The sequence below is a fragment of the Acetobacteraceae bacterium genome, assembly GCA_004843345.1.
Lineage (GTDB): Bacteria > Pseudomonadota > Alphaproteobacteria > Acetobacterales > Acetobacteraceae.
Genome location: CP039460.1, coordinates 1 through 115,343 on the forward strand (window position 1 = coordinate 1; position 115,343 = coordinate 115,343).

The 115,343-nt window shown below is 38.8% G+C and carries 104 protein-coding genes and 4 tRNA genes (1 of these 108 running past the window's edge); 39 read left to right on the forward strand and 69 right to left on the reverse strand.

Annotated features, from left to right (window positions below; translation table 11 throughout):
- Positions 1-93 precede the first annotated feature (93 nt).
- The 7 genes from dnaA to FAI40_00035 all read left to right on the forward strand — a co-directional run bounded on the left by dnaA (position 94) and on the right by FAI40_00035 (position 12,099).
- Positions 94-1,527, forward strand: a complete 1,434-nt coding sequence (gene dnaA / locus FAI40_00005) for a chromosomal replication initiator protein DnaA (GenBank protein QCE33852.1) — start codon at positions 94-96, stop codon at positions 1,525-1,527.
- Between the two features lie 73 nt (positions 1,528-1,600).
- Positions 1,601-2,710: a DNA polymerase III subunit beta gene (gene dnaN / locus FAI40_00010; GenBank protein ID QCE33853.1), complete on the forward strand. Its 1,110-nt coding sequence runs from the start codon at positions 1,601-1,603 to the stop codon at positions 2,708-2,710.
- 6 nt (positions 2,711-2,716) lie between these two features.
- On the forward strand, positions 2,717-3,817 hold the full coding sequence (recF, locus tag FAI40_00015; protein ID QCE33854.1) for a DNA replication/repair protein RecF: 1,101 nt from the start codon (positions 2,717-2,719) through the stop codon (positions 3,815-3,817).
- Positions 3,818-3,917: 100 nt separating this feature from the next.
- Positions 3,918-6,347 carry a DNA topoisomerase (ATP-hydrolyzing) subunit B gene (gene gyrB, locus FAI40_00020; GenBank protein QCE33855.1) on the forward strand — a complete coding sequence of 810 codons (2,430 nt, stop codon included), beginning with the start codon at positions 3,918-3,920 and terminating at the stop codon, positions 6,345-6,347.
- A 17-nt stretch (positions 6,348-6,364) separates the two neighbouring features.
- On the forward strand, positions 6,365-7,708 hold the full coding sequence (glmU, locus tag FAI40_00025) for a UDP-N-acetylglucosamine diphosphorylase/glucosamine-1-phosphate N-acetyltransferase (protein QCE33856.1): 1,344 nt from the start codon (positions 6,365-6,367) through the stop codon (positions 7,706-7,708).
- Position 7,709: 1 nt separating this feature from the next.
- Positions 7,710-9,533 carry a glutamine--fructose-6-phosphate transaminase (isomerizing) gene (gene glmS, locus FAI40_00030; protein ID QCE33857.1) on the forward strand — a complete coding sequence of 608 codons (1,824 nt, stop codon included), beginning with the start codon at positions 7,710-7,712 and terminating at the stop codon, positions 9,531-9,533.
- 70 nt (positions 9,534-9,603) lie between these two features.
- Entirely contained in the window at positions 9,604-12,099 is a 2,496-nt protein-coding gene (locus FAI40_00035; protein QCE33858.1) for a sodium:proton antiporter, read from the forward strand.
- Positions 12,100-12,138: 39 nt separating this feature from the next.
- Here FAI40_00035 and FAI40_00040 read toward each other — a convergent pair whose 3' ends face one another.
- Together FAI40_00040 and alr are read right to left on the reverse strand one after the other, a co-directional pair.
- Positions 12,139-13,557, reverse strand: coding sequence for a peptide MFS transporter (locus FAI40_00040; protein QCE33859.1), 1,419 nt, complete (start codon positions 13,555-13,557; stop codon positions 12,139-12,141).
- Between the two features lie 53 nt (positions 13,558-13,610).
- Positions 13,611-14,714 (reverse strand): alanine racemase, encoded by a 1,104-nt coding sequence (gene alr / locus FAI40_00045; GenBank protein QCE33860.1) that lies wholly within the window; start codon positions 14,712-14,714, stop codon positions 13,611-13,613.
- A 325-nt stretch (positions 14,715-15,039) separates the two neighbouring features.
- Between alr and FAI40_00050 the strand changes: the two genes are divergently transcribed.
- From FAI40_00050 to FAI40_00060, 3 genes are all read left to right on the forward strand, one after another.
- On the forward strand, positions 15,040-16,776 hold the full coding sequence (locus FAI40_00050) for a fatty acyl-AMP ligase (GenBank protein ID QCE35693.1): 1,737 nt from the start codon (positions 15,040-15,042) through the stop codon (positions 16,774-16,776).
- An 83-nt stretch (positions 16,777-16,859) separates the two neighbouring features.
- Positions 16,860-17,114 carry an acyl carrier protein gene (locus tag FAI40_00055; protein ID QCE33861.1) on the forward strand — a complete coding sequence of 85 codons (255 nt, stop codon included), beginning with the start codon at positions 16,860-16,862 and terminating at the stop codon, positions 17,112-17,114.
- Entirely contained in the window at positions 17,111-18,313 is a 1,203-nt protein-coding gene (locus FAI40_00060) for an aminotransferase class I/II-fold pyridoxal phosphate-dependent enzyme (protein QCE33862.1), read from the forward strand. The genes FAI40_00055 and FAI40_00060 overlap by 4 nt, the downstream gene beginning before the upstream one ends.
- 6 nt (positions 18,314-18,319) lie before the next feature.
- On the opposite strand, the gene FAI40_00065 is transcribed toward FAI40_00060, so the two are convergent.
- Together FAI40_00065 and FAI40_00070 are read right to left on the reverse strand one after the other, a co-directional pair.
- Positions 18,320-19,252 carry a hypothetical protein gene (locus FAI40_00065; GenBank protein ID QCE33863.1) on the reverse strand — a complete coding sequence of 311 codons (933 nt, stop codon included), beginning with the start codon at positions 19,250-19,252 and terminating at the stop codon, positions 18,320-18,322.
- Positions 19,252-20,223, reverse strand: coding sequence for a hypothetical protein (locus FAI40_00070; protein ID QCE33864.1), 972 nt, complete (start codon positions 20,221-20,223; stop codon positions 19,252-19,254). The genes FAI40_00065 and FAI40_00070 overlap by 1 nt, the downstream gene beginning before the upstream one ends.
- Before the next feature lie 193 nt (positions 20,224-20,416).
- On the opposite strand from FAI40_00070, the gene FAI40_00075 reads away from it, so the two are divergent.
- The 3 genes from FAI40_00075 (at position 20,417) to FAI40_00085 (ending at position 22,716) form a co-directional block, all read left to right on the forward strand.
- A complete protein-coding gene (locus FAI40_00075) occupies positions 20,417-21,235 on the forward strand; it encodes a sterol desaturase family protein (GenBank protein ID QCE33865.1) in 819 nt (272 codons plus the stop codon).
- 8 nt (positions 21,236-21,243) lie between these two features.
- Positions 21,244-22,008: a hypothetical protein gene (locus FAI40_00080; GenBank protein ID QCE33866.1), complete on the forward strand. Its 765-nt coding sequence runs from the start codon at positions 21,244-21,246 to the stop codon at positions 22,006-22,008.
- A 69-nt stretch (positions 22,009-22,077) separates the two neighbouring features.
- Positions 22,078-22,716 carry a hypothetical protein gene (locus FAI40_00085; protein ID QCE33867.1) on the forward strand — a complete coding sequence of 213 codons (639 nt, stop codon included), beginning with the start codon at positions 22,078-22,080 and terminating at the stop codon, positions 22,714-22,716.
- Here FAI40_00085 and mltG read toward each other — a convergent pair.
- The 6 genes from mltG to FAI40_00115 all read right to left on the reverse strand — a co-directional run bounded on the left by mltG (position 22,684) and on the right by FAI40_00115 (position 29,539).
- Positions 22,684-23,862, reverse strand: a complete 1,179-nt coding sequence (gene mltG / locus FAI40_00090; GenBank protein ID QCE33868.1) for an endolytic transglycosylase MltG — start codon at positions 23,860-23,862, stop codon at positions 22,684-22,686. The genes FAI40_00085 and mltG overlap by 33 nt on opposite strands.
- 47 nt (positions 23,863-23,909) lie before the next feature.
- Positions 23,910-25,184, reverse strand: a complete 1,275-nt coding sequence (gene fabF, locus FAI40_00095) for a beta-ketoacyl-[acyl-carrier-protein] synthase II (GenBank protein ID QCE33869.1) — start codon at positions 25,182-25,184, stop codon at positions 23,910-23,912.
- A 67-nt stretch (positions 25,185-25,251) separates the two neighbouring features.
- On the reverse strand, positions 25,252-25,494 hold the full coding sequence (locus FAI40_00100) for an acyl carrier protein (protein QCE33870.1): 243 nt from the start codon (positions 25,492-25,494) through the stop codon (positions 25,252-25,254).
- A gap of 137 nt (positions 25,495-25,631) precedes the next feature.
- Positions 25,632-26,381 (reverse strand): 3-oxoacyl-[acyl-carrier-protein] reductase, encoded by a 750-nt coding sequence (fabG, locus tag FAI40_00105; protein ID QCE33871.1) that lies wholly within the window; start codon positions 26,379-26,381, stop codon positions 25,632-25,634.
- A gap of 5 nt (positions 26,382-26,386) precedes the next feature.
- Positions 26,387-27,355, reverse strand: a complete 969-nt coding sequence (gene fabD / locus FAI40_00110) for an ACP S-malonyltransferase (protein ID QCE33872.1) — start codon at positions 27,353-27,355, stop codon at positions 26,387-26,389.
- Between the two features lie 222 nt (positions 27,356-27,577).
- A complete protein-coding gene (locus tag FAI40_00115; protein ID QCE33873.1) occupies positions 27,578-29,539 on the reverse strand; it encodes a M13 family metallopeptidase in 1,962 nt (653 codons plus the stop codon).
- A gap of 244 nt (positions 29,540-29,783) precedes the next feature.
- Between FAI40_00115 and bioB the strand changes: the two genes are divergently transcribed.
- The gene (gene bioB, locus FAI40_00120; protein QCE33874.1) at positions 29,784-30,767 is read left to right on the forward strand and encodes a biotin synthase BioB; all 984 of its coding nucleotides are present in this window, start codon (positions 29,784-29,786) and stop codon (positions 30,765-30,767) included.
- 90 nt (positions 30,768-30,857) lie between these two features.
- Here the strand turns inward: bioB and FAI40_00125 are convergent, their stop codons facing one another.
- From FAI40_00125 to FAI40_00145, 5 genes are read right to left on the reverse strand one after another with little or no spacing between them, the layout of a single operon-like run.
- Positions 30,858-31,652, reverse strand: a complete 795-nt coding sequence (locus tag FAI40_00125) for a hypothetical protein (GenBank protein QCE33875.1) — start codon at positions 31,650-31,652, stop codon at positions 30,858-30,860.
- Complete coding sequence (locus FAI40_00130; GenBank protein ID QCE33876.1) at positions 31,649-32,593, reverse strand: MCE family protein; 945 nt, start codon at positions 32,591-32,593, stop codon at positions 31,649-31,651. The genes FAI40_00125 and FAI40_00130 overlap by 4 nt, the downstream gene beginning before the upstream one ends.
- Entirely contained in the window at positions 32,593-33,336 is a 744-nt protein-coding gene (locus FAI40_00135; protein ID QCE33877.1) for an ABC transporter ATP-binding protein, read from the reverse strand. The genes FAI40_00130 and FAI40_00135 overlap by 1 nt, the downstream gene beginning before the upstream one ends.
- Positions 33,333-34,148 (reverse strand): ABC transporter permease, encoded by an 816-nt coding sequence (locus FAI40_00140; GenBank protein QCE33878.1) that lies wholly within the window; start codon positions 34,146-34,148, stop codon positions 33,333-33,335. The genes FAI40_00135 and FAI40_00140 overlap by 4 nt, the downstream gene beginning before the upstream one ends.
- Positions 34,142-36,511: an adenylate/guanylate cyclase domain-containing protein gene (locus FAI40_00145; protein QCE33879.1), complete on the reverse strand. Its 2,370-nt coding sequence runs from the start codon at positions 36,509-36,511 to the stop codon at positions 34,142-34,144. Before FAI40_00145 ends, FAI40_00140 begins: the two co-directional genes overlap by 7 nt.
- Positions 36,512-36,614: 103 nt before the next feature.
- Here FAI40_00145 and FAI40_00150 point away from each other — a divergent pair, with 103 nt between their 5' ends.
- The 12 genes from FAI40_00150 (at position 36,615) to murI (ending at position 47,195) form a co-directional block, all read left to right on the forward strand.
- Positions 36,615-37,475: a folate-binding protein YgfZ gene (locus FAI40_00150; GenBank protein QCE33880.1), complete on the forward strand. Its 861-nt coding sequence runs from the start codon at positions 36,615-36,617 to the stop codon at positions 37,473-37,475.
- Positions 37,476-37,581: 106 nt separating this feature from the next.
- Complete coding sequence (locus FAI40_00155; protein ID QCE35694.1) at positions 37,582-38,406, forward strand: hypothetical protein; 825 nt, start codon at positions 37,582-37,584, stop codon at positions 38,404-38,406.
- Between the two features lie 151 nt (positions 38,407-38,557).
- The gene (locus FAI40_00160) at positions 38,558-39,151 is read left to right on the forward strand and encodes a CarD family transcriptional regulator (protein ID QCE33881.1); all 594 of its coding nucleotides are present in this window, start codon (positions 38,558-38,560) and stop codon (positions 39,149-39,151) included.
- 39 nt (positions 39,152-39,190) lie between these two features.
- Positions 39,191-39,991: a glucose 1-dehydrogenase gene (locus FAI40_00165; GenBank protein QCE33882.1), complete on the forward strand. Its 801-nt coding sequence runs from the start codon at positions 39,191-39,193 to the stop codon at positions 39,989-39,991.
- 28 nt (positions 39,992-40,019) lie between these two features.
- A complete protein-coding gene (locus tag FAI40_00170) occupies positions 40,020-41,090 on the forward strand; it encodes a 1-acyl-sn-glycerol-3-phosphate acyltransferase (protein QCE33883.1) in 1,071 nt (356 codons plus the stop codon).
- Between the two features lie 50 nt (positions 41,091-41,140).
- Positions 41,141-42,538, forward strand: a complete 1,398-nt coding sequence (gene miaB, locus FAI40_00175) for a tRNA (N6-isopentenyl adenosine(37)-C2)-methylthiotransferase MiaB (GenBank protein ID QCE33884.1) — start codon at positions 41,141-41,143, stop codon at positions 42,536-42,538.
- Positions 42,539-42,795: 257 nt separating this feature from the next.
- Entirely contained in the window at positions 42,796-43,515 is a 720-nt protein-coding gene (phoH, locus tag FAI40_00180; protein ID QCE35695.1) for a phosphate starvation-inducible protein PhoH, read from the forward strand.
- On the forward strand, positions 43,487-44,017 hold the full coding sequence (ybeY, locus tag FAI40_00185) for an rRNA maturation RNase YbeY (protein ID QCE33885.1): 531 nt from the start codon (positions 43,487-43,489) through the stop codon (positions 44,015-44,017). Before phoH ends, ybeY begins: the two co-directional genes overlap by 29 nt.
- Positions 44,002-44,916 (forward strand): HlyC/CorC family transporter, encoded by a 915-nt coding sequence (locus FAI40_00190; protein QCE33886.1) that lies wholly within the window; start codon positions 44,002-44,004, stop codon positions 44,914-44,916. Before ybeY ends, FAI40_00190 begins: the two co-directional genes overlap by 16 nt.
- Complete coding sequence (locus FAI40_00195) at positions 44,916-45,587, forward strand: thiol:disulfide interchange protein (protein QCE33887.1); 672 nt, start codon at positions 44,916-44,918, stop codon at positions 45,585-45,587. The genes FAI40_00190 and FAI40_00195 overlap by 1 nt, the downstream gene beginning before the upstream one ends.
- Before the next feature lie 23 nt (positions 45,588-45,610).
- Positions 45,611-46,321, forward strand: a complete 711-nt coding sequence (locus FAI40_00200) for an orotate phosphoribosyltransferase (GenBank protein QCE33888.1) — start codon at positions 45,611-45,613, stop codon at positions 46,319-46,321.
- Positions 46,263-47,195, forward strand: coding sequence for a glutamate racemase (murI, locus tag FAI40_00205; protein QCE33889.1), 933 nt, complete (start codon positions 46,263-46,265; stop codon positions 47,193-47,195). Before FAI40_00200 ends, murI begins: the two co-directional genes overlap by 59 nt.
- Here murI and FAI40_00210 read toward each other — a convergent pair.
- The 4 genes from FAI40_00210 to FAI40_00225 form a co-directional block, all read right to left on the reverse strand.
- Positions 47,192-48,136 carry a polyprenyl synthetase family protein gene (locus FAI40_00210; GenBank protein ID QCE35696.1) on the reverse strand — a complete coding sequence of 315 codons (945 nt, stop codon included), beginning with the start codon at positions 48,134-48,136 and terminating at the stop codon, positions 47,192-47,194. The two genes, murI and FAI40_00210, sit on opposite strands and share 4 nt — an antisense overlap.
- Before the next feature lie 173 nt (positions 48,137-48,309).
- Positions 48,310-49,341: a ribonucleotide-diphosphate reductase subunit beta gene (locus tag FAI40_00215; protein QCE35697.1), complete on the reverse strand. Its 1,032-nt coding sequence runs from the start codon at positions 49,339-49,341 to the stop codon at positions 48,310-48,312.
- A 16-nt stretch (positions 49,342-49,357) separates the two neighbouring features.
- Positions 49,358-51,268 (reverse strand): ribonucleoside-diphosphate reductase subunit alpha, encoded by a 1,911-nt coding sequence (locus FAI40_00220; protein QCE33890.1) that lies wholly within the window; start codon positions 51,266-51,268, stop codon positions 49,358-49,360.
- A 50-nt stretch (positions 51,269-51,318) separates the two neighbouring features.
- On the reverse strand, positions 51,319-52,167 hold the full coding sequence (locus FAI40_00225; GenBank protein QCE33891.1) for an SDR family oxidoreductase: 849 nt from the start codon (positions 52,165-52,167) through the stop codon (positions 51,319-51,321).
- A 210-nt stretch (positions 52,168-52,377) separates the two neighbouring features.
- Here FAI40_00225 and pdxH point away from each other — a divergent pair, with 210 nt between their 5' ends.
- From pdxH to FAI40_00245, 4 genes are read left to right on the forward strand one after another with little or no spacing between them, the layout of a single operon-like run.
- The gene (gene pdxH / locus FAI40_00230; protein ID QCE33892.1) at positions 52,378-52,986 is read left to right on the forward strand and encodes a pyridoxamine 5'-phosphate oxidase; all 609 of its coding nucleotides are present in this window, start codon (positions 52,378-52,380) and stop codon (positions 52,984-52,986) included.
- The gene (locus tag FAI40_00235; protein QCE33893.1) at positions 52,959-54,269 is read left to right on the forward strand and encodes a hypothetical protein; all 1,311 of its coding nucleotides are present in this window, start codon (positions 52,959-52,961) and stop codon (positions 54,267-54,269) included. The genes pdxH and FAI40_00235 overlap by 28 nt, the downstream gene beginning before the upstream one ends.
- Complete coding sequence (gene lpxK, locus FAI40_00240; GenBank protein QCE33894.1) at positions 54,266-55,297, forward strand: tetraacyldisaccharide 4'-kinase; 1,032 nt, start codon at positions 54,266-54,268, stop codon at positions 55,295-55,297. Before FAI40_00235 ends, lpxK begins: the two co-directional genes overlap by 4 nt.
- Positions 55,290-56,177: a hypothetical protein gene (locus tag FAI40_00245; protein QCE33895.1), complete on the forward strand. Its 888-nt coding sequence runs from the start codon at positions 55,290-55,292 to the stop codon at positions 56,175-56,177. The genes lpxK and FAI40_00245 overlap by 8 nt, the downstream gene beginning before the upstream one ends.
- Positions 56,178-56,198: 21 nt before the next feature.
- Here the strand turns inward: FAI40_00245 and FAI40_00250 are convergent, their stop codons facing one another.
- On the reverse strand, positions 56,199-57,434 hold the full coding sequence (locus FAI40_00250; GenBank protein ID QCE33896.1) for a penicillin-binding protein activator: 1,236 nt from the start codon (positions 57,432-57,434) through the stop codon (positions 56,199-56,201).
- Here FAI40_00250 and rsmI point away from each other — a divergent pair.
- Positions 57,433-58,338: a 16S rRNA (cytidine(1402)-2'-O)-methyltransferase gene (rsmI, locus tag FAI40_00255; protein ID QCE33897.1), complete on the forward strand. Its 906-nt coding sequence runs from the start codon at positions 57,433-57,435 to the stop codon at positions 58,336-58,338. The two genes, FAI40_00250 and rsmI, sit on opposite strands and share 2 nt — an antisense overlap.
- Positions 58,339-58,341: 3 nt before the next feature.
- Here rsmI and FAI40_00260 read toward each other — a convergent pair whose 3' ends face one another.
- The 3 genes from FAI40_00260 to FAI40_00270 all read right to left on the reverse strand — a co-directional run bounded on the left by FAI40_00260 (position 58,342) and on the right by FAI40_00270 (position 61,260).
- Entirely contained in the window at positions 58,342-58,974 is a 633-nt protein-coding gene (locus FAI40_00260) for an outer membrane lipoprotein carrier protein LolA (GenBank protein ID QCE33898.1), read from the reverse strand.
- Between the two features lie 24 nt (positions 58,975-58,998).
- On the reverse strand, positions 58,999-60,378 hold the full coding sequence (locus FAI40_00265) for a glutamate--cysteine ligase (protein ID QCE33899.1): 1,380 nt from the start codon (positions 60,376-60,378) through the stop codon (positions 58,999-59,001).
- A gap of 141 nt (positions 60,379-60,519) precedes the next feature.
- Positions 60,520-61,260 (reverse strand): 16S rRNA (uracil(1498)-N(3))-methyltransferase, encoded by a 741-nt coding sequence (locus FAI40_00270; protein QCE33900.1) that lies wholly within the window; start codon positions 61,258-61,260, stop codon positions 60,520-60,522.
- Positions 61,261-61,341: 81 nt separating this feature from the next.
- Here FAI40_00270 and ubiA point away from each other — a divergent pair, with 81 nt between their 5' ends.
- A complete protein-coding gene (gene ubiA / locus FAI40_00275) occupies positions 61,342-62,265 on the forward strand; it encodes a 4-hydroxybenzoate polyprenyltransferase (GenBank protein QCE33901.1) in 924 nt (307 codons plus the stop codon).
- A 6-nt stretch (positions 62,266-62,271) separates the two neighbouring features.
- On the opposite strand, the gene der is transcribed toward ubiA, so the two are convergent.
- From der to FAI40_00350, 15 genes are all read right to left on the reverse strand, one after another.
- On the reverse strand, positions 62,272-63,675 hold the full coding sequence (gene der, locus FAI40_00280; protein ID QCE33902.1) for a ribosome biogenesis GTPase Der: 1,404 nt from the start codon (positions 63,673-63,675) through the stop codon (positions 62,272-62,274).
- A gap of 53 nt (positions 63,676-63,728) precedes the next feature.
- Positions 63,729-65,162, reverse strand: a complete 1,434-nt coding sequence (locus FAI40_00285) for a dehydrogenase (GenBank protein ID QCE33903.1) — start codon at positions 65,160-65,162, stop codon at positions 63,729-63,731.
- Between the two features lie 4 nt (positions 65,163-65,166).
- Positions 65,167-65,790 carry a hypothetical protein gene (locus FAI40_00290; protein ID QCE33904.1) on the reverse strand — a complete coding sequence of 208 codons (624 nt, stop codon included), beginning with the start codon at positions 65,788-65,790 and terminating at the stop codon, positions 65,167-65,169.
- A 57-nt stretch (positions 65,791-65,847) separates the two neighbouring features.
- Positions 65,848-67,173, reverse strand: a complete 1,326-nt coding sequence (locus tag FAI40_00295; protein ID QCE33905.1) for a dihydroorotase — start codon at positions 67,171-67,173, stop codon at positions 65,848-65,850.
- Positions 67,174-67,176: 3 nt separating this feature from the next.
- Positions 67,177-68,091 carry a glycosyltransferase family 9 protein gene (locus FAI40_00300; protein QCE33906.1) on the reverse strand — a complete coding sequence of 305 codons (915 nt, stop codon included), beginning with the start codon at positions 68,089-68,091 and terminating at the stop codon, positions 67,177-67,179.
- 1 nt (position 68,092) lies between these two features.
- Positions 68,093-68,785, reverse strand: coding sequence for a DNA polymerase III subunit epsilon (gene dnaQ / locus FAI40_00305; protein QCE33907.1), 693 nt, complete (start codon positions 68,783-68,785; stop codon positions 68,093-68,095).
- Positions 68,782-69,414 (reverse strand): dephospho-CoA kinase, encoded by a 633-nt coding sequence (gene coaE, locus FAI40_00310; GenBank protein ID QCE33908.1) that lies wholly within the window; start codon positions 69,412-69,414, stop codon positions 68,782-68,784. Before coaE ends, dnaQ begins: the two co-directional genes overlap by 4 nt.
- Positions 69,411-70,163 carry an N-formylglutamate amidohydrolase gene (locus tag FAI40_00315; protein ID QCE33909.1) on the reverse strand — a complete coding sequence of 251 codons (753 nt, stop codon included), beginning with the start codon at positions 70,161-70,163 and terminating at the stop codon, positions 69,411-69,413. Before FAI40_00315 ends, coaE begins: the two co-directional genes overlap by 4 nt.
- A gap of 259 nt (positions 70,164-70,422) precedes the next feature.
- Positions 70,423-71,232 carry an MBL fold metallo-hydrolase gene (locus FAI40_00320; GenBank protein ID QCE33910.1) on the reverse strand — a complete coding sequence of 270 codons (810 nt, stop codon included), beginning with the start codon at positions 71,230-71,232 and terminating at the stop codon, positions 70,423-70,425.
- A gap of 2 nt (positions 71,233-71,234) precedes the next feature.
- On the reverse strand, positions 71,235-72,020 hold the full coding sequence (locus FAI40_00325) for a TatD family deoxyribonuclease (GenBank protein QCE33911.1): 786 nt from the start codon (positions 72,018-72,020) through the stop codon (positions 71,235-71,237).
- Positions 72,017-73,549, reverse strand: coding sequence for a methionine--tRNA ligase (locus tag FAI40_00330; GenBank protein ID QCE33912.1), 1,533 nt, complete (start codon positions 73,547-73,549; stop codon positions 72,017-72,019). Before FAI40_00330 ends, FAI40_00325 begins: the two co-directional genes overlap by 4 nt.
- Before the next feature lie 37 nt (positions 73,550-73,586).
- Complete coding sequence (locus tag FAI40_00335; protein ID QCE33913.1) at positions 73,587-74,492, reverse strand: hypothetical protein; 906 nt, start codon at positions 74,490-74,492, stop codon at positions 73,587-73,589.
- A 12-nt stretch (positions 74,493-74,504) separates the two neighbouring features.
- Positions 74,505-75,167, reverse strand: coding sequence for a dTMP kinase (gene tmk, locus FAI40_00340; protein ID QCE33914.1), 663 nt, complete (start codon positions 75,165-75,167; stop codon positions 74,505-74,507).
- Positions 75,157-76,362 (reverse strand): D-alanyl-D-alanine carboxypeptidase, encoded by a 1,206-nt coding sequence (locus tag FAI40_00345; GenBank protein ID QCE33915.1) that lies wholly within the window; start codon positions 76,360-76,362, stop codon positions 75,157-75,159. Before FAI40_00345 ends, tmk begins: the two co-directional genes overlap by 11 nt.
- Positions 76,363-76,423: 61 nt before the next feature.
- A complete protein-coding gene (locus tag FAI40_00350; GenBank protein ID QCE33916.1) occupies positions 76,424-77,497 on the reverse strand; it encodes a lytic murein transglycosylase in 1,074 nt (357 codons plus the stop codon).
- Between the two features lie 658 nt (positions 77,498-78,155).
- Here FAI40_00350 and FAI40_00355 point away from each other — a divergent pair.
- Complete coding sequence (locus tag FAI40_00355; GenBank protein ID QCE33917.1) at positions 78,156-79,232, forward strand: ATP-grasp domain-containing protein; 1,077 nt, start codon at positions 78,156-78,158, stop codon at positions 79,230-79,232.
- Here the strand turns inward: FAI40_00355 and FAI40_00360 are convergent.
- Positions 79,229-79,678, reverse strand: a complete 450-nt coding sequence (locus tag FAI40_00360) for an MCE family protein (protein ID QCE33918.1) — start codon at positions 79,676-79,678, stop codon at positions 79,229-79,231. The two genes, FAI40_00355 and FAI40_00360, sit on opposite strands and share 4 nt — an antisense overlap.
- 97 nt (positions 79,679-79,775) lie before the next feature.
- Here FAI40_00360 and FAI40_00365 point away from each other — a divergent pair, with 97 nt between their 5' ends.
- Together FAI40_00365 and FAI40_00370 are read left to right on the forward strand one after the other, a co-directional pair.
- Complete coding sequence (locus tag FAI40_00365; protein QCE33919.1) at positions 79,776-80,642, forward strand: undecaprenyl-diphosphate phosphatase; 867 nt, start codon at positions 79,776-79,778, stop codon at positions 80,640-80,642.
- An 82-nt stretch (positions 80,643-80,724) separates the two neighbouring features.
- Positions 80,725-80,799, forward strand: a tRNA-Met gene (locus tag FAI40_00370).
- A gap of 15 nt (positions 80,800-80,814) precedes the next feature.
- On the opposite strand, the gene FAI40_00375 is transcribed toward FAI40_00370, so the two are convergent.
- From FAI40_00375 to FAI40_00410, 8 genes are all read right to left on the reverse strand, one after another.
- Positions 80,815-81,297 carry a DUF4167 domain-containing protein gene (locus FAI40_00375; protein QCE33920.1) on the reverse strand — a complete coding sequence of 161 codons (483 nt, stop codon included), beginning with the start codon at positions 81,295-81,297 and terminating at the stop codon, positions 80,815-80,817.
- A gap of 94 nt (positions 81,298-81,391) precedes the next feature.
- Entirely contained in the window at positions 81,392-82,252 is an 861-nt protein-coding gene (gene prmC, locus FAI40_00380) for a peptide chain release factor N(5)-glutamine methyltransferase (protein ID QCE33921.1), read from the reverse strand.
- Complete coding sequence (locus tag FAI40_00385; protein QCE33922.1) at positions 82,252-83,304, reverse strand: peptide chain release factor 1; 1,053 nt, start codon at positions 83,302-83,304, stop codon at positions 82,252-82,254. Before FAI40_00385 ends, prmC begins: the two co-directional genes overlap by 1 nt.
- A gap of 11 nt (positions 83,305-83,315) precedes the next feature.
- The gene (locus tag FAI40_00390; GenBank protein ID QCE33923.1) at positions 83,316-84,581 is read right to left on the reverse strand and encodes a histidine--tRNA ligase; all 1,266 of its coding nucleotides are present in this window, start codon (positions 84,579-84,581) and stop codon (positions 83,316-83,318) included.
- Positions 84,582-84,606: 25 nt separating this feature from the next.
- Positions 84,607-85,716, reverse strand: coding sequence for a flavodoxin-dependent (E)-4-hydroxy-3-methylbut-2-enyl-diphosphate synthase (gene ispG / locus FAI40_00395; GenBank protein QCE33924.1), 1,110 nt, complete (start codon positions 85,714-85,716; stop codon positions 84,607-84,609).
- Positions 85,717-85,762: 46 nt separating this feature from the next.
- Positions 85,763-86,668, reverse strand: a complete 906-nt coding sequence (locus FAI40_00400; protein ID QCE33925.1) for a hypothetical protein — start codon at positions 86,666-86,668, stop codon at positions 85,763-85,765.
- A gap of 38 nt (positions 86,669-86,706) precedes the next feature.
- A complete protein-coding gene (locus FAI40_00405; GenBank protein QCE33926.1) occupies positions 86,707-87,756 on the reverse strand; it encodes a 2-nitropropane dioxygenase in 1,050 nt (349 codons plus the stop codon).
- A gap of 53 nt (positions 87,757-87,809) precedes the next feature.
- Positions 87,810-89,090: an aspartate kinase gene (locus FAI40_00410; GenBank protein ID QCE33927.1), complete on the reverse strand. Its 1,281-nt coding sequence runs from the start codon at positions 89,088-89,090 to the stop codon at positions 87,810-87,812.
- 116 nt (positions 89,091-89,206) lie between these two features.
- On the opposite strand from FAI40_00410, the gene ubiG reads away from it, so the two are divergent.
- The gene (gene ubiG, locus FAI40_00415) at positions 89,207-89,932 is read left to right on the forward strand and encodes a bifunctional 2-polyprenyl-6-hydroxyphenol methylase/3-demethylubiquinol 3-O-methyltransferase UbiG (GenBank protein QCE33928.1); all 726 of its coding nucleotides are present in this window, start codon (positions 89,207-89,209) and stop codon (positions 89,930-89,932) included.
- A 32-nt stretch (positions 89,933-89,964) separates the two neighbouring features.
- Here ubiG and FAI40_00420 read toward each other — a convergent pair whose 3' ends face one another.
- From FAI40_00420 to FAI40_00445, 6 genes are all read right to left on the reverse strand, one after another.
- Positions 89,965-91,275, reverse strand: a complete 1,311-nt coding sequence (locus FAI40_00420) for a lactonase family protein (protein ID QCE33929.1) — start codon at positions 91,273-91,275, stop codon at positions 89,965-89,967.
- A 256-nt stretch (positions 91,276-91,531) separates the two neighbouring features.
- Positions 91,532-91,792, reverse strand: coding sequence for a glutaredoxin 3 (locus FAI40_00425; GenBank protein QCE33930.1), 261 nt, complete (start codon positions 91,790-91,792; stop codon positions 91,532-91,534).
- A gap of 44 nt (positions 91,793-91,836) precedes the next feature.
- Complete coding sequence (locus tag FAI40_00430) at positions 91,837-92,061, reverse strand: hypothetical protein (GenBank protein ID QCE33931.1); 225 nt, start codon at positions 92,059-92,061, stop codon at positions 91,837-91,839.
- A gap of 520 nt (positions 92,062-92,581) precedes the next feature.
- Positions 92,582-94,000 (reverse strand): phosphomannomutase/phosphoglucomutase, encoded by a 1,419-nt coding sequence (locus FAI40_00435; GenBank protein QCE33932.1) that lies wholly within the window; start codon positions 93,998-94,000, stop codon positions 92,582-92,584.
- Between the two features lie 40 nt (positions 94,001-94,040).
- On the reverse strand, positions 94,041-94,910 hold the full coding sequence (galU, locus tag FAI40_00440) for a UTP--glucose-1-phosphate uridylyltransferase GalU (GenBank protein QCE33933.1): 870 nt from the start codon (positions 94,908-94,910) through the stop codon (positions 94,041-94,043).
- Between the two features lie 98 nt (positions 94,911-95,008).
- Positions 95,009-95,094: transfer RNA gene (locus FAI40_00445), tRNA-Leu, on the reverse strand.
- A 96-nt stretch (positions 95,095-95,190) separates the two neighbouring features.
- Here FAI40_00445 and lipB point away from each other — a divergent pair.
- Positions 95,191-95,934, forward strand: a complete 744-nt coding sequence (lipB, locus tag FAI40_00450) for a lipoyl(octanoyl) transferase LipB (protein QCE33934.1) — start codon at positions 95,191-95,193, stop codon at positions 95,932-95,934.
- Here lipB and FAI40_00455 read toward each other — a convergent pair.
- Both FAI40_00455 and FAI40_00460 read right to left on the reverse strand, forming a co-directional pair.
- Entirely contained in the window at positions 95,846-96,421 is a 576-nt protein-coding gene (locus FAI40_00455; GenBank protein QCE33935.1) for a hypothetical protein, read from the reverse strand. The genes lipB and FAI40_00455 overlap by 89 nt on opposite strands.
- 74 nt (positions 96,422-96,495) lie before the next feature.
- Positions 96,496-96,804 (reverse strand): BolA family transcriptional regulator, encoded by a 309-nt coding sequence (locus FAI40_00460; GenBank protein ID QCE33936.1) that lies wholly within the window; start codon positions 96,802-96,804, stop codon positions 96,496-96,498.
- Between the two features lie 81 nt (positions 96,805-96,885).
- On the opposite strand from FAI40_00460, the gene FAI40_00465 reads away from it, so the two are divergent.
- Positions 96,886-97,425 carry a J domain-containing protein gene (locus FAI40_00465; GenBank protein QCE33937.1) on the forward strand — a complete coding sequence of 180 codons (540 nt, stop codon included), beginning with the start codon at positions 96,886-96,888 and terminating at the stop codon, positions 97,423-97,425.
- A gap of 32 nt (positions 97,426-97,457) precedes the next feature.
- On the forward strand, positions 97,458-98,366 hold the full coding sequence (locus tag FAI40_00470) for a hypothetical protein (protein ID QCE33938.1): 909 nt from the start codon (positions 97,458-97,460) through the stop codon (positions 98,364-98,366).
- A 22-nt stretch (positions 98,367-98,388) separates the two neighbouring features.
- On the opposite strand, the gene dnaE is transcribed toward FAI40_00470, so the two are convergent.
- The 14 genes from dnaE to FAI40_00540 all read right to left on the reverse strand — a co-directional run.
- A complete protein-coding gene (gene dnaE, locus FAI40_00475; protein QCE33939.1) occupies positions 98,389-101,817 on the reverse strand; it encodes a DNA polymerase III subunit alpha in 3,429 nt (1,142 codons plus the stop codon).
- A 51-nt stretch (positions 101,818-101,868) separates the two neighbouring features.
- On the reverse strand, positions 101,869-102,552 hold the full coding sequence (locus tag FAI40_00480; GenBank protein QCE33940.1) for an ABC transporter ATP-binding protein: 684 nt from the start codon (positions 102,550-102,552) through the stop codon (positions 101,869-101,871).
- Entirely contained in the window at positions 102,542-103,795 is a 1,254-nt protein-coding gene (locus tag FAI40_00485; GenBank protein ID QCE33941.1) for a lipoprotein-releasing ABC transporter permease subunit, read from the reverse strand. Before FAI40_00485 ends, FAI40_00480 begins: the two co-directional genes overlap by 11 nt.
- Complete coding sequence (locus FAI40_00490; protein QCE33942.1) at positions 103,795-105,132, reverse strand: proline--tRNA ligase; 1,338 nt, start codon at positions 105,130-105,132, stop codon at positions 103,795-103,797. The genes FAI40_00485 and FAI40_00490 overlap by 1 nt, the downstream gene beginning before the upstream one ends.
- A gap of 29 nt (positions 105,133-105,161) precedes the next feature.
- Positions 105,162-106,844 (reverse strand): ribonuclease J, encoded by a 1,683-nt coding sequence (locus tag FAI40_00495; protein ID QCE33943.1) that lies wholly within the window; start codon positions 106,842-106,844, stop codon positions 105,162-105,164.
- Positions 106,845-106,959: 115 nt separating this feature from the next.
- Entirely contained in the window at positions 106,960-107,763 is an 804-nt protein-coding gene (locus tag FAI40_00500; protein QCE33944.1) for a type III pantothenate kinase, read from the reverse strand.
- Between the two features lie 12 nt (positions 107,764-107,775).
- The gene (locus tag FAI40_00505; protein ID QCE33945.1) at positions 107,776-108,546 is read right to left on the reverse strand and encodes a biotin--[acetyl-CoA-carboxylase] ligase; all 771 of its coding nucleotides are present in this window, start codon (positions 108,544-108,546) and stop codon (positions 107,776-107,778) included.
- 9 nt (positions 108,547-108,555) lie between these two features.
- Positions 108,556-108,630: transfer RNA gene (locus FAI40_00510), tRNA-Val, on the reverse strand.
- An 80-nt stretch (positions 108,631-108,710) separates the two neighbouring features.
- Positions 108,711-108,995 (reverse strand): HU family DNA-binding protein, encoded by a 285-nt coding sequence (locus FAI40_00515; GenBank protein QCE33946.1) that lies wholly within the window; start codon positions 108,993-108,995, stop codon positions 108,711-108,713.
- Positions 108,996-109,116: 121 nt separating this feature from the next.
- On the reverse strand, positions 109,117-111,606 hold the full coding sequence (locus FAI40_00520) for an endopeptidase La (GenBank protein QCE33947.1): 2,490 nt from the start codon (positions 111,604-111,606) through the stop codon (positions 109,117-109,119).
- Between the two features lie 27 nt (positions 111,607-111,633).
- Entirely contained in the window at positions 111,634-112,899 is a 1,266-nt protein-coding gene (clpX, locus tag FAI40_00525; GenBank protein ID QCE33948.1) for an ATP-dependent Clp protease ATP-binding subunit ClpX, read from the reverse strand.
- An 85-nt stretch (positions 112,900-112,984) separates the two neighbouring features.
- Complete coding sequence (locus FAI40_00530) at positions 112,985-113,596, reverse strand: ATP-dependent Clp protease proteolytic subunit (protein ID QCE35698.1); 612 nt, start codon at positions 113,594-113,596, stop codon at positions 112,985-112,987.
- Positions 113,597-113,736: 140 nt separating this feature from the next.
- Complete coding sequence (locus FAI40_00535) at positions 113,737-115,116, reverse strand: trigger factor (GenBank protein QCE33949.1); 1,380 nt, start codon at positions 115,114-115,116, stop codon at positions 113,737-113,739.
- A 187-nt stretch (positions 115,117-115,303) separates the two neighbouring features.
- Positions 115,304-115,343, reverse strand: a tRNA-Leu gene (locus tag FAI40_00540); it runs 45 nt beyond the window's last position.

Consider the following 115,343-nt stretch of genomic DNA (forward strand, 5'->3'; position numbering starts at 1 on the left):
AATAAAGCGCGTTTTTTTATTCTATTAGGATTTGATTAAGATAATGTCATCTTTCTCTTATTCATAAATGCTTCTTTTGAGGGTAGAAAAAAGGTGACAGTTAGTGATGCCCCGATCTCAAAATCTCTAATTTTGGCTTGGGATCGGGTGAAGCTTCAGCTTCAACAATATCTGAAAAAGAGAGGGGTTGCCGGGGACGCTGAATTTCATAATTTTGTCCGCCCTATTTCTCTATTTTCTGTAAAAGATAATGAAGTTTCTTTAAGTCTTCCCAATGCTTTCATGCGTGATCGGGTGAAAGAGCGTTATGGTGATTTTCTGCTTCAACTTTGGAGGCAGGAGACAGAGCAGGAAATTGTGGAGATTGACTTCATTGTTGATGCTGAAAAAGAGGAATTAACTTCTCAGGCCAGCTCTCCAGGGAATGCTATTGTAGAAAAGGCAGGTCATTTTCTTTCTTCAAATTTATTAGAATCTCAAGAGAATTCTATCAAAGAAAGCTCTTTAAATTCTCATTTTTTATTTGAAAATTTTATTGTAGATAAACCGAATGAATTTGCGCATGCATGCGCAAAGCGTGTTGCAGAACATCCGAATTCAAATGGTCTTAATCCGCTCGTTCTGCATGGAGGGGTTGGTTTAGGAAAGACGCATCTCATGCAGGCTATTGGAAACGCTGTTTTTAGAGAAAGCACTAAAACTGTAAAATACATGACGGCCGATACCTTTATGTATCAATTTACGAATAGCACACGTTTTGGTCGTCAGAATGATTTTAAAGAAGAACTTATCTCTGTAGATCTTCTTATGATTGATGATGTTCAGTTTTTAATTGGAAAAGAAAGAACGCAAGAAGAGTTTTTTAATATTTTTAACGCATTAATTTCGGCAGGAAAACAAATTGTTTTAACAACGGACAAAAGCCCTCACAACTTAACAAATTTTGAGGATCGCGTGCGTAGTCGTTTGGCTTCAGGAATGATAGCTGCATTGTATGAAACGACTTATGAGTTACGATTATCTATTCTTCAAGCAAAGGAGGAAGAAGCAGAGATTGTTTTTTCAGAAAAAGTTTTGGAATTCCTTGCACACACAATTACAACAAATGTAAGAGAGCTTGAAGGGGCGTTTAACCGTCTTATGGCACATGCCACTTTGATGAATCGTCCAATAACATTGGAAGCAGCACAAGATATTTTAAAGGATATGTTGCGGGCTCATGAAAGAATTATTGGTGTTGACGAGATTAAGAAGATAGTCTGTGATGAGTGGAATGTTCGTCTTGCCCAAATGAACGGGAAGCAGAGATCTAATAAAATTGCACGTCCTAGGCAGGTTGCAATGTATTTATCTAAAATATTAACGCGTCATAGCTTGCCAGAAATTGGCAAGAAATTTGAAAGAGATCATACGACCGTTATGCATGCAATCACTCGGATAGAGCAAGAGATGGAAAAAGATCCTGATTTTGCAGAAAAAGTCGAGCAAGTACAGAAAATGTTAAAGTCGGGACCTTCTAAGATTTAAAACCTTTATCTCTTTAATGATAAGAGATTATTTGTTACTCATTACTAATAATAATTTTTTCAGGGATTTTCCTATGAAGTTTTCCGTTCAGTGTGATCCATTACAAAAAGCTTTGTCTCACATACAAGGTGTTGCAGAAAAGCGGAATACTATTCCTATCCTAGCGAATGTCTTGCTTGATTATAAGGATAATAAGCTTTCTCTCGCTGCTACGGATATGGAAATTGAGATGTTAGAATCCGTTCCAGCTACTGGCGAGGGAGAGGGTAAGGTTACGGTTCCTGCCGCTACATTATTTGAGATTATTAGAAAGCTTCCTGTTGATTCTGTTGAATTTATGCAAGCTCGGGAAGATGGCCCGCTAAAAATTTGTGCTGGGAGTTACGAAGCAACTTTAAATTCTTTGTCTGCTGAAGATTTTCCTTCGATACATACAGATAAGTTTCCTCACTATTTCGAGATATTAGGTAAAGATTTACGTGTTTTGTTAGACAGGACTCGTTTTGCAATGTCTACCGAAGAAACACGTTATTACTTGAATGGTATCTATCTACATCCTTTGAATGGAAAATTAAGAGCAGTTGCAACAGATGGACATCGTTTAGCATTGACCGAGATCCCTTTGCCAAAAGGGGCTGAAAAAATGGAGGGTATTATCGTCCCTAGAAAAACGGTTAATGAACTCAGAAAGCTTTTAGGCAATTCGGAAGATGTTGTAAAAGTTGGTGTTTCTGACAGTCGTATTGAATTTCTCGTGGATAATGCTGTTTTAGGCTCTAAATTAATTGATGGTTCTTTCCCCCCTTATGAGCGTGTTATCCCAAAGGGAAACACGCGCTTGCTATGTGTTGATAAGGTGAAATTAACAACGGGAGTTGCTCTTGTTTCTGCATTAAGTCAAGAAAGATCTCGACCTGTCAAATTTGTTCTTTCCGAAGATAAAGTAATGCTTTCTGCTTTGAGTCCTGATCGAGGAGATTCACGTGAGGAATTGATTGGAGATGGCATTTCCTACAAAGGGGAAGATATGGAAATTGGCTTTCAAGCACGTTATCTAACAGATGTTGCTGAACAGATTGATGGTTCATTGGAATTCTCTTTAGCAGACAACGCTTCTCCAGCACTTATTAGGGATCCTGATATTGAGAATTCATTGTTTGTTTTGATGCCTCTAAGAGTTTGATACTTATTGAATATTCACTCTCTTCGTTTTGAAAATTTTAGAAACTATCCTCGTATGGAGGTAGATTTAGAGTCTCCTATAGTTGTTTTATCTGGTCCAAATGGCGCCGGAAAAACTAATTTTTTAGAGGCTATTAGTTTTCTATCGCCAGGACGAGGGTTAAGGTTTCTTTCAGCGTCTGGAATAAATGTTAGAAATAATGAGGGTTGGTCCGTTTGGGCAAATCTTTCTTTTGCCGGAGAGCCCTATACACTCTCTACAGGAATTCCTTCTGGTAAAACGCATCGAGTGTTTTTTTTAGATGGAGAGCCATTAAACTCCAGTGAAAAAGCTAGTCTTTTTTTTACATGTTTGTGGACAACGCCACATATGGAACGGTTGTTCTCCTCTGGCGCCTCGGCTAGGCGTAAATTTTTAGATTCATTAATTCTCGCAGAACAAAGGACTTACTCCCGAGAATTATTGTCTCTTGAGAGAATGTTAACTTCCCGTAATAAAATTTTAGCAGAAACTCCGTCTGAGCTAGCATGGCTCGAGGGGGTTGAAGATTCTATTGCGCGACATACTGTTTCTATTTCGGCTATTCGTAAAAATTTTCTTGAGCGCATTAAAATTTATTTGAATATTTTTACAAATATGCCTCTCCTTAACTTGGGAGTGAATTGTTGGGTAGCTGAACAATTAGAAAATTATTCAGCCTTAGAGGTGGAGGATATGCTGCGTGAGAAATTATCTTTATCTCGACAAAGAGACCAAGAGTTAAAAAAAACTTCTTGGGGAGCTCATAAAACAGATTTTATTGTTTTTTACGGCAACAAGGCTCAAAGTGCTGACATGTGCAGTAGCGGAGAGCAGAAAATGATTCTCCTAACTTTAATTCTAGCTCAAGCAGAAAATCTTAAAAGACGCACAGGAATGATTCCAACGCTTTTGCTGGATGAGCCTCTCGTACATTTAGATACACGAAATAAAAATATTTTTTTGAAAAATATTCAAGATTTAAATCTTCCTACTTTTTTAACTGGAACAGATCATATTGATTTTTCTGAGTTAAAGGAAAGTGCCGATTTTTTAAGTATAAATTCTGGAGAAATCTCTTTTAAATGATGCTTTTTACTGGCTCAGACTTAAAGCTTTCTTTATAATGAAAGAAGAATAACAATACGTCTATTTTTTCTCGATTATTACTTTTAGGCTATTTAGCTTTATGAATGACATGTCTCATACTCCAATTGTTGGAGAGACCGATTACGATGCAGCTTCTATCTCCGTTTTGAAAGGCTTGGATGCCGTCAGAAAGCGTCCAGGAATGTATATTGGAGATACAGATGACGGTTCTGGGCTTCATCATATGGCTTTTGAGATTATTGATAATGCAATTGATGAGGCTCAGGCAGGTTTTGCTTCGAAATGTCATGTTAAAGTAAATCCAGATGGCTCAATTACAGTAAGAGATAATGGACGTGGAATCCCGACGGATATCCATCCGGAAGAAGGCATTAGCGCAGTTGAGCTTGTCCTGACAAAACTTCATGCTGGGGGAAAATTCAATCATAATTCTTACAAAGTTTCTGGTGGGTTACACGGAGTTGGTGCGGCTGTTGTTAACGCACTTTCAGAACGAATGGATGTTCGAGTTTGGAGAAATGCAAAAGAGTTTAAGATTTCATTTCGGGATAGTGAGCGGCAAGCGCCTCTCGAAGAGGTAGGTTCTTCGAGAGAGGAAAATGGAACAAAAATTACATTTTGGCCGAGTGCTGAAATTTTTTCTTTTGTTGAATTTGATATTAAAATTTTAGAAAAACGTTTGAGAGAGTTAGCCTTTTTAAACTCTGGCCTAGAGATTATTTTACAGGATTGTCGTCCTGGGCAAGAGGCTCATTGGGATTTTTTATATGCAGGTGGTTTAAGTGCTTTTGTTGATTGGCTGAATAGTTCACGCAAGCAAATCATTTCCCCAGCAATTTCAGGTGAATTGAATCATGACGAGAGTGGTATTCGTGTCGAATTCGCTCTGAGTTGGAATGAGACATATCATGAAACGATGCTTTGTTTCACAAATAATATCCCTCAAAAAGATGGTGGGACGCATTTAGCTGGATTTAGGCAGGCTTTAACCAGATCTCTAGGAAAGTATGCAGAATCCCTTTCTAAAAAAGATACTTTGGGATTAACAGCTGAAGATATGAGGGAGGGGCTGACTGGTGTTTTGTCAGTTAAAGTGCCTGATCCAAAATTTTCATCTCAAACAAAAGAGAAGCTGGTCTCCTCTGAAGTTCAACAGCCTGTACATTCTGTTGTTGCCGATCATTTATCACATTGGCTAGAGACGCATCCAAAGGAAGCTAAAGTTATTGTTGAAAAGGCAACTGCTGCTGCCAGAGGGCGTGAGGCTGCGAGAAAAGCGAGAGAGTTGACGCGAAGAAAAGGCGTTTTGGATGTTTCTTCTCTTCCAGGGAAATTGGCAGATTGTCAGGAAAGAGATGCTTCTCAGGCTGAAATATTTTTGGTTGAGGGAGATTCGGCTGGAGGAACCGCAAAGCAGGGTCGAGACAGACGTACACAGGCTATTTTGCCATTAAGAGGTAAGATACTGAATGTAGAACGCGCCCGTTTTGATCGAATGCTGGGGTCGGCTGAGATTGGGACACTGATTACGGCTCTCGGCGCTGGAATTGGGCAATCTCAGATTGATTCCAATGGATTAAATATGGATAAGCTACGTTATCATAAAGTCGTTATTATGACAGATGCTGACGTGGATGGTTCACATATTAGAACTTTATTATTAACTTTCTTCTTTAGACAGATGCCAGAATTGATTGAGGAAGGTTATCTTTATGTCGCTCAACCGCCTCTGTATAGAGCGAAAAGAGGTCAGGAAGAAAAATACTTAAAAGATGAAACGGCTCTTGATAAATATCTCTTGGATCGTGCTGTTCGTGGAATCACCCTAGTTTCAGAGAATGGAACAGAATGGTCTGATGATACGCTCTTAGAATTAGCAGAACAATTTTTAAAAATATCTGAAGATTTTAAATCTTTATCTTTAATAACGAATACGCCGGTAGATCTTTTGGAAGCGGCTGCGATTTCCGGTATTTTGTCTCAGGATTCTTCTGTCCGAGAGGCTCATTTAGAACCGTTTAAAAAACGTCTTTCCTCGTTAGGAGAAGGGTGGAGTTCAGCGGTTACAGAGTTTGGTCTTGTGTGTAATTATTCTTACCGAGGAACGAATGAAAAGTGGATTATAGAGCAAAATGTTCTTGCGACGCCCGAGGCGCGTCGTATTTCAGCGAATCATAATCGTATCAAGGATCTCTTTTCTGCACCATTGATCTTAAAGCAAGAAAAGTTAGAGACCAATATTTTTGGTCCAGCTTCTCTACTAAATGTGCTTTTGGCGCAAGGGAAAAAAGGACTTACAATTAATCGTTTCAAAGGTCTTGGAGAAATGAATGATGAACAGCTATGGGAAACAACATTAAATCCCGAGACAAGAACCCTGTTGCGCGTTAAAATTGATGATATGGAAGAGGCATCTCAAGTCTTTTCTACTTTGATGGGGGATATCGTTGATCCTCGTCGAGAGTTCATTATGGATAACGCCTTAAAAGTATCCAATTTAGATATTTAATTTGAGGAGGAGTTGGTGTGGCTAAAGTTGGTGTAATTCTTGCTGCAGGGCGTGGATCACGGATGAAATCCAAATATCCAAAAGCAATGCAGCCTTTAGCTGGACAACCAATGATCTCCAGATTAAGAGACCAAGCCTTAGAGGTTTTTGACCGTTTGGTTCTCATACTTGCTCCCGGTATGGAGGATGTTTCTAATCTTTTGCCAGAGGCAGATATTGTTATTCAGGCCATTCCTAAAGGGACAGGAGATGCCGCAAAGGTATCTACCTCGTGTTGGGATGATGAAGATGAGGTTGCATTTTTATATGCAGATAATCCTCTTTTAACTGCAGGAACAATGAAAAATCTTTTGCAGGAACGTTCAAAGAAAAAGGCTTCTCTTTCTTTGCTGACAATGGATTTGAAAGATCCAAAGCAGTATGGAAGAGTTATTTTGAATGATTCTGGGCATGTCATTAAAATTATTGAGTTTTCCGAAGCAACAGTAGAAGAAAAACAGGCAACACTTTGTAATGCAGGTGTTATCTCAGGGATCGGAAAGGACTTACGAAAGTGGTTGAGTTTGTTGCCTTTTCATCAAGAGGCAGGAGAGTTCTATTTAACGGATCTTATCTCTATGGCCGCTCTTCAAGGGGAGGTTGTCTATGTCCTTGGAGACGAAGAAGAACTCATGGGAATTAATGATCGTAAAGATTTAGCCGTCGCAGAAAAGATTATTCAAAAGGAACTTCGGATTGCAGCAATGTCACAGGGTGTAACGCTTCAAGATCCTGACACCGTATGGCTTTCTGCTGACACTTCTTTTGGAACAGACGTGATTTTAGAGCCGAATGTTTATATCGGAAAGTCTGTTATACTAGGAGATGGCGTTCGAATTAAAGCTTTTAGCTATATAGAAAATGCCCATATTGGTCTTGATTCTTCAGTTGGTCCATTTTCTCGTTTAAGAGGAGGCGTTCATTGTACTGAGGATGTCCATATAGGAAATTTTGTTGAGCTGAAAAATGCACAATTGAAAAAAGGTGTGAAAGTTGGGCATCTTTCTTATTTAGGAGATAGTGAAGTTGGTGAGGCAACCAATATTGGTGCTGGGACAGTAAGCTGTAATTTTGACGGTAAGAATAAATTTAAAACCTATATTGGCGAGAATGCCTTTATAGGCTCGAATTCAGCTCTTGTTGCACCAGTACAAATTGGAAATAAGTCCGTTGTGGCAGCTGGATCAACCATTACTGAACTCGTTCCTGATGAAACTTTAGCTTTTGGGCGCGCTCGTCAAGTAAATAACAAAAAAGCAGCTCAAAGATGGTGGCAAAAGTTTACCAAAACTGCAAAAACAAACGAAAGTAAAGAACAGTAATATGTGTGGAATCTGTGCTATTATAGGAAACGGCAATGTTGTTCCTGATCTGATCGAAGGCTTAAGACGTCTCGAATATAGAGGTTATGATTCTGCTGGTGTGGCAGTTATTAACTCCGAAAAAAAAATTCAGGTATGTAAAGCAGCTGGAAAATTAAAAATATTAGAGGAAAAGCTTAAAAAAACAGAACTTTCAGGCAGTACTGGCATTGGGCATACAAGATGGGCGACGCATGGCGCTCCCGTTTGCAAGAATGCGCATCCTCATCACGTCGGTGAAGTCGCTGTTGTGCATAATGGTATCATTGAGAACTTTCAGAAACTTAGAAAGTCTCTTCAATCAAAAGGGAGAGAGTTTCACACCGATACTGATACCGAGGTCATTGCCCATCTTATTGATTCTCTTGTTAAAAGTGGTCTTAAGCCATTAGAAGCGGTACAAAGTGCGCTAAAAGAACTCGAAGGTGCTTATGCTCTTTCGATTATTTTTGACAATTATCCAGACATGATCATTGGAGCACGGCATGGGGCGCCATTAGTGGTTGGTAAATCAAATAATGGCGTTGTCTCTCTGGGGTCTGACAGTTTGGCTCTTGTCGGGATTGCGGAGGATCTTTCTTATCTCGAAGATGGTGATGTCGTTCTTTTAGAGAAAAAAAAGATAACGATTTTTGATAAAAACAATGAGCAATCTCTTAGAAAAATCGTAAAAAATAAGCAAACAGATCTTCAGACAGGAAAAGCCGGTTATAAGCATTACATGGAAAAAGAGATCTATGAACATGCTTCCGCTATTGCACGAACAGATGAACTTTTTCATAAAACATCTGTGTTGAAGGATTTTCATGTTAAACCTAAGGATCTCAAACGTTTAATTATTTCAGCATGTGGATCTGCTTATTATGCAGGCCTTGTCGGAAAATATTGGCTAGAAGAGATAGCAAATCTTCCAACTGAAATTGATGTTGCATCTGAGTTAAGATATAGAAATATCTGTAAATCTTCTTCAGAAGATCTTGCTATTCTAATTTCCCAATCAGGGGAGACTGCAGACACTCTCGCTGCTTTGAGACACTTAAAAAGTTTGGGGTATCCAACTCTTGGTGTTCTTAATTCTCGTTACTCTACGATGGAAAGAGAGAGCCAGCATACCGTTTTAACTCAGGGCGGACCTGAAATTTCAGTTGCATCAACTAAGGCTTTTACAGCTCAACTAACCGTCTTGGCGAATTTAGCGATTAAACTTGCATTAGAACGAGGCAGTATTAGCCAAGAAAAAGCAAACCATTTACACGAAGCTCTTGCTCAAGTCCCCGCTCAAGTGATGCAGATTTTATCACAACTTGTTTCGAGTATTGAGAAGATGGCTAAAATTATTTCTCAAGCCCAAGATGTTCTATTTTTAGGGCGTAATATTTGCATGCCAATTGCAGAAGAGGGAGCTCTAAAGCTCAAAGAAATTACTTACATTCATGCCGAAGCCTATCCTGCAGGAGAATTAAAACATGGACCAATTAGTTTGATTGACTCAAAAATGCCTGTAGTTGCCTTGGCACCATCTGGAATTTTGTTTGAAAAAACGCTTTCAAATCTCCAAGAAGTAAAGGCAAGAGGGGGAAAATTACTTGTCTTTACGGATGAATTAGGTAAAGAAAAAGTATCGGCCGTGAGTGATATCGTCGGTGTTCTTCCAGCGTCAGATGCATTTGTTGTTCCGCTACTTTATACGATTCCTCTGCACATGCTAAGTTACAAAACGGCTTTATTAAAAGGAACAGATGTAGATCAGCCTCGAAATTTAGCAAAATCTGTAACCGTAGAATAGTTAGAATGGACACAAGTAGATTTGATCCTATTCGTTCTCATTGGATCAGTCGTATTACCGTTAGGGGGCGATAATGGATATAGAATTGGCGCCAATTCTTTTAACGCTAGCCTTCTTACTGATTGTTATTTCTTTTGTTCAGCCGGTCGCTAAAAAATTAGAAATTTCTGAAACCGTTCTTCTGGCTATTTTGGGAATCGCTTTAGGCAGCGCTTCTTTAGCTATCATAAATTCTCTTGGATTTGAGCTTCTAGAAACACCAGCTGAGATGCTGATTAATTTTCCAATTAATAGTGAGGGCTTTCTTCTCATCTTTTTGCCAGTTCTTGTTTTTCAGGGAGCCATGGCAATTGACGTAAGAAGTTTAGCACATGAGACTGCAACCGTTTTACTTTTGGCTGTAGTGGCCGTAGCAGTATCAACTTTGACAATTGGATTGGCAATTTATCCTTTTGCAGGTGAAAGTCTTGTTATTTGCTTCCTTCTTGGAAGTATTGTTGCGACGACAGATCCTTCTGCTGTGGCCGGCATTTTTAGAGAAGTTGGCGCCGCATCCCGTTTAGGGCGATTAGTTGAGGGAGAAGCTCTATTTAATGATGCGGCGGCCATTGCCATTTTTTCTATTTTAATTGCGTCTCTGGTGGCACACCAAGAAATTCATTTTAATGAAGCTGTTTTTGATTTTTTAAAAGAATTTATTGGCGCAACGGTTGTTGGCGCTGCGCTCGGACTAGCTATTTTAGGCTTTGTCGGCCGTCTTGGAACTTTTCCAGCGGCAGAGGCAAGTTTAACATTAGCTTTGCCATATATTTCATATATTGTTTGTGAAAATATGCTGGGTTTTTCTGGTGTTGTGGGAAGTGTCGCTTCTGGCTTAATTATGTCTGCTTATGGCCCTTCCACATTTCGTCCAAAAGTTTGGAAGTTTTTAGAAGAGTTGTGGGGACAACTTGCTTTTTGGGCGGGTTCGCTCATTTTCCTTTTAGCCTCTATGTTTGTTCCAAGGCTAATGATGGGAATGACAAAATGGGACTGGGCATTGATTCTTGTTGCCAGCATTGCTGGTCTCATTGCTAGGTCTATCGTTATTTTCGGATTATTTCCTATTCTTGCCCTTTCTCGTATCGCGCCAGCAGTTCCTTTTCGTTTTCAGCTAACAATGGCATGGGGAGGGCTTCGAGGTGCAATTACATTAGCTTTAGCGCTAGCTGTGGTTGAAAATAGGGACTTATCTGAGCATATAGCTCGTTTTATTGGCATTGTTGCGACGGGATTTGTCCTTGTTACACTTTTATTGAATGGAACAACTTTACGTTTTCTTGTCGTAAAGCTTGGATTGAACCAACTCTCACCGATTGATGCGGCTATGCGAAAACAAGCTATTTCGATCGGTATTGGAATTGTTGTTAAACGCGTTGAGAAAACTGCTATCGAACATGGTTTTTACGAGAATGTTAGAAGAAATATTGTTAAACAATTAGAAAGACGCCAGAAAAAAATAAATGAAAACAATAACTTCAAGACAGCGTTAGATAATCGTGATCAAGTCACTGTTGCCTTGATGACAATCGCAAGCCAAGAAAAAACAATTTTATTAGATTTTTTTAAAATTCCAGGTTTAACAAGAGGACCAGTAATTCAAGACTTGCTCCGTTCAGTAGAAGCTATGATTGATGGTTCCAAGTTAGATGGACGTTTAGGATATATTCTTGCTAGACGGAAACGTTTAAAGCCAACATTTCGTCTGAAATTTGCACAATTTTTACATCGTCATTTTAGAATTGATCGTCCTTTAATGAATTGCATGCGTGATCTGTTCGAAATGTTATTGATTGCGCATTTAGTTTCAACATCACTTTTAAAATTTGTTGAAGAGCGTATGAAAACAGCTCTTGGGATTCATATCACTGATATTGTTACAGAAATTCTTATTGGACAGGCAAAATCAATTGATGATGCTTTAAAAACGCTAAGACGCCATTATCCTGGGTATGCTGAAATGTTAGAAGGGCGCATTCTAAGACAAATTTCCCTATATTTTGAAAGTGAGGAATACGCTACACTTGCAAATGAGAATTTGATTTCTCCGGAGCTCCATCGCGAATTAAATCGTTCGATAGATGCAAACCATCAGCGTCTAGAAAAACAGGCTATAGGAGGATTTGACCTAAGAGATGGTATCGCTGAACGCTTAGCTCAATTCCCAATTTTTTCAGGTGTTTCAGCAAAGACTCTTGAAAAGCTTGGAAAAGAAGCATCAATTCAATTTGTTTCTCCAGGAACAGTTCTCTTGACAAGGGATCAGAAGGTAAGAAGTGTCTTTCCAATTCTTTCTGGTGTTGCTGAATATCATCAAGCTGGTATAGATCGAAAATTAGAGCCAGGTGATATTATTGGCGCAGACTGCTTTATCGATAAACGTAAGTGTTTAGCGGCCGTGAGAATTATAAAATACTCACATCTTTTGGTTATTTCCTCGCGTAAATTCAAAAAGTTTCTTGAAGAAAACCCACAAGTGAAGGTGCGTCTTGAGAGGGCTAATAAAGATAGAGAAGAGTTGAGTTAATTGAGGGCTCTTTATTTTAAACGATAAAGAGCCCATTTTTTAAAGGTTTTTTTCTTGGGGTAATAAGTTTTTGCAGTAAATTGCTATAAAAATTAATCCTAAAAGCCCTATAAATGAAAAGCCACTATGGAGTAACCAGAAGGTTGAAGCATCTATAGTCTCAATCAAACTAGCAAGTTTTCCAACAAGAATATTGCATAAGCAAATATGTAACCAAAAAACAGAAATCATAATTGTTGTAATTTTGGCAGGCGCTAACCTCGAGACTAATGAAAGTCCTATCATTGTACTCATAGCAAAACCAAAATCATTAATTGTATGAAAGAGAACGCCCCACCACAAACTTACTTGATGTGGATTAGGATATTTAAAACTTGCATAAGCCAGAATAAGAGGGCCTAAACAAGCAATAAAAGTACCAATAAGAATTTTTCCCATATCACCAACAGGCTTATTATGTTTGTCGTAAAATTGCCAGAACCACAATACAATTACAGCAGTAACTGTTGAAATAAAGCCATCTAAAGAATAGAGATCGCTAACTTGAAATTTATACCAAAAAATTTGTATGGGCGCGTAAGCTTCTTTAGCCCATATTAAATAACCATCATTTAACTCCATATTTGGTAAGGAGCAAACGGCAAATAAAAGCGTGATGAAAAGAATTAAAGTAATATGCTTCTTTTCAAGCACCGTCATTTTTACTTTGCTGTTCTTAGAAAGTTTTGTCCAAGAAATTGGGGGAGATGGAGGGAAATATTTTTGTCCCTTTACATAGGTAATGCATGCAAGAAGCATACTGGCAGCGCATAAAATAAAGGCACATTTCCAACTCGTTAGTGCAATCCTTCCTGTAATGAGCGGATAGAACATAACGGCCACTTGAATACCAATCGAATAAATTTGATAGGCATCCGAACGTCGGCGATCTGTTTCAGAATATAAAGAACCAACTTGAGCTTTAAGACTACCAACAAAACCAACACCAACTAAAAAGATCAGAATGGACACTACAAACAAAGATGGTATTGCCAATAGCGCTAAGCCAAGAGATGAAAGTGCAATACCAAGAATTATTGTTAAGTTTCGACCAAGCAAATAGTCTGCAAGAAATGCACCTAATAGAGGCATCGCATAAATTATAGCGAGATAAAGCGCCATAATAGCACCAGACATCCCGACACCAATTAAACTTGGTGGATGATATAAAGCATTACTTAGCCAAAGCAAAAAATTCCCACCATAAACACTTCCAATGGTGTTGGGATCTAAAAAGACTTCCTGAATATAAAGAATAAGAATAGATTGCATGCCGTATGTCGCTGCAGCTATCCAAAATTCTGTTAGACTGGCAATCCAAAGACCAAAGGGCTGTCCCCATAAAGCTTTTTGAAGATGAGATGAAAGTTGATCAGTTGTCGCTATAGGGGAAGGATCTTCTGGTATGAGTTCTGTCATTAAAATACTACTTTAAATTTATTTGAAAATCGCATAATATATATTATGCCAAGTCAGGAGAGATATTCTCTTGAAATTCTACTTCCAAGAGATGTTAGAACTTCATGTGGCGTTATTTCACATCTTTTGGCTAATGTTAAAATATCTTGATCTTCTCCAAGTAATTCTACAAAGTCACCAATCCTAACTGAATGTTTAGCATCCGTAATATCAATGATTATAGAATCCATGGACGTCTTTCCAATTATTGGAAACGAATCTTTATGCTTTTGTAAAAAAATATCATGGTTACGATATCGAGATGATAAACAACAATCTGCGTAGCCTATACCAACAGTTGCGCTCATAGTCTTCCGATTTGCAACCCAGGAGCTTGAGTATCCAAAGGCTTTCCCTGAATCATATTCAGAAATTTGGAAAACGGGAGCTTTTATAGAAATAGCATCTTTTAGAAAGGGATTTACATTGTCTTGGCTAATATTTGCATAGAGAGAAATACCAGGCCTAACAACATCCATCAAAAATTCTTTCCCGAGAAAAATACCATCTGATGCGGCTATAGACTTGGCGATATTTGGGAAAAATGTATTTGAAAGCGCACTAAAATATTTGAGCTGTTCTTGATTTTTAGGATGAAATTTTTGATCCGCACAGGCTAAATGACTCATTATAAGAATTGGATTTATTTTTTTAAAAACTGGATTCTCTATCTCTTTGAAAGAGATGCCTAGTCGGCTCATACCAGAATCTATATGAATAGCACACGGTCTTCCCTTACCGACAGATCGCCATTCCTGCGCTTGGCATTCTGTATTTATGACGGGGATTAACTCAAGATCTGCAAGCTTTTCAGCCTCACCAGGGAGAAATCCATGCAGTACAAAAATTTTAATTTTTTTATGCGCTTGAAGTGCAATATACTCTCTTAAGGAGTACGCTTCTGAAGGTGTTGCAACAAAACAGCCCTCTATCTCATCGACCAAAGCAGATAAAACTTTTAATGCCCCTATCCCATAAGCGTTTGCTTTTAATACAGGCATACAGATTGACGGAGAGGCTATTTTTTTAAGGTAATTAAAGTTATCTCTAATTTGTTTTAGAGAAATAATGGCAACAGCATTCCCCAACGCATATCCTTTTAAACAGGGGTTTCTCATTTTTAAATTGTCTCTAGCTAAAAACTTTTCTTTATTCCTACTTTATAATATCAATTATGTTTCTAAAAGGACTTTTACACCTAAGGTATCGAAAGCGTTCCGAGCTTTTTTCCCAATGATTATAGAATAAAAGCGAATTTGTTTTGTGATTGTGCTCGAACGTAGTATTTAGGAGTGAACTATGTTGTTATTCTAACATTATTATGTTAGGAATGCTTCTCGAATAATGATGCTTTTTCAAAATATTTTTCACCATACCCCCTTATTTGCTTAAGGGGGCTTCTTGGAGCCTCGTCAACGCTTGCCTGAAGAAACTAGCCCCCTTATGAATCCTATTACATTAACACCTACCGTTTCAGGTCTTCCTCCTCTTTATGGAGAGTTTGCTACCCTTCCAGATGCTTTAGATTATGCTGCTCAAGGAAGAACTGGTTTTAATTTTTACTCTGGGCGCGGTGAACTGATTGAATCTTTGCCATATTCACAATTACGTGAAGAGGCTTTAAGGATTGCAAAAATTCTAATTTCTATTGGGATGAAGCGTGGTGATCGCCTTGCGCTAGTTGCAGAAAATGACGGCAATTTTGCGCGTATCTTTTTTGCCTGCCAATATGCAGGTATTGTTCCTGTTCCTCTGCCTTTACCAGTCGCTTTTGGTGGCAGAGAGAGTTATATTTTGACAACTAGAGGGATGATTTCCAGTTGTGAGGCAAAGGCGGTCGTCATTCCTGATATTATAGGTAGTTGGGAAGGTGAAATACTTGAAGGTTTAGATCTTCGGTTTGGTGGTTCTCCTGATAAACTTTTTGAGAATTCTCCGTCTGAAGATATTGATTTACCAAAAGTTTCCTCTGAAGATCTTTCTTATATTCAATTTTCCTCTGGAAGTACGCGCTTTCCTATGGGGGCCTCAATTACGCAGAAATCTGCGCTTGCAAATACGCATGCAATTTCTTGCTATGGTCTTGAGGGAATTACTGGAGATCGTGCCATTTCATGGCTTCCTTTGTATCATGATATGGGGTTGGTTGGGTTCTTTCTAACCCCTATTTGTTCACAGATTTCTGTGGATTTTTTACCGACACGAGAGTTTGCGCGTCGGCCGCATATTTGGTTGAAGTTGATTTCGGAAAATCGCTCTACGATTTCTTACAGTCCTTCTTTCGGATTTGATCTTTGCGCAAGACGTGGTGTTCGCGAAGAGCTGGATTTGTCAAGCTGGCGCGTCGCTGGTATTGGCGGAGACATGGTTCGTCCAGAGGTTTTGAGGGCTTTTGCGGAGACCTTTTCTGAGTGTGGCTTTGACAAGGGGGCGCTTGTCCCTAGCTATGGAATGGCTGAAACGACATTGGCTCTTACTTTTGCCCCTCTAGGCCGTGGGATGCAGACCGATATTATTGATCTGAATGAGTTGGAAAATAATAATATTGCTAAGCCTGTAAGCTCTGAAGGATGTGCGCGTAGTCGTGAATTTGTTCTGTGTGGTTACCCACTTCCTAAGCATGAGCTGCAGGTTCGGAGAGAAGATGGTCGGGTGTTACCCGAGCGTTCCGTTGGGCGAATTTTTGCACGTGGCCTAAGTGTGATGCGCGGTTATTTTAATCGTCCAGAAGAAAGTAAAGCTGTATTTGACAAAAATGGCTGGCTGGATACAGGGGATCTTGGTTATTTTCTGAATGGGCAGATTGTTATTACAGGAAGAGCAAAGGATCTTATTATTACGAATGGTCGAAATGTATGGCCACAAGATCTTGAATGGAGTGTTGAGCATGCGATTTCAGGGGTAAGATCTCGGGATGTTGCTGTGTTTTCTGTGACAACTGATTCTGGAGAGGATATTGTTACCGCAATGGTTCATTGTCGTCTTCAAGAAAAGGAAGCTCAAGAAAACTTACGCTCTGAGATTATTGCCCTCTTTCGTCGATTGCATGGTGTGGATGCGAAAGTGGTTTTGGTTCCTCCGAGAACCCTTCCGCAGACATCCTCTGGAAAGTTAAGTCGAGCGAAAGCAAAAGCTTTATTGGTTTCTAAAAAAGTTTCCGATATTTCTGAAGACAACTAGATTCACTTGTTTTTAACAACAGATTTTATCTATTTGAATAGTTGGATTTTTATTCAGCGATATAACAAAAGGCACTAGAGATTATGTACGAAACTATGAGTCAAATGTCAGAACTCATTATCCAGAAGTTACTTCAGAACCCAAAAGTTCCACGTGACATTACTGGAGAAAGTCGAATTGTTGAAGATTTAGCTTTTGATAGTCTTGCTGTAATGAATTTTGTTATGGAACTCGAAGATGAATTAAATGTTTCTCTTCCTCTTGATTACTTAGCTGACGTTAGAACGATTAACGATTTAGCTGAATGCCTTCTCAAGCTTCAGGCGGACAAAGAATGAAAGATATTTTTGCCAAATATGCTCCGCTTGCAGCTGAAGCACGTTTACTCCTTAGTAATAACCGGCAAAATCCTTTTAATGTTGTTATTGAAGAAGCTATTTCTCCAACACGTGCTATTATCAAGGGAAAAGAGACCCTTTTGTTTGGTACAAATAACTATTTGGGATTGAGTCACTCTACAGCGGCTAAAAATGCAGCAATTGAAGTTATTAAGAAACATGGTGTTGGGACAACAGGCTCTCGTATAGCGAATGGAACTTTGTCTTTACATCAGAATCTTGAAAAGACATTTGCCGAAGCTTTTGGGAAAAAACACGCTGTTGTATTTTCTGGAGGATATCTTGCCAATCTTGGAGTTATTTCTGGTCTGGCAGATAAAAATGACATTATCCTTCTTGACGCAGATAGTCACGCCAGCATTTATGATGGAGCTCGCCTCTCTGGCGCGCAAGTGCTTCGTTTTCGTCACAATAAACCAGAAGATTTAGAACGTCGTTTAAAGCTCTTAAAAGACCATCAAGGGAGTATTCTTATCATTGTTGAAGGTGTCTATTCCATGACAGGAAATATGGCTCCTTTAAAAGAATTTGTTAGAATTAAAAAAGAATATGGTGCGGCTCTTCTAGTAGATGAAGCTCATTCTTTTGGTGTTTATGGATCGCAAGGGCTTGGTGTTGCAGAGCTTCAAGGTGTTTTAGATGATGTGGATTTCATTGTTGGAACTTTTTCTAAAGCCATTGGCACCATGGGAGGTTTCTGCATAAGTAATAGAGAAGAAATTGAACTTATAAGAGTAACGTCTCGCCCTTATATGTTTACGGTTTCCCCATCTCCTGAAATTATCGGAGCAACTTTAGCGAATCTAAAAGAGATACAAGCGCATCCTGAATGGAGAGAAAACATTCAAAAAAATGCAAAACGCTTGAATGCTGGTCTTAGAGCTATTGGTTTTTCTCCTAATGAAAACATATCTGCGATTATTGGTGTGCCTGTTGGTGAAACACCTAGAGCTATGCTTTTTTGGGAAAAACTTCTCAAAAAGGGTGTATATGTGAATTTATCTCTTCCACCAGCAACACCGGATAATAATGGTCTGCTACGTATGTCGGTGACCGCTCCGCATACAGCGGAAGAGATTGATCAAGCGCTTACCATCTTTAAAGAGGTAAAAGAAGAAATGGAAGTTTTTGATATCTAAGAGATATCAAAAACTCCTTTTAAAAATGAGAGAAAATACTATTTTTAGAACGGTTATAATAAGTTCTATTATTGGGTATTTTCTTTCATAAGCAGAGAGCTTTATTGAGATTCCTGTGTGACGCCTTACTTTCCAACGAATATAATCTGCTCCGCCATTAAAACTCATCCCAGCTTTTAATAAACGTAAGGCATTTTGGATTTTCCCCCAAAGTCTTATGATACGCCATCTTCTAAGAAATAAATTTCTTTGAGAATCTATTCGAGGATAGAAAACGTCATTTTTTTGCTCGAATGGCAGTGAGCAGTCTTTCCAAGCTATTGGTAAATATTCTTGATAGCGTTTGATATTCCTTTCTATTAGTGAAGAGATACGGTCTTTACTTTCTACCCTAATTTCTGTTTTGAAAGTATTGGTGTAAAGATCTCTTAGATAATCATCCACTTTTCCACAGGTCTTCCCTAGTGCAGCGCTCCAAAGGGAAGCCGTATATATAGAGTTGCAAATCTGACTATTTAAAAGATGCTCAGAACGTTCATCTCTAACCCATGCCAAATATACAGGCTGAGAAAAACGAGCCCAGATTGTGGTATCTAAACTCTTTACCTGTGTTCTTTTTTGAAGTTGGGCTAATGTCATACAGGCTACTTTTGCACGACTATTCCCATGCTTCATAAAGTAAATATTTGGGGGAAGAAAAATATTCCCCAAAAAAAGTAATTTATTTTGCTGAAAATCTTTTAAAGATTCTAAAATCAGATAAAAATCCATTAGCCCATCAGGATCTAATTTACTGATTTGTGATCCGTAAAAAATAATACCGATTGGTGGTTTTTTACATTTATTTGCAATCTCTTGTGCGAATAAATTCACTCTAAGAGGAATGGTCTTTTTTGTCTCTAGTGCGACTTTATTATAAAGTTCTATCTGGTTGGTCATTATACAAGAAACTCAAATTGGGGGCCTAACTCTAATTTTACAAAGCCACTTTTAGAAGGAGGATAAAATTCACCATCTAAAATAAATGGAGCATGCAATTCAGCCAAAACTTCAGACGTTTGACCACTTTGATAATCTTGATTTTCTTTAATCCAAGGTAAAATATTTCGCGTAATCAAGGAGATAAGAAGTGTTAATAGTGCCTTTGGAAAAGATTTAGGAAAAGAAGAGACTCTTAAAAAATGAAATCCTATTTTCCCAGAACAATCATTCCAGAAAGGCCATAAGTGATATGGAAGTTTATGAAGTGATGTGACAAGCGTAAAAAATATCTCTTTTGAAAAAGCATCATAAGGTTTATTCAGCCACGGCATTCTTACACCTCTGTACCAAATTGACCGCTCTTTTTTCGTGAAAATTACTTGAAAAGATCCTTTTAGCAATATCCCTAAAATAGCTAGTCGATGTGGTGCTAAATCCTCCATTTTTCCTCGACTCGAATTTATGGCCTTTTCATAGCTACCAGCTCCGCCAAACATCCCTAACACCTTAGAACGATTTGTTCCTGGGAAAGAAAGAGCGATCGAATGCCGAAAAACAGATACCTGTGTTATATTTTTATTTACAATATCTAATAGATACGCCGCATCTCTTCGCAATGAACCAATATCGAAAGCAATTAAATTTGTATTTCCAGAAGGTAGTAATGTGATTTTTGGGAATTCATTTTCTGGGTATGTCTGACTTATGGCACCTAAAATTCGAGAAAGCGTACCATCTCCAGAACTAACAATAATATGTCTCACATTTTTTTTATAAAAATTTTTAAAAATGAGCTCTAAATTTACGCCTGGTTTCGAGAGGATAAACAACTCTTTATCGAAGAGGGTTTTTGCAAGGGAAATAAGAAAATTATCTTCCTTTGCATTCTTTAGCGACTCTGGCGTATAAATAAAAGCAGGGTTATTCATAAAAAATGAAATTCCTTTAATGAGAATATCACTTGCTATAATTTTATATATGCAAGACTTCCTTGTCGTTTTAAAGGAAGTCTCTATGAGCAAGCAACAAGATTATTTACTTTTTAAAATCTCCCTTTTGTTTTAGGGTGTCCGAAAGAGATTTTATTTTACTTTTAGATCAATAAATTCAAGGATCTATAAAATGCCAGCAGCTGAATTCCATCATAAAATAGAGAAATTTAAATCTCATCTCAAAGATAGAACATTCAAGCGTAAAGGCAGAAGTTTTGATCTCGGAAAAATGAATGTTAAGCAGCTTTGGTTAGGATATCTGACCTATCCAACGATTTTGCTGTATTTTTCTCTTATTATTTTCTCTGTTTTTTTAATGATCCATTTTTATACAAATTGGATTTCTATTATTGGCCCTATAGCCTTAATTTTTTTCTTATTTCCAACAATTTGGTACATTATTCATAGATGGATAATGCATGGAAAATGGTTTTATCAACATAAAATTACAGCAAAAATGTGGAAAAGAATTCACTGGGATCATCACCAAGATCCGCATCTAATGGAAGTTTTATTTGGATCCCCACTCCATACTCTACCATCAATTTTTGGAATTTGCGCTCCAGTTGGAGCCTTAATTGGTGGTCTACCCGGAGCTTTTGCGGCAGTCGCTACAGGGCTTTATCTTACTTGTTTCTACGAGTTTTTTCATTGTATTCAGCATCTTGGTTATAAGCCGAAAACAGAATGGGTAAATTATATTAAAAAATTGCATGTTCTTCATCACTTTCATGATGAAAATGGTAATTTTGGAATTACAAATTATCTATGGGATCGATTATTATCAACATATTATGTTTCTGCGACAGATCGTCCACGTAGCGCAAAAGTCTTTAATTTGGGCTATTCTATTGATGAAGCGTATCGTTATCCTTGGGTTATGGATCTTACTGGAAAGCCTCCAAAAGACAGGCCTGATCCAGCACATCCTCGTCCAGCAACTAGATAAGAGGAAAAATGAAACGTTTACCTGTTTTAATCCTTGCCGGCTCTCGTTTAGGAGAAAATGATGTTCTTGCAAAAGCAGGGAATGTCCAGCATAAGGCACTTCTGCCTGTTGCCGGCACACCAATGCTAAAACGTGTTTATCAGGCAATTTTAAACGCTGATATTGCTTCTAATATTTATATTGCTTCAGAGAATGAAGCTTATTTTAAAGATTTAAATTTAGAAAAAGCACACTACCTTTCATCACGGCCGACACTACCAGAAACAATTCAAGAAGCTATAAAAAAAATTGGATTTCCTTGCTTAATTTTGACAGCAGATCATGCTCTTTTACAACCAGAGTGGCTTCAAGAATTTCTAAATTTATCAGAAAAAAGCTCTGCAGATGTCACTTTTGGGATTGCTCTTAAAGAGAAAGTAGAAGCGCTGTCTTTAAAGATGTCACGTACCTATATCCCTCTTAAAGACATTCAATTTTCTGGTTGTAATTTGTTCTTTTTAAGAAATGAATCTTCTGAAAATCTTATTCAGTTATGGCAAAAGATCCATCACTTAAGAAAATCGCCGGCTAAAATGGTTAAAATTTTAGGCCTTAAAACCCTTTTTAAAGCGCTTTTTCGGCGTTTGGATAGTATTACGCTTCTTGAACGGGTTAAAATGATAACCTCTTCAACTCTAGAGTTTATTCCCTTAAGTAATGGCATGGCGGCAATTGATGTTGATTCCATAAAGGACTGGGAGCTCGTTGAAAGTATTTATGCTAAAGAGAAATAAAAAGTATTAAGAATGCGTCCATTTTTTAATAAAAAATTATTTCTGAGTTTCCTTTTCGGAGTGAGTTATATGCCGTCATTGGCAATAGCTTCTCCACAAATTTCTCCAGAAGAATTTTTGGTAAATACAGCCCTTAAAGATGGGAAGATTTTTTTTCAAAATTCTATGCAATATCCTCGAGGATTACTGTTACAATTAAAATTGGCTCGGGGCATTATGTTTTGTCCAAAGCTGAAAGTGAAATCGGTTGTTTTTGCTAAAACATTAAAAGGAAAATGTCTTTTATTAGCACGAGATTCCAGAAATAGTTGGTCTGCCCCTGCCTTCTACATGATTACACAAAGGCATATGGACGTTTTAAATCTCAAGGAAACGGATCATCTCATATTTTTTATTATGACTCAAAAAGCTCTAGAAGGTTTTTTGGATAAAGAGTTTACTTTTGAGAAAAAGAAAGAAATTTCTTCAACTTTAATAAAAAATGAAGGGCAATTTTTATCCAAAGATGTTGATTTTTTAATTGTGAACTTAAAGGACAAGTCCTCAAAAAAAGACATTTTGTCCCAGCTTAAGATATCATCTGATGACTCTGCAAATAAGGCTTACTACGGTAAAAATCTAAATCCTATAGATATTTTATCTTCTATGAGGGCAAATAATAATCAAGCAGATTCTTTAAGGCAATTTCTTACGAATATCCTTAGATAAAGATTTTTGATCATTTGTTTTTTTATTATTGATTGCCTCGTGCCATTGTTGAATGTTTTGACGATGTTGGGCGAAAGTTGTTGAAAAAACATGCCCACCTTTCCCATTTGCGACAAAATATAAATCATCTCCGTCGGCAGGATGTGCAGCAGCCTCTAAGGAAGACATTCCTGGTGAGCAAATAGGTCCTGGAGGAAGACCCTTATTACGGTAAGTATTGTATGGACTTTCTATTTTTAAATGATCGAATGTTAATCTTTTATTTGGGACATCTTCTCCTTTTAAAGCTAAAGCATAAAAAATAGTTGGATCTGTTTGAAGAGGCATATTTTTCGATATTCTATTTAGGAAAACACGCGCAATCTTAGGCCTTTCTGAATCTATTGATGTTTCTTTTTCAATAAGAGAAGCTAGAATAAGCAAGGTAAATGGATCATCAACCAGACCATTCAAAGTTTTAATATCTCTTTCTTCCCAAGCTTTAGCTAAATGTCTCTCTGCTGACGTGTGCATGCGAGATAAAAGATCGTCTCTATTTGAATTTAAACTAAAAGCATACGTATCAGGAAAAGCATATCCTTCATCAAAACTAACTTCTTTTCCTTTCAAACCTGGAGCATGATTCAAGGCATCTTTAATCTGAATGGCCGTTAAGCCTTCTGGGATAGATAAAAAATGAAGGACAGATGGTGAAAATCTTAAAATTTTCAAAATATCTTTAAAAGAACTAGAGGGAGGAAAATAATATTCACCACTTCTCAAAGCTCCCTGTTGATAAGTAATTTTAGAGAAAAAATTAAAAAAAACTGCCCATTCTGGTGAATGAGGTATAATTTTGCCATCACGCAAAATGATAGCTAATCTGGAGCGACTGTTTTGAGGAATTTGTTGATTTCCACCAACACAAGGCAACGGATCCTCATATAAATATGAAAGATGCCTAACAAGCTTTACCGTTAAAAGAGAAAAAGTGAGAGACGCAAAAAATAGAATCAAACAAAAACGATTAAGACTCTCTATCTTTTGAAAGTAGCATCTTAAGTGCAAAAACTTACCTACAAAAATGCCAAATTGATACAATTTATCAAATACAAAATTAAGCATCTGAACTATTAGTTCTACAAAAATAATGAAAAAAGGCAGCAATTAATTCCATGCCTTTTTCCCTACTCCATACGAACTGATAGCGATCCTTACACTTTTTTAAGAATTAGAGAAGCATTTGTTCCCCCAAATCCAAAGCTATTAGAAAGAGCAACATCAATCTTTCGATTCTGAGCTGTGTGTGCTACGCGATCAATTAATGTTTCCGAACTTGGATCATCAAGGTTTAAAGTTGGAGGTGCAACATTATTATTCATTGCCTGCAGGCAAAAAATCGTTTCCACGGCACCAGCAGCTCCCAACAAGTGACCAATTGCAGATTTTGTTGAAGACATCGCAAGATTACGACAATGATCGCCAAAAATTCTTTCAACAGCGCTTAATTCAAGATCATCTGCCATTGTAGATGTACCATGGGCGTTCACATAATCTACTTCATCCGCATTCATCCGCGCATCTTTGAGAGTTGCTTTCATGGCTCTGAAAGCACCATCATGCCCTTCTGGAGGAGCTGTGATATGATAAGCATCTCCAGAAAGTCCGTAACCGACTAACTCACCATAAATTTTTGCACCACGACGTTTTGCATGCTCGTACTCTTCGAGAACAACCATACCAGCACCTTCTCCCATGACAAAACCATCACGGTCTTTATCCCACGGGCGAGACGCTTTTGTTGGCGTATCATTAAAATGCGTTGAAAGCGCTTTAGCAGCGTTAAATCCAGCCACACCAATAGAACAAACAGCAGCTTCTGCACCACCTGCGACCATAACATCGGCGTCACCATGCTGAATAAGACGGGAAGCATCGCCAATTGCATGTAGCCCTGTTGCACATGCAGTAACAACAGCATGATTAGGCCCCTTAAAACCATACTTAATGGAAAGATGTCCTGCAATTAGGTTAATCAAAGCAGAAGGAATAAAGAATGGAGAAACTCGCTTCTTCCCAGAATTAATTAAAAGAGAGGCATTATAAATATTTTGAAGCCCACCTATACCAGAGCCAATCAGAACACCTGTAGAGCACAAATCTTCCTCTTCTGTTGGCTTCCAACCAGAGTCTTCAACAGCCTGTGTCGCAGCTACCAAGCCTAGATGAATGAATCGATCCATCTTCTTTTGATCTTTTGGTGAAATCCAATCATCCAAATTCAACTTTCCTTCGGAGGTTTCTCCTTCAGGAACCTCTCCAGCGACCTGTGCGGGATAAAGTGTCCGATCAAAATGAGTTATAGATCCAATACCTGATTTCCCTGCAACTAGATAATCCCATGTGTTTTGGGCACCTACAGCCAAGGGACTTACCATCCCAATACCGGTAATCACAACGCGTTTTCTGTGTGGAATTGAAGAGCTCATGTCCATCCATTTTTACTAAAAACTGCGGCGCCACAAAAGATTTTGGCGCCGCCAAAATTAAAATGTTTCAGTCTTCTTTCTGGTTTTCGATATAATGAATAGCATCAGAAACTGTTGAAATTTTTTCAGCAGCATCTTCAGGAATTTCAACAGAAAAAGCTTCTTCGAAGGCCATAACCAATTCGACTGTATCAAGGCTATCAGCACCAAGATCATCAATGAAAGAGGCGTCAGGGGTCACTTTGCTTTCATCGACACCCAAATGTTCGACAACGATTTTTTTTACTTTATCTGCAATTGCGTCACTCATTTTCTTTTCCTTAATTTATCCTAAAATATCAAAAATTTCTAATCAAAAAGATTAACTACTACGAGAGAACCCCTTCAATTCCAGCGCTTGAACATCTAAACAATGCTCTAACACGAATTTATCACATACTCAAAACATTATATCATAGCCATCCCACCGTTAACATGAAATGTTACACCCGTGATCCAGCTCGCTTCCTCAGATGCCAAAAAAACGACAGATGAGGCAACATCCTTTGGGGTCCCCAAACGCTTGAGAGGTATTTGGTCTATCAAACGTTTCTTTATAGCTTCAGGTAATCCCTCGGTCATAGAGGTATCAATAAACCCTGGGGCAACTACATTTACTGTAATACCACGAGAGGCGACCTCTAGAGCAAGAGCTTTACTCATTCCAATCATCCCTGCCTTGGCAGCAGCATAATTAGCTTGCCCTGGATTTCCTGTAGCTCCAACGATAGAGGATATAGAAATAATCTTTCCACTACGACGCTTTAGCATCCCCTTTAGAACTGTACGAGATAAACGAAAAGGACTCTCTAAGTCAACCTTTATCACTTCTTCCCATTCTTGATCCTTCATTCGAATCGCTAAATTATCCCTTGTAAGCCCTGCATTATTGACCAGAATATCAATACCTCCGCCCATAAGCTCTTCGGATTTTGTGACTAAGGTTTCAATTTCGTCAGCATTAGAAAGGTCAGCAGGAACAACAAAAATACGCTCTTTTTTCAATTCGACAGCAAGCGCATCCAAGGCTTCTTTGTTGCGCCCCGTGATTGTAATAGCGGCGCCTTGCTTATGCAATAAGCGTGCGATTTCAGCGCCAATACCACCAGATGCGCCAGTAACTAAAGCTCTTTTTCCTGAAAGTGAAAATAGACTCATATTTCTTAAACTTTTTCTTTTGGATTAAAAATACGCTCAAGCATGGCCTCAATTTCAAGCATGCTACAAGCTTTATCGTTTTGCAATCTAGAATCAATTCTTTTAGCTAAGCCAGTTAAGGTTTTTCCTGCCCCTAACTCATGGTGGTGGGTAATCCCCTGCTTAACAAAACCCTCAATTGTTTCTCGCCACCGAACTTCTCCAGTAATTTGCTTTGTTAGCAATTCTGGTATCTTTGATATGTCCGTTTCTGGAGTTGCAGTAATATTGGCCCAAACAGGAGACATTGTACCACTCCATGACATTTGAGCGAATGCGTCAGCCATTTTTGTTGATGCTGGAAGCATGAGCGATGAATGAAAAGGAGCTGAAACGGCTAATAAAACAGTCTTTTTTGCACCTTTTTCTTTTCCTAAAATTAGAGATTTTTCAACAGGAAGGATATCTCCTGAAAGAACAATTTGCCCTCCTCCATTGTCGTTAGCAATTTCAATGCGACCAAACTGATTTAATTCACTGCAGATTTCGCGCGCTTGATCATTATCTATGCCAAGAATTGCAGACATCCCACCTTTCCCAGCAGGAACAGCTGACTGCATAGCCTCTCCACGCAAGCGTAAGAGGCGTGATCCATCTGAAATTGATAAAGCCCCTGAAGCTACGAGTGCAGCATATTCTCCCAAAGAATGGCCTGCCAAAGCAGATGCTTTTTCAGATATAGAAAAATCACCTTCATTTTCTAAAACGCGTAAAACTGCAACGGACACAGCGAATAACGCTGGCTGCGTATTACTCGTTTTGGTCAAATCCTCCTGGCTTCCCTCAAAAATAAGATCACTCAAATTTTCATTTAAGGAATCATTAACTTCTTCGAAAACCTGACGTGCAATTGGGCTTTGATCAAATAACTCTTTGCCCATACCAGTAAACTGACTACCTTGGCCTGGAAAAACGAAAGCATGCTTAAATTCCATCAAAAGTCCTTTTTTTATCAATAAAACAAAAATCGAAAAGATTTTTCGTTTTGGCATCTCAAATTAAGAAGATGCGTTTTTACTGCTCCACACTTTACGCCACATTGCAATGTCTGGACAATATTCCCTTAATACGTTGTCACAAGATAATCTTTAAGTATCTCATTAAAATTTACGCATATAAACGTCAATATAAGGTTCGTATTATATGTGATTTTTAAGTTACCAAATCTCAATACGCTCATTTTCTGGCAAAAATAAAACTTGATCTGATGTTACATTAAAATCTATGAGCCATTGTTTAATATTATGACAAGGCATATTTACCCTTACCACAGGTGCTGCGTGTTCATTTGTTAATGTTAATTGTCGCAGAGCATCTGGACGGATTTTTTCTCGCCAAATTTGAGCCCAGCCTAGAAAAACACGCTGCGTGCCTGACCAGCCATCAAGTCTTTGCTCTAAAGAAATCCCTTTAAGTTGTGCTTGGTTTTTATAGGCTTCTAATGCCAGTGTTAATCCGCCAAGATCTGCGATATTTTCCCCAAGAGTTGTCTTTCCATTAATATGAAGACCAGGCATAAGCTCGATTTGAGAATATTGACTGATTAGGCGATCAGCTTGTTTTTCAAAATTTTCAGCTGATTTTTTACTCCACCAATCATTTAATTTTCCTGAAAAATCATAATGACGCCCTTGATCATCAAAAGCATGCGTCATTTCATGCCCAATAACACCCCCTATTGCACCATAATTTATTGCCATATCTGCTTTTGGATTAAAAAATGGCGGTTGCAAAATAGCCGCAGGAAAAACAATTTCATTCATCGTTGGATTATTATAAGCATTCACAGTTTGTGGAAACATTTCCCATTCAGAACGGTCAACTTTTTTTCCCAATTTGTTCAATTGATAACGCCAATCAAATGCTATAGCCCGCTCGACATTACCATACAAATCTCCTTTTTTAATCTCCAGCCCTTCGTATGTCCTCCATTTTTCCGGATAGCCTACTTGAACATCAAAATGATCCAATTTTTTAAGAGCAGATTTTTTGGTTTCTTCATCCATCCAACTATTATGTTCTAAACGATAGTGAAATGTTTCTTTTAGCTGCTGAATGAGATCTATAACTTCTTTTTTAGATTCTTCTGAAAAATAAGCTTCGCTATATAATGCCCCCAAAGCCCAGCCTAATGCATCATTTGAAGCATTGATCGCTAACTTCCATCTTGCTGGTTTTTGTTTTACACCAGCTAAAATCTGACTATTAAATTTAAACTCAGAATTAGAATACAAGCTTGATAAATAAGGGCTCGCTTTATTAAAACTTCTAAACGCAACCCAAGCTTTTAGGGTATCAATAGGCGTTTTCGCAAAAATTTTCGACATAGCTGTTATTGCAGCAGGTTCTCTTACATTAATAAAAATTTTATTATCTTGACTGAGATCATCCACACCAGCATTTTTAAAATATGCATTCCAATCAAATGAAGGAGCTATTTCTTTAAGCTGAGATACAGTCATTGGATTAAACATTTTTATCGCATCTCTTGTTTGCTCTCTCGGTAAAAGAACTCCAGCGATTTCGGTCTCAAGATTTACAATTCGTTTTGCAAGCAAGTCTGGATTTTGCCATTTTAAAAAAGAAAGCATCTGTTTTGCATAATTTTCATAAGCTTTTTTCTTAGAAACCAAGGCAGGATCTGTGTAATAACGTGCATCCGGCAACCCCAATCCACCAGAGACACCTGCCGACACCCCTTGATCTAGGACAAACATATATTGCGTTGGATCTTCTTGATTTTGTTCAATACCTAAAACAAACGGGCTATAATTGAATCCTAAATTTGAGGCTCCCAAAAAAGACGCAAACTCTTGGTATTGGGATATATTCTTGATACTTTTTTCTTTTGTAAGAAATGGTTTAATCCCGAGTTTTTCAATAGTGACCTCATCCAAAAAAGATTGGTAGAAACAGTTCAGTTTTTCTTCGTCAGAATCTTTTTTCAATGTCTTTGTCGATAATTTTTCTAAAATTGCTTTTTGATTTTTAAGAGAATTTTCTCTCAAAATATTAAAAGCACCATAAGAACTCATATCTTCTGGAATTTTTAAGTTTTTAATATAAGTTCCATTTGTGTATTCAAAAAAATCATTTCCTGGGAAAACTGAAGAATTCATGCCTTGTTCATCCCAGCCCCAGCTTTTCGAATTTTCTGCAAGGGCTGCGAACGGGAAAAAATTCAAAGCGCTAAATATAAAAGCTGGATAATACAATAATTTTAAAATGAAAGGCGATTTAGACACGATTTAATTATGACTCCAAAAATGAAATTTTTATGACAAAAATATTTTTTAGCTTTTCTGTTCATGTAAGTATTTTGTAAGATGCAATCCTTATTTATTTAGGAGTTTTTGTCTAGTTATGCCTTATTCTACATCAACCATTTCCGTATGTCGTCATGATTGGAAAAAGGAGGAAGTATCCGCTTTATTCACTTTACCTTTTGCAGATCTTCTTTTTAAGGCACAGCAAATTCATAGAGAAAATCATGATCCTAACCGTGTTCAAATTTCCTCTTTACTTTCTATAAAAAGCGGTGGCTGCCCAGAGGATTGCGCCTATTGCCCACAGAGCTCTAAATACAACACCCCTGTAAAAGCAGATAAATTATTACCACTAGAGACGATTATTTCCAGAGCTAAAAGTGCGAAAGAGCAAGGCGCAGATCGTTTTTGTCTTGGTGCTGCTTGGCGTTCTCCAAAGGAAAGGGACATGAATGCTATCTGTGAAATGGTATCTGCTGTTAAAGCATTAGGCTTGGAAACATGCTTGACAATGGGCATGTTAACAGATGAGCAAGCTGAGCAACTTAAGGACTCTGGCCTAGATTATTATAACCATAATCTAGATACTTCAGAAGAATTTTATGGAACGGTCATCACAACACGTACATATCAAGAACGCTTAAAAACGCTTAAAAATGTAAGAGATAATGGCATTCATATTTGCTGTGGTGGGATTATTGGAATGGGAGAAAGCATTCTCGATCGTGCCGAATTGATCAGAACATTGGCAAATTTACCCGTGCATCCTGAAAGTGTCCCTCTAAATCTCTTAATTCGTATTGAAGGCACGCCATTAGAAAATCTTCCAGATGTTGATCTTTTTGATTTTATCAAAACAATTGCTGTTACGCGTATCTTGATGCCTAAAAGCCATGTTCGTTTAGCTGCTGGTCGCAAGGATTTATCAGATGAAGCTCATGCCCTATGCTTTTTGGCAGGCGCAAATTCTATCTTTTTAGGAGATCAACTATTAACAGCCGATAATTCTAGCGCCTCACGAGATGAAATGCTTTTGAAACGACTTGGCATCAAAACTGTTCAAAAGACAGCTTGTTGCTGACTCTTGTTATAAAGATATATTTATTGGAAGGCTGAGAAAGAATAATTAGATCTATCCCAGCCTTCCAATTAAACAATTCTTAGGAAAAAATTAAAGACTTGCTTTTTTACTAGAAGTTACCTGAGAGCGTAAATTTGCGGCTCCTTGCTCATCTCCTAATCCTTCTAACGCATCAGCTTGTAGCAAAAGAGCTTCTCTCATGGCATCATATTCATGATTAATTCTACGTTTGAGACTCAAAGATTCTGCCTGTTTTTCTGCAACTTTAAAATCTCTCTTTAAAAGGTCTTGTCTTATTAGAAGCTCATCTTCATTTTCAGTTTCAACTTTATTTTTACCGAGAATAGAAGAAAGTTTTTGAATATCCTCAGTTAAAGCATTTTGCTGTTTCAGCGCAGCATCATTTAAACCTTTAACATATAATGCATGTGTTTTTATTTCAGAATCTTGTCCTGTCAAACAAGGAGCTAAAATTTTTAGAGATTCATACCAATCTTTTTTAGTATTCAATGCAATACTTTGAATCAAAGCTAATCTCAAAGAATTTTGAAAAGATTTATGTTTTTTTAAACCTTTTTGCGCTGCATAGACTGTCTTCAAAGCGTCTTCTGGTTCATGTGATCGCAACTGTGTTAAAGCAAGATTGTAAGCAGAAACTTCAATTGATTCTGGATCATCTGCCTCCAATGCTCTTGATAACGCTTGGCGGTAAAATGGAAGTGCGGCTTGAATACGGTTATCGTTAACCATGTCCCCACCCGTCTCCATCAAACTGATGTACGTCTCGTCAGACCAACCCAAATGAGAAACTGTCGCATGATGACATCCACCAAGCAGAAGCGATGAGAAAACCGTTATTCTAATATAATTATAAAAATTTCTCATGAAGATGCCTTTGATGGTGGAAGAGCTAATTCATTTGCAGTTATTCCTGGCTGTTGGCCACTTCCACCAAGTAACCAAAGTGAACGTAATTGATTGGAAAGTTTTCTTAAACTATCTGCTGTCATTTCTGCTTCAGAAAGTACCGCGGGCAACTGTCCAGTCGCATCATCGACGTTTTTCAAGACACCATCGACGTGAGGCATGGAGTGATTAACATTAGATGCTAAACTATTCAATTGTTTCTCTAAAGGTCTTAGTTGAGCAATAGATAGCTCGACACTATCAAGAAGTTTATTCACTTTCTGAAGAGTATCTTCTTTTGATAGAAGAGCACCAACAGTCCCCTTACCTTTTTCTATACCAGTAATAATTAAACGTGTTTCTTTTGTGATGGCTTCAACATTTTGTGTAATAGCTTCAATGTTATCCATAGCAGGAACTGCTCGAGCATGAATATCTTTAAGCGTTTCCATAATAATATTTTGTGGATTAGGTGCAACTGTTGCGTTTAAAACAGCAAATCCCCAATCAAGAGGCTGACCACGTCCCCTTCCGACATCCATATAGCTAGCACCGGCGACAATAAAACGTCGGCTAATCATAACGGGGCTATCTGTTCTAATGAAAGGCTCAAACTGAGGTTCAATATTTCCAACCGCATACATACGACCAGATTCATTGAGGCGCAACTGACGAATTTCACCAGCATGCGCTCCCATAACGTCAATGTCACTTCCCACACCGATTCCCGCGATACCGTTAGGCGGCAGAATGAAGTAAAGCGTTCCTGAAGGCGCAAGCCATTGCCGAACGAAACCAGCTTCAACAAGGGAAGCAATAAAAACAACAAAACCTATTAAGACAAGTAAACCTGTCCATTCGTTAGCATACTGACTACGAAACAATGTCTTTGAGGTGCTGGAACGCTTAAAACGAGCCACTAAAATATCTCCTTCTTTGGAAGTAAACCATCATCATCCAAACGAAATCTTTGGCAACGTTCTAACCCTGTATTTTCCCAAATAGAGGGGTTGTTCGAAGACCATACAACAGCGACACCTCGCTGACGTGCTTGGCTTAAAGTGTCCATGAACGAATTATAAAAGTCAGGGTGTTCTAAAGAAATAGGATTTTCAAAAAAAAGCACTTGGGGATACCCTAAAAATGCCCTAATGCACTGTGAACGCAATGCATCCAAGGGCGAAAGACGATTCGGCGTTAATAAAGGTAATCCAGGCATACCAAATTTTATAGCCAAAGCCGTCGCATTACGAATGAGTAAATCTAGAGGCAAAGAAGTGTGATGGAGATTAGGCCAAAGAATATTTGCTTCTGTCTCTAACAAATCCAACCAGCCTCCAATCTGAAACGTTCTTCCAATTTTTCCTCTAAGGGCATTTGCTTTAATTGGAGAAAGTTTACTCCATTCCAACCCGAGACATTTCACGCTGCCTTGAGATGCAGGAATGAGGCCCATGCAAAAATCAAAAAAAGCAGATGCCATAGAGGGCGTTTGACATTCAATTAAAGCACAGTCTCCAGGGCTAAGCGTTAGATTATAACGACTAAGTGCCAACTCAAAACCTTCCAAAAAAGGAACTGCATCCACTATTTCTAGAGCCGCATCCCCTAGAACTATCTTAGTATCTTTATTCTGGATCTTTTCTTTTTCTGTTTCTGTCATTTGATAAGAACATCCGCAGCAACATTTAAAATTAAAATAGCAACGATCCCTCTGGTAAATCCTTTTGGAATTACTTTAGTCATGTTTTCCGATACAGACACATCTAATCCTGTAAGTGTCGAGCTAATACCGACAGCAAACCCCGTGAGCAAGAATTTCACTGGAATAGCGATATAATTTATAGGATCAATGCTTGAGGTAACTTGATAAAGGAAAGACCAAATTGGCATGGTAGCCGTATTTTCTGCCCAACATGCAACATATCCTGTAACTAATGCAATAACGCTAAAGAGCATACCAAGCGTAAAAGAGCTTAGTGTCAAAGCAACTGTTCTTGGCATCATAAACTGCAAGAAAGAGTCTACTCCCATTGCTTCAAAGGCTTTAATTTGCCCTGAAAGGCTCAAGGAACTCAAATCTGCGACAATAAGTGAGCCTGAACGTCCCAATAAAATAATACCGACAAGTAAAGGCCCAATTTCTTTGACAAGAATACCAGAAAGAACAGAGCCAGTGCTTTGAGACATACCTGCAAAACCAAGCCAATAAACAGCCTGTGTAACGATTCCAATACCGCCCAAAATGGCCGTCACTAATGTACTTGGAACACCTCCTAAAGCAGCTTGGTTCAGTGTTCTCCAAAAATCAATCTTAACACTTCTTCTCCATGACGCTGGCACACATGCTGCCGTTATCACTCCCCAGCTAACACCAATAAATGTTAAAAAGAAGCGTGGATGAAAAAAGACAAACTTCCCTAGTGCCGAAAGCGCAGCTTCTATCCAATGGAAGTGAACAGGAACTTTCACCAGCGACCTGCCAATATGTAAGAGGTAGCAATTCCAACATCAGGTTGATAAAAACTTCCACGAGGCCTAAACAAATATTGATCCTTCAATTTTTGGTGTGCGCTATCTGACACTTGAATGACTCCTTCTCCTGGCGCTGTATCAGCAAGAAGTTCTGCCGTAGCTAAAGATTCCCCCCAAATATTAAAAACGGCAGGATCTTCACCAAAACGGGAAACAAGTGCAGTCGAACTATCAATACCTATACTAAAAGACAGCTTGGTATTCTGTTGCGCTAAAATATTTAAGCATTTCTCTCTAATTTGAAGAGAAGCTTCTGCTAATCTGGTAATCGCAAGAGGATCTGTCACAAGTGAACAGTCTCCTAAAAATACGACACGATTTCCTAAAACTTGCAGAGCAAACACAGACAAACTCTTGCAAATCTCTTGAATATTTTTTGCTAAATTTTCAACAAGAGCAATAATGTCCCTATCATCTGCATGTTGAGAAGAATAAGCTCTATTTAATTTCAGAACCATAATCGGGACATCTGGATACATGCCTGAATGAGGCACTTTTTCATTATCCTTTTCTCCCTTTTCAGGCGAAATTAAAAAACCCTCAAGATGTTTAAAAGTGTTATCTCTTCCTGAAACTGCCAAATCCAGTTTTACTTGTTTCTGATGACTTGTGTCTCTAGCTTCACTTACAGAAAAACGTAAAGACATAATCGCAGAAATCAAAGAGATTATTAAATCTCCTTGAGCTAAATGATCTGGATTAGTAAGTGTCAGAGCGCCAATTGCTTGGTGCATATTTAGAACAGGATAAAAAACAACCGTGCCATCTTCTCCTGCCTGCTTTGCAAGACGAGAAAGCCCTTCTGCCCCAGGGGTTTGATCAACAACGTTTCCAATGTCTAAGCTAAGAGAATGACCTTCTTCAAGTGCCTGAAAAAGATGCTGATTTAGTTCACGTTCCAGCTCCATGCCAACGGCATGAACCCCTTGTTTAGAATCAAATAAATCCTCACAAACTAAAGATTTTGAATCCGGCAACAAACGCCAAATAGCGGCTCTAGAAGAACCTGTGATACCAGTAAGAATTTCTGTTAAAATAGGAATATCATGATCTGGATCAAGGAGATTTGGAATCGTGGCTATTTTCAATAATGTTGTGCGCTCTTTCTCCTCTTTAGCCGCATTTAAGCTCCTCTCTTTTCTATATTTCCGAATTTTGTTCCCTTGATAAATTAGAGCAATAGAAAGAAAAATGGCTAATAATGTAATTATAAAAGAAGAATAAAAACTCTGTTCTTTAGTTTTTTGAATAAAACTTGCAAATTCATTCTCAGGTGCATTCAGCATCAATACCCAGTCACGCTGCGTTTTAGGCAAACCTGTTGAAATTGCAATATAATTTTTTTTATGAGCAGAAATGATATGTGCACCAGCTCCGTTAACACGAAAAATATTCAAGGCACGGGTAAAAACAGGCTGTGTAACTGGATTTAAAAAAACATCTGTTGCGTCAAAATCCGGGTTATTTAATCCTATCATATTGTGACCAGCAATAACTTTACCACTGCGATCAACAATGACAGCCTGTCCCGTTTTTCCAACAATCAAACTATTGATGAAGTCACTTAATTCATTAAGCGATATGTTAATTGCAAAGACTTTTCTATGACCTAGCGAGTCTGCATAAGCTGTAGATGCCGTAATTAAAAAATGATGCGTATAAGCATCCCAATACGGCGGTGTCCAATGAATGCGATTTACAGTTTCCGAAGAGGAATTAGCCTCCTCGAAGAGCCCATTAACTGCGTTAGTGTACCAATTGTCCTTCCTAGGATCCGTATATGGAATATTGTTTTTTGATACTTCAGTAATAGCCTGCCCTTCAGGCGTGACCGTTTTTTTAGCATAGTTTGCTTTAGTTTCTTCAGAATTTGGTAAAATCTCAATTTCTTTAAAATTTTCACCATCCCTAGAGACAATCCACAGCTGACCGTCTTGGTTAGCAAGATAAAAACTATCAACTTGCTGAGAAAGCCTTAAAATTGAACGTGTAAACAGCTTAAAGTTCGTAACATTATCCTGCTTGGAAGTACTATCAAGCATGTCGTGAGCAAGCATACCACTCGAACTTGCAGGAGCTAGATAATCTGTTACTTTTTGAGCAACATAACGTTGTTCACTTTCCATCAATTGCTTAGAAAGCGCAACGGTTCCTGTATGGGCAACCTCATAATTTTTCCACGAGGCCCAAACAATTGTTCCAATAACGACAGCAACACTCACGACAGGAATGCATATACTTATAATTTGTCGCCTGTTGGCTCTCAGATCAGCATAAGGATCTATAATTTCAGCTGTTGGCACGTTAATTTCTTTCTCGACCTCGTTAAAGTATAGTATATCCAGACATAACGATATTTTTATAGTATAAAAAGTTTTTTATCGTCCTTCTTGGAAAATTACGAAAATGTATTTGTATTCACTAACCTCTCAAGAAATCATTAAAGTGTCTGGAGAAGGACGTAAAGATTTTTTACAACCACTTGTCACATGTGACCTTTTACAACTCTCAAATGGATCTGCTTTATATGGTGCGTTTTTAACACCTCAAGGCAAAATTAGAACAACTTTCTTTTTATTTGAAGCCAAAAATGAACTTTTTCTTGAAGTTCCTAAAAGCCAGATAGAGAATATTTTAAAGTATCTTTCGAAGCTTAAATTACGACACAAAGTAAATTTTGCAAAAAGCTCTCTTAAGGCTTTTGCAAGCCCTTCTCTGGAAAAATTATCACCAAAAATAAAATTTTCCTTTAAAGATCCAAGAGCAACAGAACTTGGTTGGAAACTGCTATCCGAGGATTCCCATCTTTCTGTAGCACAAAAGGATGAAGCGAGTTACACTGAATACCTTGCAAAATTCGGAATTTTAAGCGACACGCTCATTTTACAGCATAGAAATACAAATTATCCTTCAGAAATGAATTTAGATTTATTCCATGCAATTGCTTGGAATAAAGGTTGTTATGTTGGGCAAGAAGTAGTTGCACGTTTCCATCATAGAAATCTAACTAAGAAACGAAGCTTTCTTTTAACCTCTTTACAGCAAAAAGAAACTTTACTTACGGAAGATTCAGATCCAACTGATAGAACGCTCTTTACTAAAGAAGGAAAGGTTGCGGGATCTGTAATTTATGAAACATCTTCAACGAGTTTATTGGCCTTTGTTTTAAAAACATGCTGGAATGAAAAAATATTTCAATTAAAGGGCGAATTTTTTGAAAAAAAGAACTGCCTATCTTACCAAAAATTAAAAAACATATTGAAATAGAGGATTTTTATTTTTGTAACACGATCAGAAATGCTAATTGTTTCTGGAGAAATCTTTATCTTAAAGGATACCAAACTTGATTGATCAATCTCTCTCAGGCGCCGCTATTCTCTTCAAGGAAGCGCTTCCAATTTTGTTTTTATTAACGTTGTGGGATTTCTTGGTTGTTATTGGTTTTTTATTTTTCAATTTAGATTGGCTAAATCAATCTAATATACCAATTACTATTCTAGGATCTGTTCTGGTTATCATTGTGGGTATCCGCAATAATGCCGCATACGGTCGCTGGTGGGAAGCAAGAAGCCTTTGGGGAAGCGTTACAAATAACTGCCGAAATTTTGGTCGTGATGTAATGTCTTTCCTAGACGAAGACGTTATGCTGATGAAGCTGATCGCTTTATATCCTAGATTTTTAAAATATGGATTAAGAAAGTTACCTCCTCCTGAGTCTCTTAGAGGAGAACTTCGCACGTTATTGCCTACTGATGGTGACTATATTTCAAACGCTGCAAATCCAGCTGATATGCTCCTTTGCAAAATAGGTATTATTTCTACTCAACTTGCGTACAAGATGCCAAATGTTATTGGAATTTTACCAAACATAGATAGATCTCTTTCCGCGTTAGCTAATGCGCAAGGTGGTTTAGAGAGGATTAGCAAAACACCGCTTCCCGTTCAGTATACTTTTTTACCAACCGTTATTACACGTGTCTTTTGCATTGTTCTCCCCTTAACAGGTGTTCAGGCACTCGGTTGGTGGACGCCCTTAGGATCAAGTCTTATTGGTGTTTTTTTTGAAATGCTTAATCAAAGTGGTATTTCACTACAAAGTCCTTTTAGTAACGGCCCGCACGCCCTTCCTCTCAAACAAATCTGTTACACAATCAAAACGAATATTTATGAAATGAAAGGTAACATTACGTCTTCTTAAAATAATCGTTAGAAAAGATATTTTGAGACTGTTCCTAATTCAAATCTTAAATATCTTTGTGTTTTACCCCTAAAATACCACTGAAGAATTTAATCATATTATTTACTAGAATTAGATGATGATTAATAAAAATTATGATAAGGAATGCTCTATGAATACGAATTTTAAAATCCCTTCCAAGGGTATAGAAACTGAGTCTTTAGCCAGAGAAGCCGCTGAAAATACGCTAAAACAATCTGATCCCAAAGGGAAAACAAAAGATATTTTTCGTGTCGGTGAAGCAATTGTGCATTCTGTCCACGGTGTTGGGCACGTCGATAATATTGGTGAAGAAGAAGTCGCTGGTGTTCAAATTAAAATGATTCAAATTTCCTTTCCTGGAAACCACATGATTTTACGAATTCCATTTTCTAAGGCTGGAGCTTGCGGTCTCAGAAAAATCGCATCTCGTGAAATTGTAGATAAAGCAATCGAGGCAATCGGAGGAAAACCCCAAGTTAGCCGTGGCATGTGGGCACGACGTGCGATTGCTTACCAAGATAAAATTAACTCTGGGGATCTTGTTCAAATTGCAGAAGTTCTACGAGACCTACGTAGAAACGTTGACAGCTTAGATGGTAGTTTTTCAGAGCGTAAACTTTTTGAGGCAGCGCAAGAACGTTTTGTTGCTGAAGTTGCAATTTTAGAAAAAAAGAAACCTGAAAAAGTACGGAAAGAGCTCATTGAAAAAATGAAAAATCTATAAAATCTTTATAGATTTCCTTAAATGTGAAAGTTAGATTCTATGACGTCTTCTTTGAAAAAATTTGAAGGAAAAAAAGTACTTGTAACGGGAGCTTCGCAGGGGATTGGAGAAGCTACAGCCCTTTATTTTGCAGAACACGGTGCCCGTGTTGCGATCAATGGCCGTAACAAAGAAACACTTGAGCTTGTGCTTAATAAGCTTCCAAAGGTTGCTTCTGGCGAACATGTTATTGCTGCTGGGGACTTATCCGACGAGCAGGATGTTCTTAAAGTTGTCAAGGACAGTATTGAATCCCTAGATGGCTTGGATATTTTAATTTGTAATGCTGGCTTTAACGGGAAGTCTCATCCATCTGAAGATTATCCTTTAGCTGATTTCGAAGCTGTCATAAAACTTAATCTTTATGGGGTGGTTATTGCCTGTCAACAAGCTCTAACATATTGGTTAAAGGCAAATCATAAGGGCGTTATTGTTATTAACTCTTCTGTCCATCAGCACATTGCAAAGCCAGGTTTCTTGGCGTATTCGGCATCAAAAGGTGCTATTGGTAATGTTGTTAAAACGCTTGGTCTAGAATACGCTTCTCGTGGCATTCGCGTTAACGCTGTAGCACCAGGAGCTATTGTTACCCCTATCAATGATGCATGGATTCATGATCAGAAAAAAGTGCAAGAAATCTCTGACCACATCCCTTTAGGACGTCCGGGTGTCAGTAAAGAAGTTGCTGATGCTATTGGTTTCCTTTCCGGAGATGAAAGTTCATATATTACAGGCCAAACTCTTTATGTTGATGGTGGACTTACGCTCTATAATGATTTTGCGCAAAACTGGTCATCATAAAACATAAATAACTCTTCCTTCTGCTTTAATGCAGGGGGAAGAGACTTTAAAGCATGGGGATTCAATGGGTATTTTTCAAAATATGTTAAAATTTGGCAAAAACAAAAAAGGAAGTGATTCTACCGTCAGATCTCGATCTGGTGGAAAATTTGTTCGCCCGATTGTGGATCCTGAAAAATTTTTTCATTCATCTCCAGGCTTAAGAGTTAAATCTCCATTTAATCCTATCCGCGCAGTTTGCAAACTCATTTTAGTTCTTATTTGGGGAACTTTATGCTGCCTTCTTCAAGCTGTACTTTGGAAACTTCCTGGGTCGTTGTGTATCCGTTTTCCTAAATTCTTTTGGACCGGTATTTGCAGAATTATGGGAATTCAAGTCCGTCAAATTGGACGTCCGATAGGGAGTGCTAATATTGGGCGATTTAGAGATTCCTCTAAACAATCTGTGCTTTTTGTTGCCAACCATACTTCTTGGTTGGATATTATTGTTACAGGTCAAGGCTTATACACAATTTTCGCAGCTAAAAAAGAAATTAGAAATTGGCCGTTGGTTGGTATTTTGACTTATCTTGGCGGTACAATTTATATTAGCAGAGAAAAACAAGGCACTCAGCAAGAAGTTCGGAAAATGCTGGAAAAATTGAAAGATGGGTACAATATTACTCTCTTTCCCGAAGGAACAACCTCCTCTGGTGTGTCTCTCCGACCTTTCCTATCAACCCTCTTCTCCCTTGCGAAACCAAAGCTTTACGGGAAGGAATTCTCTAAAGAGATGCCAACGCCTTTAATTCAGCCGATTTCCATTGTTTATGATCAGTTGGAAGGTCTTCCTATCGGAAGAAATAGACGCACTGGGGTATTCTCTTGGTTCGGGGATATGGATTTTGCACCGCATCTTTGGGAGATAGCACAATGGAAATCATTGCGTGCGACAATTCTTTTTCATCCTCCATTGGATCCTAATGAATTTGCAAGCCGAAAAGCAATGTCGGTTGCTGCGCATGAAATTATTCGCCATGGAGCAGAAGCTTTAAGGCAAGACCGTCCTTTTTTAGATGAAGATGTTAATAAAATTAAAGCTCTTCATGAAAAGACCTAATCGTCTAGCGCGACCTCTATTATGTTTTTAATTTAAGATATTTTAAATAAATGTTACCCCATTCAAAAAAATCATCATCTCTTTTAAAGCTTCATATCATTACTTGGGGTTGCCAAATGAATGTTTATGACAGCACACGTATGCAACGTGCGTTAAAGCCTTTGGGCTATACAGATACAGACGATATAACAGAAGCAGATATGATTTTGCTTAACACCTGCCATATACGAGAAAAAGCGACAGAAAAACTTTTCTCAAAGCTAGGTCGTTTAAAGCTTTTAAAAGATCAAAGAGCCTTAAAAGGGAAAACAACTTTAATTGCCGTTGCTGGTTGTGTGGCTCAGGCTGAAGGAAAGCATATCTTAGAACGTGCTCCATACGTTGACATTGTTATGGGACCTCAATCTTATCATCGTTTGCCAGAATCTGTAGCTAAAATTAGTCGAGCAGGAGGACGCTCTCTTAACATTGACTTCCCAACGGAGAGTAAATTCGATCACCTTCCAGAGAATCTTCCCCAAAACAAATCAGAAGTTACGGCCTTTCTAACAATTCAGGAAGGATGCGATAAGTTTTGTACTTATTGTGTTGTTCCCTACACACGGGGTTCTGAACAAAGCCGTCCTGTTATACAGGTTCTTGAAGAAGCAAAGCTGCTTGTTAAGAACGGTATCCAAGAAATTACCCTTCTCGGTCAAAATGTTAATAACTATTGTGGCAAAATGAACAATGGTTCGCACGCCGACTTAGCTGAACTTCTGTATAGACTATCAGAAATTCAGGGTCTGAAGCGCTTGCGTTATGCAACTTCTCACCCGAAAGATTTCAGTGAAAACCTTATTCTGGCACATAAAAATAATAAAAAACTAATGCCTTTTCTACATCTTCCGGTTCAATCTGGCTCAAACCGTATTTTAAAAGCGATGAATCGTGGTCACACTGTAGAAGAGTATTTAGAAACGATACACAAGCTACGATCAGCAAATTCAGAAATGGCATTTTCTTCAGATTTTATTGTGGGTTTTCCAGGAGAAACAGAAACTGATTTCAGAAAGACACTTGATTTAGTACATAGCGTTAATTTTGCTGGCGCTTTTAGCTTCAATTATTCACCAAGGCCTGGGACGCCTGCTTCTGAAATAGCGCATTCACTTCCTCAACCGACTCTCGAACAAGCAACCGAGAAATCAGAAAGATTGGCAATTCTTCAAAAACTCTTACGTGATCAGCAAGATAGCTTTAACGCTTCACTTGTCGGAACGACACAAAAAATTCTAGTCACAGGTTTTGGACGTAAGAAAGGGCAAATGCAAGGAAGATCTATCTATCTTCAACCAGTTCATTTTTTAGGCGATGACAGTTTAATTGGGAAAGAAGTTATCGTTCAAATTATTGATCAAGGCACCAACTCATTAGCTGGAACTCTTATTTCTAAGGAAGCATCATGAGCTCTGAGTCCAGAGATCATAAAGTTCTTAAATTTTTAGAGAGTCAGCCCCTTATTCAAATCTTTGGAGAACAGGGGCAAAACATTCCGGAATTTGAAAAATTATCTAATACAGAAATCGCATGGAAAGATAAACAAGTTGCAATCTCTGGTCGCTTCTCTGATATTCAACGAGTGGGAGCTGTTTTAAAAGAACTTTCAGCCTCTCTTCCATTAGAGGGATATCTAAAACTAGAAGATATCCGAAAGCATTTTCTGATGAATACTTTTACTCATACAGCTTTTCTTAAAAAATCTACCTCTCATATTGAGGGGAAGAGTAATTTCTTAGAAATTAATGGTAAAAAGTTATTTTTTAAATCTCCTCGCCAAAAACAATATCTTCATGAAATCCAGAGGAAAGATCTTGTTTTTGGGGTTGGTCCTGCTGGAACAGGAAAGACATATCTTGCTGTCGCAGGGGCGATTCAATCCCTTTTAACGGGGAAAATAGAGCGCATCATTCTCTCTCGTCCTGCCGTTGAAGCTGGTGAAAAATTAGGCTTTTTACCAGGAGACCTTCAAGAGAAAATTTCCCCCTATCTTCGTCCTCTATATGACGCCTTACAATCTCTCTTGCCTAATCACGAATTACAAAAGAGAATCGAATTTGGAGAAATTGAAATTGCTCCCCTTGCCTATATGAGAGGCCGAACTTTAGAAAATTCCTTTGTCATTCTTGACGAAGCTCAGAATACCACCTCAGCGCAAATGAAAATGTTTCTTACCAGACTGGGTAGTGGCACTAAGATGGTGATTACTGGAGACCTTACTCAAGTTGATCTTCCTTCTCATCAGGCATGCGGATTGAGAGAAGCTGTTTCCATCCTTGGAGATATTCCTGATATTGGTCTCTGTCGCTTCTTAGAAGAGGATGTTGTCCGCCACTCTCTTGTTAGAAAAATTATAAGTGCTTATGAAACATATGAACGATCCTAAAATAAAATTTTCATTTTCTGTTGAAGATCAAAGATGGCATCGCCGTATTTCACATCTGAATTCTTTTGTAATTTTTATATGTCGCCCAATTCAAAGATTAGAAAATATATCTCCCAAAACTGAAGAAATTAATGTTCTTTTTTCGAATGCAAGAACGGTTAAAAAATTGAACTATCGGTTTCGCAATAAAAACAAATCAACAAACGTTTTAAGTTTCCCGACACCTTCAGGACTAGGCGGCGATATTATTATATCTTTTGAAGATGTTCTTAGAGAGTCTCAGCAGCAGCAAAAATCTTTTTCCTCTCATATGGCTCATTTGCTTGTTCATGGTACATTACACCTATTCGGCTACGATCATCACCACCCTTCGGAAGCTGCCGATATGGAACGATTGGAAAGTCTTATTTTGAGCTTTTCTAAAATTTCTAATCCTTGGCAAAAAACAAAAATAAAAGTACCTAGTAAGGTTAAGAATGAGTTTTTATGTTCTCTGAACTAAAAAAAATATTTAATATAAAACAAAAAAAAAATGATACTCGAAAGATTATTTTTGATTTTGTCAAAGACCAAAGTTCATTTTCTAAAGAGAACTCCCTGGATCGCCACGAACGTGCATTAATTAGAAATGTATTGGCACAAAAAGACCAAATAGCTGATGATGTCATGGTCCCTAGAGCTGATATTTGCGCCTTATCAGATGCAATTTCTCTTTTAGAGGCTCTCAATGTTATTGGAAAAGAACATCATTCAAGAATGCCAGTGTATCATAATGATTTAGATAATATTGTTGGAATGGTGCATGTTAAGGATTTTATTCAGTACATTAACAGTGAAAAAAAATTTAAAATAAAAGATATTCTTCGCCAACCCCTCTTTATTTCTTCCACCATCCCTGTTTTAGATTTACTCCTCCTGATGAGACAAAAACAAACGCATATGGCGTTGGTCATCGAAGAATATGGTGGAATTGACGGCTTGGTAACCATTGAAGATCTTTTGGAAACCATTGTGGGTGATATTGCAGATGAACATGATGAAAAAGCACCGCCAATGTGGATAGAAAGTGCAGAAAATCAAATTGATTTGGATGCTAGGTTACCTATTCTGTACTTAGAAAATCGGCTAGGAAATATTTTAACATCGGAGGAAAGAGAAGCTGAAATTGAAACGGTAGGGGGTCTTGTTTTTCGTTTAGCAGAACATGTTCCCCATCAAAATGAAATTATTCAACATCCTAGTGGATTGAAATTTAAAGTATTAAATGCAGATACACACCATATTCGTAATTTACGAATGTTTGTACCTGCAGAATGGGAAAATCGCGATATATTTTCTGGGGAATCCTCTTTAAACCTAAAAGATGAAGCTCTTTCTCCCCTTATCTTAGAAAAGGATTAATGCATATAATGTCAAAGCTGTACCAAAAATTATTGTCACTCACCATTCTCTCAGCATCTGTACTTTTGCTACCTTTCCACTCTTATGCAAAAACAGAAATACATTATGATCTTGAGCCTTACTCTGTCGGGAATCCTAAAGCTCCAGTTGTGGTACAAGAGTGGTTCTCTCTTACTTGCACCCATTGTGCTCATTTTGCTTTAAATGAATTTCCAAAAATCCAAAAACAGTTAATTGATTCAGGCAAAATTCGTTATGAGTTTCATGATTTTCCAATGGACAAAATGGGATTAACCGCAGCTATGGTTGCTCATGCCTTGCCACATAACCGTTATCTTCCTTTCATTAATGCTGTCTTCTCTAGGCAAATGACTCTCTTCTTTGGATATGCCCCTTCTGCTAAACAAGAAGATGAAAAAAATGTCGATCATTCGAAATCTCCTATGGAACGCTTACAACAAGAAGCCGCCTTTGCTGGTATTGGAAAGGACGAATTTGATGCAATTGCAAATGATGAAAAAACGCAGCAATTCTTTTTAGAACAAGTTCAAAAAGATACAGATAAATATAATATTGCTGGCACACCTTTCTTCCGCTTCAATAATATTTCTTTCAAAGAAGATCCAAAAACTTACGAAAAATTTGAAGATTTGGTAAAGCAAGCTAGATAATATCTAAAGGATCTATAAGGACTATGACAAAATCTGAAATTATATCTGCGGACAAAAATTCCGCCCTAACGGCAGCGCGTATTTTACTGGAAATCAAAGCTGTTAATTTTAGACCTGATGAACCATACACGCTCACTTCAGGTTGGAAATCTCCTGTTTATATTGATTGCCGTAAAATTATTTTTTATCCAAGAGCACGAGCAGCCTTAATGGAACTGGCCGTTGAAAAGATCTGTCGTCATATTGGGTATGAAAGCCTAGATTTAATTGTTGGGGGGGAAACAGCGGGGATTCCCTTTGCCGCATGGATTGCAGACAAATTAAATCTACCAATGGCTTATGTTCGTAAAAAACCAAAAGGATTTGGAAGAAATGCACAAATCGAAGGTGATCTAAAAGAGAAAATGAAAACGCTTTTAGTTGAAGATCTTACAACAGATGGTGCTTCTAAAATTCATTTTGCTGAAGCCTTAAGGAAAGCTGGAGCAGAATTAGCTTATACTTTCGTTATCTTTTATTATGGTGTTTTTCCTGGTGCATTAGAAACACTGAGGAAATCCAATCTCAACCTTATTGCTTTGACAACATGGCACGAAATTTTAGAAGTGTGCGAAAAAGACTCTTATTTTTCACAAGAAGATCGTGAAGAAGTTCAAAAATTCTTAAAAAACCCATGTGAATGGTCTGAAAAACATGGTGGCATCACTAAATCTTCTGGTCCAACCCTTTCATAAAGATAATATCTTGAAACAAGTAGCGCCTTCATCTCTTTTAAGAACAACCAAAGCTCCAAAAATCATTATTTTTGATTCTGGTATAGGTGGACTTGGTACTTTTAAGGCATTAGAAGAAATGAAGGTAAGTTACACACTTGATTACATAGCTGATACTGGTTTTTTCCCATATGGAGAAAAATTAGACAATATTCTGAAACAACGCATTCTTTCAGTTATCTCTAAAGCAGTAACATCTCTCTCTCCAGACATGGTTATCATTGCTTGTAATACTGCCAGTACTCTTGCCTTACCTATTTTAAGAAAACATTTTCCTGAGCTCCCAATTCTAGGATGTGTTCCTCCAATAAAATGGGCGGCGGAGCTATCCCAAACACGGTCTTTAGGCTTACTCTCCACTTCAGCAACAGCTCGCCGATCGTATGTTGATAATCTACAGAAACGATTTGCCCCTGAATGTACTATTTATCGCCATGGGAGCGCCTGGCTGGCTAAAGAAGCTGAAAAAATTTTTAATGGTCTTCAGCCTTCTAAAGACATACTCATCAACGAAATTAATGCTCTATTTTTATCTTCTTCACATAAAGTACGACCTATTGACTGTGTTGCTTTAGGTTGTACCCATTATAGTTTTCTATTGCCTTGGCTAAAAAAATACAGCCCTAAAAATGTCCAGTGGTTAGATCCTCAACCTGCCGTTGCTCGACATGCGGTCAATTTAATAGAAGAGCATTTCCATAAAGAAAGCCTAATTTTTAAGAAAGAGACACCAACTTTTTTTTATACTGGAGAAAAAATAAGAGAAGAATCTCCATTAACGAAAAGTCTAGAAAATTTTGGATTTAAAAAAATAGAAAGTTTTTCGATCCCTTAACGGTTTCGCCGCCCTGCATAGTAAGCCACGCGTTCAAGTAGGGTTTTCAACTCACTTTCAGGGAAGACTGTAAGGGCTTGGTTCGCTTTTTGAGAATATTCTTCAGCTTTCTTAAAAGTTTTCTCAATCCCATTTCGCAAAGCAACAATTTCCATCGCTTTTTTTAAATCATTTTCCTGAATGTTTTTATCTTCGATAACTCTCTCCCAAAATTCTTTTTCTTCAGGCGTACCTGAATGAAAGGCATATAATAATGGAAGTGTAATTTTCCCTTCTCGAAGATCGTCACCAACAGTCTTGCCCAAAAGTTGTTGATCCGCAGCATAATCCAAAGCATCATCGGCTAGTTGAAAGGCCATCCCCAAATTTGCCCCATAATCATACAATGCATCTTCTTGTTCTTGACTTGATCCAGCAATAACAGCTCCAACTTGACAGGCTGCCGAAAATAAAGCCGCAGTTTTCCCCTGAATAATCTTTAAGTAAACGTCTAAAGAAGTAGAAAGTATATTCTGCACACTCATTTGAAGAACTTCCCCTTCTGCAAGTGTAGCTGAAGCCCCTGACAAAATAGAAAGAACTTTAATTGAACCATCTAAAGTCATTAGCTGAAAGGCTCGAGCAAAAAGAAAATCCCCAACTAAAACAGACGCTTGATTACCAAATAAAGCATTAGCAGACGCAGAACCACGTCTTAGCATACTCTCATCAATAACATCGTCATGAAGCAAAGTTGCTGTGTGAATAAATTCAACACACGTAGCAAGCCGCACATCACGGCGTTCATTCTCAGGACGGTAATTACAAAGCCGCGCAGCTGCCAAAAGTAGCAAAGGACGAAAGCGCTTGCCACCAGCCGCAATTAGATACAACCCTAATTGATCCACGAGTTCAACGCTACTCTTGAGCTTACTCTGTATTTCCTTATTACAAGCCTCCATCTCATCTTCGAAAAAATGAAGGAGATCTTTTAAAGGACGATCTTCTGATTCATCATTTGATTGAGAGAGTCCATTAGATTCAATAGAAGAATTTGTCACAGAAGATCATCTTTTTTAAAAGTTACCATATAATTATAAAAAAATATAAGCGTTCAGAACTATATCTTTAAACCTTAATTTGAAAATATATCAATTTCGAAGGCTTCCTCCCAGCTTCCCTGAGTAGAAGCTCTTGAATACTCAGTAGCCCTATTTTCAAAAAAATTAGCATGTTCCACAGCATTCAACATATCATCAATCCACGGAAGAGGATTTTCTTCAATGCCAAAATGGGAATCCATGCCCATTTGTGTCAAACGTCTGTCCGCAATAAAGCGAATGTAGGTTTTTACCTGTTCTGCATCAAGTCCTTCAACAGCACCCATTTCAAATGCTAAATCAATAAATGCATCCTCATGAGAGACGGTTGTGCAGCAAATATCTAGGATACCCTTCTGTAAATCTTCTGTCCAAAGCTCTGGATTTTCTCTAATAAAAGTTCTAAAAAGACGGATCATGGAAAGGCAATGCAATGTTTCATCACGCACAGACCAAGTAATAATCTGCCCCATTCCTTTCATTTTATTAAAGCGTGGAAAATTCAACAAAATTGCAAATGACGCAAAAAGCTGCAGTCCCTCCATAAATGCACCAAAAGCAACCATAGTTTTAGCAACATCTAATTTTGTCTTTACATTGAAAGATTGCATGTAATCATACTTATCTTTCATCTGTTTATATTTTAAAAAGGCGGCATATTCAGCTTCGGGGATACCAATTGTATCTAACAAATGTGAATATGCTGCAATATGAATAGTCTCAATATTGGAAAAAGCCGACAACATCATCAAAACTTCTGTTGGCTTAAAAACTTGAGGATAATATTTCATATAGGCAGAATTTACTTCAACGTCACTCTGCGTAAAAAAACGTAAAATCTGTGTTAAAAGATTTCGTTCTTGGTCTGTAAGTGTTCTATGCCAATCCTTAACATCTTCTGCCAAAGAGACTTCCTCTGGAAGCCAGTGAACACGCTGTTGAGTCAACCAAGCGTCATACGCCCATGGATAACGAAAAGGTTTATAAATTGGATTACCAACCATTAAACCTGTAAGTTTTTCATTCGTAATATCTTCTTGGGGGTTCTGCAAAATATCTTCAACCATCATTTTCACCCTTTATTTACTGACAAGACAAACATTCCTCGTAGCGTGGCGTCTCGGAAGTAGATGCTGTCCGCGCGGCGTCAAGGTGCTTTCCTTCGTCTTGCATAATATCATATTTCGTTGCTGCATTCGACACAGCATCTGCACGCTGTATCGAAAGGGAACGACAATAATAAAGTGACTTTAATCCTTTTTTCCACGCTTCAAAATGAATACGATTCAAATCTCGCTTATGAATATCTGCAGGCAAAAATAAATTCACAGATTGAGACTGGCAAACAAATGGCGCCCTGTCCGCTGCATGTTCAACAATCCAACGCTGATCTAACTCAAAGGCAGTTTTAAAGACATCCTTCTCTTCCTCCGTGAGAAAGTCAAGATGCTGAACTGAGCCTCGATTCAAAGTAATTGAGGACCAAATCTCATCTGTATCCATCCCTTTTGCTTCAAGTAAAATTTTAAGATGACGATTTTTAACTGTAAAAGACCCAGACAATGTTTTTTGCAAAAAAACATTTGCACTAATAGGATCAATTCCTGGACTAGCCCCACCCGTGATAATTGAAATAGAGGCTGTGGGCGCTATTGCCATTTTATGCGAAAAACGTTCTTCAACCCCATAATCTTTTGCATCTGGGCAAGCACCTTTTTCTTTGGCTAATTCTTTAGATGCTAAGTCAGCTTGCTCTCTAAGATATGAAAAAATTTTCTTATTCCAAACCTTAGCCATGACACTGCCAAAGGGAACATTTTTTTCCTGTAAAAAGGAATGAAACCCCATTACCCCCATACCAACTGATCTTTCACACGCAGCCGCATAAGCTGCATTTTTCATCTCAGGGGGAGAATTATCAATAAAATCTTGCAGTACATTATCTAAAAAACGAAAAATATCATTAATGAATAAAGAATTATCCTTCCATTCATCCCAATATTCTAGATTCACAGAAGAGAGACAACAAACTGCTGTTCTTACTTTACCGTGATGATCTATACCTGTTGGCAAAGTAATTTCAGCACATAGATTGGATGTTTTAACTTCTAACCCAGCCAAGCGATGATGTTCTGGCTGAAAACGGCTGACCGTATCTGAAAAAACAATATACGGCTCCCCTTGCTCCATCCGAGCGCTTAATAAACGTATCCATAGTCCCCTCGCAGATACTTTACGAATAACACTTTTATCCTTTGGAGACAGAAGAGGCCATTCCTCATCCGCCTGAACGGCTCGCATAAAATCATCCGTAACCAAAACACCATGGTGCAAATTAAGAGCTTTTCGATGCGGATCCCCGCCTGTCGGGCGGCGTATTTCCATGAACTCTTCAATTTCCGGATGCCAAATTGGCAAATAAACAGCAGCTGATCCGCGCCTTAAACTTCCTTGACTAATCGCAAGTGTCAAGCTCTCCATCACACGAATAAAAGGAATAACTCCAGAAGTTTTTCCATTTCGTCCGATAGCTTCGCCGATAGAGCGAACATTCCCCCAATAAGAGCCGATCCCCCCTCCCTTTGCGGCGAGCCAAACATTCTCATTCCAAAGATCAACAATACCATGTAGACTGTCTTCTGTTTCGTTTAAAAAACAAGAAATAGGCAAACCTCTCTTCGTTCCACCGTTTGAAAGGATAGGGGTTGCTGGCATAAACCAATGCGAAGACATGTAATCATACAGTCTTTGAGCATGCTGCTGATCATCTCCATAACGAGACGCCACACGGGCAAAGAGTCCCTGGTAAGTTTCACCGTCTAAAAGATAGCGGTCATCAAGAGTTGCTTTACCAAAAGTTGTCAGCAAAACATCTTTAGAAGGATCAATTCTAACCGCAGGTCGCCCAGGCAACTGAACCGTGACATCAAATAAGTCCGCATTCACTGCTTCAGAAGAAGCGTAAACAGCATCTCTTCTGTTACCTAGGCTCATTATTTAACCTTATTCAATATTAGTATTTTAAATTTAAAAATTCTCAAAGTTTAGCTTGCAGAATCTAATGAAATATCAGGAGCTTTTGGATTTTTCATGCCGACAATGTGGTATCCGCAATCAACGTGATGCGTCTCCCCCGTTACACCAGCAGACAAATCAGAAAGAAGATACAATCCCGCACCACCAACATCCTTCAGCGTTGTATTTCTCTCCATAGGCGCATTCGTCTGATTCCAACGCAGGATATATCTAAAATCACCGATTCCACTAGCGGCCAATGTTTTAATTGGTCCCGCAGAAAGACCGTTAACACGAATACCTTTTCCACCAACATCAGTAGCCAAATAACGAACTGAAGCTTCTAAGGCAGCCTTTGCGACCCCCATAACGTTATAATGCGGCATAACCCGTTCCGAACCAAGGTAGGTCAAAGTTAACAACGAGCCACCCTCTTGCATCAACGGCTCCGCTTCACGAGCAACAGCAACAAAGGAATAACAAGAAATATCAAGCGCTTGTAAAAAAGCTTCTCTTGGAGTGTCTAGGTACTGACCACGCAAATATTTTTTATCAGCCCAACCAATTGCATGCACGACGAAATCAATCTTGCCCCATTTTTGAGCAATCTTAGAAAACGCCTCTTTAATATCATCATCCTTACTCACATCGCAAGGAATAACAAACTCAGACCCAACACTTTCTGCAAGCGGACGAACCCGCTTTTCTAGAGCTTCACCCTGATACGTAAAAGCCAATTCTGCCCCTTGCTCTGCACAAGACTTAGCAATTGCCCAAGCGATAGAGTGGTTGTTTGCAACCCCCATAATTACGCCCCGCTTTCCCGACATCAAAGCGCCTGCAGGGAAGAAATTGTTTTGACCATCCGTTTCGGACATGGAGTTTTTCCTTAAAATACCAAAAAGTGAAATGAGAGAAATTAGAGTTCAGCTCCAAAAAAAACTCAATAGATTCTGATCAATCAGATAAACAAAATTTTTAGTTTTCATGTAAATAAAATGACTATACCCGAAATAAGATTTTTTCTAGTCTTTACAAAAAAGAATTCTTTACGTCATCCTTCATTTTATCGGAGAGTCTAATTTCCTATGCCTTCTCATATCTCGGAAATCCCTACGCCCTTTTCTAATTTTGAAAGTTGGATGAGGGAGGCAGAAAGCGCTGGTGAAAAATCACCAGAAGCCATGACTGTTGCAACTGCAACACGAAATGGGCGTCCTTCCGCAAGAATACTTCTTTTAAAACATTTTGACCAAAATGGTTTTGTTTTTTATACAAATTCGAATAGCAGAAAAGGATCTGATCTTGAAGAAAACCCTTTTGCAGCCCTTCTTTTCTTTTGGAAAACACTCGACAAACAAGTTCGGATAGAAGGCAAAATATCCCGTATTTCTGCAGAAGAAGCCGATGCTTATTTTAAAACACGACCACGACTTTCAAAAATTGGAGCGCATATTTCCCAACAATCAACTGTTCTCGAATCAAGAAAATTTTTAGAAGAACAGCTTAATCAACAAAAGAAATTATTCGAAGCGCAAGAGGACATTCCTCGTCCTGATTATTGGAACGGTTACCGTTTAGAACCAATTCTTTTTGAATTTTGGGAGGCAAGACCTTTTCGCCTGCATAATCGTGTTCAATGGCTTAAGACAAATGATTTATCAGCTCAATGGAAAAAAGAGCTTCTATACCCATAAACAGATTGCAAACTATTTTGAAAAAAAGAATATTTCAGACATGGTTTTTATTACAAGAATTATTAAAAAAACCTTTTAAATTTTGGCTGTACTACAGAGTTTTTTTTCAAAAAAAAGAAGAGAAAGAGCATCTTTCTGAAAGGTGGGGTGCTTCTCTTTATAATCGTTGCATATTCAAAGAGAAAACCTTTCCCATAATATGGTTTCATGCCGCAAGTGTAGGAGAAACCGCCTCCTTGCTTGAGCTCATAAAATCTCTTTCCGAGAGCAAAAATTACAATATTCTTCTTACAACAGTGACATATTCTGCAAAACAACTCACTAAACAATATCTCGTCAAAAATCCTCATCTATCCTTATTCCATCAATACGCTCCCCTAGATGTTCCTTCATGGATTCATCGTTTTCTAGATAATTGGAAGCCGTCTGCTGCCATTTTTGTTGAAAGCGAGTTATGGCCTGTACGCTTAAAAATTTGTAAGAACCGTAAAATCCCTGTTATGCTCGTTGGAGCACGCCTTTCTCCAAAAAGTGCAAAATACTGGAACTATTTTCCATTTTTGCTTAAAATTATTCTAGATTGCTTTACTTGGATTTCCCCTCAAAACGAAAAAACACTCGAACTGCTTCAGCATTTCAACCCAAACGTTTCTTTTCTTCCCATAATAGATTTAAAATCTTTTAAACCAAGACTCTCTGTTGATCATAACCTCCTTCTTTTTCTAAAAGAGAACTTTGCGCACAAAAAAATTTTTATTGCGGTATCCACTCATCCTTATGAAGAAAAATTTTTCTATAATGCTAAAAAAAAGCTAAAAAAAACAGAAGAATGGCTTTTTATTATTGCCCCTCGTCACCCAGAAAGAGCTAAAGAGATTTCTGCCCAACTCAGGAATGCGCCTCTTAAAAGCCAACAAGAATATCCTAAAAATTCAGACGCCTTTTGGATCATTGATACGATTGGAGAATTAGGTACTTTTCTTGCTTCGTCAGATTGCGCTTTTATTGGTGGATCCCTTTACAGAAAAGGTGACGGACATAACCCTTATGAAGCACTCCAATTTAACTTAAAAATAGCAACAGGACCTTGGAAATCTAATTGGCAAGAAGTTTATTTAAAACTTGCCGACAAAGTAACAACGATTCATTCAGAAGAGGAATTCTTAAGGTGGATTGAAACACCCCTTTCACATTTAGAAAATTTTCCGTACGAATCTCAAAAAATGAATAAAATCATTAATCTTGCTAATATCATCCATAAAACAATTTTAGCGGTAAAATGAAGCCACCTTCTTTTTGGTATGATCCTACCCCTCACCCCCTGACTAAGCTGCTAAAACCGTTTTCTAAATGCTTTTCTTCAGCAGCATCATTTCGTCCTTTACTTTCTAAGATAAAAGAAGTGCCAATTCCTGTCATTTGCTGTGGAAATCTTACTATTGGAGGATCTGGAAAAACTCCCATCTCTATGGATCTCGCAAAATCTTTAATTTCAAAAAATTTTCGACCTCATTTTTTAACGCGTGGCTATGGACGTCGAAAACATTATTCTTCAACGCCTATTTTAACATTATCTCCCCAAGATCATCCCATCGAAAATTGGAAATTATTCGGTGACGAACCATGCTTGCTCAGTAAAATTTCTCCTTGTTGGATTGATTCAAATCGCAAAAAATGTGCAAAATATGCCTATCAAAATGGCGCTAATATTTTAATTCTAGATGATGGTTTCCAATATCCTTTTTTAAAAAAAGATTTAAACCTGCTCTTATTTAATGGAGAGTATGGCATTGGAAATGGATTCAGCTTACCAGCAGGTCCTCTAAGAGAGGACCTTACAGTGGCTGCCAAACGTACTGATTTTGCAATTATTGTTGGAGAAGACAAGTGCAATTTATCTGCTGAGCTAAAACGCCATGAAATAACTCCCATCCATGTAGAATTTAATATCCACTCTGAAATTTTACGGAAATTCTCGCATCAAAAGGTCTATGCTTTCGCAGGAATAGCCTTCCCTGAGTGCTTTTTTAAAATGTTGCGCCAACATGGCTTAAAGCTTTTTAAAACATTTTCGTTTTCCGATCATCACATCTATACCCCTGAAGAAATTTCAAAATTTTTTGAAATTTCAAAAAAAATTCCTCTTCTAACAACAGCAAAAGATGCTGTAAAATTCCCAAGAGAAGTACGAAATAATTTTCATATTATTGAAATTAATGTGAAATGGAGCTCTTTAAATGAAAAAGAAAAACTCCTTCAGTCTTGTCTAAAAAATTATAATGAAAGGATGAAAAAAAATTATAATGCGTAAAAAATGTTTGTTTTTTTTTCAAAGTTTTTTATTGCAAATAATTTTTTATTTTCTTCGTTTTTGTTCTCCTAATCTTTCTGCCCTTTGGATTGGAAAATTATTCTCTGTAAGTGGAAACTTTGTTCCAGCAAATAAAATTCTGCAACGTAATTTAAAAATTGCCTTTCCTCAAAAAAGCAGGAACTTCTATCAAAATATTCAAAAAAAAAGTTGGGAAAATTTAGGAAGAAATTTTGGAGAAATGCCTCATTTGGCAAAATTTCAAAAAGAAACCAAAATTTTCGGATTACAAAATCTACAAGCAGCGAAAAAGCAGAACCGTCCAATTATTTTTATTTCTGCCCATTTCGGAAATTGGGAACTCCTGCCTGCTCTCCTCTCTCAAGAGGGCGTAACATTTTCTCCTGTTTTCCGAGTCCTTAATAATCCTTATTTAAATCAATTTCTATTAAAAATAAGAAAACAATCCCTCCCTAAAGAAACGCCTATTTTTAGTAAGGGGCCAAAAGATATTCGTAAAATTATATCTCACTTAAAATCCGGAAAACATCTAGGAATGCTGATCGATCAAAAAATGAATGATGGTATTCAACTTCGTTTTTTTCATCAGCCTGCAATGACTTCCAGCGCAACAGTAACACTAGCGCTTAAAACCAATGCAATTATTGTAAGCGGACGTATGATGCGTACTAAAGCTCAAAAACCTATTTTAATAATAGACAAGCCTATTGATGTCCTTTCCTTTATTCCAAGAAAAGCAACACCGCCTGATATAAAAAATCTTTCCCAACTCTTTAACGATAAAATAGAAAATTGGATCAATCAAAGGCCATCTCTCTGGCTCTGGCTACACCGCAGATGGGATAAATCTTACTACTGATTTATCCCATTACAAAAAAGTTTATGGAAGCCGTTCGGAATTATCCGTAGGTACAGGATTTGTAGTTGGATTAGAATCCACTATCTTTGCGCCTCCACTTGGCAAGATTTGATATAAAACGAGGTCTCTCTCCATACGCCCATTCTCTTTAAAAGAGAAATTTCCATCTATACCCTGAAAGCCATTTGGCCTCTGCAAAGTTTTTGCAGATAACGCATCTCCTGCTTGTAATTCCTTAGAAACTGAAGCCAAGTCATAAGCAATATCTGTAATCATTAACGGTGTTTGATGATATTTTGCCTCATACTTCTTAACATATTCTGCCCTATTTCTATCATCAAGAGCTGCATACCAAGCTCCTTGTATCTCTGCCAATTTAGCATCAAAAGCACGCCATAAAGCAGGTCCCATAATCTGAACATTAGAAGGTTGGATATCACTATCTGGAAGATAATGAATGATATTCCGTAAATTTACACCTGTATCAGCCAATAATAATGCTTGGAAAGGAGGTGGAGCTAAAAGCGCTTGATCCGATGTTTCCTTTGCTTTCTCAAATGCTTCATGCCTCTCTTGCGTTTTTGCTAGCAGTTGTAAATTTTGGGCAATTTGTTCTGCACTGCCATCATGATAAACAATTTGTGGTGCTGGGAGGTTATTTTCTTGGCACAACTCACTTAAAGCTTCGCCAAAAGATTTTCCAAAATCATTCATCGGGAGAAAAGCCGCAACATCTGTTTTGCCCTCTGCCTTTAACGCACTGACGAGGCGAGAAACTTGTTGCCTTGCCGTAAGGCCAGAAACCCAAAGATTTTGTTTCTCTTCTCTTGTATCACTCGTAAAACTAATTTCTGGAATACCAGCTAATAAAAGTTTTTCAGATGCTGCCCTCGTCTCTTCTGCCGTTATTGGTCCAAGAACAACAGAAGCTTTATCCGCAATAGCGCTCTCTGCTGCAGCTTGAGGAGATAAAGCGCTGGTATCAAAAACTCGCACCTTAGGCGGAGGTGTTGTTGAATTCGTATCTTCAAAAGCAAGCATTGCTGCATCTTTTAGTTGCAATGCAACCGCAGAATGATTACCTGAAAGCGGTAAGAATAAAGCTATTTCTTGATTTCCATGAGTGCTCTTATCAAATGGTGAATGTACTTTATTGGCAAAACATCCACTAAGTAATAAGCAACTTCCTACTATACAAAATTTCTTACTTATATGTGAAATAACAATTCTCTTTATTAAAGGTTCATTTTTCTTCATGGATTCTCCTAAAATAGCACAACGCTCTAAATCTCAAATAAATAGCACTGGAGGACTATATCTTGTCGCTACACCTATTGGAAATTTAGAAGATATTACTTTTAGAGCTCTCAATCAGCTCAAAAATTCCGATGCCATTTTATGCGAAGACACTCGTATTACAAAACGACTTTTATCCAAGTATAATATTCATACGAACTTAGTTGCTTTTCATGACCATAATGAGCAACAGATCCTCCCTTCATTAATAGCCCAAATGAAAGAAGGAAAGATTTTTTCTCTTGTCTCTGATGCTGGGACACCTGTTTTTTCAGATCCTGGATATATCCTCATCCGTTCCGCACGAGAAGCTGAAATTCCTATTACAGCGCTCCCTGGCTGCAATGCCGCTGTTACCGCTCTTGTTCTTTCAGGACTTCCGCCTGCTCCATTTACTTTTATGGGATTTCCTCCAAGAAAACAGGGAGAAAGATTACACTCATTTCAAATTATTTCTTCTGCTGAACAAAATGACTTCTCTTCCACCATCGCATGGTATGAATCTCCCAACAGAGTTTTATCTACATTAGAAGATCTCATTCGTGTTTTTGGAGAAGACCGCCAAGCATCCGCAGCAAGAGAACTCACCAAATATTACGAAGATGTCCAAGTAGGAACATTATTAGAAATTAAAAACCATTTCGAGAACTCCTCCCCACGTGGTGAATTTGTTCTTCTCATTGGGCCTAATGATAAAAAGCTATCGACAGAAAATTTGGAGCAGATCATCGAAGAAAATCTCAGAAACGCTCTTGAAAATCATTCTTTCAAAGATGCTGTTACGCTCGTTTCCGGTACACTAAATCTTCCAAAAAAACACATCTACAGCAAAGCTTTAGAAATGAAACATAAATCTTTTAAATGATATTTACTCTGTAGGGAGCTGAAAATAATTTTTAGAAAAATGCTTCATAGCCTTAATTTTTTCCAACGAAATTTCTGTGATTCCCCCCTGCATATCCTCTACTCTCCATCCTAAAAGTTGAAATGGATCCTTTGAAAATTTTAAAGTAATATTCCCTTGGGAAGGGTTATTGGCCTGAGCAAGCGTTGCTTCTGCTAAATTGTTGGCTTCGGTGAACTTCTGAAGGCAAATACCAGACCAGCCATACGTTTTTCCAAACAAAAGTCCTAAAGGCGTCTTATCCATTGGAATAAAAGTGACCTGCCCAACAGAAGGATCTGTATAGGCAAGTTTTCCCTCATTCCCAATGATATGAATGCCTGTCTTGCCATCATAGTCAAAACGCATCTTATCTGGACGCTGAAGTGCAAAACTTCCAGTTGTATTCTTTCCATTCTGATCTATCTGAGAAAAACTCCCTTTTTCAGCTTCCAAATGATCAAGCCAAAACTGCATTTTAGAAAATTCGTCTTTCTGAGCTTGCTCTAAAGCAATATTTTTGCAAACTTCTTCAGCCATCAGAGCACTGGGTTCCGAGAATAAAAATGGAACAGAAAGTAAAAAGGAAAGTCTAAAGATTTTTTGTTTTACGAACATGAAATGTCTTTATTTACAGGGAAATTAAATGCTAGATTCGAGAAAAACGTTTCGAACATCCCCATTCCAAACTTTTTTATATCTCTCAATCCAAAAATCAGACTGTGAAATACCTTTGTCTAGAATGTCTTGAACTGGATTCAGAAGAGCCTCTTCTCCTAAAGAACGTTTTTTTAAACCTTTTTCTGAAAATTCACATATCTTTTTTAGGAAAGATTTAAACCCTCCATCAAATTGAGAATGAATGCCATGTTTTGGAACAATTTGACGAAGTCTTTGAAAACTTTCCTTAGGGTAACGCTTTAAAAATTCATCAACTTCATTAAGAACATCATCATCATAAAGTAGTCCCACCCAAAAAGTTGAAAGTGCAATTGTCATTTCTAACGAACTAGCGTCTGCTCCACGCATTTCTAAAAAAGTTTTAAGGCGAACATCTGGGAATAATGTTGTTAAATGATCTTCAAAATCACCTATTGTCGGACGATACTCATCTAAAATACCTTGTCCTTTTCCATTCATCCAATCCAAGAAAGACGCACCAGCGACATCTAAATATGTGCCATTTCGTCTAATGAAATACATTGGAACTTGAAGAGCCCAGTCAATATATTTTTCAAATGAAAAATCTTTATCAAAAAATTTCTCTGGCTGACCTGCCCGATCGTTATCCGTATCAAGCCATATCCTGCCACGTAAAGTCTGATACTCAGTCAATTGACCTTCTTTAAACGGAGAATTTGCAAAAATGGCTGTCGCTACAGGCTGCAAAGCTAACGCAACACGCATTTTTTTACACATATCCTGCTCTGAAGAAAAATCTAAATTAACCTGAACAGTACATGTCCGCGTCATCATATCAAGACCTAAGTCGCCAACTTTTGGCATATATTGACGCATAATTTTATAGCGCTCTTTAGGCATCCATGGCATTTCATTCCTCTTCCACAAAGGTTGAAATCCTAAAGGTGAAAAACCGTACCCAATTTCTTTCCCTAATGTATGAAGCCTCTGAAAATGGTCTGTCATCTCCTTTTTGGTATCGAAAAGTGTTTTAAGAGGCCCCCCAGATAGCTCAAATTGTCCTGCAGGTTCTAAAGAAATAGCCTTTCCTTTTTCCGTTCCTATACCAGATAAGCCGATAACTGCAGGTTTCTCTCCCGCATCGTAAATTGGCGCCCCCCACCCAGCTTCTTCAAATTTTTTCAATAAAACTTCAATTCCCCCCTTATAAGCAGGAGTCAGAAAAGGCTTATGTTCACTATCTGGCAGTGCAAAACCGAACATCTCCAACTCAGTGCCAATACGCCATTCAGAAGAAGGTTTTGAACCTTTTTCTAAAACGTCTACTAATTGATTTCTATTCTTCAAAAGAGCAGAACTAAGAAAAGATGAATTGGACATATAAATATTTTCAAAAATAAAAAATGAGAAAACTCAAAGAAATATCTTTAATAAAAAAGACGCTTCCTTCATGTATAGCGCAGGAATTAAAAATTCCTTTCCATGGATACAGATATAGTTATCTAGGCACAATTTTAAAGGTTAATCTTCTCTATTCAAATAACTTAACGTTGCAATAATTGCTGTATCCGCTCTAAGGACTTGCTCTCCTAAAGAAATAGGATAACAAAAAGAATTTTTTAAAATTTGTTCTTTTTCTTCTTTCGAAAAGCCTCCTTCTGGACCTATTAAAACACTTGATAAACCTTTTTGAACATTAGAGGACAATCCACTTTCTCGCTCTAATGCGACAAGAATGGGAGTATTTTGAGACCATTGAGCTAAAGTAACGCACATAGGAGAAAGAGGGAGAATTTCTGGAACATCAAGCCTTTCTGACTGTTCTGATGCTTCAACAGCAATAGCGTGAAGACGTTCATAATTTAACTTATGAACATTTGTCCTTGCCATAACTAAGGGACGAAAACGCTCAACGCCTAATTCCGTTCCCATCCTAATCACTAATTCTGTCGCATCTCTTTTTAAAGGCGAAAACAAAAGTTGCTTTGGACGCTTTAAATATTCTTGCTTTCTTAACTGGCTTTGAATTTCTATATGAATTTCATACCGTTTTAAAAACGTAATCTTTCCCAACCACTCTCCGTTTTTTCCGTCAAAAAAACGACAGTAATCCCCCACTTTTCGCCTTAAAACATTAGATAGGTAATGAGCTTGATCTTTTTGCAAACAAATATCTTTCCCTTGTTCTAGGCAAATATCCATTTGTCCTTGGGAAGCTAAAAATAAGCGCGGTAAAAGGTGTGGCTTAAGAATTTTTTTCAAGTTTATTTCCTCAATTAAAAGTTTTTAAGCTATGAACATAGCAATGACCATTACCATACAGAAAATTTGAAGTTTTATTTTATGCCTGACTTGCCTGAACATTCTGACATTTCTCTCCATGGCTGGATAGGATCTCTTTCTGAACCGTGGCGTTCTTACGCTTTACTCATGCGTCTTGACAGACCTGCCGGCACTTGGCTTCTGTTTCAACCTTGTGCTTTTGGTGTGTTTTTAGCACCTTTATCCATTTCATTTTTGCAAAGAATAATGTGGCTTTTTATTTTTTTTGCAGGGTCTTGGACTATGAGAAGCTCTGGTTGCATCATCAATGATCTTTGGGATCGAAATTTTGACGCTTTGGTTGAACGTACGAAAATGCGGCCTCTCGCCTCCGGAGCCATCACGCCAGCGCAAGCAATAAAACTATTAGCCTTACTACTTTTTATTTCTTTAATTCTCTTATTACTTCTTCCTCCTTTTTGTTGGGGGCTTGGGATTATTGGCCTCCTGTTAACAGGGCTTTATCCAACAGCTAAGAGATTCATTGATTGCCCTCAGCTAGTATTAGGCATTACTTTTGGATTTGGTGCACTCATTTCATATGCCAGCATTATGAATGCTATCTCCATACCAGCTGTTTGCCTCTATGTAGGTGTGATTTTTTGGCAAATTGGATATGACACCATTTACGGCTTTCAAGACATAAAAGATGACCAGAAAATAGGTGTAAAATCAGCATCCTTACTCATGCAAAATCACGCTAAGCTCTTTATCAGTAGCTGTTATCTTTTAACCAGTTCATTTTTTCTAATTGCTGCTTTTTTAGAAAAATCCTCCGTTTATAGCTTATTAGGCTTGTTTCCAGGCATCTTCTGGCTCTTCTTTCAGGTAATACGTCTAAATCCAAAATCCCCAGCCCTTTGCCTCTATCAATTCAACGAAAATGTCAGCATTGGCTGGGTTTTTAGCTTAGGTTGGATTTTTGTGTGTTTCTATCATCCCTAAAGTATTTTAGCTGGTGGTTTCATATGGATTTTTTGATGATCTGAGTTGCAACCGAATTGGAACCCCCGAAAGTGCAAATGTATCTCGTAAACCGTTAACCAGATAGCGCTTATAACTCTCAGGAATACCTTCAACTCGCGTTCCGAAAATAACAAAGGTAGGAGGCGCAATTCTAGCCTGAGTAATATAACGAAGCTTTAAGCGACGGCCATTGACCATTGGAGGTGGATGCTTTTCGATCATTTCAGAAAACCAACGATTGAGCGCTCCCGTACCTATTCTCTTCCGCCAAACCTGAACGTTTTTAACCACAGCCTCTAAAAGTTGTGTTAACCCACGCCCTTTGAGAGCAGAAGATGTCAAAACAGGAATACCTTTAAGCTGTGCTAATGAAATATCTAGTCGGTCAAGTATCTTTTGCCGTGTTTCTTTGTGGTCTGTAACCAAATCCCATTTATTCATAACAAGAATACATGCACGCCCTTCATCCTCAATAAGGCGTGCTAATTGTAAGTCCTGTTCATCTAACCCTCTTTGTGCATCAATAACGAGCATAACGGCATCAGAAGCTCTAATAGCCTCAATAGAAGCTTGAACAGAACTTTTTTCTAAAGATGCCTTCTGAATACGCGCACGTTTACGCACACCAGCAGTATCTGTAATTTCAATTAAACGCCCCTCATACTCAAAAGCACATAAAACAGAATCACGCGTCAAACCTGCTTCTGGCCCAGTAATCATTCTTTCTTCACCAAGAAAAGCATTAATCAAAGTAGATTTACCAGCATTAGGACGGCCAACAATCGCAACTTTTAAGGGAGAGTTATCCTCTTCCTCACCCTCTAAAACATCGTCCTCTTCTGCTTTATTGGATTCTGCTTCAGAAAATTCTTCTTCTGGAGGTAAATTTTCAGCTACTTCCCCAATTAAATAACTAATTCCCTCAGCGTGCTCTGCAGAAACGGCAATGCACTCTCCAAATCCCAGTTCATAAGCATCTAAAATACCAGCATCCCCCGCATGCCCCTCTGCTTTATTCGCAATTAACATGACAGGACGTCCTTGCTGTCGCAACCAACGGGAAAAAAACAAATCGGCAGCTGTTACACCAGCACGAGCATCGATACAAAAGAGAACAAGGGCAGCTTGCTCGACTGCTCTCTTCGTAGAATCTGTCATTCGGGCTCCTAAAGTGCATGTTTCACTTTCTTCCAATCCAGCTGTATCCATCAACAAAATATCTCGACCGCGGAATTTTGTTTCAACAGATTGACGATCTCTTGTTACTCCTGGCTGATCAGAAACAATTGCCACCCTTTTCCCTGTTAAACGGTTAAATAGAGTAGATTTTCCAACATTAGGACGACCAGCGATAACGACTAGAGGCAGTTGTTTTTTTAATAAAGACACAAATTGACTTTCATAAGTACAGTAAAGAATTTTTCAGAGCTCTTTAATTTGCTCTATCCGTAAGCTCGCAGATCCCCATTATGCGTTATAACCAGAATTTTTCCATTACACACAATTGGCTGAACAGAAGAACCGTTAGGCATACGCCGTTTTTTTTCAATTCGTCCTGTGTCCGCATGCACAACAATCATTCCGGCACGGGCGTATGTTGAAAAACAAATCAATCTTCCATCTACCATAATAGGTCCCACCCATTCGATGGCACCCTTTTGATGCTTTTCATTTGAGAAGCGCTGTAATTGTGTTACCCACTGAACTTTCCCGTTAAAACGATCTAAACAGGCAAGCTGCTGATCTAAAGACAAGACAAAGATCCAATCTCCACAAATACACAAGGGATTTTGACTGCTTGCCTCTCTCTCCCACAAACGTCTCCCTGAGCGAATATCCATTGCAACCGTAACTTGCGACATAGAAGAAGCATAAACCGTTCCCCCCACGATAATAGGGCTTCCTCTGATGCATGCAAAATCCAAAGCGGCGCCTCTACCGTTGCTCCCTCCTAAACTATCACTCCAAATAATTTCGCCAGAATTTATACGCAGTGCAATTAAATCTCCACTGTTAAACCCTGCAATCATCGTGTCTCCACTAATAGCAGGTGTCGACGCTCCAAAAATAACAGTACTGGCGGGAGAGCCTCTATACGTCCATAAAAGTTTTCCTGTTTCAGAATCTAAAACAAACAACCTTTCATCAATGGTTGTAAAAGCTAATTTTCCATCCGAAACAACAGGAGCGGACCGTCCTGGTGTTCCAGCTTCTGAACTCCACTTAATTTTTCCTGTTGCAGCATAAAGCGCCCAAACTTTTGTTACACCATCCACGACGTAAACAATATCACCGTCTACTGCGATACCACCGCCAATGTTACTAGAATGTGTATTCAGTGCAGGCTGAAAGCTCCATAAAAAATGCCGTTTTGGCCAACTCCAAGCACGTACATTCCCTTGAGCATCTGACGTAAAAAGACGCCCACCGCCAATAACTGGAGGAGATGCTATTGCCCCTCTACTATTTGGAAAAGTTGTAACGACTGATAAAGCTGTATAGATAAGATTATAGCTTGAATCTCCAGAACCAATCGACATACTCCACAAAGGATGCACCCCTTTTCCTGCAGCATTCAATGAAATATGAGTTGCTTCCAAGTTTTGCTGTGGCCACTCTTTTATATTCTGAGGCACGGGCAAAACCACCTCTCTTTTCTCTCCAGATGCAACATGAAGACCTGCCCCTGAAGAAAGCACATCTATTCTCTGACCTGCCAAATGAGGTTTTTCAGCCTCACCCATCAAAGATTCAATAACAGAACACCCAGGCAACGAAGCTGTCATGACACCCCCTGTCAGAAAATTCAATAATTTTCGACGTGAATATCTTCTTTGAGAATTAATCAAACAAGTATCTCCTCCCAAAGGTTTCATTGTCTTAACTTTCTAGAGCTTGAAGCAATAAAGACGCTCTTTGACGCATTCCTGAAGGCGCAGTCGAAGATGATAAAATCTCCTTTAACAAACGGGTGGCCTCCGCTTTTTTCTCCTCAGAAGGCTTATCTCCTCTTAAGTCTAATGCAATCAATCCTTCACGTGAAAAATCTCCCCACTCAGGATATGTTCGGGCCAATCCTTGGTAGCCTTCTCTCAACTCACTCAAGTCCCTATCAGAATAAGCCTCCTCCAGCTGAACTGATCTCAAATTTAACGCCATAAAAAGCGCCAATCCTTTTAGAGAATTTTGCCTGAAAGAATCTTGAGATAAAATACTTTTAGCCTGTGCATCTAAATGCTCTTTACGATAAAGATCTCCTAAGCGAAGAGAGGCATATTCTCGGATCTTCTCTGGTTTAGCTTTAACAATATTCTCTAAATTTTTTTGAGAATCTTTTCCATCTATTGCCAAAAAATAATGATCAGAAAGCAACGTTTCTAAATGCTTCTCTTTGTGGATTTTCCATCCCCATTCGCCCCCAACAAAAGCACCAAGACAAACAAACATAGCTCCTCCTAAAAGAGCTATACGCGTCCAAGAAAAATCACTGCGTAAACTATTCATCCTCATCTTTTCTTTCCCGAGAATTCCATAAACTCAAATAATTCAATTTATTCCATTTTAAGAAAGAAATAATGGAAGTTTTCCTGCTACTTTCGAAGAAATAATTTCATTATCTCGCATAACGACTTGGCCGTTTACGATTGTCATTACAGGCCAACCTTTAATTTCTTTTCCATCAAAAGGAGACCATCCACACGGAGAAACAAGATTTTTAACAAAAATTTTATCTTTTTTTTGCATATCAATAATTGTGAAATCCGCGTCAAACCCAACGGCTAGACGTCCCTTTGTTGGCATCCCATAAACTCTTGCTGGCCCTGCGGCCATAAGATCAACTAAACGCCCTAAAGAAAGCCTTCCTGCACTAACATGATCTAACATAATTGGAACGAGTGTTTGAATGCCAGTTAATCCAGAAGCACAACAGGCCCATTCCTTTTCTTTTGCCTCCAAAGGATGCGGCGCATGGTCTGATGAAATAACATCCACCTGTCCTTCTCTAACCCCTTTCCAAAGAGCCTCTTGATGCTCCTTTCCCCTTAGAGGGGGATTCAAAACAGCCATTCCACCTAAACGATCATAACATTCTGGCGAATGTAATGTTAGATGATTAGCAAGAACTTCACATGTTGCAAAATCTCTATGTTGCTTCAATAGGTTCATTTCTTGGGCTGTTGTAATATGTAAAATATGTACAGGGCGCCTTTCTTCACGCGATAACTTCAAAATTCGCTTGGTCGCTAGCAAAGCACAATCGGTATCTCTCCATATCTCATGCATATGATAGGGATTACCAGCGATACGATAAACACTTGCTCTTTCCTGCAATCGCTCTTCATCCTCAGCATGAAAAGCAACCCTTCTATGACCCGTTTTTAAGACAGTGCGGAGCCCTTCTTCATCGCTGATTAAAAGATCTCCTGTACTTGACCCAGCAAAAACCTTAATCCCACAAACACCATCCAGAGTTTCAAGCTCTGCCAAGTGAGGCAGGTTCGCATGAGAAGCCCCTATATAAAAACCAATATTAACGCAGGCATTTTCCTCCGCACGCTTAACTTTATAAGCCAATGCCGTTCGATCAACTGTTGGAGGAAAGTTGTTCGGCATATCTAAAATTGTTGTTAAGCCACCTAATGCAGCACCTTTTGAACCTGTTGCAATTGTTTCAGCCTCTTCCTTTCCTGGCTCACGTAAATGAACATGTGAATCTATCAGACCTGGTAAAAGATAAAGCCCTGAAAGGTCTATTTCATTCTCAGCTGTGTCTTGTGATCCCAATAAAAAGGAAAATATTTTACCATCTTGAACTGCAACATCTCCAAGACTTTCCCCCCATGGAAAAATACGTTTTGCATTGCGTAAAATGAGATCAAAATGCATAACTTATATTTCCTTACCTATATCTATTCCGCAATCTCTAAAGACTATCATCAAATACTCTTTAACCTGTTCTAGCGATAACAAAGACATTATACCATAACCACTTTTTCCCGGCGCTTCTAAAAAAAACGCTTTTTCCCCCCTAGGAGCATATAATTTAGCCACACTCGGGCCAAACATTCCTACCGTTGGAATCCCCAAGGCTGCACTTAAATGCATTAACCCAGAATCATTTCCAACAAATAAAGAACATTTCTGAAGAGCAGCAGAAATGAATGAAAGATCTTTTCCACCACCTAAAATTAAAGCATCCGCATGATGATTTAAAAATGGCTTAACAGCAAAACGTTCCTTATCACCTTTTCCATAAAAAATAGCTAACTTGAAGCCTATCGTTTTTAGCCAGTCTCCCAGACGAATGAAATCCTCAACAGGCCAGCATTTTTTGCTACTACCTGCTGTAGGTGATAGTGCAATATATCTATCTATACCAAAAAGCGCTTTAGTGCGTTTTTTCTCTTCAAAAAAAGGCTCCACTCTCGGAAAAATATCTGAAGAAAAGCCCATCTGACTTAATTGTTCCAAAGCGCGTAAGTTAAAAGACTTTTTACCTTTTAAAACATTTTTCTGTTCTGTTTCTAAAAAAAAAGAAAGAAGAGAACTCCGAAGATCATAAACGGCAAACCATTTAGTTTTTACGCACTTCCGCCAGAGCAAATACCAGTGATAGTTATATTTTCTTTTTGAAAGAGGAATAATTTTTTCAACATTAGAAAACATTTTAAATAAGGAGACAATCTCAGAACCACAAACGACTGTTAGCTTCGCAAACGGAAATTTTAACCTTATCCCCTCTAAAATAGAGAACGAAATTACAGCGTCTCCTAAACGAGATGAGGTAATGAATAAAATTCTCACATCATTGATTCCAAAGCATACTCGATTTATCACCAATAAAATCCTGATGAAGCTTCATTTCTTCTTCAGAAGGAGGACGCATAAAATGAGGTGTTCTGTCTTTACTAATCTCCTTGAAAAAAACTTGTTCTTGTTTCTTGGGTTGATTACCCTCTCTCTCTAAACTTAATCCGCCTTGCCTACCGCCAATAAGTTCTAAATATACTTGCCCCAACAATTTGCAATCAAGAAGGGCATTATGTGTAATACGTTCAGAGCGATCAATTTTAAAGCGGCTACATAAAATATTTAAGCTGTTAGGCTGCCCAGGAAATTTTGCCTTAGCCATTGCCAGTGTATCAATAGCTTTTTCCTTATAATCTAGGATAGGACGTCCTATCCTTCGGAGCTCCGCATTTAAAAATTTAAAATCGAACGATGCGTTGTGAGCGGCGAGCTTTGAATTACCCACAAATGATAAAAAATCATCAATAATTTCACCAAAAAAAGGTTTTCCAACCACGTCGGAATCTGTAAAACCGTGAACTTTTGTTGCTTCTTCTGGAATTTCTCTTTGAGGATTGATTAAGGTACGAAAATACCTATCGGTTGGAAGAGCGTTTATAAGCTCAATTCCTGCAATTTCAATAATCCTATCTCCAGTTTCAGGATCTAATCCTGTCGTCTCTGTATCAAAAACAATAACACGATTCACGTTCTATTCCCTTGCTTCCTAAAAAAAGAAATAAGATCTTTTTCTATTTTCTTAGGTGGAATTTCCCCACTTAAAAAATGAACTTCCTTGGTCAAATATCGTTCTTCTTCTTGTTGACGCTTTTCGATTAAAGCCACTTCAGAATTAGAAAAAATACTCCGTTGAGCAATTCGTTCATTGCGTATTTTTTCAGAGCAAGAGATATAAATTATTTCATCACATAAAAGATCTATCTTACTTGCCCATAACAAAGGAACATCTAAAACAAGAATTTTTTCTTGTTGATGCTTTCTAATGAAACAGCTGGCAGCCTTTCGAACATGTGGAAAAACAATTCCTTCCATGGCCATTAAAGAATTCTTATCTTTTAAAACAGAAAAACGTAATTTCTGACGATCTATCTTATGTTTAAAATCAAAAACCTCAGGAAAACTTTTTTGTATCTTTTTCTGTACAATTTCATCTGTTTCTTGCAGCCGTCTAGCACAAACGTCTGCATCGAATACAGGATATCCGATATTATGAAAAACTCTAGAAACTGTACTTTTCCCAGAGGCCATTTTTCCACTAATCCCTATGACAGTCGCTTCATGAAGTTTATTCAAAAATACTGTCTTTGGAAAACTCATTTCAATAAATCACGCTCTAACTGCAAAAAGCATTGATAAAAAAGATCTAAAAAAGACTGAAAACTCTTAGGATTTATCAAAATATCTTGCCGAATCTCAATTTCTAATGCTGGAATATTTTTAGAAGCTGCCTGCATCGGAACTGTATATTCTTTTTCAAGATCTAAGAAATACGGCTCATTTTCTCCAATACATAGATTGGGAGATTTTTCAGAGAGTATTTGTTTAAACCTCTTGGATGTTTCTGTGTCATGATGAAACAACAAGCCTACTTCCCAAGGTCGTATAAAAGAAGACCCTCTCAACTGCGGTGTAAAACTATGTAGTGAAACAAATATTGTTTCTTTCTTTTTCTCTAAGCGCTCTAATAAAGTCTTAGATATCTGAGCTTGATACGGCATAAAAATATTATCATAGCGCCACTTGCGACTTTCAATATCCATATTTTGATTTCCTAAAATAACGGTTCCATCGCTGATTTTTGGAATACAATCTTCCCTCTCTGGCTTTCGATTACAATCTATAACCAATCGAGAAAAGTGTTGCTCAATTAAAGTCGCATCTAAGCGATTTGAAAGTTCTCTGCCAAAACGTTTAATGCCGATATCATATGTAATATGCCGTTCTTGCTCTTCTTTAGGAAGATTTAAACCATTAAGATGATTTGGAAAATTACAGCCTGCATGATCACTCACAAACATGAACAGGGATTCTCCAAAACGCATATTAAAAGATTCAATTCTTTTCATAATTCTTTAACTTTTCTCTGCATTTCTCTCGCGCAACTAAAAAAAATTAAGATTCTTTGATCTTGAGAAAGCAAGATTTCTACCATAAGATACGACTCTCTTTTACGTTTCTACACACGAGCTCAAGAATGAAAAAAGCAGCGATTTTCCTCTCTTTATTTAGTCTAACACTTGCTGGATGTGGACGTGTTGGAAAGCCTGTTGCACCTGGTCCAGATGATCAGATCCGCTACCCCGCTGCATATCCCTCTGAATAAAATTAAACAACTTTCTCTTCGTATGGAACATTGAAAGACATCCCATCCCATCCGGGTTCTATCGAGGGGGGTAAGCGTTGCTTTAAGCTTTCATAATCAAGTTTGTGCCCCATATGGGTCAAAATAATTTTCTTTGGAGAAAAATGTGCCTTCCACCGCAAGACATCCTCTACAGAAGCATGTGAAAAATGTTCAGTTTCTTGAAAACAGCCAATTACCCAAGTCTGTAAATTCGATAGCATTTTTTCGGATTCCTCTGGAAATCCTGTAACATCAGTCGAATACGCAAAATTGCCAATTCTTAGTCCCGTACTAAAGTAATTGCCATGATGTTGCTCAATAATAGATACTTTAAAAGGACCTATTGTGAGGGTTTCCCCATCGTTCACCTCTTTCAAATTGAAAGAAGGCCAAGGAAAACGATTTGGGTCATGCGGACGGAAAGCGTAAGCGCATCTTTTTTGAATCTCTTCTAAAGTTTCTTTCTTTCCATAGAGTGGAATATAGCGCTTAATCTGACGATTTACGGCTCTAAGTTCATCTAGACCGCCAATATGATCACTATGAGGATGCGTGCAAAAGATTGCATCTATTTTTGAAAAACCAGCTTCTAGCATTTGAAAACGAAAATCTGGGCTCGCATCAACCAACAAACGAAACCCTTGATATTCGACAATAAGCGAAGATCTTGTCCGCCGATTACGTGGATTTTTTGGATCGCATTTTCCCCAAACCCCAGTCTCCAGCCCTTCTCCCCCCCCTACCATCGGCACGCCAGCAGAGCCACCACATCCCAAAAGAGTAATCTTCATTGTCATGAAGGCACTGCCTTTTTAAATAAACGATAAAAATTTTCTGTCGTTTGAGACGCAATGTCTTCTAGTGAAACTTCACGAAGCTGTGCAATTTTTTCTGCGACTAAGAAAGTCCACGCAGGAACATTTGGCTTCCCCCTGTTAGGAACAGGTGCCAAAAAAGGACTATCCGTTTCAATAAGAATTCTATCTGAGGGGAAACTTTGAGCAACTTCTCTAATTGGATCACATTTTGGAAATGTCACAAGACCTGAAAAACTGATATATCCCCCTAATTTTTCTATTTTTGTTGCAAACTCCAAGTTTTCCGCAAAACAATGAATTAAAAAAGGGAAAGCTCCTCGCTCCATTTCCCCTTCTAGAATTGAAAGAACATCCCCCCCAGCCTGACGACAATGGATAATTAAGGGCAAGCCACTTGCTCTCGAAGCCTCAATATGCCGTCTAAAAGATTTAAACTGATGAGCTTTCGTCTCTTCGCTACTGCGAAAGTAATCTAAGCCCGTTTCTCCGACACCGATAATGCCATCAGAATTTAAATCCTCAAGCATTTCCTGTAAGCTTGGTAAGGGTTCCTCTTGCACATAATTAGGATGTGTACCGATACTTCCCCAAACACGGATATCTTCATCTTTATAAAATGCGACAAGCTCTTTTTGAACGTGACGTTGAGACCAACGCGTACCAATTGTATTCACGCCATGGAGATGGCATTCTGTAGAGAAAACTTTTAGAGCGTTCTCTTCACACATATCTAAATGACAATGAGAATCAATAATTTTCATTTGTTTTCTACAACTTCAATACGTGGAAATAAGGGTTCAGGTTTAGGAAAACTAATTTCCTCTCGTAATAGAGCTGCTTGCAGACTTGCGAACATTCTATCTTCACTTGGAACAGCTAAAAGATCCAAAAGTTTAGACATTTTTTCTGGCATATAAGGCTGAGTAATAACCGCTATACAGCGTAAAGCCTCGACAAGAACCCATAGGACAACCGTCATGCGTTCAGGATTTGTTTTTCTTAATTTCCATGGCGCCTGATGATCGATATAAGCATTTGCCTCACGAATAACTTCCCAAACTTTATCTAATCCCTTTGTTAAGGCCACTTCATCCATTGCTTCTTTTACAACAGCATGCAGCCCATAAGCCTTTTTCAGTAAAGCATCAAAATCTTCTGGCAAGCACGCCACTCGACCAGGTAAAACACCATTATGGTTTTTAGCAACAAAGCTTAAAACACGCTGAGCTAAATTTCCAAGATCATTAGCGAGCTCTGTATTTATTCTCGTTATTAAAGAAGATCGACTAAAATTTGCATCCCCGCCAAAAGGCACTTCACGCATTAAAAAATAGCGCAACTGATCAACGCCAAACTCATCAGATAGAGCCAATGGATCAAGAACATTTCCTATAGACTTACTCATTTTTTGCCCTTCAACCGTCCACCAGCCATGGGCAAAAATCTTCTTCGGTAACTCGAGCTCTGCTGCCATTAAGAAGGCAGGCCAATAAATAGCATGAAAACGTGCAATTTCTTTACCAATCAGATGAACTTTAGGTGGCCAAAACTTTTTAAAATCTTCCCCTTCTGTTTCTGGGTAGCCGACACCAGTAAGATAATTCGATAAAGCATCAAACCACACATACATAACGTGTTCTTCATCGTCAGGAACAGGAATACCCCATTTAAAACTCGTTCGGCTGATAGACAAATCGCGAAGTCCCTGCTTCACAAAACTTTCAATTTCTCTCCTTGCCCCCATTGGTGAGATAAAATCAGGATTTTTTTCATAAAAATCTAAAAGTCTTTCGGTGAAAGCTGACAGTTTAAAGAAGTATGAAGGCTCTTTTATATATTCGACAGGAGCACCTTCCAGCGTTGTTTTTTCTCCTGTAGGTGAAGTCTTTAATTCATCATTGCCTACAAAAGCCTCATCCCTTGCAGAATACCACCCCTCATAATATCCCAAATAGATGAAGCCTTTCTCCTTGATTTTTGTCCATAATGCCTGTGCCGATTTTTTATGTGCAGCATAAGTCGTCCTAACAAAAAAATCCGACTGAACATTCATCACCTTTTGCATTTTTTGGAATTCTTTCGAAACCCTATCTGCAAAAATTTGTGGTGTAATGTTTTTACTTAAAGCTGTACGCTCAACCTTCTGGCCATACTCATCCGTTCCTGTTTCAAAAAAAACATCCTTCCCCTCTAACCTTTGGAAGCGAGCAAGAACATCTGCCGCGATAGAGCTATAAGCATGGCCAATATGAGGTTTTCCATTCACATAAAAAATAGGAGTTGTAACCATATAAGTATTTTTATTCACGATGATGACTTTCTCTAATTTATTGTAATAAACCTAAAATTTCGATCAGCACCTGTTCCTTCTCTAAAGAAAGGTGTTCTGCATCCAAAATTAATTTCTGCATCTCAAAATATTTCATAGACCACGTACGAGATTCCAAATAATTCTTATCTTGAGCCGCCTCAACAGACTTTGAAAAAATTCCTTCCTGCAAAAGGGAATATAACAAAGTAACAGCTTCCCCCTTTTTTAAATGAGAAACAGCCTCTTTTTTTTCATACGCTGGCGCATCTGAAAGCAGCAGATCAACCAAACTAGGAAAATTTCTATATTTTTCCCTCAAAAGCAAATAAGCTACTTTGGGAGATCCTTTTGCATATTTTAAAATTTTTTCTGAAACTTCTGGAATAAGCTTAGTCATATTCTCGTTAGAAAGAGGATATAATTTCAATAAACGACATCTACTACGAATAGTATCCTGAATGCTTCCTAAGCGTGAAGTAATAAGGAAAAATAGACTCTTTGGCGGTGGCTCCTCAATTAACTTTAAAAGAGCATTCGAAGCAGAAACACTTAAATTTTCAACCCCATCAATAATAGCCACACGCCATTGGTTACCTGAAGATGTTTGTTGAAAAAAGTATTTTAAACGTCGAACTTCTTCAACAGAGATATCACGTTTTTTAGGATTTCCTTCTTCATCCTCTTCACGCCTTAGAGAAATAACCCCCTCATGAGTTCCTGATAAAAGCCGTTTTTCTTGCGGTGAATTTTGAACAATTTTAAAAATAAATCTTACACAAGAAAAAACAAACGTTTCCTTTCCAATCCCAGGTGAACCTGAAATAAGCCAAGCATGGGAAATCTTCCCTCGATGAAACGCACTTTCAAAAAAATACTTGGCAGTGTCATGTCCAACTAATTTTTGGGTATATATCGAACCCAAGCGATTTTCCCCTTATCGTCTAAACAACATACGTGATGAATCTTCTAGCACTTTCTCAATCCGCTCTTGTAAATATAGCTGAATTTGCTCTGGTCGTGCAGAGCCATTTACGACAAAAATTCTTTCGTTAAACAGCTTCGAAAGCTCTAAAAATCCCTGTCGAACCCTCCCATGAAACGTATGTTTTTCAGCTTCATAACGATCTAATCTTTCATTTCGCTTCTTAGCCCTCTTCATTCCTTCCTCAACAGAAATATCCAAAAGAAATGTGAGGTCTGGAGAAACAGTCAAAAACTTATGAAGTGATTTAATAAAATAAAGCGTTTCTTGTTCACCTTTTTGTATACCATATCCTTGATAAGCGATTGTCGAATCTAAAAAACGATCACAAATAACGACTTTTCCGTTTTCTAAAGCCGGTAAAATAACTTTTTCAATATGATCTAATCTAGCAGCGAATAAAAGCGCCACTTCGACCCTAGAAGAAAATTTATAATCAGAAAAAAGCAAGAGATCTCTAAGCGCCTCCGCCCCTTTTGTGCCTCCTGGCTCCCTTGTTAAACAAACTTCATACCCACTTTTTTCTAACCAAGAAGCAAGGAGACGAGCTTGAGTACTTTTACCAGCACCTTCTCCCCCCTCTAATGTGATAAAAAGACCATTCTTACTTTCCATAATGAGTGATGCGATGCAAAATTTTAGAAACAGGCCCCAAAGACTCAATATTTTCAGAAACCAGAAGAGGTATTTTTTGTGCAATCGCCCCTGGAATTTTCAACTCTAAGACACCAACCTCTTTTCCAGCCTTCAAAGGAGCCTTCAAAGGGGATAAATACACTGCAGTTTCTGGAAACTGACGTGTATTTTTAGGAATCGTTGCAATAATATCTTTCGATGAAACAAGGGCAACGGTTTCTTTTCTCCCCATCCAAACAGGTGCTGCTGGAACAATAATTTGACCTTTTTTCAAAACACTATGTTGCTCAAAACTGGAGAATGCCCACTCCATCAGGCGTTCTCCTTCAGCTGCACGACTGGCCATACTTGCCAAGCCATTCACAACAACTAAAACTCTCTGAGAACCACGCTGCGAGCTCGCACAAAGCCCATACCCACCAGCATCTGTATGCCCAGTTTTTAATCCATCGGCTGTGCCTTTCACAACCAGCGAGTTTCTATTTTCCTGTCGAATATGATTATATGTAAAAACCTTCTCCCCAAAAAAGTGATAATATTGAGGAAAATCTCTCAATAGCGCTGTTGCCAATGTTGCTATGTCTCGTGCTGTCATATAGTGCCCCTCAGCAGGCCACCCTGTTGCATTGACAAAATGAGAATTTTTCATACCGAGACGTACAGCTTCTTCATTCATTAGTTCCGCAAAATGATCCTCGCTCCCAGCTATCCCTTCAGCCAAAGCAACACAGGCATCATTTCCAGATTGAACCAAGGCGCCTTGCAATAAGTCTTCGATGCTCACAGGCTTTCCAACAGGAAGAAACATACGAGATCCTCCCATACGCCAAGCTTTCTCACTCACTGTAAAATTCTGAGATAATTTAATACGATCCGCAGATAAAAATAAGAAGACAATGTAAGCTGTCATCATTTTCGTTAAAGAGGATGGAGGCATTCTTTCGTCTGCATTTTTACTCAGCAATTCTGTACCTGTTCCAGGATCACAAACGAAAGCCCAGCGTGCCGGTGTAAAAGGCTGAGCAGAAAGCATTTCACTAGATGAACGAACCTTATTCTCTGGAAGAGACGGCGGCAAATCACTTGCCGCAAAACTTTCTCTGGTTGCCATACAAATTCCCGTTAAACCCAATGTTGTTACGGCACCTTGTAAAAATTTACGACGTTCCACCATAAAATAAAAATCCTCAAGCACTATAATATTTTCTTAAAAAAGTAATAAACAAAACAGCCTCTTACTGACAGCTCAAATCTCCTAATAAAGCCGCTGCTAAAGCATAAAATTCCGAAGGATTGTAACGCATTATTACTTTAAAATTAGGGTACAGCATAAAACTCTCACCGGCCTGACCTTCAGGCTGGAATAAAATACCTTTTAATTCAGGATGCACAAAATGCTCCCCTGTTATAGGATAAACCCCCAAAGTTTCCCATTCTGATAAAGTATGCTGTGGCGCTGTACTGTAGTTCTTAGTTCCAGAAAATATATTTTCCTTTCCAGAGGCCGGCATAACTCTAACCATTTCTCCCCAGGGCGTTTCTCTATCCCAGCCTGATTTTTGCAAATAATTGGCGATAGATGTCAACGCATCCTTTTTATTGTTCCAAATATCAGGATACCGGTGTTTGAAAAAAACCTTATCAGAGCCTGTTGTTGCAAAATTTATATAAGCTGTTGGCATAAATTGTGGTTGCCCCATCGCACCTGCATAACTACTTGTCATCTTGGCGGGGTTCATTCCTGTCTTTCCAGCAATTTCTATTGCCGTTAAAAGCTCTTTTTTGAAATACTGAGATCGCCTCCCATCAAAAGCGAGCGTAGAAAGGGCAGCAAAAACATTATTTTTACCCTCCACAGACCCAAAATGGGTTTCAATTCCCCATATTCCTAAAATAACATGAGGATTAACATGATAAGAAGAAGAGACTTTATTGAATATTTTTTGCTCTTTTCTATATTCTTTCTTTCCCTGTTCTAATCGATCTGGAGAAATAACATTGTCTTTATAAACTTTCCAACTCCAATGGAACTCAGGTTGGTTCCTATCTTTTTTTAAAATTGCTTTGTTTGGATAAGGCTGCTTTTCCGCAAAACTTAAAGCTTTCTTGATGACTAATTTAGGCGCTAAATGCTTTCTCAAAGCTTCTTCCCGAATCTGCTCAAGAAAATCCGTGTAGCTCAAACTGGAATGCACGCTTAGAGGCACTGCTTTAGAAGGCTCTGTTGCAGATGAAATAGAGGGGGATGCCATTAATGGAAATACAAATAAGGCACAAAACGGAAATCTATATTTTTCAAATATTTTCACAACACCCCCCCATTATCTAACTTATTTTATCAATAGCTTTTATCTTGCCCGATTTTCAATTTCTTTTCGCCTCAAATTTTAATTTTTTTCATCCATTAGAAACATCCGCTGTTCTAAAATTTTTTATAATTATTATTGGCACGCTCATTCTTGAAGATTTTACAACTGTTTTCGTCGCTTTAGCCGCACAGCAAAATAAAATTTCCATTCTTTTGTCCATCATATCCCTATGGATTGGCATCACCTTTGGAGATATTCTACTATATATACTGGGGATGTGTGGAACAAACAGTCTTGGAATACGTCGTTTTCTTAAGCTTTCTGAAAGGCATCGTGGCACAGTGTGGTTTTCAGACAATCTAATAAAAATTATCGTTGTTTCCCGATTTGTTCCTGGATTAAGATTACCTTTTTACACAGCATGTGGTTTTTTTTTCGAACGCCATTCTTATCCTTCATCCAGATCATCTCTTTAACGACACTGGTTTGGACAATTTTTCTTTTTACTGTTTCATTCAAATTTGGAAGCTGGATTCTTGAACACTCTGGAAACTGGCGTTTACTAAGTGTTTTGGGATTTTTAGTTAGCATTTACTTCATCAAAAAACTAATCAAAAACTCGAATTTCTTTAATCCTTAAATTTTTAAGAAATACTCAATGTTCAAAAAAAAATCTCAACAGCAAAAAAAGGGAAATATTTTTTCTATTTTCGAATTTTGGCCTAATGAAATCTTTTATACTCCCATTGTTTTTTATTGGATTTTAAAAACACTCCAATCTCGAAAAAGCATGACAGCGCTTCTTGCCAATCCCCGGATTGAAACAGGTGGACTTTGTGGAGAAAGTAAAAGCTCAATTTTAAACATGGCAGGAGACTGGGCATTAAAAGAGATTGCCCCCTATGTTGTCATGAAAAATAATCAACACACCTTTTCACGTCTCAACTTTCAGCTTCAAGAAAAAAACATAACCTTTCCCATCGTGATCAAGCCTGATATTGGCTCTAATGGCATTGGTGTCAAAAAAATAACTTCTCAAGAACAGCTAAAACAAGTTCTTAATTTATTTCCTTTTGGAATAACACTCATAGCTCAAAAATTAATTGATTTTCCACTAGAAGCTGGCATTTTTTTTATTCGTTATCCAACCAAAAAATATGGAAAAATTACGTCAATCACTTACAAAGAAGAGCCTATGATTATTGGAGATGGCAAATCTTCAATATTAGAGCTCGCCCAGAAAAATAAACGAATAGCCAAACTTTTTACGCTCTACTGGCCTTATATAAAACCAAAAGCGCATCAAATTTTACAGCTGGGAGAAATACACACTCTCGTTTTTGCTGGAAATCATAGAAGAGGGTCTATTTTTTGGAATGGAACAGCAGATTTAACACCAGCTTTAGAACAAAAAATAAATAAAATACTACAGGATATTCCAGAATTTTATTTTGGTAGGATTGATTTAAAAGCAAAATCAAAAACAGATCTTTTTAAAGGCCAAAATTTTAAGATAATCGAAATCAATGGCGTTGGATCAGAAGCAACACATATATGGGATCGGCAAACAAAGCTTCTGACAGCTTATCGAGATCAATTTTCTCATTATGATGCTGCATTTAAAATTGGAAAATTGTTAAAAAAACAAACTTGGATGCAATCTTCTTTATTACAACTCATTAAAGCATGGAAAAAACACCAAAAACTAATATCTTCCTATCCCAGAAACGATTAATTTTGAACACTTCCACCAAAAGCATAATTGCTAATTTTTTGCTCCAAAGAAGGCTGACTAATTGTTTTTAACAAACTATCCCCATAAGAAAGAAAAACCTGACTTTTCCCCGGAATGAGCTCCAAAGAACTTCCCCCCATCATAGATTTTGATAAAATCAATGAGCTATCCTTCGGCAACAGTAAGCCTTTTTTTAATAAAAAAGCGACACTAGCATTATCTTGATCTGAATTTAAATGTATTGATTTTACAGTACCCACTTCAATTCCTCTACTGAAAATAGGCGCTCCAACCTGCAAACCATCAACAGACGAAAAAGTCGCACTATAAGAAACATATTTCTCTAAAGAAGAATGTTTTATCCCCCAACACCAGCTAAAAAATAGCAAAGTTGCCAATAGCACTAAAGCACTCAGAAAAATTTGACCGTTATTTTTACTAATCATAGCGACTATTTTATAGTACTCCTCTCCCCTTCTCTTTTTGAGAGAATATTCTAAAAAGAGATTTCATAAAATAAAAACATTTAGGCAATAAATTAGCATGAACTGGTTTCAAAGTATTTTTCTTGCGTTTCTCCAAGGCCTAACAGAGCCGTTTCCAATGAGCAGTCTGGGACATGCTGTTGTCGTCCCCCCTCTTTTTGGATGGGATATTAGTGTAAAGTCCGATGCCTTTTTACCCTTTATCACTTTCCTGCATCTAGGAACACTTTTCGCCTTTGGAGGCGTTTTTTGGGAAGATTGGAAAGCAATTCTAATCGGTACTCTTAATTTTAACAATAAGCAAATACAATCAAAAGCTTGGAAACTTCTTTCCTTACTTGCTCTGGCTACGCTTCCTGCCGTCCTTATTGGGGGGGCATTTGAACATTCTATAAGAGCAATTTTTTCTTCTCCCTTTCCTGTGGCTATTTTTCTTACACTCAATGGCATTCTTTTGCTTATTGCAGGAAATGCCTACAAAAATGTTAAAGATACAGAAGAGAATTCTAAAACGATCCTAGATGAAGATCTCTCACTTTTAAGTTATAAAAACGCTTTCATAATCGGCACTTGGCAATGCCTTGCTTTGCTCCCTGGATTTTCTAGATCAGGGGCTGCTATGATCGGTGGGCTGACACGCAGGTTATCTTATTATACTGCAGCTCGGATTTCATTACTTCTTGCTGAACCCATTATTTTTGCAGCGTCTTGCAAAGAACTTTTTGAAATTAGACATATTCCCCACAAAACAGATCTTCTGCTACAGGTTTGTACAGGAGCTGTCGTAGCTGGTCTTACCGCCTACGCTGCAAGCATGCTTCTTCTAAAACTCTTCAAAAAAGACAACGATATTCTCCTAAAATTATTTGGTATCTATTGTCTCTTATTTGGAGCTGGAAGTGCCTTATGGTTTTATTGGCATTAACACAAAGATACTTTCCAATTTTTAAGGTTGACAAAAATCTTTTAAAAAACTAAAAGTCTGGTATTCCATCCTTTGGAAAGTTGGCGGCGTAGCTCAGTGGTAGAGCAGGGGAATCATAATCCCTTGGTCGGCGGTTCAAATCCGTCCGCCGCTACCAAGTTTATGAGGAATTCTATTCCTCACTCTCCTTTTCAGCTTCATGTTTATCTTCGCTTGGACGCCATTGTTGAGTGTCCTCTTGCTCATTCTCATCTGTATCGGGATGAGAGGATGAGTTACTATGCTGAGAAGTTCGATCCCCCCGTTCTCTGCGTGGGCGTCTTTCGCCACCATTTGCCGAACGTTGTTCATGATTACGTTGACGTTGTTCCGCACGTTCTTGCTGGGCAGATTGCATATTCTGATTAATTTGCAGCAATGTCCTGCCATAATGCTCTGCATATTGATATAGAGCCTGCGCATGAACTCTATCTCCATTCGCTTTTGCATCACGGGCAAGTTGCTGATATTTTTCACTAAGTTGCTGAGCTGTCCCGCGCAAACGACCGTTTGGACCATTACTGTCAAAAACATAATTACGATGTAAAGGAATCTGCCCATTTGAAGTGCGCATATTCCCACCACGAGAACGACGATGACGTGTTTGTGATTTCATAAGATAACTCAATAATCCTATATAATTTATAAAAATTCAGACAACTTAAATCTTACTCTGCCTGAATACGCTACCTGCCCTGAAAAAAGCAGAATTATTTTTTCTGACAGCAAAAAACAAGAGCTCTCTCTTTCCCTGTAAGATCGTCTTGCTGTCCTAAAAGTGAAAATCCCAAAGATTCTGCAATCGTACAAACTTCTCTTCCTTGGCCTTCACCAATCTCAAAAAAAATCTTCCCTTCTGGAAGCAACATTTTTCTAGCTCGTTCAAGAATAAGTTTATAACAATCTAACCCATCTTTACCACCATCCAAAGCAGAAGAAGGCTCAAATAAAGCAACTTCAGGCATTAAACTCTTAATATCAGTCGTTTTTATATAAGGTGGGTTCGAAATAATAAAATTAAATTGTCTCTCTATTCCTCGCCCCCAATCGGAGACAACAAACTCAGACCTCTCCAAAAGATCTAAATTTTTGGCATTTTCTTGCGCCAAAAAAATAGCATTTGGAACAATATCCGTTCCAATACCAAACATTTTTATGCGTTCAGATAAAATACTTAATAAAAGACATCCCGTTCCTGTTCCCAAATCAAGAATAGAAGCCGAAATATTTTTATCTGGAACCATTTTCAGAAATAATTCAATTAGAGCTTCACTATCTGCTCTGGGAATAAGCGTTGACTTATCAACTTTAAAGCTGTCATTCCAAAATCCTTTTTCGCCCGAAATATAGGCCAAAGGCTCTCTTTTAATTCTTCTCGAAACGGCTTCTTTGATACGCTTTTGCTCCAGAACAGAAAGTTTTTTTTCTGTTCCTTTAATCCCACTCCACTCTGGCAATAAATCTCTAAAAAGCCACCAAGCCTCTCTTTTGGCTGAATCAATCCCCGCTAAAAGAAAAGACTTCTCCGTTTCTTCCAATAAAGCATCCAAAGAATCTTTAAGACCGGCCATTAATCCCAACTACCTAAAGCTTCTATCTGCGCTTGCTGAGCGAGGCCATCAACAATTTCATCTAACTCACCAGCCATAACTTGAGACAATTTATATAGTGTTAAATTAATTCGATGATCGGTAACACGTCCCTGAGGAAAATTATACGTACGAATACGTTCAGATCGGTCGCCTGTTCCAAGTTGAGACTTCCTATCTGCAGCCCTAGCATCATGTAGCTCTTGACGTTGACGTTCATAAAGTCGTGCACGCAAAATCTGCATGGCCCTTAATCTATTTCGGTGCTGACTTTTTTCTTCCTGAATAGCAACGACAATTCCAGTTGGCAAATGTGTAATTCGTACAGCACTCTCTGTTTTATTAACATGCTGACCACCAGCTCCAGAGGCTCTAAAAACATCAATTCTAAGATCTTCATCTTTTATATTCACATCGACCTCTTCTGCTTTTGGCAGAACAGCAACCGTTATCGTTGAAGTGTGAATCCTGCCCTGACTCTCAGTTGAAGGTACACGCTGTACACGATGAACACCTGATTCATACTTTAAAAAAGAAAAAACAGATTTTCCTGTAATCTCGGCAACCCCTTCTCTAAAGCCTGAAAGTTCGGTTTGACTAATAGAAACAACATCGAACTTCCACCCTTTCTTTTCAGAGAAGCGCCTATAAAGTTCAAACATATCACCTGCAAAAAGAGCTGCTTCATCCCCTCCTGCAGCTGGACGTATCTCCAGAATAGCACTCCGCTCATCCATTTCATCTTTTGGAAGAAGCGCTAACTTCACTGCCTTTTCTAAATCTGGGAGTTTTAATTGCACCTCATCTAAATCATTTTGTGCTAGCTCTTTAAAATCATCATCCTCAAGCAGCTCTATAGCCTCCGCTTTTCGCTTGAGTAATTTTTGCCAAGCATTAATTGCGGCAACAGGCTCTTCTAAAATAGCATATTCACAGGCAAGTTCAGCATATTCATCTCCTTGAGCAGATAAAAGAAGATGTTGAACTTCTGCAAAACGTGCTAGAATTTTTTCTAGCTTTTCATCCATTTTCATCTTGGTTTCCTTTAACCTTTAGAAGATAACTCTAATAAGGTTGAAAGAAGATCAGTCTGAGAAATTAAAATTTCTTTCCTTGTCCTTAAATCCCGAATCTTAAGTTTTTCTTGAGAAACTTCTTCTTCTCCTAGAAAAATCACAAAATGACATTCTTCACTTAAAACCTTTGAAAGACGCTTTTTAATACGCCCTTTTGCATCAATTTTTACAGACCAATCTGCCTCTCTTAAAATAGAAGCAATCTTCGCTGCCACCGAGATTTCATTCTCTGTGGTTGGCAAAACTGCGACATAGGCATCCGGCTTTATTTCCGATCGCCCTTTTAGAACTTCGACTAATCGATCAACCCCAGCTGCCCAGCCAATCGCAGGAATAGAAGGTCCACCAAGCTCTTCAATAAGCCCTTCATATCGTCCTCCACCTAACAATGTATTCTGAGCTCCCAAAGCATCTGTGACGAATTCAAATGCCGTATGAGAATAATAATCCAGTCCTCTAACAATAGAAGGATTAACCTTATATTCCACACCAAAATCATTCAAAGACTGACAAAGTTCGTTCCAAAAAGCTTTTGAATTCTCATTCAAATAATCATGTGCCAAAGGAGCATCCGCCAACAAGGCTTTATCTTTTTCAGATTTGCTATCTAAAATTCTAAGAGGATTCACAAGCAATCTATTTTGACTTTCTTCTGAAAGCTCATTTTTAAATTTCGAAAAATATTTAACCAAAGCATCACGCCAATTTTGACGGCTTTCAATATCTCCAAGTGTATTTATTTCCAATGAAACAATATCACTTAAACCAAGTGATCCTAAAAAATCTGAAGCCATTTTTATGACTTCAGCATCACGCCAAGCGGCCTCAACACCAATAAATTCAACGCCAAATTGACGAAACTCACGAAAACGCCCTTTTTGTGGTCGCTCGTAACGAAACATTGAACCATGATAAAAGACACGTTGGGGCAGAGACTGCGTAAGACCTTGTTCTAAGAAAGATCGGCAAACAGGTGCAGTTCCCTCGGGGCGAAGCGTTAAAGTGTCCCCGCCTTTGTCCTGAAAAAGATACATTTCTTTAGAAACAATATCAGAACTATCCCCCAGCGTTCTTAAAAACAGCGAACTATCTTCAAAAATCGGTGTCTGCCACTCATCGAACCCATAACGTCTCAAAATTTTTCTGCCTTTTGCAACAACATCTTGATGCAAAAGCTGATCTATACCTGCTAGATCATGGGTCCCTCTTGGTGTTCTGATAAGTTTCTTACTCATAAGATATTTTAAGCCAACTCTGTAATTAGGATTTTTTTGATGCTTGTTCTATAGCCAAAAGAGCAACATGTTTTTCGACGAGCTCCACAATTTCATCAATCATATTCTTACCCTCAAGGGTATTTGCCTGCTTCCCCGCTTGATACAACATATGTTTTCCAGACCCACCACCAGTGACTCCTAAATCTGTCATTAATGCCTCTCCTGGACCATTAACAACACAGCCAATAATCGATAAGGTCATCGGAGTTGTAATATGCTCTAAGCGCTGCTCTAAGGTTTGAACCGTTTCGACAACATTAAATCCTTGTCGGGCGCAAGACGGACAAGAAATAATTTTAACACCTCTATGACGCAGTCCCATAGATTTTAAAATATCCCAGCCGACCCGCACCTCTTCTTGTGGCGGAGCAGAAAGGGAAACCCTTAAAGTATCTCCAATTCCTGACCATAATAAATGTCCAAGACCTATAGAGGATTTTACTGTACCAGCTCTGCGAGAACCTGCCTCTGTAATCCCGATATGCAATGGGTAATCACATTTATTTGCCAGATCTTTATAAGCAGTAACAGCCATGAAGATATCTGATGCTTTTACGCTAATTTTAAACTCACGAAAATCTGCGTCTTCAAGAATTTTAGCATGTTCCAATGCACTGGCAACAAGCGCTTCTGCGTTTGGTTCACCATATTTTTCTAAAAGATGACGCTCAAGCGATCCGGCATTGACGCCAATACGCATAGAACAACCATAATCTTTTGCTGCTTGAACAACCTCTTTAACTCTGGAAATGTTGCCTATATTTCCTGGATTCAATCGTAAACACGCAGCGCCAGCCTTAGCCGCTTCAATTGCACGCTTATAATGAAAATGAATATCAGCAACAATTGGAACATGAGCTTCTCTAACAATTTCTTTTAAAGCTGTGGTACTTTCAACATCAGGACAGGATACGCGGACAATATCCACGCCAGCTTTTTCCGCCTCATGAATCTGAGCCAAAGTAGCGACAACATCCGTTGTCAAGCTATTCGTCATTGTCTGAACAGAAATCGGCGCATCACCGCCGACCTCAACAGCTCCAACATTAATTTTTCTTGATTTACGTCTTGGCAACGTTCCATTTAAATGCATAAACACCCCACTTAATCTTTAAATAAAAGGCAAAAAAATAATTAGATTAATTTTCACTTGCTTTTGGTAATTTAAAATTTCTTAGAATCCTCCCTGTCTTACCTAGGGGACGATATTGGTCACTTTTCATTTTAATCCCGATTGAAGAAGCATCATTCACAGAAATAAAATATTTCCCACCGCCTTCTGGAGAAACCCATTTCTTTCCATTTTCCATGCTTCCTTCATAAATTACTCTACCATTCTGATCTATTATAGTGGAAACAGTGCCCGATTTTAAAGCAACAAGGCTGATTTTCTTAATAGAGCTGGTATTGTCTTTTCTGGTTTGATCTGAATCTTTTTCCAATGAAACACTTTGACCACCTTCCACGGGAGCAGTAGATGGATATTTCATAGAATAATTTAAAATAGGCTTGGGCTCCCTTCGCATTTTAGGAACCTGAAGAGGTGGAATTACCGACTCTAACTTCTCACCTTTTACTTGCTCTGATAAAAAAGAAAGCTGCGCGGGGTGACTTATCCTATACCACCCGACATAAGCAATCACAGTAAGTGAACACCCTATCGAAAAGAAGATAAAAAAAGGTAGACGTCTTCTTGGAGTTATCGACAAAGACTTTAATTCTCGTGCATTTTTAGCCTTCTGTTGCTTCAAGAAAGTTGTACGTTCCGCACCACTCTGCTTTTCAAAAACAGTTTCTTCAAAACTCTTCTTTAAATCTAAATCTAAAAAGTCAGCGTACGCTTTCAAAAAACCTAAATAATAAACCCTTCCAGGAAAAAATTTTCTATTATTTACTTCTAAAGCTTCCAACTGATCTACTTTTAAGTGAAGTTTTTTAGCAACAAAAGCAAGCTCATAGCCCAAATTCTGACGGCGTTGAAAAAGAGCCTGACCTATACTCTCTATAGAGTGAGACTCTTCTCTCTGTGTCTCTGTATCTGCCATGGATCTTTCTCCACAAAAATCTAAGATTTTTTAAAATCTTAGAAAACGCCCCCTTCTTTTAAATCATTTCCTTTTTTTTCAATAGCCGTAATTGCTTGCAGACGTAAATTCTCAATAATCTCACGAACTGGCAAAATTTCTTTAACAAGGCCTACTGATTGCCCAGCCATGAGAGAACCATTTTCAATATCTCCCTCGATCACAGCTTTTCTTAAAGAACCTGCCCAAAAATGTTCAATTTCCAGCTGAGCTTCTTTCAAAGATGTTTTGCCATCTTGATAGGTCTCAATCACTGAAGCTTGATGTTTCATAAATTTTTTAGAAGCATCATTCTCAATTGCCCGAACGGGAATGACTGGAAAACGCTCATCCAATTGGGTTGTTACTACGGCATCCCTTGCATTTGCACGTATAAAGGACTGTTTAAAATTCTCATGTGCTATACTTTCTTTACTCGCAGCAAACAATGTACCCAATTGGATCCCCGCAGCACCCTGCTCTAAATAAGCAAGCATTGCCTCTCCACGCCCGATACCGCCAGCAACAAAAACAGGGACGTCTTCCAAATGTGGTAAAATCTCCTGTGCCAGGACAGTCAAAGAAACAGGTCCTACATGTCCACCAGCTTCTGCACCTTCGATAACAATCGCATCCGCTCCAGATCGAACAAGGCGCTTTGCTAATGCTAAAGTTGGCGCAAACACCATTACTTTAACGTGGTTATCATGAAGACGCTTGATTACTTTTTCTCTCGGAAGGCCTCCGGCAAGAACAACATGTGAAACACCATTTTTAAGACACACATCTATTAACTCATCCAGTTTTGGGTGCATCGTTATCAAATTCACACCAAAAGGAAATTTTGTAAGGGCTCTTGTTGCCTTAATTTCCTCCTCTAATCGTTCTGGTGCCATCGCACCGCATGCAAGCACACCAAACCCACCCGCATTAGAAATAGCAGACACGAGACTTCGCTCACTTACCCACGACATCGCACCTCCTAAAATGCTGTAACGTGTCCCAAGAAAGTCGCATCCTCTTTGACAAAGCGCCTTTAAATGTCCCTCTGCCTTTTTTGCACCTACCATTTTATCCTCATTTTCCCTTAATAAATATCGTAACGACCCCAACAAAAATTCAATTAAGCCTTTTTATCCAGACCATAATTATGGTGTAAACACGATAATAGCTCAGAAGTTACGGCTTGTGGAGTGAAAGCGAAAATTTTCAAATCTTCCCTAAGTAAAGTAAAAAAATCTATACGAGATTCAGATAAAGATTTCAGAAATAAATCTAGAAAGATTTGCTTTTTCAAAAGCCCTCGACCAATCACAGTTACCTTTGAGAGGCCAGTCTCTATTTCAACCGAAGAATAGGCTAATACCTCTGAGAAACAACAAATAAATTTTGCGGTAACAAGTGCATCTCCTTTGGACATAAACAAAGACCAAGCAGAAGAATTATTGTTTGTTGATACGCCAACAGCAGACGCTTCAATCATAATCCCTTTTTTCCTAAGTTCATCCAAAACAACTTTTTGTACTTCCTCAGAAGGATCACAATCTAAAAGAATAACAGCAGCCTTATCTAAATCTCTGGAAACTCCGATAACCCTTTCTAAATCAAGAGATCCTGAAATCACCTTTGTTCCTGCTCCCTCAAATAATGGAACAAAAGCTGATAAGACCCGGACTGGCACATTATGCGCCATCGCCATGCTAACACTTAACGGCTGAAGGACTTTCGCACCATTTTTAGAAAATTCTAACATTTCCTCAAAAGTAATTTCAGACAAGAGCTGAGCTTTTTCAATAACTCTAGGATCCCCTGAATAAACGCCTTCTACGTCAGTATAAATATCACACTGATCTGCCTTCAAAGAGGCAGCAACTGAAACTGCGGTTGCATCGGAACCGCCTCGCCCTAATGTAGCAATCCGCCCATAAGTATCTATTCCTTGGAAACCAGAAATAACAGGAACTTCTCCCATTTCAACAGATTGCATCAATTTCTCAGATTCAACCATAAAAGAAACAGTACCATTTACCCTGTGAAGAACACGAATAGGAATTTGCCAGCCCTGAAAAGAACGTGCCTTCACGCCTTGATTTTGAAGTGCCACAGCCAATAAACCGCTTGATATTTGTTCCCCTGAAGACAAAACCGTATCATACTCTTGTGCGTCAGGCGTTTTGGATAAACCTAAGCAGCGTCCTATCAGCTCATTCGTCATCCCTGCCATCGCGGAAACGACAACGGCAACTTTATTCCCAGCCATGACCTCCCTTTTAATTAAATCGGCAGAAGCTCTCATCCTGTCTAAATTTCCAACAGAGGTCCCTCCAAATTTCATAACAACCATCTTAGAATTTTTTTCAGAAGAAAAAGTTTCAACAGTTGTTTCAGAATGGCGCGCGAGCATGCTTTCACCCAAAAAGTCAAAAAAAATTAATGTAATTCGTAATATTCTCGTTTTACAACGTCTGCGTTTATTTCGTATTAAATAAAATGTTTTTAAATCATTTTTTAGAAAAAAGCATGACAAACTCTTCCACTCTTCCCAACGAAATCTCCCAATTTAGTGCTCTTGCCGATAAATGGTGGGATCCAAAAGGCCCAATGTCCCCCCTACACGCAATGAATCCTGCAAGAATTGAATGGACTCAAGATCAAATACTCACCCATTTTAAATGCCAAAAATCAGAAATTACCTTACTTGACTTAGGATGTGGGGCAGGTATTGCGACAGAAGCCCTTGCTAAATTGGGCTTTTCTGTAACAGGTGCAGATGCTAGCCCTGAAGTTCTTAAAGTGGCAAATAAACGCCTAGAAAAAAATAATGCTTTACAAAAAAATATTTCCTATGTGAATGCTAATGGAGAAGAATTGATTGCTGATCATAAGCAATTCGATGTTGTTTGTGCCTTCGAAATTATTGAGCACGTTAGAGACCCCGAAGACTTTTTGAGAATACTCGAACAACTCACAAAGCCAAACGGCCTTATCATTGTTTCAACTCTAAACAAAACATATGCCTCCTTCCTGGAATCAAAAATACTAGCAGAATATTTCCTTCGTCTTCTTCCTGTTGGAACACATAATTGGCATAAATTTCTTGTCCCTTCTGAACTCGCCCGTCTAGGCAGGAATGTTGGTCTTAATCCTGAAGGCATAGCTGGTCTCCAATTTGATTATCCCTATTGGAAAACCAAAAGAAGCCCTGGATCAAACTATATCCTGAGCTTCCAAAAAACTACTACATGACGCAATTCATTCACATAAAACAAAGGAAAGTCTTAAAGCTTTCCTTTCATAAATGCTAATGTCGTCGGGCTTCCAACTGCTGTAAAATCATGCGTAAAAGCAATGTCCCCGCTTCTCTCATTTACTCTGAAAGACGTAATTGAATCCGATCTTTGATTTGTTACAAAAAGGAAGTTTGCATCAGGATCAAACATCATCGCTCTTCCATAATCCGCATGAGACCATATCTCATCCTGAAGCGTCAAAGTTCCATCTGATCCAACCGAGAAAACAGCAATAGAATCTCCTAAACGATTAGAAACATAAATAAATTTTCCACTTGGTGCGATAAGAATTTCAGCAGCTAAAGTAGATCCTTGAAATTGTGAAGAAACCGTACTTACCGTCTGAACAGGAAGAACCTCTCCTGTCTTATCATTAAATTGAAAGACGGTTACCTTAGAATCTTGCTCACACAAATTATAAAGCATTGTTCCAGCTTTATTGAAAACAAAATGACGTGGTGCAGATCCTGGCTCTAAATCGACAAAGGGGATCGGGGCTGGTAACAACTTCCCCCTTTTATGATCCAAACGCCACACATACATTCTATCTAAACCAGCGTCATTTGCAATAATCCACTTACCAGAGGGTGATGTGGAAATCATGTGAGGGTGTGACCCCGTGTGATCTGAAACTGCAAAATTCCCCGGAGGATTGTCCTTAGCTCTTTCAGGGCGCTTAGGACCAGATAGATGCTGAATATCTGTTGGCTTTCCAAGAAAGCCCCCTTTATGAATAGGAACGACAGAGACACAACCGCCTATATAATTAGCAATTAAAAGATATTTTCCTGAGGGATACACACTAACGTGACAGGGAATAGGGCCTCCCGTTGAAACTGTATTTGTTTTTGTCAACAAACCTGTTTTTTGATCAACAGCATACCCAGTAACACAGCCTGATTTTTCAGGGCCATAATTATCAATTTCACTGATTGCAAAGAGATAATCATTTTTAGGGGACAAAGTTAAAAATGATGGGCTAGAAATTCCCATGTAAACTGTCTTTAAACTTAGCGCTCCAGTAGCAGTATTCATCTCAAAAAGATAAATACCCTTTCCATTTCCATCGACACCAGCAGGGCACTCTTTCGTATAACACCCCACATAACAAAAAATTTTCTCTCCTGATTTCTTTGGAAGTGCTGAATCAATATCAGAGTTAACAATGCTATTTTTTTCAGCAGATGCAACATATGGCACCACAGCACCAATGAGTGCGCCCCCAGCCAAAATACGAGAAAAATTCCGACGCGATAAAACGGATGATAATTTTTCTGTGCTTAGTTTATCTCTCTCCATTATAAGTCACCCAAATAACATTCTGAAAATAGCAACCTATTGTTAAATACCTTTTTTCATTTGACAATTAGGCTCTAGTTAAGATTCTTCTAATCAACAACAAAGCGTTCTTGATGCCTCTGCATTTCACAAGATACGACGAAAAATCATCCCTCACCCTTACTAAGGAACATCAAACCCCAGTGAGGGGAAGAAGCACAAAAAACACTCTCGGCACATAAAAAAGAAAAAGACAAATACTACTTTTTAAAAAACGTTATTCCATTCCCAAAATAGTATTCAATCTTCCACTATTCTCTAATGACAATAAAGCATCACAGCCGCCAATAAGCTCACCATCAATAAAAATAACGGGAACTGTCTTCTGTCCACCAGAACGCTTAATAACAGCTTCTCGAGCTTCACTCCCTCTAGGCGCATCAATATGCTCAAACGGAATTCCTTTATCCTCTAATAATGCAAGGGCTCTCTGACAAAAAGGGCAACCTGGCTGTGTGTATATCTGAACTTTATGCATTCAATCCTCCTGAATATTTTTCTTTTTTCACCATTGCATACTGTTTACGAAAAAGAAACCGTATTAAGGCGACCTCTAATCGCGACGACAGTCATAACAGAAGAACAACTTGAGGCGAGCAAAGCCTTACTGCAGGCTTCCGCAGTTGCGCCACTCGTCATAACATCATCAATCAAAATAGCTCTCCTGCCTGCAAAAGATAGAGAACAATACTTCCGACGCACACGAATAGAATTTTCTAAACATCGCCGACGCTCTGAAGAAGACATTTTTCCTAATGATTCTGTTTCCCGATATCTTTCTAAAAAATCTGGAAAAAAAGGCAATCGTGACAACTAAGAAAAAGCTCTCCCCAATAGTGCAGACTGATTATATCCTCTTTTTCTGAGTCTCTTTAAATGTAGAGGGACTGGTACGATAAAATCAGTTGATTTCAAAGAAGAAGCCGCCACAGAAAACATAAATTTTGCAAAAATTGGTGCAAGTCTATCTTGACCAGAATATTTCAAACGCAAGATAAGATATCGGGCGAAGGGATTATAAACCAACCCTGCTCTGCCCTCCTGCCAATTAGGTTGAGAAATAAGACATGAGGTACAGACATTTAACGTTTCTATTGATGCCACAGAAGGTGCGCCACATTGCGGGCAAAAAGGCGCAATAATAGGTTCTAATCGCTTAAAACACTCGACACACAAAGAATCTCCCTGCATAACTGGAGCTTCACAGGAGACGCATGCTGAAGGAAAGAGGAAATCTACTCCTCTTTCCTTCAAGCTTGAAAATTTTTTAAAGAGTATCAAGAACCTTCAAAGATTCTGTAGGAAAATTCACTTTTTTAAGATTACTTTCCATATCTTTTTTAAGTTTTTCTTTTCCTGAAGGAGACAAAGCCTCCACTCTAGCAATAATAGCTGGCTCTGTATTTGAACACCTTAACAACCACCACCCTTCTGGAAAAGAAGCTCTTATGCCATCAATATTATAAAACTTTTGCCCTTCTTTTTCTAACAATGCAGACAATTCTTTAATAACAGAAAACTTCTTTTCATCTGGAACAGCCAAGCGAATTTCAGGCGTTGAAAAAGTTTCTGGGAATTCAGCACGAATTTCTGATAAAGGGCGACCACTGCGAGAAAGCAAATCAATCACACGGACAGCACTATAAATACCATCATCAAATCCATACCATTTATCTGCAAAGAAAAGATGACCTGACATTTCTCCAGCCAAGAGCGCCCCGACTTCGGCCATTTTAGCTTTAATAAAAGAATGCCCACACTTCCACATCACAGGCTTTCCACCAGCCTGTGCAATCTGATTGTAAGTATTTTGGCTACATTTTACTTCACCAATGATAGTCGCCCCAGGAGATGACTTAAGAATATCTTTAGCTAAAAAAGCTAAAATTTCATCTCCCCACATCACTCTACCTGTATTGTCTACGACACCAACCCGATCAGCATCACCGTCAAAAGCAACACCAATATCCGCCCCCTCAGATTTAACAGCATCTTTAAGGAAAGAAAGATTTTTTTCTACAGTTGGATCAGGATGATGATTAGGGAAATGACCATCAACTTCAGAAAACAAAATTTTATGTTCTCCTGGCAAAATCGCTGTTAAAGCCTCTAAAACAGGCCCTGCAGCTGAATTTCCACTGTCCCAGATAACTTTTAAAGATTTCTTTCCAAGATAATCTTTAGCTATCCTTTTAACATATGCCTCTTTAAAATTTTTATTTTCCACCTTCCCTTTGGTACGAGAAGAGAGATCAAAGCCTTTCTCTGCCAAACGACCTAATTCTTTAATAGAATCTCCAAAAAAAGGCTTCCCCTTCAAGGTAAATTTAAAACCGTTATAATCGCTTGGGTTATGACTACCTGTAATCATAATTGAAGCGTCAGCATCACTCTCCACCCCAGCATAATAAACCATGGGGGTCGGCCCGAGACCAATGCGCAATACATCTAGACCCGCATCCGTAATACCTGCAACGAGTTTTTCCTCCAATGCTGGACTTGAAAGACGACCATCATACCCAACAATAATTTCCTTTCCACCGGCGAAACGAACCTCTTCGGCAAAAGCACATCCAATAGCATAAGCATCATCCAAACGGAGGGTCTTCTCAAAGATCCCACGAATATCATAAGCTCTCAAGATATTGTCATCAAAACGATGCGAAAAAACAGCGGAGGTAGACATCTTTCCTTCTCTCAGACTTTGCAGTCAAAAATTCTAAATCTCAAACGTACTTCTTCAAAAAAGCCCTAACACCATCCGAAAGGTCTTTCCTTTCCAAAGAGCAAGCTATTTGCGCCTCTAAAAATCCCATTTTGTTTCCACAATCGAAACGACGCCCTTTGTAATTCACCCCATAAAAATCCTGAGAGCGAAGCAACTCATGCATTGCATCTGTAAGCTGTATTTCGCCTCCCTCGCCAGGCGAGACCTTCTCCAGCTCCTCAAGAATTTCTGATTTAAAAATATAACGTCCAATGATAGCTAAGTTAGAAGGCGCTTTTTCTGGCTGCGGCTTTTCAACAAACCCTTTAACCTTGACAAGACCGCCTTGCTTCTCTGCAATATCTAAAATACCATAACGGTTAGTCACGCTAGGATCTACTTCATCCACAGCAACAACATTTCCCCCCGTTTTTTCATAAGCTTCTGTCAGCTGCTTCAGACAACCCGGCTTTCCCAAAACAATGTCATCTGGCAACAAAACAGCAAACGGATCTGAACCGATAAAACTCCTAGCACACCAAATAGCATGCCCCAATCCTAAAGGATTCTGCTGACGCACAGCAACGAGAGACCCAGCGGCAACAGAGCTTTCTTCTAGAACTTTCAGAGCTGTCTTCTTATCACGTTTTGTCAATAAACTTTCAAGCTCATAGGCAACATCAAAATAATCAATTAAATTATCTTTTCCACGCGCCGTAACCAAACAAAACTCTTCAATACCGGCTTCCCGCGCTTCATCCATTGCATATTGAATAAGCGGCTTATCTACCACAGGCAGCATCTCTTTTGGGATTGCCTTTGTTGCAGGGAGAAAACGCGTCCCTAGCCCAGCCACAGGAAGAACAGCTTTGCGCACCGGCTTTATCATATCATATTCCAAATTCTATGAAGGTAAATAAGTATTCTCTCTTAAGAATAACAAATCTAATAGGCTTGCGCTAGTTTGTTTATAAAGTGAAATTTGTATGGTGCGGCCGAGAAGACTTGAACTTCCACGGGGTTGCCCCCACAACCACCTCAAGGTTGCGCGTCTACCATTCCGCCACGGCCGCTCACACCATAAATGCTTCCTAGGATAAGTCCAAAATTTGGAACTCTCCAGAAGTCACGCTATATAAACGTTTTCTTCTCTTTATGACAAGAGCTTTATGACTAATTTCTCAAAAAAAATTTGGTTTGAAACAAAAAATCTTGTTTCTTATCCTCTCGCTATGAACTTAATGCAGGATTACGTTCAAAAAATTGCAAGAAACAAAGCTCCTTCTCTTTTTTGGCTTCTAGAACACCCACCTCTTTTAACAGCTGGTGTAAGGGCTAAAAAAGAAGATCTTATTTCTCCGAATCTTTTTCCAGTATATGAAACAAATAGAGGCGGGCAGTGGACGTATCACGGTCCAGGACAACAGATCATCTACACGATGCTAGACCTTAGAGAAAAACAAGGGATTCTTCATCAAAATGATTTACGGGAATTTGTTTTCTTACTCGAAGAATGGATTATTTCAACACTTTCGGCACTTGGCTTAGAAACTTTTAGACGCCAAGGACTTACAGGAGTCTGGATCAAAAGTAAAAATGGAAAACTTGCAAAAATTGCCGCCATCGGTCTAAGAGCTACAAAATGGATTTCTTGGCATGGAGTTAGTCTTAATCTAAATCCCATTCTCTCGCATTATGATGCAATCGTTCCCTGCGGTGTCAAAGAAGATGATGTCACAAGCTTAAAAAATGAAGGACTAAAAATAACAATGCCTGAGCTACGCCAAATCCTTTTTTCACAATGCCACAAATTCTTTGGCGAGTTTATGCGGGCGGAAGACATACAGCCTTCGCCTGACTTTTCTGTTGCTGAATATTTTCAAAAAACACTTGAAGGTAATATCCTGCCATAGTGGCCTTCATGCCAGAGAGTATTACCCTTTCTCCTTTGTTTGAGAAAAACAAGCTCACAGTGCACTTTTTCATATGAAACATTTTTGAAAGTTCAATCATATAAGAGCCATCTTGCAATTCTGTCACTTGTTCAAGATGTGCCCCTCTTGAAGTAAGCTTTATGGGGAAATCAAGAAAATTTGAAAAAGGCGTCCCCTCTATTTTAAAAAAAGTTCTCTCGGCCGTTTTAGAGTTTTCTTCAATTAAACGCTTAGAATCCAAATATAAAATTCCAGGATCCGGCTGTTGATACTTCAAACAAAAATGGCCAGGCTCAAAAACAAATTTACCTTTTCCGTTCCGAAAATTACCTTTTTGTATAAAATCCCCACTTTCAAACGATTTTTGATTGAAATAGTCTTCCGCTTTATGAACAAGATTCCACTCATGCTCTGACAAACTAGACTGTTTAGAAAAACAGCCTGCCAAAGAAAAAGAGAGCGTCATAACGGACAAAATTTTTCCTATATGAATTTTAAACAAAAAAGCCCCCATCCATCTTATTATTACTCACATAAAACTCAAGCCGTTTTGGGCGCACTTAAAGACAACTTTAAAGAATGAAGACCGGAATTAAATTCATCTCTTAAAAGATCATGTATCATACGTTGACGATTGATATAAGAAACACCATTAAATCTAGCACTCTTTATCGTGATCAAAAAATGGGTCTCCTCCACAGCTTCGGCAGATCCTTGCTTTTCAATCCGATGCATATGATTGGCATGCCGCCTGCTTTCATCAACAATATTTATCTCATCATTTGGAAAAGCCTCTGTTAAAAGCTTTGAAATCCGTTTAAATCTAGGCTTCAAATCTGTTGCGTTCATAATATGCTTCCTTATTTTCTTTATTAATCTCGGAATTATATAAATATTTCATACGGTAACAATAAGCAAAGACATTGGAAAATGTCTTCCCCTGATCCAAATGCGCCGAAAAAAAGCTGTGCCTACCCAAACTGTACCAAAGACGCAGGCTATAAAGCTCCAAAAAGCAAAAATTCAAATTTGGGTTATCACTGGCTCTGCTTAGAACATGTTCGGCTTTACAATGCCAAATGGGATTTCTTTAAAGGAATGAGTTCTGAACAAATTCAACGGGAAGAACATGCAACCTTTTATTGGAATCAACCCACTTGGAGCAGATCCAACATAAAAAATTTTGCACATCCTACGATAAAAGACGATATTTTTACACAAACAAAAACAGCATCTAAAGAAAAACAAACGGCTCCTGCTACCCTTTTACAGTCTTTAAAGATTTTAAATCTCTTTTGGCCTGTAACGAAAGAAACTCTTCAAAAACAATACCGCTTTTACGCCAAAAAATATCATCCTGACATGAATCCTGATAATGCTCTCGCTGAAAAGCAATTCAAGAAAACTAACCAAGCTTACCAAGAGATAAAAAAATTCTTAGAAAGAAACGAAAGCTTTTTAAAGAAATAGACCAACCTCTCTTTACAAACTATGATGATGCAATGAAATTTCTTTATCCATTTTCTCTCGGAGCTTTCTTAGCTCTTATGGTCTCTCCTGCGTTGGGGCACGCCTCGACAGAAACACTTCCATCTCTCGGAGAGAAATGTTTTACGTTTCATTCAGAAGCTCAAGATTCTTCTGAAAAATATAGGTTAAAAGCATCTAAGTTCTTTGCATCCCTCACAGGAACTGGAATCTCTTTGACTGCAGAAAAGTTGCTTGTATCAGATTCTACCAATCAAATGACTGCCGAAGAGCTTTCTAAAGTTAATGCTCTTTCCGCCTATTTGGCTCTAAGTGGCTATAACCATGGACTTAGCGCCAATTGTCCAGGCCTGCCGTATAAAGAGCTTATTGCAATTTCAGGAAGGCTTCCGGCAGCTCAATGGGAAAATATCCGAATGGATCGCCCCATTGAATCAGCATTTCAACCAAGATCACATCAGAAAATTTTTATCAAACATTTAGATATTCACGCCTTAAAAGATCCCAAAAACGGCATTCGTGGAATATTTGATGCAAAAGGGGTCTCAGGAGAAAATGCCCCGCTTACACCAAAACAGGCAAGCGGCGACTTCACCTTTACCCCAAATGTCAGCCCACCATATAAAATTATTGTTCGCAGTATGGAAGGTGTCGTTGGAGACAGTAAAATTTCTGGACATGGATATGTCTTAGCAGGTGAAGATATCGCACACTCCAAAAGCAAAGCCCATCTTTCTATTGGAAAAATCGGAGACCTTATAGAAAAATCAGCTTCAACTCTTGGCCCTCAAGCTACCGCAGCACTGCTCCTTGCTAGATTAGTTTCTCACCGAGAAAATGATGAAATGGTCAGTTGGGATATTGAACTGGACAATGGCGCCAGCAAGGTCAATGGAATTAACGTTCCTTACTTTGTTCACTAAGTAAAGGGCATCAAAGAAAAAGCTAAAATGCAATGTAGGCTGTAATTCCTGGAAGAATTTTAACTTGTTCAAGGAGTTTCGGTGTAACGGGGTAAAAAGCTGGCAGATCCAGAATAAATTTTTGTTCTTTTTTCTCAAAAAGAAGGGATATTCTACCAGCTCCAGATGGGCAAGAATCCAACTTATCCTTCAGTAAGGAAAGAGAATCCCCATTCTTAATCACAATCACCATATTTGTTTTGCCTTTTTGTATCTCCGATTCTAATGCTGTTACGCGCCGAGCAGTTAAACGAAATGCTTCTTCCTCTTTACGAATAGAAATACTTGCAAAAACTTCTGAACCTTCTTTAATAAAAGGTCTGGCATCTTCTAAAACTTCCGAAAACATCACAAATTCACAAGTGCCATAACCATCACTGACAGTCAGCCAGGCCATTTTCTTGCCACTTTTCGTAGGACGCTCTTTTCTTTGAATGACGATGCCCGCAATTGAGATAACACTTTCTTCACTTCCCAAGTCTAATGACTCAATTTCAGAAATAGGCGTGACATTTATTTTTTTAAAAACATCTTTATAACTATCAAGAGGATGAGCGCTTAAATAAAAACCAATCGCAGAATATTCTTCTTGTAAACGACGTGAGGTTTCCCACATAACAGGCGGTTGACGAAGAGGTAATTCACTAAATGCTTTTTCTTCCTCAATACCACCGAATAAACCACTCTGTCCTGATGCTTCCTCAAGTGCTCTTGCATGAGATCGGGCTAAAACAACATCAATATTTTCAAAAACAACTTCGCGTTTCATAGAAAAGCCATCAAAAGCCCCTGCTTTTGCGAGATTTTCCAATTGCATTTTATTTAAAAATCCACCACTACAACGTTGAGCAAAATCCGTTAAATCTGTGAATTTTTTATTACCTCTTACGCGGCACAACTCTTCCATAGCACTGAGGCCAACTCTTTTAACCGCAGCAAGAGCATAGCGTATAATATATTCTCCGTCCTCTTGCCTTTCGACAGAAAAATCTGCTTTAGAGTGGTTAATATCTGGTGGCATGACCTTAATATTCATCCGGTCAGCCTCTTGGAAGAAAACAGCCAATTTCTCTGTTTTTTCTCTTGAAAGGGACATGCATGCTGCAAGAAATGCCACTGGATGATGCGCTTTCATCCAAGCTGTTTGATAAGAAACAAGCGCATAAGCAGCCGCATGAGATTTATTAAATCCATAATCTGCAAATTTAGCCATCATATCAAAGACAGAATTTGCATCTTTTTCAGAAATCCCTTTCGCAACAGATCCTTTAATAAAAATTTGGCGCTGCTTTTCCATTTCCGCTGCAATTTTTTTACCCATTGCACGCCGTAAGATATCTGCTTCCCCAAGACTATAACCCGCCATTTCCTGCGCAATCTGCATGACTTGTTCTTGGTACACCATAATCCCATAAGTTTCTTCTAGGATTGGTCTGATCGTTTCATGTGGAGATTCCCAGTGTTCCCCATGTTTTCGGCGGCAATAAGCTGGAATATTTTCCATCGGACCTGGCCTATAAAGCGCCACACCAGCAATCAAATCTTCAAATCTATTTGATTGCATCTGTTTGAGCATATCCCGCATCCCAGGACTTTCAAACTGAAAGACGCCAACGGTATCCCCTTTGGCCATCATCTCAAATGTTTTTTGGTCATCAAGCGGTATATGAGATAAATCGACCTCAATTCCTAATTCTTTTAAAAAATCAACACCTCGCTTCAAAAGGGTCAAGGTTGCCAAACCTAAAAAGTCAAATTTCACAAGCCCCGCTTTTTCAACGTATTTCATTGAAAATTGGGTAACGAGCATACCGCTTTCATCTCGGGGATCTCTGTAAAGAGGAACCAACTCTACAAGTTCCCTATCCCCAATCACAACACCTGCAGCATGGGTTGAGGCATGCCGGAAGAGCCCTTCTAGCTGAAGGGCTCTTTCTAAAAGAACCGCCTCATCGTCATCTTTTCTCTGCTCAATTTTCAAAAGTTCCGCTTCTTCCGAAATGGCCTGCCTTAAAGCCATTGGTTTCGCAGGATTATTGGGAATCAGCTCAGCAATACGATTAACAGCCCCGTAAGGAATCCCGAGGACACGTCCGACATCCCGAACAGCTGCTTTTGCCTGTAATTTTCCAAAAGTAATAATTTGTGCCACACGGGTTGAGCCATATTCATCCCGGACATAGCGGATAACCTCATCACGCCGATGCTGACAAAAATCAATATCAAAATCTGGCATCGAAATACGTTCAGGATTTAAAAAACGCTCAAAGAGGAGACTGAAACGAATAGGATCAATATCTGTAATCGTTAAAGAAAAAGCGACGAGAGAACCTGCACCAGACCCACGCCCCGGTCCAACAGGAATATCATGTGCTTTTGCCCATTGAATAAAATCAGCAACGATTAAAAAATATCCAGGAAATCCCATACGGATGATAATGCCTATTTCGTGCTCTAGGCGTTCTTCATAAATTTTTCTGGCATCATCCTTTAAATTCATAACAGCAAGACGTCTTTTGAGGCCATCTCTTGCCATTTTTGTTAGAACCTCGCCAGCATCTTCATTTTCTCCAACATTTTTCGATATCGGTAACAAAGGTTTTATAGAGCGAACTTCAACATGACAGCGGCGTGCTATCATCAAACTATTTGAGAAAGCTTCGGGAATATCCTTAAAAAGCTCTTTCATCTGCTTAGGAGATTTAAACCAACTCCCCTTAAATGCCTTCTTTCTATCTTCTTCTGCAGCGACTTTTCCTTCTCCAATGCAAAGGAGAACATCCTGCGCCATTCTCATTGTAGGGCTTGAAAAAAAACAATTATTAGTTGCCACAAGCGGAATGCTAAACCTATCCGCTAAAGCAACCATATCGCTTTCTATCTGCTTTTCACCGGGAGCGCCAACACGTGTTAGCTCAACAGCCAGATTATCCTTAAAAGCATCTAATAAGCGAGAAAGAAGTTTTTGAGCTTGGCCTTCATCCTGACGGAGTAAAAATTGCCCTAAAGGACCAAGAACACCTCCAGTTAAAAGAAAAATCCCTTCAGCATGATTACATAAAAATTCAATAGAACTGAAAGGCGTTGAGGGATTCCCTTGAAGATATCCTTCTGTCGAAAGCTTGCGTAAATTAAGAAGACCTGCTGAGTTCCTTGCTAAAGCAACAACTGGGGAGGCATTCTCGCCGTCAAAAGATACGCCAAGTTGACACCCAATAATTGGTTGAATCCCTCTTTGACGACATATCCCTGAGAATTCTAAACTCCCAAACATATTGCCACTATCCGTTAAGGCAGTGGCTGGCATTTTATAGCGTTGCGCCAACTCGGCAATATCACTGACGCTCATGGCGCCTTCACTTAAAGAGTACGCCGAATGATTACGGAGATGAACAAAATCAGAATAAGGCATAGTATCTTTCGATTTTTATAAATGCGATCATTCCCGATGCCTATTTATATCTCAGACCAGAATGACTTTTCCCTGATGTAAAGAAAAATTCTTATCCATTCTCTGAGCTATTTCAACATTATGGGTAACAATTAAGGCGCCTGCTTTTTCTTTACGAACAATATTTGAGATGGATTCTAGCACTTGCTCTGCTGTATCAACATCCAAATTTCCAGTTGGCTCATCTGCCAAAAGCAATACAGGCTGATTGATCAAAGCACGCGCAATCGCAACACGCTGCCGCTCTCCGCCAGACATTTTTCCGGGTTGGCTGAGCATCCGATGCCGAACGAAGAGCATCTCTAATAAATAAGCAGCACGTTCCTCAGCCTCTTTAATCGGTTTTCCAGCGGTTAAAGCCGGCAGCATAACGTTCTCAAGAGCCGTAAACTCTGGCAAAAGATGATGAAACTGAAAAACAAAACCTATTGAATCTCGACGAAGAATCGTTCTTTCATAATCATTTAATTGGTGTGCACATTTCCCCGCTATCATCACCTCACCGCTGTTTGGAGATTCCAACAAACCAGCAATATGCAGTAAGGTTGATTTTCCAATGCCACTTGGCCCGACCAAACCTACCAACTCACCAGGCCTAATTTCCAGAGAGGCTTCTCTCAAAATTTCAAGTCTTTGTTCTCCAGAATGGAAAATACGACTAAGATTCCTAAGACTTAAAACAGCATCAGCCTTCACGGCGCAACATCTCCACAGGATCTGTATGTGCGGCACGCCAAGAAGGATAAAGCGTCGCCAAAAGCGCTAATACAAGCGCCAAAACAATCACCTCAGCTACCTCGAACCAATCAATCCGAACAGGCAGTTGAACTAAAAAATAAACCTCAGAATTGAATAAATTTACGCCCATAATTTTTTCTAACAAATGACGAATATGCTCAATATTTAACGCGAAACTAATCCCTAAAACTGCTCCAGCAATCGTTCCCATTATACCAATAGCTGCACCACACATGACAAAAATGCGCAGAATGCCTCCTTGGCTTACGCCAAAACTCCGCATAATAGCAATGTCTTCTCCCTTATCTTTCACCATCATAATAAGAGAGGAAACAATATTGAAAGCAGCAACGAGGATAATAAGACTTAAAATTATAAACATCACATTTCTCTCAACGTTCACCGCACTGAGGACACCGTTTGCACCTTGTGTCCAATCAGAGACACGCACCTCTGGCATCCCAATAGTCGATATAATATCACGCCCTATTTTTCTGGCATTCATCGAATCATCCGCTTCGACTTGGAGAAGAGACACCTCATTTTTCTCAAGTAAAAGAAAATTTTGAGCCTGCGAAAGTGACATTAAAACAACGCCACTATTGTAATCATTCCAATCAGCATCAAAAATAGCGGCAACGCGCAGTTTTATGGCTCTCGGCATTGTTCCAAAAGGCGTTGAACGACCAGTCGGTGAAAGTAAATTAATTTCTGAGCCAATCGTAAGCCCAGCACGTTGCGCCATCGTTACACCAATGGCAACGGAATTCTGATCTTCTAAGTCTTTCCAATCTCCATCGACCAAACCATCACTTAAAGCATGCCATTGCTGTAAAGCATCAACGGATATGCCTTCCAGTTCTGCCCCCGTTGTATAGCGCCCGCTTTGAAACAAAACAGTTCCTTCAACCAAAGGCGTTACACGCTTCACTCTTGGAACTGTCTCTACTTTTGAAACAATCTGTTGATAGTTTTGAAGATTTCCCCCTGAAACATACATATTAAGGTCTCCATGAAGACCAAGAACTCTTCCCATAAGATCTGCTTTAAAGCCATTCATGACTCCCATCACAACAATCAATGTTGCAACACCAAGCATAATTCCAAGAAAAGAGAAAATAGCAATCAAAGAAACAAAACGATCTCCACGGCGTGCACGCAAATAACGCCACGCCACCATTCTTTCAAATTTACCAAACATTACCCTATAACAGCCTCTAGACCACAAGCTTTCATGTACTCACGACTCTCGTCTGACGGGTTTTCTAAGTTTACGGAAATGGCCTCTCCTCCGCTTCTACGAGAAAGTTCTATTTCTCCATTTTTTGCACCTTTTGGGCCAACAACAATTTTCCAAGGAGCTCCCATAAGATCTGCATCGTTAAATTTAACGCCTGCCCTCTCTTTACGATCATCATAGAGAATATCATTGGCATTTATTTCATAAATCTTCTCGCAAATACGATCACACGCCTCATCCCCCGGACGCAGATTAATAAGAGAAATACGATAAGGCGCAACCTGTTCTGGCCAAACAATCCCCTTTTCATCATGAGAGGCCTCAATAATCGCACCGACTAGTCGAGAGACACCAATCCCATAGGATCCCATGTAAGGATAAATTTTATCTCCATTCGGTCCGGCAACAGATATTCCCATGGCTTCTGTATATTTTGTTCCAAAAGAGAAAATATGCCCGACTTCGATTGCTCGCCCATTCACCTGAAACTCTTGGGGAATTTCATTCCATAGAGCTTTCTCATGCTTCTCTGAAGTTGCGGCATAAGTTGTATTCATCAATTTTTTCAAGAATTTTTTAGGATCTTTCTTAACATCTTCAGAGGTTTGCGCAATCTCACGCCTCTTGTCGTAAAAAACTTCACTTTCACCTGTCGGAGCTATCACAAGAAATTCATGACTTAATGCACCGCCAATGGGTCCTGTATCCGCTGCCATTGGAATCGCAGTAACACCGATACGTTCGAAAGTACGCAAATAAGAATGCATAATTTGAAAATAAATATCTTCAGCATCTTCTGCTGAAAGATCAAAAGAATACCCGTCTTTCATCAAAAATTCACGTCCACGCATCACACCGAAGCGAGGGCGAATTTCATCTCGAAATTTCCACTGCAATTGATACAAGTATTTAGGCAGTGTCTTATAAGAAGTTTCTGTTGCCCCAAAAATATCTGTAATCATTTCTTCATTTGTTGGGCCATACAGCAACTCACGTTCGTGCCTATCTTTAAAACGCAACATTTCTGGACCATAAGAATCATGACGACCCGACCTTTTCCACAACTCTGCTGGTTGTAAAGTAGGCATCAGGAGTTCTTGACCACCAATATGATCCTGTTCTTCACGAATAATATTAGAGATTTTACGTAAAACACGCAGTCCAGCAGGAAGCCAAACATAAATTCCAGAAGTAATCTGACGAATAAGTCCGGCTCTCAACATCAGTTGATGAGAAACAATTTTTGCCTCCACAGGCGTCTCTCGTAATGTGGGCTGAAATGCCTGGGTAAGGCGCATAGAATATTTCCTTAAACTGATCGCTAAAATTAAACTCTTAAAAGATGAACATCAACATGAGGACGTTTACGCAATTTACGCCCTAACGCACGCCTTAAAGCTGTGCGTGCTGCATTTTGAAAAGTTTGATCATCCTGCCTTAATTCATCTGGTATCTGATCTAATGCAAGAGCAAATTGCTGTTGAATTTGAGAAGTTTCCACAGCATCCTCATCCAATAAACCAGGAGCCGTAATCCGTGGATCCCCAATGACGTATCCTTCATCGTCAACAGCAAAACTGGCTAGAACCGTCCCATTGTAAAGCATACGCCGGCGTTCTGTGAGAACCTTTCCAGTCATTGGCAACAGACGGCCAGCATCCAATGCCATACGTCCTGTGGGTACTGTATCAACCACTTCCACTTTTCCTGGCCCTAAGCCAAGCACGTCCCCATCTTCAAGCAAAATAACTTGAGAGCCCTGCTCATGTGCGATAGCCGCATGTGCGTTCATATGACGCCACTCACCATGCGTTGGAACACTATATCTTGGACGCACTAAAGAATACAGATGCCTAATATCTTCACTTGTTGCATGCCCAGAAGTGTGTACAACTGCATCACGGTCTGTCACGACATGAATTCCCCTACGTCGAAACTGATCCTGAATAGCTGAAACAGCGCGTTCATTTCCTGGAATAACACGCGAACTATAAATAATCGTATCATTTTCTCTGAGTTGAATCGCATTATGCGTTTCTGCCGCAACGCGAGATAGCGCAGCTCTTGCTTCTCCTTGTGATCCTGTAATCATCATCACAACTTTATCAAGATCTACATTTTCAACATCGTCTTCGGTCAAAAAAGATGGGATATCTTTTAAATAACCACACTCACGTGCGGCAGCTTCTAAATTTTTAAGAGAACGTCCCACGATCATTACAGAGCGTCCTGCTGCTTCAGCAGCTTTAGCAATACTCTCAACACGCGCAACATTGCTTGCAAAACAAGTTACTGCAATCCTGCCATTTCGACCTTGAATAAGATCTGTAAGACCTTCCCGAACCAAAGATTCTGAAACAGAAGCCCCTTCCTTTAGAGAGTTTGTACTATCTCCAATCATGGCTAAGACCCCCTCGTCCCCTAATTTTTTAAGGGTATCCAAGTCTGTCACTGGCCCAACGAGAGGATTAGGATCTAACTTCCAATCCCCTGTATGCAAAATATTTCCCTGTCCTGTTCTAATAACCAAAGCTTGTGCTTCTGGAATAGAATGCGTTACAGGAATAAATTCCAAATCAAAATCGCCGACCTCAAAGCGTGAAGCAGGCTTTATCACATGAATTTGCACCTGATTCTGTAAATTAGCCTCACTTAATTTGCGGCGAAGAATAGTCGCAGCAAAAGGCGTCGCATAAACGGGACACTTTAAAAGAGGCCATAAATGGACGACTGCGCCTAAATGATCCTCATGTGCATGTGTTAAAACCAAGCCTGCTATAAGGGAAGACCGTTCTTCAATGAATGTTGGATCTGCGACTAAAAGATCTGCTTCAGGCGTATCGTTCCCAGAAAACCCTATACCACAATCCACAATTAGCCAACTCTCGTTCCCATTCTTTTTTAACCCATAAAGATTAAAATTCATACCAATCTCACCCGTTCCCCCCAAGGGTAGAAACAACAGGCCTTCAGAGGCTGATTTTGAATTTTCTACATGTTCTTCTGTCATTAAAAAACCTTTCCATTCACAATATTATTTTCATTTCTGATATTTGTTTTCGCTTCACTTTTCGGACAATCGCCTCAATACCACCCACGCTCAATGCGCTATTAAAAAATCTTTCTCACAACTGGAATGATTGAATGTTTCTGCTCGCTAAAACTCTCAAACCATCCAATGTTAAATCTGGAGCATGTGCATCGAATATAATTTCTGAACTTAAAGTCTTCCCTAAACCGCCCGTTGAAATGACAAATGGTTTTACCTTTAATTCGTTTATTAAGCGCTCGAGGATACCTGTTACCAAAGAGGCGTAACCAAAAAATAGACCTGACTGCATGGCCTCAACTGTGTCTTCACCACATACTTTCTTAGGTTTTTCTATTGCGACCCTTGGCAAGAGAGCTGCTGCATCATGCAGCGCTCTGCTTGCCAAATTAATTCCTGGCGCAATAACGCCACCAATATAATTTCCGTCTATATTCACAACATCAAAAGTCGTCGCCGTCCCGAAATCAACAATGATAATTGGACGTTTTTTTGCAACTTTTGGAAAAAACTCAACAGCAGCCAACGCATTCAAACGCCTATCCGCCCCCAATGTTTCTGGAGATGGCAACAAAACCTCATTTCCCCAAGCAAGAGAAGATTTGGCTACAAGAGGCGAATTAGGAAATCGCACTGTTAAAAAATGTACTAATTCTTTTAAGGCATCAGGAACAACTGAAGATACAGCAACATTCTCTATCTCTGAAAAAGAAATGCCTTCATTTTTAAACCAAACAGAAAGATAGACCTCATACTCATCCGCCATCCTTCGACTATCTGTACCCAAACGCCATTTTCTAGACCATTTTTGACCATCGTAAAGCGCAAACACAGTGTTTGTATTACCCATATCAACGGCGAGAATTTTTGAAGAACGCATTAGACTTCTTTTTTAACGTATTTCTGTCGTAACAAAGGAAATAACCTTCCCATTACAATCCTTAAGCATGAGATGACCAGCATCCGTAATCCCCATAAAAGCACCACGCATACGAGACTTACCAGTCCCCATCTCTAGAATCGTCCCTAAAGAACAAGTCCGAGAAAGCCATTCTCTACGAATAGCTGGAAAACGACCTACTTTCCAGCAAGAAAACCAATTTTTAGATTCCGAAAGAATTTTCTTAGCCAGATCTATAACCGGAATGGGCACAGCACCAATTTCTTTTATCGAAGTTAAAGATCTTCCTGAAATCTTAGGCGAACTACAAACATTCATTCCAATGCCAATAACAATATTAGCGACATCTGCGCTAAAACTACTTTCAATCAGAATTCCAGAAATCTTTTTTCCTTTCCATAAAATATCATTTGGCCATTTAATAGATAGAAGAGATCTTTGATCTGGAAGCAGCAATTCTCTAATCACTTCAAAGACAGAAAGAGCCATAATATAGGGCAATGCCTGAATAAATTGCTGAGATTCTGAAAAACGAAACGAAAAACAATCCAAGGGAGAATTTGAACGTAATGTAAACGAAAAAGCCAAATTACCAGCAGGTGTCTGCCACTGTCGATTATGGGTACCTCTGCCAGAGGTCTGGTGATGTGCAATAACTGCGATAATGCCATCTTTCTCAGATGACAGATAATCGAAACATCTATCTGATGTTGAAGAAAGAGACTCATGGACTTCGAAAGTCCATTCCTGATATTTTTTCATGGAATATAATGGTGGGCGATGACGGGATCGAACCGCCGACCCTCTCGGTGTAAACGAGATGCTCTACCGCTAAGCTAATCGCCCGAAAAGGAACATGCAATATTTTAAAGAATTTGGCAAGGGGAAAAATAAATTTTCCGTTCCTTGCCATTTTTCTGATGAACTCAGTTCACTGCTTCTTTAAGTGATTTACCTGGTTTGAATCGTACAGAGTTAGAGGCTGGAATATCAATCTCTTCTTTTGTCTGAGGATTACGCCCTTTGGTAGCCTTTCTGTGAACTCTCACAAAACTTCCGAAACCAACCAGACGAACCTCCCCCTGCGCTGCTAATGTATCAGCGATTGTCTTAAACAGAGCATCAACAGCCTCTCCTGCTTTTGCCTTTGACAAATCTACGGCATCAGCCACAGCTGCAATTAATTCCTGTTTATTCAGCGGTTTTTCCATTTTATAGGCCTTTCAATGCTGTAATCCGGCATGTTCTAAATTTCCCGGACATTATTGCCCTACTAAAAAGTAAAAAAAGGGGAGAAGTCAAGTCAACCACTTCTTTTACTTCCTATCAGACTTACGGATATAGAGACTGAGAAAGCACACTTTTCTGCACTTTCTCAGGTGAAAATGAAGACTCCAACAACGCTAAAGGCGTTCCCTCTACAACAAGAGCCTCCCGAAGAACCTCCTTTACATCCCTAACGGGGATAATTTCAAGGTTCTCTAAAACTTCTTTTTCCATCTCTGGTAAATCTTTTTCATTTTCTTTTGGTATCAAAACCTTTTGAATACCCGATCTTAGAGCAGCTAAAAGCTTTTCTTTTAATCCACCAATAGCCAAAACGCGGCCTTGTAATGTCACTTCGCCTGTCATTGCAATAGATTGTTTAACCGCTAACCCTGTAAAAATACTGCTCAAGACAAGAACGAGAGCAATCCCTGCAGAAGGTCCATCCTTAGGAACGGCACCCTCTGGCAAATGAACATGGACGTCCCGTTTTTCCAAAAGAAATTTCGGGATTCCCATCTCTGGTGCATGTGCCTTAACCCAAGAAAAAGCTGCAGAAAGACTTTCCTGCATTACTTCACCTAGCTTTCCGGTACTCTGAATCTTCCCAGTCCCAAACATCAAAAGAGCTTCAATTTTTAAAAGCTCTCCCCCTGCAGCAGTCCAGGCCAAACCATTTACTGAGCCAATGCATTTATCATTATACGATCTTAAGTGACTGTAACGCACGACACCTAAATAATGGGAAAGGCTTTTTTGCGTCACTTCAACGTGTGTTTTTTCACCAGAAATGACATGTTCCTTCACTATCTTTCGCGCAATTTTACCTAGCTCTCTTTCCAGGCCACGAACACCAGCTTCGCGTGTATAAGAACGAATAATTTCTAAAATAGCATCGTCTGAAACAAGCCACTCTTCTTCACCTAAATTATTTTCTTGCGCCTGCTTTTTAACCAGATGCTGGCGAGCAATTTCTAACTTTTCCTTCTCAGAGTAACCAGAAAGGTTAATAATCTCCATTCTATCCAACAAAGGCGCAGGCATATCTAATGAATTTGCCGTTGCAATAAATAAAACCTTTGAAAGGTCATAACCCACTTCCAAGTAGTGATCGACAAATGCACTATTTTGTTCTGGATCCAATACTTCCAACAAAGCAGAAGAAGGATCTCCCCGCCAATCACTGCCGACTTTATCAATTTCATCCAGTAGCATTAAAGGATTTGAAGTTCCTGCCTTTTTGATCCCTTGAATAATTCTTCCTGGCAAAGCACCAATATAGGTTCGACGGTGTCCTCTAATCTCAGACTCATCTTTAATTCCGCCCAAAGAAATACGGGATAAACGACGCCCTGTTGCTTCTGCAATAGAGCGTGCCAAAGAAGTTTTTCCAACGCCTGGCGGACCAACTAAGCATAAAATTGGACCTTTTAATTGCTTAGAACGACTCTGCACAGCAAGATACTCAATGATCCGATCTTTTACTTTATCAAGAGCATAATGCCGTTTATTTAAGACAGTTTCAGCCTTAGAAAGAGAACTCGACAAAGTCGAAAATTTACCCCATGGCAGTGCCGTAATTGTCTCTAAATAATTTCGCAGAATCGTATTCTCTGGGGACATCGGATTCATATTGCGAAGCTTTTTAAGATCCTGAAGGGATTTTTCTTTTGCATCTGAGGACATTTTTAAGCGCTTAATTTTACGCTCTAAAACGCCTAGCTCATCAGCATCGCTTCCTGTGTCTTCAAGCTCTTTCTGGATAGCTTTCATTTGCTCAGCCAGAAAGTATTCCTTTTGAGACTTCTCCATTTGCTTTTTTACACGTTCTTGAAGACGTTCATCCAACTTTAGAACTTCTAATTCAGCATCCAAATGAAGAGAGATTTTTTTTATACGCTCCCCAACATTAAGCGCTTCAAGCAATTTTTGCTTCTCAGAAATATTTAAACTAATGTAGCCCGTGATCGTATCCGCCAACTGGGAATGACTTTTAATCTGAGAAACACTTGAGAGCATTTCTGTAGAAATACGCTTGTTTGCATGTGCAAAAGCTTCAAACTTTGTAAATAATTCTTTTCCAAGGGCAACCAACTCTTCTTCCGAGAACCCCGTTGTTTTTTCAGATAAAATAGTAGATGCGGCTGATAAATAACCATTTTTATCTGAAAAAGCACTTAAACGCACACGCGTTTGAGCATCTACTAAAATTTTAACTGTTCCGTCTGGAAGATTTAAAATTTGCAAAACTTTGGCAAGAACACCAATTTTATACAGATCTTTCGCCTTTGGATGATCTATATCCATGTCCTTTTGTGTCACCAATAGAACATTTCTATCCGTCTTTTCTAAAGCATCTAAAGCCTTTAAAGATTTTTCTCTCGTCACAAAAAGAGGAACGACACTATGCGGAAAAATAACAATATTTTTCAAAGGCAAAATAGGTAAAGTAGACATTTTATTTTGCCCCTTCTTTAAATCTTGTTTTGAGTCATCCGAAAAAATGTGCCTAACAGATGCTCTGTCAGACACAATATCGTTTTTAAAATCTACCATACAAACAAATCAATGCTTTAAAATACGTCAGGCAACTTTATTCGAAGGATTCAAAGGCTCTGCCTGAACATATTTCGGAGACTCTTCTCCCTTAATAACCCCCTCCGAGATATGAACTTCTGAAATATCATCCCGACTAGGCAAATCAAACATTGTTTCTAAAAGAATTTCTTCCAGAATAGAACGCAATCCCCTTGCGCCCGTTTTTCGCTTAATCGCACGCTCAGCAATTTCATCTAAAGCCTCTGGATCAAAAACAAGTTTTGTATTTTCCATATCAAAAAGGCGAGCATATTGTTTTACTAACGCATTTTTAGGTTCAGCTAAAATACGAACGAGAGCTTTTCTATCCAAATCATCCAATGTTGCTATAACAGGCAAACGTCCAATGAATTCAGGAATTAAACCATACTTCATAAGATCTTCTGGCTCTAGATCTCTCAAAACATCGCCTAATTTCTGCTCATCAACAGCTCTTACATCGGCTCCAAAGCCCATCACTGTTCCTCGACCACGAGCTTCAATAATTTTATTCAAGCCAGCGAATGCACCACCGCAAATGAAAAGAACATTTGTCGTATCAACTTGCACAAATTCCTGTTGTGGATGTTTTCGCCCACCATTCTTAGGAACTGAAGCAACTGTCCCTTCCATCAATTTCAAGAGTGCCTGTTGCACACCCTCTCCAGACACATCTCGTGTAATAGAAGGATTATCAGATTTCCGTGTAATCTTATCAATTTCATCAATATAAATGATACCACGTTGCGCTTTATCAACATCATAATCAGCAGCTTGCAAAAGCTTTAAGACAATCGTCTCAACATCCTCTCCCACATAGCCTGCCTCTGTAAGGGTTGTTGCGTCCGCCATTGCAAATGGAACATTCAGAATACGTGCAAGCGTCTGAGCTAAAAGCGTTTTCCCTGATCCTGTCGGCCCCACCAAAAGAATATTTGATTTTGCAATTTCAATATCATCATCAGCCTGAAGAGACTCTAAGCGCTTATAATGATTATATACAGCCACAGAAAGCGCTTTTTTTGCGTATTCCTGATCAATTACGTAATCATTTAATATTTTAAATATCTCATGTGGAACAGGTATCTGATCAGCATCAACCGTGATTTTACCGTCTTTACGCTCTTGGCGAATAATATCTCCGCACAACTCCACGCACTCATCACAAATAAAAACTGTAGGGCCTGCGATAAGCTTCTTAACTTCTTTTTGTGATTTACCACAAAAGGAGCAATATAAAATCTTATCAGATGAAGATGATTTCTCGTTCATTCAAATTCTTTCGCCAACTTACCAAACATCTTCAAATATTTCTTTTGAAGAAAACCTCCGTGCAAATCCTATAAAAGACCTACAATTATACTTCGTTCTCATTCTCAACATGGCGCTTCACCACCTCATCAACAAGACCGAAAGACTGTGCTTCCTCTGCTGATAAATAGCGGTCACGCTCTAAAGCCTCTTCTATCTCTGAGACGTCTCGCCCCGTGTGATAATGATAAATGTTATTTAGACGGCGACGAATTTCTAAAATTTCTTGCGCCTGAATCTCAATATCAGATGCCTGACCTTGCGCACCACCGGAAGGCTGATGCACCATAACACGAGAATTCGGCAAACAAAAACGGCGCCCCTTTTCTCCAGCGGCCAGTAAAAGAGAGCCCATCGAAGCTGCTTGACCAACGCAAACAGTACTCACGGGTGCACGAATGTACTGCATCGTGTCATAAATAGCCAGACCTGCGCTCACCACCCCTCCTGGACTATTAATATAGAAAGAAATTTCTTTCTTTGGGTTCACGCTCTCTAAATACAAAAGCTGTGCACACAAAACAGATGCCACCTGATCATATACAGGACCTGTCAAAAAAATGATGCGCTCTTGTAATAAACGAGAATAAATATCAAAAGCCCGCTCACCACGTGGCGTCTGCTCCACAACCATCGGCACTAAAGAACTTGCCAATATGTCTTTTTCAAAATTTGAAGAAAACAATATACCTCTCCTCCGCCTCACTTCAAACTCGGTCTTTGAAAAACTCTTCCCAAAGACCGAGAAAACACCGTAAATCTAATAAGCGGATAGTTAGACTTACACTCACTTAATAATTATGCCGCATTAACGCCAAATTGCTGCGCTTCACTGCCACTCACCAATTTAGAGAGTGCCTCCACATCCATTTCATCTTCTGAAATATCTGCATTTTCCAAGAGGTAATCCATAACCTTGCCTTCAAGAATTGGCCCCCTCAAAGAGTTCATCGCACCTTCATTCTTAAGAAAGAACTGGAGAACTTGCTGCTCTTGCCCAGGGAAACGCGCCAACTCCGTCTGCAACGCACCCATTAATTCTTCTTGAGAAACTTCCATTTTTTCCTTCTGAGCAATTTCAGAAAGCAGAAGCCCTAAACTAACACGCCTTTTGGCGATTGCACGATATTCCTCTTTCAGCGTATCCTCATCTTTAAAAGCTTCTGCTGGATCAATACGACCCGCGGATCTCTCCTGCTGTAAATGTTGCCAAATCTGATTAAACTCAGCCTCAACCATCTCATCAGAAACTTCAAAATCAATTTTATCATTTAAGATATCAAGCATATCACGCTTCAAAGCGAGAGATGATAATTCTTTTGTTTCAGCTTCTAAACGGCTACGGATATCCTCTTTCAATTTATCCAAAGAATCAAAACCAGCCGCTTTAGCAAGCTCTTCACCAACTGGATATGTTGTTGGCTCTAAAATTGCATGCGCATCAATATCAAACGTAACTTCTTTCCCAGCAAGATCTTTGGCCTGATAATCTTTTGGGAATGTTACATGGATGACCTTTTTATCGCCTGCGGACATTCCAACCATCTGCTCAGCGAAACCAGGAATAAAACCTGCCCCACCGAGTTCGACATCCATATTCTTACCAGCACCCCCCTCAAAAGGCGCACCATCTTTTTTTCCAAGAAAATCAACCCGAAGAATATCCCCCTCCTTAGAAGGACGTTTTTCCTCAACTTCTTTTGGGAAACGGGATTGCTCAGAAACATCTTTCAATGCTTTTTCAACAGCTTCATCGGAAACTTTACTAATATGGCGCGTCAACTTAACGCCAGAAAGTTCAGGAATCTTAATTTCGGGCAAAACGCCAACCTCAATTTCAAACGAAAGCTCTTTCCTTGACGCTTCAGCTTCATCTCCGAAAGGAAGAGAAAGAATCTTAACCTTTGGCTGCCCTGCTGGGCGAAATTTATTCTCCTTTAAAATTTCTTCCCAAGCTTGCTGAACCAAAGCATCAACGCTCTCTTGCTGCGCTGATTGGCCAAAACGCTGTTTAACAATTGACAAAGGAACTTTACCTGGACGAAAGCCTGGAAGCTTTAAGTCAGCACCATATTTCTGGAGAGATTCATTAACTCGAGCCTCACACTCTTCGTTTGGAACGCTAATTGTAAATTTCTCAATCAGATTCTCTTTTTCAGCTACAGGTGTAATTTTCATATTCAATAAAATTCCTTCTGGACCCTTTGAAAATATATCTACAAAGACATAGCAGAGCCTTATAATTCTCGCTAGCCATACATAATATCAAAGCAAAAAATTAAAAGACTAGACGGCACAAAAAGAACAAAAGAAGCTACTGCCCTCTGTTTTCCCAAGTTCAAATATTCTTTAAATTCTTTTTGAATGGTGCGGATGGAGGGACTTGAACCCCCACAGCTTTCGCC

What these genes read in the sequence shown, in the direction of transcription:
- FAI40_00470 (QCE33938.1), top strand. Translation starts at nt 97,458, where the DNA reads ATGAAATTTCTTTATCCATTTTCTCTCGGAGCTTTCTTAGCTCTTATG.
- FAI40_00385 (QCE33922.1), bottom strand. Translation starts at nt 83,304, where the DNA reads ATGAAAATGGATGAAAAGCTAGAAAAAATTCTAGCACGTTTTGCAGAA.
- FAI40_00320 (QCE33910.1), bottom strand. Translation starts at nt 71,232, where the DNA reads ATGAAGATTACTCTTTTGGGATGTGGTGGCTCTGCTGGCGTGCCGATG.
- FAI40_00485 (QCE33941.1), bottom strand. Translation starts at nt 103,795, where the DNA reads ATGTTTGGTAAATTTGAAAGAATGGTGGCGTGGCGTTATTTGCGTGCA.
- FAI40_00235 (QCE33893.1), top strand. Translation starts at nt 52,959, where the DNA reads ATGGAAAAAAGAGCTTCTATACCCATAAACAGATTGCAAACTATTTTG.
- FAI40_00365 (QCE33919.1), top strand. Translation starts at nt 79,776, where the DNA reads ATGAACTGGTTTCAAAGTATTTTTCTTGCGTTTCTCCAAGGCCTAACA.
- FAI40_00165 (QCE33882.1), top strand. Translation starts at nt 39,191, where the DNA reads ATGACGTCTTCTTTGAAAAAATTTGAAGGAAAAAAAGTACTTGTAACG.
- FAI40_00040 (QCE33859.1), bottom strand. Translation starts at nt 13,557, where the DNA reads ATGACAGAACTCATACCAGAAGATCCTTCCCCTATAGCGACAACTGAT.
- FAI40_00265 (QCE33899.1), bottom strand. Translation starts at nt 60,378, where the DNA reads ATGTCCAATTCATCTTTTCTTAGTTCTGCTCTTTTGAAGAATAGAAAT.
- FAI40_00225 (QCE33891.1), bottom strand. Translation starts at nt 52,167, where the DNA reads ATGTCCGAAACGGATGGTCAAAACAATTTCTTCCCTGCAGGCGCTTTG.
- FAI40_00495 (QCE33943.1), bottom strand. Translation starts at nt 106,844, where the DNA reads ATGACAGAAGAACATGTAGAAAATTCAAAATCAGCCTCTGAAGGCCTG.
- FAI40_00060 (QCE33862.1), top strand. Translation starts at nt 17,111, where the DNA reads ATGAAAGATATTTTTGCCAAATATGCTCCGCTTGCAGCTGAAGCACGT.
- dnaE (QCE33939.1), bottom strand. Translation starts at nt 101,817, where the DNA reads ATGCCTTATTCTGATTTTGTTCATCTCCGTAATCATTCGGCGTACTCT.
- FAI40_00065 (QCE33863.1), bottom strand. Translation starts at nt 19,252, where the DNA reads ATGACCAACCAGATAGAACTTTATAATAAAGTCGCACTAGAGACAAAA.
- FAI40_00100 (QCE33870.1), bottom strand. Translation starts at nt 25,494, where the DNA reads ATGAGTGACGCAATTGCAGATAAAGTAAAAAAAATCGTTGTCGAACAT.
- lpxK (QCE33894.1), top strand. Translation starts at nt 54,266, where the DNA reads ATGAAGCCACCTTCTTTTTGGTATGATCCTACCCCTCACCCCCTGACT.
- FAI40_00285 (QCE33903.1), bottom strand. Translation starts at nt 65,162, where the DNA reads ATGAAACCTTTGGGAGGAGATACTTGTTTGATTAATTCTCAAAGAAGA.
- FAI40_00435 (QCE33932.1), bottom strand. Translation starts at nt 94,000, where the DNA reads ATGTCTACCTCCGCTGTTTTTTCGCATCGTTTTGATGACAATATCTTG.
- FAI40_00520 (QCE33947.1), bottom strand. Translation starts at nt 111,606, where the DNA reads ATGGTAGATTTTAAAAACGATATTGTGTCTGACAGAGCATCTGTTAGG.
- FAI40_00360 (QCE33918.1), bottom strand. Translation starts at nt 79,678, where the DNA reads ATGATTAGTAAAAATAACGGTCAAATTTTTCTGAGTGCTTTAGTGCTA.
- FAI40_00420 (QCE33929.1), bottom strand. Translation starts at nt 91,275, where the DNA reads ATGGAGAGAGATAAACTAAGCACAGAAAAATTATCATCCGTTTTATCG.
- clpX (QCE33948.1), bottom strand. Translation starts at nt 112,899, where the DNA reads ATGAACGAGAAATCATCTTCATCTGATAAGATTTTATATTGCTCCTTT.
- fabD (QCE33872.1), bottom strand. Translation starts at nt 27,355, where the DNA reads ATGGAATTTAAGCATGCTTTCGTTTTTCCAGGCCAAGGTAGTCAGTTT.
- FAI40_00465 (QCE33937.1), top strand. Translation starts at nt 96,886, where the DNA reads ATGTCTTCCCCTGATCCAAATGCGCCGAAAAAAAGCTGTGCCTACCCA.
- glmS (QCE33857.1), top strand. Translation starts at nt 7,710, where the DNA reads ATGTGTGGAATCTGTGCTATTATAGGAAACGGCAATGTTGTTCCTGAT.
- FAI40_00460 (QCE33936.1), bottom strand. Translation starts at nt 96,804, where the DNA reads ATGAACGCAACAGATTTGAAGCCTAGATTTAAACGGATTTCAAAGCTT.
- FAI40_00315 (QCE33909.1), bottom strand. Translation starts at nt 70,163, where the DNA reads ATGAAAAGAATTGAATCTTTTAATATGCGTTTTGGAGAATCCCTGTTC.
- FAI40_00135 (QCE33877.1), bottom strand. Translation starts at nt 33,336, where the DNA reads ATGACAGAAACAGAAAAAGAAAAGATCCAGAATAAAGATACTAAGATA.
- FAI40_00330 (QCE33912.1), bottom strand. Translation starts at nt 73,549, where the DNA reads ATGGTTACAACTCCTATTTTTTATGTGAATGGAAAACCTCATATTGGC.
- FAI40_00200 (QCE33888.1), top strand. Translation starts at nt 45,611, where the DNA reads ATGACAAAATCTGAAATTATATCTGCGGACAAAAATTCCGCCCTAACG.
- coaE (QCE33908.1), bottom strand. Translation starts at nt 69,414, where the DNA reads ATGAGTTTTCCAAAGACAGTATTTTTGAATAAACTTCATGAAGCGACT.
- FAI40_00210 (QCE35696.1), bottom strand. Translation starts at nt 48,136, where the DNA reads ATGGAGGCTTGTAATAAGGAAATACAGAGTAAGCTCAAGAGTAGCGTT.
- FAI40_00080 (QCE33866.1), top strand. Translation starts at nt 21,244, where the DNA reads ATGAAACGTTTACCTGTTTTAATCCTTGCCGGCTCTCGTTTAGGAGAA.
- FAI40_00400 (QCE33925.1), bottom strand. Translation starts at nt 86,668, where the DNA reads ATGGCAGATACAGAGACACAGAGAGAAGAGTCTCACTCTATAGAGAGT.
- FAI40_00195 (QCE33887.1), top strand. Translation starts at nt 44,916, where the DNA reads ATGCATATAATGTCAAAGCTGTACCAAAAATTATTGTCACTCACCATT.
- FAI40_00455 (QCE33935.1), bottom strand. Translation starts at nt 96,421, where the DNA reads ATGACGCTCTCTTTTTCTTTGGCAGGCTGTTTTTCTAAACAGTCTAGT.
- FAI40_00515 (QCE33946.1), bottom strand. Translation starts at nt 108,995, where the DNA reads ATGGAAAAACCGCTGAATAAACAGGAATTAATTGCAGCTGTGGCTGAT.
- FAI40_00245 (QCE33895.1), top strand. Translation starts at nt 55,290, where the DNA reads ATGCGTAAAAAATGTTTGTTTTTTTTTCAAAGTTTTTTATTGCAAATA.
- FAI40_00085 (QCE33867.1), top strand. Translation starts at nt 22,078, where the DNA reads ATGCCGTCATTGGCAATAGCTTCTCCACAAATTTCTCCAGAAGAATTT.
- galU (QCE33933.1), bottom strand. Translation starts at nt 94,910, where the DNA reads ATGATAAAGCCGGTGCGCAAAGCTGTTCTTCCTGTGGCTGGGCTAGGG.
- FAI40_00260 (QCE33898.1), bottom strand. Translation starts at nt 58,974, where the DNA reads ATGTTCGTAAAACAAAAAATCTTTAGACTTTCCTTTTTACTTTCTGTT.
- pdxH (QCE33892.1), top strand. Translation starts at nt 52,378, where the DNA reads ATGCCTTCTCATATCTCGGAAATCCCTACGCCCTTTTCTAATTTTGAA.
- FAI40_00075 (QCE33865.1), top strand. Translation starts at nt 20,417, where the DNA reads ATGCCAGCAGCTGAATTCCATCATAAAATAGAGAAATTTAAATCTCAT.
- FAI40_00490 (QCE33942.1), bottom strand. Translation starts at nt 105,132, where the DNA reads ATGCGCCTTACCCAGGCATTTCAGCCCACATTACGAGAGACGCCTGTG.
- FAI40_00505 (QCE33945.1), bottom strand. Translation starts at nt 108,546, where the DNA reads ATGAAAAAATATCAGGAATGGACTTTCGAAGTCCATGAGTCTCTTTCT.
- tmk (QCE33914.1), bottom strand. Translation starts at nt 75,167, where the DNA reads ATGGAAAGTAAGAATGGTCTTTTTATCACATTAGAGGGGGGAGAAGGT.
- fabG (QCE33871.1), bottom strand. Translation starts at nt 26,381, where the DNA reads ATGAGTCTATTTTCACTTTCAGGAAAAAGAGCTTTAGTTACTGGCGCA.
- FAI40_00190 (QCE33886.1), top strand. Translation starts at nt 44,002, where the DNA reads ATGTTCTCTGAACTAAAAAAAATATTTAATATAAAACAAAAAAAAAAT.
- FAI40_00375 (QCE33920.1), bottom strand. Translation starts at nt 81,297, where the DNA reads ATGAAATCACAAACACGTCATCGTCGTTCTCGTGGTGGGAATATGCGC.
- fabF (QCE33869.1), bottom strand. Translation starts at nt 25,184, where the DNA reads ATGAGCTCTTCAATTCCACACAGAAAACGCGTTGTGATTACCGGTATT.
- FAI40_00150 (QCE33880.1), top strand. Translation starts at nt 36,615, where the DNA reads ATGTATTTGTATTCACTAACCTCTCAAGAAATCATTAAAGTGTCTGGA.
- rsmI (QCE33897.1), top strand. Translation starts at nt 57,433, where the DNA reads ATGGATTCTCCTAAAATAGCACAACGCTCTAAATCTCAAATAAATAGC.
- phoH (QCE35695.1), top strand. Translation starts at nt 42,796, where the DNA reads ATGAATACTTTTACTCATACAGCTTTTCTTAAAAAATCTACCTCTCAT.
- bioB (QCE33874.1), top strand. Translation starts at nt 29,784, where the DNA reads ATGCCTTATTCTACATCAACCATTTCCGTATGTCGTCATGATTGGAAA.
- FAI40_00425 (QCE33930.1), bottom strand. Translation starts at nt 91,792, where the DNA reads ATGCATAAAGTTCAGATATACACACAGCCAGGTTGCCCTTTTTGTCAG.
- FAI40_00345 (QCE33915.1), bottom strand. Translation starts at nt 76,362, where the DNA reads ATGGTGGAACGTCGTAAATTTTTACAAGGTGCCGTAACAACATTGGGT.
- FAI40_00390 (QCE33923.1), bottom strand. Translation starts at nt 84,581, where the DNA reads ATGAGTAAGAAACTTATCAGAACACCAAGAGGGACCCATGATCTAGCA.
- FAI40_00535 (QCE33949.1), bottom strand. Translation starts at nt 115,116, where the DNA reads ATGAAAATTACACCTGTAGCTGAAAAAGAGAATCTGATTGAGAAATTT.
- FAI40_00115 (QCE33873.1), bottom strand. Translation starts at nt 29,539, where the DNA reads ATGAATTCTTCAGTTTTCCCAGGAAATGATTTTTTTGAATACACAAAT.
- lipB (QCE33934.1), top strand. Translation starts at nt 95,191, where the DNA reads ATGACTAATTTCTCAAAAAAAATTTGGTTTGAAACAAAAAATCTTGTT.
- FAI40_00290 (QCE33904.1), bottom strand. Translation starts at nt 65,790, where the DNA reads ATGAATAGTTTACGCAGTGATTTTTCTTGGACGCGTATAGCTCTTTTA.
- FAI40_00355 (QCE33917.1), top strand. Translation starts at nt 78,156, where the DNA reads ATGTTCAAAAAAAAATCTCAACAGCAAAAAAAGGGAAATATTTTTTCT.
- FAI40_00160 (QCE33881.1), top strand. Translation starts at nt 38,558, where the DNA reads ATGAATACGAATTTTAAAATCCCTTCCAAGGGTATAGAAACTGAGTCT.
- dnaN (QCE33853.1), top strand. Translation starts at nt 1,601, where the DNA reads ATGAAGTTTTCCGTTCAGTGTGATCCATTACAAAAAGCTTTGTCTCAC.
- FAI40_00410 (QCE33927.1), bottom strand. Translation starts at nt 89,090, where the DNA reads ATGCTCGCGCGCCATTCTGAAACAACTGTTGAAACTTTTTCTTCTGAA.
- FAI40_00500 (QCE33944.1), bottom strand. Translation starts at nt 107,763, where the DNA reads ATGCGTTCTTCAAAAATTCTCGCCGTTGATATGGGTAATACAAACACT.
- ispG (QCE33924.1), bottom strand. Translation starts at nt 85,716, where the DNA reads ATGCATTTAAATGGAACGTTGCCAAGACGTAAATCAAGAAAAATTAAT.
- prmC (QCE33921.1), bottom strand. Translation starts at nt 82,252, where the DNA reads ATGGCCGGTCTTAAAGATTCTTTGGATGCTTTATTGGAAGAAACGGAG.
- FAI40_00250 (QCE33896.1), bottom strand. Translation starts at nt 57,434, where the DNA reads ATGAAGAAAAATGAACCTTTAATAAAGAGAATTGTTATTTCACATATA.
- ubiG (QCE33928.1), top strand. Translation starts at nt 89,207, where the DNA reads ATGACAAACTCTTCCACTCTTCCCAACGAAATCTCCCAATTTAGTGCT.
- FAI40_00125 (QCE33875.1), bottom strand. Translation starts at nt 31,652, where the DNA reads ATGAGAAATTTTTATAATTATATTAGAATAACGGTTTTCTCATCGCTT.
- FAI40_00050 (QCE35693.1), top strand. Translation starts at nt 15,040, where the DNA reads ATGAATCCTATTACATTAACACCTACCGTTTCAGGTCTTCCTCCTCTT.
- miaB (QCE33884.1), top strand. Translation starts at nt 41,141, where the DNA reads ATGTTACCCCATTCAAAAAAATCATCATCTCTTTTAAAGCTTCATATC.
- FAI40_00215 (QCE35697.1), bottom strand. Translation starts at nt 49,341, where the DNA reads ATGGTTGAAGATATTTTGCAGAACCCCCAAGAAGATATTACGAATGAA.
- FAI40_00055 (QCE33861.1), top strand. Translation starts at nt 16,860, where the DNA reads ATGTACGAAACTATGAGTCAAATGTCAGAACTCATTATCCAGAAGTTA.
- FAI40_00295 (QCE33905.1), bottom strand. Translation starts at nt 67,173, where the DNA reads ATGCATTTTGATCTCATTTTACGCAATGCAAAACGTATTTTTCCATGG.
- ubiA (QCE33901.1), top strand. Translation starts at nt 61,342, where the DNA reads ATGCCTGACTTGCCTGAACATTCTGACATTTCTCTCCATGGCTGGATA.
- FAI40_00070 (QCE33864.1), bottom strand. Translation starts at nt 20,223, where the DNA reads ATGAATAACCCTGCTTTTATTTATACGCCAGAGTCGCTAAAGAATGCA.
- FAI40_00220 (QCE33890.1), bottom strand. Translation starts at nt 51,268, where the DNA reads ATGAGCCTAGGTAACAGAAGAGATGCTGTTTACGCTTCTTCTGAAGCA.
- gyrB (QCE33855.1), top strand. Translation starts at nt 3,918, where the DNA reads ATGAATGACATGTCTCATACTCCAATTGTTGGAGAGACCGATTACGAT.
- FAI40_00170 (QCE33883.1), top strand. Translation starts at nt 40,020, where the DNA reads ATGCAGGGGGAAGAGACTTTAAAGCATGGGGATTCAATGGGTATTTTT.
- FAI40_00325 (QCE33911.1), bottom strand. Translation starts at nt 72,020, where the DNA reads ATGAAAATTATTGATTCTCATTGTCATTTAGATATGTGTGAAGAGAAC.
- alr (QCE33860.1), bottom strand. Translation starts at nt 14,714, where the DNA reads ATGAGAAACCCCTGTTTAAAAGGATATGCGTTGGGGAATGCTGTTGCC.
- FAI40_00405 (QCE33926.1), bottom strand. Translation starts at nt 87,756, where the DNA reads ATGGTAGGTGCAAAAAAGGCAGAGGGACATTTAAAGGCGCTTTGTCAA.
- FAI40_00430 (QCE33931.1), bottom strand. Translation starts at nt 92,061, where the DNA reads ATGTCTTCTTCAGAGCGTCGGCGATGTTTAGAAAATTCTATTCGTGTG.